The organism is Streptomyces olivochromogenes (assembly GCF_021538895.1).
Taxonomy (GTDB): Bacteria; Actinomycetota; Actinomycetes; order Streptomycetales; family Streptomycetaceae; genus Streptomyces; species Streptomyces olivochromogenes_A.
Window position 1 is genome coordinate 56,296 of sequence record NZ_JADDRL010000006.1, and the last position, 96,967, is coordinate 153,262.

At 72.6% G+C, this 96,967-nt stretch carries 91 protein-coding genes and 1 pseudogene (1 of these 92 cut by a window edge); 50 read left to right on the forward strand and 42 right to left on the reverse strand.

Annotated features, from left to right (window positions below; all coding sequences use genetic code 11):
• From IPZ69_RS04575 to IPZ69_RS04600, 6 genes are all read left to right on the forward strand, one after another.
• Positions 1-574 carry the 3' portion of an ABC transporter permease gene (locus IPZ69_RS04575; protein WP_235452389.1) on the forward strand. It extends 266 nt beyond the left edge of the window, so only the last 574 of its 840 coding nucleotides appear in the window; its start codon lies beyond the left edge, outside the window; the stop codon is at positions 572-574.
• A gap of 70 nt (positions 575-644) precedes the next feature.
• Positions 645-1,925 carry a sensor histidine kinase gene (locus IPZ69_RS04580; RefSeq protein WP_235452559.1) on the forward strand — a complete coding sequence of 427 codons (1,281 nt, stop codon included), beginning with the start codon at positions 645-647 and terminating at the stop codon, positions 1,923-1,925.
• Positions 1,922-2,611, forward strand: a complete 690-nt coding sequence (locus IPZ69_RS04585) for a response regulator (protein WP_235452391.1) — start codon at positions 1,922-1,924, stop codon at positions 2,609-2,611. The genes IPZ69_RS04580 and IPZ69_RS04585 overlap by 4 nt, the downstream gene beginning before the upstream one ends.
• A 203-nt stretch (positions 2,612-2,814) precedes the next feature.
• Entirely contained in the window at positions 2,815-4,035 is a 1,221-nt protein-coding gene (locus tag IPZ69_RS04590) for a sensor histidine kinase (RefSeq protein WP_235452392.1), read from the forward strand.
• Positions 4,032-4,727: a response regulator gene (locus IPZ69_RS04595; protein ID WP_235452393.1), complete on the forward strand. Its 696-nt coding sequence runs from the start codon at positions 4,032-4,034 to the stop codon at positions 4,725-4,727. The genes IPZ69_RS04590 and IPZ69_RS04595 overlap by 4 nt, the downstream gene beginning before the upstream one ends.
• Positions 4,728-4,964: 237 nt before the next feature.
• Positions 4,965-5,309, forward strand: a complete 345-nt coding sequence (locus IPZ69_RS04600; protein ID WP_235452394.1) for a zf-HC2 domain-containing protein — start codon at positions 4,965-4,967, stop codon at positions 5,307-5,309.
• A gap of 20 nt (positions 5,310-5,329) precedes the next feature.
• Here the strand turns inward: IPZ69_RS04600 and IPZ69_RS04605 are convergent, their stop codons facing one another.
• Positions 5,330-6,295, reverse strand: a complete 966-nt coding sequence (locus IPZ69_RS04605) for a pirin family protein (protein WP_235452395.1) — start codon at positions 6,293-6,295, stop codon at positions 5,330-5,332.
• Between the two features lie 150 nt (positions 6,296-6,445).
• On the opposite strand from IPZ69_RS04605, the gene IPZ69_RS04610 reads away from it, so the two are divergent.
• Positions 6,446-7,351 carry a LysR family transcriptional regulator gene (locus IPZ69_RS04610; RefSeq protein WP_235452396.1) on the forward strand — a complete coding sequence of 302 codons (906 nt, stop codon included), beginning with the start codon at positions 6,446-6,448 and terminating at the stop codon, positions 7,349-7,351.
• Positions 7,352-7,418: 67 nt separating this feature from the next.
• Here IPZ69_RS04610 and IPZ69_RS04615 read toward each other — a convergent pair whose 3' ends face one another.
• Both IPZ69_RS04615 and IPZ69_RS04620 read right to left on the reverse strand, forming a co-directional pair.
• Positions 7,419-8,027: an HD domain-containing protein gene (locus tag IPZ69_RS04615; protein WP_235452397.1), complete on the reverse strand. Its 609-nt coding sequence runs from the start codon at positions 8,025-8,027 to the stop codon at positions 7,419-7,421.
• Between the two features lie 45 nt (positions 8,028-8,072).
• Complete coding sequence (locus IPZ69_RS04620) at positions 8,073-9,950, reverse strand: glycoside hydrolase family 47 protein (RefSeq protein ID WP_235452398.1); 1,878 nt, start codon at positions 9,948-9,950, stop codon at positions 8,073-8,075.
• Positions 9,951-10,246: 296 nt separating this feature from the next.
• On the opposite strand from IPZ69_RS04620, the gene IPZ69_RS04625 reads away from it, so the two are divergent.
• Positions 10,247-10,612, forward strand: coding sequence for a cupin domain-containing protein (locus tag IPZ69_RS04625; RefSeq protein ID WP_235452399.1), 366 nt, complete (start codon positions 10,247-10,249; stop codon positions 10,610-10,612).
• Positions 10,613-10,696: 84 nt separating this feature from the next.
• On the opposite strand, the gene IPZ69_RS04630 is transcribed toward IPZ69_RS04625, so the two are convergent.
• From IPZ69_RS04630 to IPZ69_RS04645, 4 genes are all read right to left on the reverse strand, one after another.
• Positions 10,697-11,668: an NAD(P)-dependent alcohol dehydrogenase gene (locus tag IPZ69_RS04630; RefSeq protein ID WP_235452401.1), complete on the reverse strand. Its 972-nt coding sequence runs from the start codon at positions 11,666-11,668 to the stop codon at positions 10,697-10,699.
• A 111-nt stretch (positions 11,669-11,779) separates the two neighbouring features.
• Entirely contained in the window at positions 11,780-12,754 is a 975-nt protein-coding gene (locus IPZ69_RS04635) for a pyridoxal-phosphate dependent enzyme (protein ID WP_235452403.1), read from the reverse strand.
• A 74-nt stretch (positions 12,755-12,828) separates the two neighbouring features.
• Positions 12,829-14,193, reverse strand: a complete 1,365-nt coding sequence (locus IPZ69_RS04640) for a vWA domain-containing protein (protein ID WP_235452404.1) — start codon at positions 14,191-14,193, stop codon at positions 12,829-12,831.
• Positions 14,190-15,047, reverse strand: a complete 858-nt coding sequence (locus IPZ69_RS04645) for an AAA family ATPase (RefSeq protein ID WP_235452405.1) — start codon at positions 15,045-15,047, stop codon at positions 14,190-14,192. Before IPZ69_RS04645 ends, IPZ69_RS04640 begins: the two co-directional genes overlap by 4 nt.
• A 145-nt stretch (positions 15,048-15,192) precedes the next feature.
• Between IPZ69_RS04645 and IPZ69_RS04650 the strand changes: the two genes are divergently transcribed.
• Together IPZ69_RS04650 and IPZ69_RS04655 are read left to right on the forward strand one after the other, a co-directional pair.
• The gene (locus IPZ69_RS04650; RefSeq protein WP_235452406.1) at positions 15,193-15,765 is read left to right on the forward strand and encodes a TetR/AcrR family transcriptional regulator; all 573 of its coding nucleotides are present in this window, start codon (positions 15,193-15,195) and stop codon (positions 15,763-15,765) included.
• 124 nt (positions 15,766-15,889) lie between these two features.
• The gene (locus IPZ69_RS04655) at positions 15,890-16,846 is read left to right on the forward strand and encodes a hypothetical protein (protein ID WP_235452407.1); all 957 of its coding nucleotides are present in this window, start codon (positions 15,890-15,892) and stop codon (positions 16,844-16,846) included.
• On the opposite strand, the gene IPZ69_RS04660 is transcribed toward IPZ69_RS04655, so the two are convergent.
• The 6 genes from IPZ69_RS04660 to rhaI form a co-directional block, all read right to left on the reverse strand.
• Complete coding sequence (locus IPZ69_RS04660; protein ID WP_235452408.1) at positions 16,810-17,493, reverse strand: LutC/YkgG family protein; 684 nt, start codon at positions 17,491-17,493, stop codon at positions 16,810-16,812. The two genes, IPZ69_RS04655 and IPZ69_RS04660, sit on opposite strands and share 37 nt — an antisense overlap.
• The gene (locus IPZ69_RS04665; protein WP_235452409.1) at positions 17,490-18,968 is read right to left on the reverse strand and encodes a LutB/LldF family L-lactate oxidation iron-sulfur protein; all 1,479 of its coding nucleotides are present in this window, start codon (positions 18,966-18,968) and stop codon (positions 17,490-17,492) included. Before IPZ69_RS04665 ends, IPZ69_RS04660 begins: the two co-directional genes overlap by 4 nt.
• The gene (locus tag IPZ69_RS04670; protein ID WP_235452410.1) at positions 18,965-19,720 is read right to left on the reverse strand and encodes a (Fe-S)-binding protein; all 756 of its coding nucleotides are present in this window, start codon (positions 19,718-19,720) and stop codon (positions 18,965-18,967) included. Before IPZ69_RS04670 ends, IPZ69_RS04665 begins: the two co-directional genes overlap by 4 nt.
• Before the next feature lie 72 nt (positions 19,721-19,792).
• Complete coding sequence (locus IPZ69_RS04675) at positions 19,793-21,241, reverse strand: rhamnulokinase (protein WP_235452411.1); 1,449 nt, start codon at positions 21,239-21,241, stop codon at positions 19,793-19,795.
• Positions 21,238-23,277: a bifunctional aldolase/short-chain dehydrogenase gene (locus IPZ69_RS04680; protein ID WP_235452412.1), complete on the reverse strand. Its 2,040-nt coding sequence runs from the start codon at positions 23,275-23,277 to the stop codon at positions 21,238-21,240. Before IPZ69_RS04680 ends, IPZ69_RS04675 begins: the two co-directional genes overlap by 4 nt.
• Positions 23,278-23,452: 175 nt before the next feature.
• On the reverse strand, positions 23,453-24,613 hold the full coding sequence (rhaI, locus tag IPZ69_RS04685; RefSeq protein ID WP_235452413.1) for an L-rhamnose isomerase: 1,161 nt from the start codon (positions 24,611-24,613) through the stop codon (positions 23,453-23,455).
• Between the two features lie 272 nt (positions 24,614-24,885).
• Between rhaI and IPZ69_RS04690 the strand changes: the two genes are divergently transcribed.
• The 10 genes from IPZ69_RS04690 (at position 24,886) to IPZ69_RS04735 (ending at position 35,384) form a co-directional block, all read left to right on the forward strand.
• On the forward strand, positions 24,886-26,403 hold the full coding sequence (locus tag IPZ69_RS04690; protein ID WP_235452415.1) for a sugar ABC transporter ATP-binding protein: 1,518 nt from the start codon (positions 24,886-24,888) through the stop codon (positions 26,401-26,403).
• A complete protein-coding gene (locus tag IPZ69_RS04695) occupies positions 26,400-27,488 on the forward strand; it encodes an ABC transporter permease (protein WP_235452417.1) in 1,089 nt (362 codons plus the stop codon). Before IPZ69_RS04690 ends, IPZ69_RS04695 begins: the two co-directional genes overlap by 4 nt.
• A 47-nt stretch (positions 27,489-27,535) precedes the next feature.
• Positions 27,536-28,510, forward strand: coding sequence for an ABC transporter permease (locus IPZ69_RS04700; RefSeq protein ID WP_235452419.1), 975 nt, complete (start codon positions 27,536-27,538; stop codon positions 28,508-28,510).
• Positions 28,511-28,593: 83 nt separating this feature from the next.
• Entirely contained in the window at positions 28,594-29,673 is a 1,080-nt protein-coding gene (gene rhaS, locus IPZ69_RS04705; RefSeq protein ID WP_235452421.1) for a rhamnose ABC transporter substrate-binding protein, read from the forward strand.
• Positions 29,674-29,705: 32 nt separating this feature from the next.
• Positions 29,706-30,026, forward strand: coding sequence for an L-rhamnose mutarotase (locus tag IPZ69_RS04710; RefSeq protein WP_235452423.1), 321 nt, complete (start codon positions 29,706-29,708; stop codon positions 30,024-30,026).
• 130 nt (positions 30,027-30,156) lie between these two features.
• Positions 30,157-31,182: a LacI family DNA-binding transcriptional regulator gene (locus tag IPZ69_RS04715; RefSeq protein ID WP_235452425.1), complete on the forward strand. Its 1,026-nt coding sequence runs from the start codon at positions 30,157-30,159 to the stop codon at positions 31,180-31,182.
• Between the two features lie 217 nt (positions 31,183-31,399).
• Positions 31,400-32,701 carry an alpha/beta fold hydrolase gene (locus IPZ69_RS04720; RefSeq protein WP_235452427.1) on the forward strand — a complete coding sequence of 434 codons (1,302 nt, stop codon included), beginning with the start codon at positions 31,400-31,402 and terminating at the stop codon, positions 32,699-32,701.
• Positions 32,702-32,829: 128 nt separating this feature from the next.
• Positions 32,830-33,573 (forward strand): PIG-L deacetylase family protein, encoded by a 744-nt coding sequence (locus tag IPZ69_RS04725; RefSeq protein ID WP_235452429.1) that lies wholly within the window; start codon positions 32,830-32,832, stop codon positions 33,571-33,573.
• A 5-nt stretch (positions 33,574-33,578) separates the two neighbouring features.
• Complete coding sequence (gene sigJ / locus IPZ69_RS04730) at positions 33,579-34,472, forward strand: RNA polymerase sigma factor SigJ (RefSeq protein ID WP_235452431.1); 894 nt, start codon at positions 33,579-33,581, stop codon at positions 34,470-34,472.
• Positions 34,473-34,553: 81 nt separating this feature from the next.
• Positions 34,554-35,384: a pentapeptide repeat-containing protein gene (locus IPZ69_RS04735; protein ID WP_235452432.1), complete on the forward strand. Its 831-nt coding sequence runs from the start codon at positions 34,554-34,556 to the stop codon at positions 35,382-35,384.
• On the opposite strand, the gene IPZ69_RS04740 is transcribed toward IPZ69_RS04735, so the two are convergent.
• Positions 35,346-36,905 carry a cytochrome P450 gene (locus tag IPZ69_RS04740; protein ID WP_235452435.1) on the reverse strand — a complete coding sequence of 520 codons (1,560 nt, stop codon included), beginning with the start codon at positions 36,903-36,905 and terminating at the stop codon, positions 35,346-35,348. The genes IPZ69_RS04735 and IPZ69_RS04740 overlap by 39 nt on opposite strands.
• A 108-nt stretch (positions 36,906-37,013) precedes the next feature.
• Between IPZ69_RS04740 and IPZ69_RS04745 the strand changes: the two genes are divergently transcribed.
• Both IPZ69_RS04745 and IPZ69_RS04750 read left to right on the forward strand, forming a co-directional pair.
• Positions 37,014-37,619 carry a TetR/AcrR family transcriptional regulator gene (locus IPZ69_RS04745; RefSeq protein WP_235452438.1) on the forward strand — a complete coding sequence of 202 codons (606 nt, stop codon included), beginning with the start codon at positions 37,014-37,016 and terminating at the stop codon, positions 37,617-37,619.
• 100 nt (positions 37,620-37,719) lie between these two features.
• Positions 37,720-38,445, forward strand: coding sequence for a DUF2470 domain-containing protein (locus tag IPZ69_RS04750; protein ID WP_235452439.1), 726 nt, complete (start codon positions 37,720-37,722; stop codon positions 38,443-38,445).
• Here the strand turns inward: IPZ69_RS04750 and IPZ69_RS04755 are convergent.
• From IPZ69_RS04755 to IPZ69_RS04770, 4 genes are all read right to left on the reverse strand, one after another.
• The gene (locus IPZ69_RS04755; RefSeq protein ID WP_235452441.1) at positions 38,413-39,636 is read right to left on the reverse strand and encodes a lactonase family protein; all 1,224 of its coding nucleotides are present in this window, start codon (positions 39,634-39,636) and stop codon (positions 38,413-38,415) included. The genes IPZ69_RS04750 and IPZ69_RS04755 overlap by 33 nt on opposite strands.
• Positions 39,637-39,763: 127 nt before the next feature.
• Complete coding sequence (locus tag IPZ69_RS04760; protein ID WP_235452443.1) at positions 39,764-40,816, reverse strand: hypothetical protein; 1,053 nt, start codon at positions 40,814-40,816, stop codon at positions 39,764-39,766.
• A 45-nt stretch (positions 40,817-40,861) separates the two neighbouring features.
• Entirely contained in the window at positions 40,862-42,115 is a 1,254-nt protein-coding gene (locus IPZ69_RS04765; RefSeq protein ID WP_235452447.1) for an FUSC family protein, read from the reverse strand.
• Positions 42,116-42,213: 98 nt separating this feature from the next.
• Complete coding sequence (locus IPZ69_RS04770) at positions 42,214-42,708, reverse strand: FBP domain-containing protein (protein ID WP_235452449.1); 495 nt, start codon at positions 42,706-42,708, stop codon at positions 42,214-42,216.
• 238 nt (positions 42,709-42,946) lie between these two features.
• Between IPZ69_RS04770 and IPZ69_RS04775 the strand changes: the two genes are divergently transcribed.
• Positions 42,947-44,239 (forward strand): ROK family transcriptional regulator, encoded by a 1,293-nt coding sequence (locus IPZ69_RS04775; RefSeq protein WP_235452452.1) that lies wholly within the window; start codon positions 42,947-42,949, stop codon positions 44,237-44,239.
• Positions 44,240-44,308: 69 nt separating this feature from the next.
• Entirely contained in the window at positions 44,309-44,542 is a 234-nt protein-coding gene (locus IPZ69_RS04780; protein ID WP_235452454.1) for a hypothetical protein, read from the forward strand.
• Positions 44,543-44,592: 50 nt separating this feature from the next.
• Here IPZ69_RS04780 and IPZ69_RS04785 read toward each other — a convergent pair whose 3' ends face one another.
• Positions 44,593-45,612, reverse strand: a complete 1,020-nt coding sequence (locus IPZ69_RS04785; protein ID WP_235452560.1) for an SDR family oxidoreductase — start codon at positions 45,610-45,612, stop codon at positions 44,593-44,595.
• 34 nt (positions 45,613-45,646) lie between these two features.
• Positions 45,647-46,483 (reverse strand): DUF2182 domain-containing protein, encoded by an 837-nt coding sequence (locus IPZ69_RS04790; RefSeq protein WP_235452457.1) that lies wholly within the window; start codon positions 46,481-46,483, stop codon positions 45,647-45,649.
• A 224-nt stretch (positions 46,484-46,707) separates the two neighbouring features.
• Here IPZ69_RS04790 and IPZ69_RS04795 point away from each other — a divergent pair, with 224 nt between their 5' ends.
• Complete coding sequence (locus tag IPZ69_RS04795) at positions 46,708-47,565, forward strand: alpha/beta fold hydrolase (protein ID WP_235452459.1); 858 nt, start codon at positions 46,708-46,710, stop codon at positions 47,563-47,565.
• On the opposite strand, the gene IPZ69_RS04800 is transcribed toward IPZ69_RS04795, so the two are convergent.
• Both IPZ69_RS04800 and IPZ69_RS04805 read right to left on the reverse strand, forming a co-directional pair.
• Positions 47,562-48,527, reverse strand: coding sequence for an SDR family NAD(P)-dependent oxidoreductase (locus tag IPZ69_RS04800; RefSeq protein WP_235452462.1), 966 nt, complete (start codon positions 48,525-48,527; stop codon positions 47,562-47,564). The two genes, IPZ69_RS04795 and IPZ69_RS04800, sit on opposite strands and share 4 nt — an antisense overlap.
• Before the next feature lie 286 nt (positions 48,528-48,813).
• Positions 48,814-49,851 (reverse strand): PHP domain-containing protein, encoded by a 1,038-nt coding sequence (locus IPZ69_RS04805; RefSeq protein WP_235452464.1) that lies wholly within the window; start codon positions 49,849-49,851, stop codon positions 48,814-48,816.
• 88 nt (positions 49,852-49,939) lie between these two features.
• Between IPZ69_RS04805 and IPZ69_RS04810 the strand changes: the two genes are divergently transcribed.
• On the forward strand, positions 49,940-50,185 hold the full coding sequence (locus IPZ69_RS04810) for a hypothetical protein (protein ID WP_235452465.1): 246 nt from the start codon (positions 49,940-49,942) through the stop codon (positions 50,183-50,185).
• A gap of 12 nt (positions 50,186-50,197) precedes the next feature.
• Here IPZ69_RS04810 and IPZ69_RS04815 read toward each other — a convergent pair whose 3' ends face one another.
• Both IPZ69_RS04815 and IPZ69_RS04820 read right to left on the reverse strand, forming a co-directional pair.
• Positions 50,198-51,427 (reverse strand): ricin-type beta-trefoil lectin domain protein, encoded by a 1,230-nt coding sequence (locus IPZ69_RS04815; protein ID WP_235452466.1) that lies wholly within the window; start codon positions 51,425-51,427, stop codon positions 50,198-50,200.
• 139 nt (positions 51,428-51,566) lie between these two features.
• The gene (locus IPZ69_RS04820; RefSeq protein ID WP_235452467.1) at positions 51,567-52,241 is read right to left on the reverse strand and encodes a VanZ family protein; all 675 of its coding nucleotides are present in this window, start codon (positions 52,239-52,241) and stop codon (positions 51,567-51,569) included.
• A 212-nt stretch (positions 52,242-52,453) separates the two neighbouring features.
• Between IPZ69_RS04820 and IPZ69_RS04825 the strand changes: the two genes are divergently transcribed.
• The 6 genes from IPZ69_RS04825 to IPZ69_RS04850 are packed head-to-tail and all read left to right on the forward strand — an operon-like array spanning position 52,454 to position 56,277.
• Entirely contained in the window at positions 52,454-52,636 is a 183-nt protein-coding gene (locus IPZ69_RS04825; RefSeq protein WP_235452468.1) for a hypothetical protein, read from the forward strand.
• Entirely contained in the window at positions 52,633-53,085 is a 453-nt protein-coding gene (locus tag IPZ69_RS04830) for a monovalent cation/H+ antiporter complex subunit F (protein WP_235452470.1), read from the forward strand. Before IPZ69_RS04825 ends, IPZ69_RS04830 begins: the two co-directional genes overlap by 4 nt.
• A complete protein-coding gene (locus IPZ69_RS04835; RefSeq protein WP_235452472.1) occupies positions 53,078-53,338 on the forward strand; it encodes a Na(+)/H(+) antiporter subunit B in 261 nt (86 codons plus the stop codon). Before IPZ69_RS04830 ends, IPZ69_RS04835 begins: the two co-directional genes overlap by 8 nt.
• Complete coding sequence (locus IPZ69_RS04840) at positions 53,335-54,138, forward strand: MnhB domain-containing protein (protein ID WP_235452475.1); 804 nt, start codon at positions 53,335-53,337, stop codon at positions 54,136-54,138. Before IPZ69_RS04835 ends, IPZ69_RS04840 begins: the two co-directional genes overlap by 4 nt.
• Positions 54,139-54,145: 7 nt before the next feature.
• Positions 54,146-54,505, forward strand: a complete 360-nt coding sequence (locus IPZ69_RS04845; RefSeq protein WP_235452476.1) for an NADH-quinone oxidoreductase subunit K — start codon at positions 54,146-54,148, stop codon at positions 54,503-54,505.
• A complete protein-coding gene (locus IPZ69_RS04850; protein WP_235452479.1) occupies positions 54,505-56,277 on the forward strand; it encodes a complex I subunit 5 family protein in 1,773 nt (590 codons plus the stop codon). The genes IPZ69_RS04845 and IPZ69_RS04850 overlap by 1 nt, the downstream gene beginning before the upstream one ends.
• On the opposite strand, the gene IPZ69_RS04855 is transcribed toward IPZ69_RS04850, so the two are convergent.
• The 3 genes from IPZ69_RS04855 to IPZ69_RS04865 all read right to left on the reverse strand — a co-directional run bounded on the left by IPZ69_RS04855 (position 56,278) and on the right by IPZ69_RS04865 (position 58,858).
• Positions 56,278-56,940, reverse strand: coding sequence for a DUF4230 domain-containing protein (locus IPZ69_RS04855; RefSeq protein ID WP_235452482.1), 663 nt, complete (start codon positions 56,938-56,940; stop codon positions 56,278-56,280). It abuts the gene before it with no gap.
• Between the two features lie 81 nt (positions 56,941-57,021).
• Positions 57,022-58,197, reverse strand: coding sequence for a GDSL-type esterase/lipase family protein (locus tag IPZ69_RS04860; protein WP_235452484.1), 1,176 nt, complete (start codon positions 58,195-58,197; stop codon positions 57,022-57,024).
• Between the two features lie 91 nt (positions 58,198-58,288).
• Positions 58,289-58,858, reverse strand: a complete 570-nt coding sequence (locus IPZ69_RS04865) for a TetR/AcrR family transcriptional regulator (protein ID WP_235452487.1) — start codon at positions 58,856-58,858, stop codon at positions 58,289-58,291.
• 120 nt (positions 58,859-58,978) lie between these two features.
• Here IPZ69_RS04865 and IPZ69_RS04870 point away from each other — a divergent pair, with 120 nt between their 5' ends.
• Entirely contained in the window at positions 58,979-59,941 is a 963-nt protein-coding gene (locus IPZ69_RS04870; protein WP_235452489.1) for a ribose-phosphate diphosphokinase, read from the forward strand.
• 64 nt (positions 59,942-60,005) lie between these two features.
• On the forward strand, positions 60,006-61,199 hold the full coding sequence (gene tuf, locus IPZ69_RS04875; protein WP_235452492.1) for an elongation factor Tu: 1,194 nt from the start codon (positions 60,006-60,008) through the stop codon (positions 61,197-61,199).
• A 64-nt stretch (positions 61,200-61,263) separates the two neighbouring features.
• Here the strand turns inward: tuf and IPZ69_RS04880 are convergent, their stop codons facing one another.
• Positions 61,264-61,644, reverse strand: coding sequence for an anti-sigma factor antagonist (locus tag IPZ69_RS04880; protein ID WP_235452494.1), 381 nt, complete (start codon positions 61,642-61,644; stop codon positions 61,264-61,266).
• 197 nt (positions 61,645-61,841) lie between these two features.
• Between IPZ69_RS04880 and IPZ69_RS04885 the strand changes: the two genes are divergently transcribed.
• Positions 61,842-62,699, forward strand: coding sequence for a hypothetical protein (locus IPZ69_RS04885; protein ID WP_235452496.1), 858 nt, complete (start codon positions 61,842-61,844; stop codon positions 62,697-62,699).
• Positions 62,700-62,730: 31 nt separating this feature from the next.
• Here the strand turns inward: IPZ69_RS04885 and IPZ69_RS04890 are convergent, their stop codons facing one another.
• The 3 genes from IPZ69_RS04890 to IPZ69_RS04900 all read right to left on the reverse strand — a co-directional run bounded on the left by IPZ69_RS04890 (position 62,731) and on the right by IPZ69_RS04900 (position 64,961).
• Positions 62,731-63,294: a TetR/AcrR family transcriptional regulator gene (locus IPZ69_RS04890; RefSeq protein WP_235452498.1), complete on the reverse strand. Its 564-nt coding sequence runs from the start codon at positions 63,292-63,294 to the stop codon at positions 62,731-62,733.
• On the reverse strand, positions 63,291-63,653 hold the full coding sequence (locus IPZ69_RS04895) for a DUF1304 domain-containing protein (RefSeq protein WP_235452499.1): 363 nt from the start codon (positions 63,651-63,653) through the stop codon (positions 63,291-63,293). Before IPZ69_RS04895 ends, IPZ69_RS04890 begins: the two co-directional genes overlap by 4 nt.
• A 63-nt stretch (positions 63,654-63,716) precedes the next feature.
• Positions 63,717-64,961 carry a PucR family transcriptional regulator gene (locus tag IPZ69_RS04900; RefSeq protein WP_235452501.1) on the reverse strand — a complete coding sequence of 415 codons (1,245 nt, stop codon included), beginning with the start codon at positions 64,959-64,961 and terminating at the stop codon, positions 63,717-63,719.
• A gap of 329 nt (positions 64,962-65,290) precedes the next feature.
• Here IPZ69_RS04900 and IPZ69_RS04905 point away from each other — a divergent pair, with 329 nt between their 5' ends.
• Genes IPZ69_RS04905 through IPZ69_RS04925 form a run of 5 tightly spaced genes read left to right on the forward strand, consistent with a single transcriptional unit; the run spans position 65,291 to position 69,716 of the window.
• Positions 65,291-67,111, forward strand: coding sequence for a sensor histidine kinase (locus tag IPZ69_RS04905; protein WP_235452502.1), 1,821 nt, complete (start codon positions 65,291-65,293; stop codon positions 67,109-67,111).
• Positions 67,108-67,518: a roadblock/LC7 domain-containing protein gene (locus IPZ69_RS04910; protein ID WP_030043913.1), complete on the forward strand. Its 411-nt coding sequence runs from the start codon at positions 67,108-67,110 to the stop codon at positions 67,516-67,518. The genes IPZ69_RS04905 and IPZ69_RS04910 overlap by 4 nt, the downstream gene beginning before the upstream one ends.
• Complete coding sequence (locus IPZ69_RS04915; protein ID WP_235452504.1) at positions 67,515-67,886, forward strand: DUF742 domain-containing protein; 372 nt, start codon at positions 67,515-67,517, stop codon at positions 67,884-67,886. Before IPZ69_RS04910 ends, IPZ69_RS04915 begins: the two co-directional genes overlap by 4 nt.
• Positions 67,867-68,472, forward strand: a complete 606-nt coding sequence (locus IPZ69_RS04920; RefSeq protein WP_235452506.1) for a GTP-binding protein — start codon at positions 67,867-67,869, stop codon at positions 68,470-68,472. Before IPZ69_RS04915 ends, IPZ69_RS04920 begins: the two co-directional genes overlap by 20 nt.
• Positions 68,469-69,716: a cytochrome P450 gene (locus tag IPZ69_RS04925; protein ID WP_235452508.1), complete on the forward strand. Its 1,248-nt coding sequence runs from the start codon at positions 68,469-68,471 to the stop codon at positions 69,714-69,716. Before IPZ69_RS04920 ends, IPZ69_RS04925 begins: the two co-directional genes overlap by 4 nt.
• A gap of 86 nt (positions 69,717-69,802) precedes the next feature.
• On the opposite strand, the gene IPZ69_RS04930 is transcribed toward IPZ69_RS04925, so the two are convergent.
• The 3 genes from IPZ69_RS04930 to IPZ69_RS04940 form a co-directional block, all read right to left on the reverse strand.
• Entirely contained in the window at positions 69,803-71,503 is a 1,701-nt protein-coding gene (locus IPZ69_RS04930; protein WP_235452510.1) for a hypothetical protein, read from the reverse strand.
• A 176-nt stretch (positions 71,504-71,679) separates the two neighbouring features.
• On the reverse strand, positions 71,680-73,311 hold the full coding sequence (locus IPZ69_RS04935) for an amidohydrolase (RefSeq protein WP_235452511.1): 1,632 nt from the start codon (positions 73,309-73,311) through the stop codon (positions 71,680-71,682).
• 17 nt (positions 73,312-73,328) lie between these two features.
• Positions 73,329-74,831: an APC family permease gene (locus IPZ69_RS04940; RefSeq protein WP_235452512.1), complete on the reverse strand. Its 1,503-nt coding sequence runs from the start codon at positions 74,829-74,831 to the stop codon at positions 73,329-73,331.
• Positions 74,832-74,955: 124 nt separating this feature from the next.
• Here IPZ69_RS04940 and IPZ69_RS04945 point away from each other — a divergent pair, with 124 nt between their 5' ends.
• Both IPZ69_RS04945 and IPZ69_RS04950 read left to right on the forward strand, forming a co-directional pair.
• Positions 74,956-75,678 (forward strand): TetR/AcrR family transcriptional regulator, encoded by a 723-nt coding sequence (locus IPZ69_RS04945; protein WP_235452513.1) that lies wholly within the window; start codon positions 74,956-74,958, stop codon positions 75,676-75,678.
• Between the two features lie 402 nt (positions 75,679-76,080).
• Positions 76,081-77,052 (forward strand): cation diffusion facilitator family transporter, encoded by a 972-nt coding sequence (locus IPZ69_RS04950; RefSeq protein ID WP_235452514.1) that lies wholly within the window; start codon positions 76,081-76,083, stop codon positions 77,050-77,052.
• 133 nt (positions 77,053-77,185) lie between these two features.
• On the opposite strand, the gene IPZ69_RS04955 is transcribed toward IPZ69_RS04950, so the two are convergent.
• Both IPZ69_RS04955 and IPZ69_RS04960 read right to left on the reverse strand, forming a co-directional pair.
• On the reverse strand, positions 77,186-77,629 hold the full coding sequence (locus tag IPZ69_RS04955) for a nitroreductase family deazaflavin-dependent oxidoreductase (protein ID WP_235452516.1): 444 nt from the start codon (positions 77,627-77,629) through the stop codon (positions 77,186-77,188).
• Between the two features lie 91 nt (positions 77,630-77,720).
• Complete coding sequence (locus tag IPZ69_RS04960) at positions 77,721-78,353, reverse strand: LysE family transporter (protein ID WP_235452518.1); 633 nt, start codon at positions 78,351-78,353, stop codon at positions 77,721-77,723.
• A gap of 290 nt (positions 78,354-78,643) precedes the next feature.
• Here IPZ69_RS04960 and IPZ69_RS04965 point away from each other — a divergent pair, with 290 nt between their 5' ends.
• From IPZ69_RS04965 to IPZ69_RS04975, 3 genes are all read left to right on the forward strand, one after another.
• The gene (locus IPZ69_RS04965) at positions 78,644-79,873 is read left to right on the forward strand and encodes a cytochrome P450 (protein WP_235452520.1); all 1,230 of its coding nucleotides are present in this window, start codon (positions 78,644-78,646) and stop codon (positions 79,871-79,873) included.
• 36 nt (positions 79,874-79,909) lie between these two features.
• Positions 79,910-80,110: a ferredoxin gene (locus IPZ69_RS04970; RefSeq protein WP_235452561.1), complete on the forward strand. Its 201-nt coding sequence runs from the start codon at positions 79,910-79,912 to the stop codon at positions 80,108-80,110.
• 219 nt (positions 80,111-80,329) lie between these two features.
• Positions 80,330-80,866: a flavoprotein gene (locus IPZ69_RS04975; RefSeq protein WP_235452522.1), complete on the forward strand. Its 537-nt coding sequence runs from the start codon at positions 80,330-80,332 to the stop codon at positions 80,864-80,866.
• 28 nt (positions 80,867-80,894) lie between these two features.
• Here IPZ69_RS04975 and IPZ69_RS04980 read toward each other — a convergent pair whose 3' ends face one another.
• On the reverse strand, positions 80,895-81,770 hold the full coding sequence (locus tag IPZ69_RS04980; protein ID WP_235452525.1) for an endo alpha-1,4 polygalactosaminidase: 876 nt from the start codon (positions 81,768-81,770) through the stop codon (positions 80,895-80,897).
• Between the two features lie 232 nt (positions 81,771-82,002).
• Here IPZ69_RS04980 and IPZ69_RS04985 point away from each other — a divergent pair, with 232 nt between their 5' ends.
• A complete protein-coding gene (locus IPZ69_RS04985) occupies positions 82,003-82,971 on the forward strand; it encodes an aldo/keto reductase (RefSeq protein ID WP_235452528.1) in 969 nt (322 codons plus the stop codon).
• Between the two features lie 3 nt (positions 82,972-82,974).
• On the opposite strand, the gene IPZ69_RS04990 is transcribed toward IPZ69_RS04985, so the two are convergent.
• Complete coding sequence (locus tag IPZ69_RS04990) at positions 82,975-83,796, reverse strand: phytanoyl-CoA dioxygenase family protein (RefSeq protein ID WP_235452529.1); 822 nt, start codon at positions 83,794-83,796, stop codon at positions 82,975-82,977.
• Between the two features lie 301 nt (positions 83,797-84,097).
• On the opposite strand from IPZ69_RS04990, the pseudogene IPZ69_RS04995 reads away from it, so the two are divergent.
• Positions 84,098-85,004, forward strand: a pseudogene (locus tag IPZ69_RS04995) (helix-turn-helix domain-containing protein).
• Positions 85,005-85,323: 319 nt separating this feature from the next.
• The gene (locus IPZ69_RS05000) at positions 85,324-87,441 is read left to right on the forward strand and encodes a ricin-type beta-trefoil lectin domain protein (RefSeq protein ID WP_235452530.1); all 2,118 of its coding nucleotides are present in this window, start codon (positions 85,324-85,326) and stop codon (positions 87,439-87,441) included.
• An 18-nt stretch (positions 87,442-87,459) separates the two neighbouring features.
• Here the strand turns inward: IPZ69_RS05000 and IPZ69_RS05005 are convergent, their stop codons facing one another.
• The 3 genes from IPZ69_RS05005 to IPZ69_RS05015 form a co-directional block, all read right to left on the reverse strand.
• Positions 87,460-88,695, reverse strand: coding sequence for a hypothetical protein (locus IPZ69_RS05005; RefSeq protein WP_235452531.1), 1,236 nt, complete (start codon positions 88,693-88,695; stop codon positions 87,460-87,462).
• Positions 88,696-88,898: 203 nt separating this feature from the next.
• Positions 88,899-89,585, reverse strand: a complete 687-nt coding sequence (locus tag IPZ69_RS05010) for a DUF4232 domain-containing protein (RefSeq protein ID WP_235452533.1) — start codon at positions 89,583-89,585, stop codon at positions 88,899-88,901.
• A gap of 132 nt (positions 89,586-89,717) precedes the next feature.
• Positions 89,718-91,115, reverse strand: a complete 1,398-nt coding sequence (locus tag IPZ69_RS05015) for a serine/threonine-protein kinase (RefSeq protein ID WP_235452534.1) — start codon at positions 91,113-91,115, stop codon at positions 89,718-89,720.
• Positions 91,116-91,161: 46 nt separating this feature from the next.
• On the opposite strand from IPZ69_RS05015, the gene IPZ69_RS05020 reads away from it, so the two are divergent.
• A complete protein-coding gene (locus IPZ69_RS05020; RefSeq protein WP_235452536.1) occupies positions 91,162-91,710 on the forward strand; it encodes an RNA polymerase sigma factor in 549 nt (182 codons plus the stop codon).
• A gap of 27 nt (positions 91,711-91,737) precedes the next feature.
• Here IPZ69_RS05020 and IPZ69_RS05025 read toward each other — a convergent pair whose 3' ends face one another.
• On the reverse strand, positions 91,738-94,110 hold the full coding sequence (locus IPZ69_RS05025; protein WP_235452537.1) for an ATP-binding SpoIIE family protein phosphatase: 2,373 nt from the start codon (positions 94,108-94,110) through the stop codon (positions 91,738-91,740).
• A gap of 254 nt (positions 94,111-94,364) precedes the next feature.
• Here IPZ69_RS05025 and IPZ69_RS05030 point away from each other — a divergent pair.
• A partial coding sequence (locus tag IPZ69_RS05030; protein ID WP_235452539.1) for a glycoside hydrolase family 2 TIM barrel-domain containing protein occupies positions 94,365-96,967 on the forward strand: 2,603 nt, incomplete at its 3' end.

Sequence of the window (96,967 nt, forward strand, 5' to 3'; positions counted from 1 at the left end):
GAACTTCGCCCAGTTGGCCCTGGGCTTCCTCGGTGTGCTGGTCACCGCGGGGGAGTACTCGACCGGCATGATCCGGTCCACCCTGGCGGCCGTACCGAGGCGTCTCCCGGTGCTCTGGTCGAAGGCGGCCGTGCTCGGCCTGGTGGCGCTGGTCATCGGCACGATCGGCGTGTTCGTCGCCTTCCTGTTCGGCAGCCGGATCGTGGCCGGCACACCCGCGGGCATGGACTTCTCGCACGCCGGGGTCCTGCGGAGCCTGCTGGGAGCCGGGCTCTACCTGGGCCTCGTCGGCGTGATCGGCACCGCCCTGGGCTCGCTGCTCCGCTCCGTGGCGGGCGGCATCTCGGTGCTGGTCGCCGCGCTGATGCTGATTCCCGGACTGGTCACCCTGCTCCCCAGCTCTTGGCAGGACGACATCAGCCCCTGTCTGCCGAGCAACGCGGGGGAGTCGATGTTCGCCCTGACCCACGACGCCACCAGCCTGCCGCCCGGGGCCGGGCTGCTGGTTCTCCTCGGCTGGACCGCGCTCGCGCTGTCCGGGGCGGCGTACCGGCTGCTGCGCAGCGACGTCTGACACCCCGCATGATGATCAGGTGACCCCCGTGACCTCCGAGGCCACCGTGCCCGACGAAGACATCGGCGGGATGGGACCGCTGGTCGCCCGGCTGTCCCGGGCCGGCCAGCGGCTGCGCCAGGCCGACCGGGCTCATCCCTGGGTGCTGGACACCGCGGTGGCGGCGCTGGTCTTCCTGATGGTCTGTCTGCCGGACCTGCTGCACGCGGGCGGCGGCGGTGACGGCGACGGTCCACGGCGCTTCCGGCTCGCGTTCACCCGGCTTCCGCTCGTCGGGATGCTGGCGCTGCAGGCCGGGCTGGTCGTGCCCCTGCTGTGGCGCCGCCGCAGACCCGCGGTCGCCTTCGGCGCCGTCACGGTGGTGTTCGTCGTCCAGTGGTCGCTGGGTGCCGCGCTGCGCGCGGACATGGCGCTGTTCGTCGCCCTGTACAGCCTCGCCCTGCACGGACGGCTGCGGCAGCTGCCCTGGGCCTGCGGGGTCATGGCGGGTGCGATGGCGCTGGTCGCGGCGCGGGTGTCCGTGGTGGTCTCGGTCGGGGACGCGCTGTTCTTCCTCCTGAGCACGGCGACCGCGGCCCTGGCACTCGGCCTCGTGGTGCGCATCCGCCGGGCCCAGCTGGCGGGACTGCGCGACCGGGCGGCCCGCCTGGAGGTCGAACGCGACCAGCGCAGCCGGCTCGCCGCGGCGGCCGAAAGGGCACGCGTGGCCCGCGAGATGCACGACATCGTCGGCCACAACCTGTCCGTCATCATCACCCTTGCGGACGCCGGGGCCTACGCCACCGCACGCGCTCCGGAACGGGGCAGGGAAGCCCTCCTCATCATCGGTGACACGGGCCGGCAGGCCCTCGGAGAACTGCGGCGCGTGCTCGGCGTCCTGCGCGACGTGGCGGACGGCCGGCCGGACGGCCCGGAGCTCAGCCCGCAGCCCGGCCTCACGGACATCGACGCACTCTGCGAAGGGGTACGCGCCGCGGGCCTGGCCGTCGTCTACCGGACCGCCGGTGAGGTGGGCACGCTCGACAGCGGGGTACAGCTGGCGGTCTACCGCATCGTTCAGGAAGCCCTGACGAACACGCTCAAGCACGCCGGAGCCGACACCCGGGTGAACCTGTCGATCGTCCTGAAGGACAGCGAGCTGACCGTCAGGATCCAGGACAGCGGGCCGGCCGGTGGAACGGGCGGTGGAACGGCCGGCCGACCTGGCACGGCGAACGAGGAAGGACAGGGTCTGGTGGGTATGCGCGAACGGGCGGCTCTCTACGGCGGGAGCCTGAGCGCGGGTCCCGCCGACGGCGGTTGGACCGTGCAGGCCGTCCTCGACCCCGTGTCCCCGGGCGGTGCCCGGTGACCACCGTGCTCGTCGTGGACGACCAGCCGCTGCAACGCTACGGCTTCCGTATGCTCCTCGACTCGGTCCCCGGGACGGAGGTCGTCGGGGAGGCCGCCCATGGCGCGGAAGCGGTGCGCAGGGCGGCCGAACTGCGCCCCGACGTCGTCCTCATGGACGTACGCATGCCCGGTATGGACGGCATCGAGGCCACCCGCCGCATCACCGCCGCGGGCGACCGCTCCCGCGTCCTCGTGCTCACCACGTTCGACCTCGACGAATACGTCCACGCCGCCCTGCGCGCCGGAGCCAGCGGCTTCCTGCTCAAGGACGCCCGCCCCGAGGAACTGCTCGCCGGGATCCGGGCCGTCGCCGTCGGCGACGCGGTGATCGCTCCCGCGCTCACCCGCCGCCTCCTGCACGAGTTCGCCCAGCTCGTGCCCCGCACGGGTGGGCTTCCCGAGGATCCGAGGCTGAGCAGCCTCACCGACCGCGAACGCGAGATCCTCGTCGCCATCGGCAAGGGCTGGACCAACCGCGAGATCGCCTCGCACTTCGTCCTGTCCGAGTCGACCGTCAAGACCCACGTCGGCCGGGTCCTGGCCAAGATCGGCGCGCGCGACCGCGTGCAGGCCGTGATCTTCGCCTACGACCACGGGCTGGCCCGGCCCCATGCCGGAAGTTCCGACGGAGAGGGCGCGATGTGACACCGGATGTCTCCGTGACACGCGTCCGCGGTCACCGGACAAGGTGACGGTCCAGCGGCCCACCGACCGGTCCGCCGACGGCTCGTCACTCGAAGAGATCAGTTCCCGCGATGGTCTGACTGGGCTGCTGGGAGCCGGAATTCGGGGTGCGGGCCGCGTTCGCCGGCTCGGCATCGCGCGAGCGGCGTCCCTACGGTGTTGCCATGGCAGTGAGCAGCGGCCGTCTGCGGGCGACCCGAAGTGCGACTCGTGACGTGCTGGGCGCGTCGGGGCTGTTCGTGCTGTCCGTCGTGGCCGCCTCGGTCGTCCCGCACGAGCACCGCTTCGTACTGCGCTGGCCCGCTGTCCTGCTGGCCGCTGTCGGCTGTTTCGCGCTGCTGGGGCGGCGCCGCTACCCCTTCGCCGTGGTGGCCTGTGCGGTCGGCTGCGGGGCGGCGTTCCAGCTACTCGGGTTCCGGGAGAGCCCGCTGGTGACCAGCCCGGTCATCGCGTCCGTGTACTCGGTGGCCGCGCTGACGGACCGCCGTACGGCCCTGACAGTGGCCTCGGCTTCGGCGGCCGTCCTGGTCGGAGCCGCCGTGGTGCACTCCCCGCGGTCCTGGCTGCAACCGGACAACGCCGCCATGGTGGCGTGGACGGCCCTGCCGGCGGCCGTCGGGGACGGAGTGCGCTCGCGCCGCGCCTATGTCACGGCCGTGGAGGAACGGGCGGAGCACGCGGAGCGGACCCGTGAACAGGAGGCGCGGCAGCGCGTGGCGGCCGAGCGCGTCCGGATCGCCCGCGAGCTGCATGACGTCGTCGCCCATCACATCGCCCTGATCAACGCTCAGGCCGGTGTGGCGGCCCACGTGGGGAAGCGGCGCCCCGAACACGTCCTCGCCGCCCTCAAGGACATCGAGGAGACCAGCCGCTCGGCGCTGGACGAGCTGCGGGTCACGGTGGGCCTGCTGCGCCAGTCCGGCGACAGCGACGCACCGCGCGATCCCATCCCCGGCCTGGCCCAGGTACCGGCCCTGCTCGCCTCGCTCGAACGCGTCGGCCTCGACGTCCTGTGCACCCGCCAGGGAACGGCCCAGCCGCTGACTCCCGCGGTCGATCTGGCCGCCTACCGCATCGTTCAAGAGGCGCTGACCAATGTGCGCAAGCATGGCAGCGCGGACAAGGCCCGGCTGGGCCTGAGCTACACCCCTCGGTGGTTGACCATCACCGTCGAGGACGACGGTCGCGCGTTCGCGCAGGGGCCGCGGCAGGGTACCGGCCACGGGCTGATCGGCATGCGGGAGCGGGCCGCCAGCGTGGGCGGGACACTCACCGCACAGCCGCGGCCCGAGGGCGGATTCACCGTGATCGCCGAACTACCTCTGCGCTCCGCCGCGGCAGCGGGGAGCGCGGCATCGCCCGTACCACCGGAGGGCCGGACATGACGATCCGCGTTCTGCTCGCTGACGACCAGGCGTTGCTGCGGGGCACCTTCAAGATCCTTTTTGATTCCACGGAGGACATCGAGGTCGTGGGCGAGGCGTCCGACGGCCACGAGGCCGTGGAACTGACGCACGCGCAGCGCCCCGATGTGGTCCTGATGGACATCCGGATGCCCGGGACGGACGGCCTGGACGCCACGCGGGCCATCAGCGAGGCCGAGGACCTCGCGGCCGTGAAGGTCCTCATCCTGACCACCTTCGAGAACGACGAGTACGTCGCGGAGGCCCTGCGGGCCGGGGCGAGCGGGTTTCTGGGCAAGGGGGCGCAGCCGGACGAGCTCCTCGACGCCGTCCGCACGGTGGCCGCCGGTGAGGCGCTGCTGTCCCCGGCGGCCACGCGCGCCCTGATCACACGCTTCCTGGCACAGCCCGAACCCCGCACCGGCGTGGTGCACGAGCAGCTGGCCTGCCTCACCCCTCGGGAGCGCGACGTGGCGAGGCTGGTCGCGCTCGGCCTGTCGAACGCCGACATTTCCGAACATTTGTTCGTCAGCCCGTTGACCGTCAAGACGCACGTCAACCGCGCCATGAGCAAGCTCGACGTGCGCGACCGGGCCCAGCTCGTCGTCATCGCCTACCAGTGCGGCCTGGTCAGCGCGACGACGGATCGCGGTCCCTCCTCCCTCTCCGTATGACAAAGGCCCAGCCGGGCGCCCCTTTCTCCCCATGCGGAGCAGTTCCTCCCGCCGGGTACTGCGGTCGCAGTACCCGGTAATCACTGCGGGGGGACGACGCGCACAGGGGTGGTCTTCGGCCAACCTGGATCTGCGCCACAAGGGCTGAATCCATGCTTCGCACGGCCCCCTGAACCATCTGGACCTTGTGGAACGCCTCGGCGGCCGGGCAGCGCAGTACGGAGAGGATCCGAGATGATGGCCACTTCCCCTTCCCACGACGCGTGTGGCGCGTTCCGTGACGTACTGGCCGACCACGCGCTCGGGCTCCTTCCTCCCGAGCGGGCCGACGCCGTCATCGCGCACCTGGGCGGCTGCGGCGCGTGCAAGGACGAGTACGACTGCCTCGCCGCGGTCGCCGCACACCTGTCCTCGCTGCGCGGGGCCCTGGCCCCCCACATGTGCCCCCAGCGGCGCTCGCACCCGTCCGGTTCCGGCCCCGCCACCACGCGTCAGCGCCGCGGCCGCGGCCCCGCCGGCCGGGCCTGGTCCGCTTCCCTCACCCTGTCCCAGTGGGTCGACCGCATGGCGTATGTCAGGTGATCCGGCGAGGGTGAGGTCGCTCAGCGCACGCGGCCTCGCGGCTTGAGTGGCACCGGCGGCAGCTCCGGCGCGGACAGCGGGGCGCCGTCGTAGCCCTTGACCTCGCCGAAGCGGGAGCCCGCCGTCCAGTCCTGGCGGGCCTGCTCGATCTCCGCCTGCGTGCGCCCGACGAAGTTCCACCACATGATGAGCTCCTCCTCGAAGGGCTCGCCCCCGAGCAGCATCAGCCCGGCGTCCGACTCGGCGCGCAGGGGGAGTTCGGTGCGGCCGCAGCCGAGGTAGAGCATCGTGCCCGGCAGCACCGGCACCCCGTCCACGTGCACCTCGCCGGACATCGCGAGGACGCCGTACTCGAAGTCGGGATCGAGGGGCAGCCGGACGTCGGCGCCACGGGTCAGCGTGAGGTCGGCACCGACGATCGGTGTGTACGCCGTACCGGGCGACGTCGAGCCGTCGAGGGCGCCCAGGATCACCGTCGCGGTCAGGCCGGGCGCGGTGACCGTGGGCAGGTCGGGGTGGTGCTCGAAGTGCGGCTCGGTGTGGCGGTGCTCGTCCGGCAGCGCGACCCACAACTGCGCGCCGTGCAGGAAGCGGGCGTGCGGCTTCGGGCTCTCCTCGGAGTGGCTGATCGCCCGGCCCGAGGTCATCAGCCCGAGCTCCTTGGGCCGGATGGCCTGCAGACTGCCGGTCGAGTCGCGGTGCAGCACCTCGCCCTGGTGCAGCCAGCTCACCGTCTGCAGTCCCATGTGGGGATGCGGCGGGACCTGCATGCCGGGCTCGTCGGCGATGTCGTCGGGGCCGTAGTGGTCGACGAAGCACCACGCGCCGATCATGCGGCGGCCCAGGTTGGGCAGCAGCCGCCGTACCTCGGTCGACTCGCCCAGCCGGACCTGGCGAGGACTCAGCAGCTCCCGGACGGGCTCGGCGACGACGAACCCCCGGCCGCCGCACACACTGGGCACCGACTGACGGTCAAGATTGCTCATGCCGCCAACCTAGCCCCGCCACGGCGTCACCGGCAGGCCAACGCGGCTGCATGCTCGGCCGTTCGGCCAGCATGCGGCTCGAAGACGCGAGACTCGAAGACGTGACGCTCGAAGAGCCGTGCGGCCCGGTCGGTGTGGATACTCGTTCGAGTGGAAAGCTCATCCCTCGACCTGAATCTGCTGCGCACCTTCCTGGCCGTGTACCGGTCGGGCTCCTTCACGGGTGCCGGGCAGCTGCTGGGGCTGTCGCAGCCCACGGTGACCACCCAGATGCGGACGCTGGAACGGCAGGTGGGGCGGGAGCTGTTCGAGCGGCTGCCCCGGGGCGTCGCGCCGACGGCCGTGGCCGAGGAGCTGGCGGCCCGCGTCGCCGCGCCGCTCGACCAACTCGCCACCGTGGCCGGTCCGCACCCGGCGCCGGGCGGCCGGGCCGAACCGGTCCACCTCGCCGGCCCCGCCGAAGTGCTGTGCGCCCGCGTACTGCCCGCCCTGGCCCCCCTGGTCGCCGAGGGCGTACGGCTGCGCGTGGCGACGGGGCTGACGGATCCGCTGCTCGACGAACTGCGCGCCGGACGCCACGACCTGGTGATCGCCACCCGGCGCCCACACGGCCGCACCCTGAGCGCGGCGCCGCTCGCCGACGAGGAGTTCGTCCTGGTCGCCGCACCGGTGTGGGCCGAGCGGCTGAAGGAGCCGCTGGCCGTCGAGGGGCCCGCCGCGCTGCACCGCGTACCGCTCATCACCTACGCGGAGGACCTGCCGATCGCCCGGCGCTACTGGCGCCACGTCTTCGGCCGCCGACTCTCCTGCCCCGCCGCGCTGACCGTACCGGACCTGCGCGGAGTCCTGGCCGCGGTGGTCGCGGGCGCCGGTTTCACCGTGCTGCCCCGCTACCTCTGCCACGACCAGCTGGCCGCCGGCACCCTCGTACCGCTCCACGACCCCGACGACCCACCGATCAACACAGCCTTCCTGGTCCAACGCCCCGGCACCCCCGACAACCCCGACGTGCCCCGAGTCCGTGACCATCTGCTGCGGGCGGCACGTTCTTGGTAGCGGTGGCGGGGCCGTCGCTGGGTGGCGTGGACCGGGCGGGCCGTACCCGCTCGACACAGGCCGACCGTCACAGGCCCCCTCCTCGCGTCACGGGATGGGACATCTGGTAGGCCAGCCTGCGGCCGGCGTCCTCGCCGATGTCCGTGAGGACCTCGTCCAGTCGAAGGAAGGCCTCCCAGACCGGGCGTCCGCCGGCGCCCGCGAGGCGGGCCACGACGAGGTCCTCCAGCGCCGGGACGCGCTTGTTCTTCCAGATTTTGTCGGCCAGGCTGACCAGCAGGTCGTCGACGCCGGCTTCCGGCGCGTCCCACGAGGCGTGCGTGCCGGCGAACCGGGCGAGGCGGGCCGGCACCCCGTGCGCCAACAGGAGCGCGCGCCCCGCCTCCTCGTGCTCCGCGCCGGGCCCGGAGAGCTCGGCGGGGTGCAGGGCCTTGCCGATGTCGTGCGTGGCGGCACCGAAGAGCACCGCGTCCCGGTCGACCTCCAGCGCCGGGCACTCCCGGGCGAGCCGGTCGAGGAGTTGCGCCGCGACCTCGTGCACCGCCCGGAGGTGCGCCACCAGCCGGGGCGGGGCATTCAGCGTGTGCAGCAGCTCGGCGGCCTCGGGGGGAAGCGGTCTCAGGGGCGGGTCCCCCGTCTCGTCCACGGCGAGGGAGATCACGTCTGCTGGGGTCACCGGGCCACAGTAGTCACCGGCGCGCGCTCCCGGAACGCCTCCGCGTCACACCCTCTCCCACCGCCACTGCTGCGAGGCCGCGCCGCTCACCGGCCGCTGCACCACCGCGGCCCCGTTGCCGGTCCCGTCGACGTCGGCCGCCTTGCCGCTGTTGCGGTCGACGAGGCGCTGATAACCGTCGGCCACCGGCTGCACCGTCCACTGCTGGGTGGCGGTGCCGTTGTGGGCCCACTGGTTCAGGGCGGTGCCGTCCGCCGTGGAGGAACGCGGCACCTCCAGCACCTTGCCGCTGTGCAGGCTGGTCAGCTTGGTGTAGCCGCCCGAAGTCGTGGCGATCCAGCGCTGGTTGGCCCCAGAGTGCGCCGTCCACACGATCACCGCGCCGCCGTCCGAGGTCGAGGACCCGCTCACGTCCATCGCGCGCCCGGTGGCCCGGTTGAGCAGCCGGAAGGTCCCGTTCGGGGCGGGCGCGGCGACCCGGACGGCGCCGCGCAGCACATTGCCCTCGGTGGTGAGGTAGTTGGTGGTGTAGTCGAAGCGCGGCGCACCCGCCCACAGCAGGTAGAAGTACTTCATGTTCTCCGAGTACCAGTAGCCGGGGGTCAGATCGCCCTTGGTCGTCGGGTTCGTCCGCAGGTCCGACACGACCGTGTAGCCGCCCGCGACCTTGCAGTGCGACTTCTGCGCCGTCCACAGCCACTTGGCGCGGTCGCGGTAGACCTCCTTGCCGGTCAGCAGCCACAGGAACAGCGCCGAGTCCACGTACTCGGGCCTGAGTTGGTAGGCGTTGCTGGTCGCGGCGAGCGTCGTGTAGTCGATGGCCTCCGGCGGCAGCCGGTACTGCGTCAGCGCGGCCGTCCACGAGGAGTGGTACGACTCGCCCTCGGCCACGTTCCCGCCCTGGGCGAGCAACCCGGCGTAGAAGGCGGTGAGTTCGGACTGTCCCCGGCCCACCAGCGCCCCGCTGTTCATGTCGACCGCCCGGAACCACAGCCGCCCGCCGTAGGTCTCCCCGAGCCGTTGCAGGACCGCCGCGGTCAGCGTCCGGTACCAGCCGCGGATCTCGGTGTCCCCGAAGAACTGGTAGGCGTCCCACAGGTACTCGAAGTACGAGTCCACGGGCGGGTCCACCCGGGCGGTCGGGTCGGTCCAGGCGCCGGTCTCCACGTTGAGCGTCGTACCGACCAGGTCGAGCGCGGAGCGCCGGTCGTACGGGGCCTTCAGCGCCCGCTTCGCCGCGTTGAAGTACTTCTGGTCACCGGTGAGTTGGGACAGCCATCCGAGCTCGGTGATGTTGCTGCCGATCTCGGCGAGCGGCACCTGGTTGCCGCTGACCGCGCCGGTGCGCAGGTTGACGTACCGGTACGGCGCCCCGGTCGGCGACGAGGTGAACGCGGGCAGCAGCCGGTCGGCCAGGTCGCGGGCCTTGGTGAGCAGGACGGTGTTGCCGGTGCAGTGGTAGCCGGAGAGGAGGCCGCCGACCAGCCGGATGATCGTCTCGAAGACGTGCACGCTCGCGTCGCGGTCGAAGTCCAGGTTCCCGGCGATCCAGGAGACGGCCGCGTCCAGCTCGCCGTCCAGCTCCATCAGGTACAGCGTGTCCAGCGACTCCACGATCGTCAGGCCCAGCGGCACCCCGCTGATGAAGAACTCCGAGCCGGTGCCGCTCACCGGCCGCAGCTCGTCCCGGCCCCAGGCCTGCCGCCGGTAGGCGGTCCAGGCGGTGAGGAACTCCTGGCGTACGTCGTCCGCGAGCGCCGGGTCGGCCGGTCCGGGCGCGGCGGCGGACGCCGGTGCCGCGCCCGGGCCGCCGAGCGCGGCGAGCGCGGCCGTGGCTCCCGCCGCCGTGCGCAGCAGGGCGCGCCGGGTGAGCCGGGCGCCCGGGGGGTCGGCCGGGAAGCTGCTGGTTGGGGTGGCTGCCATGAGAGGCCTCCGTCCGGAGTGTTGACAACGTTGTCTGGGCTTATTTCATGGCTCAGGGGGCGTTGCGTGCGGGAGGTGCGGCGGAAACGGCCTCGCGTGGCGGGGAGTTGCGGGGCGGGCGGGCGGCGCGCAGGTAGCCGAGTCTGAGGTGATGGGCGTGAGCATGTCAATCAGGCTGCGCGACTTCGCTGCCCGGACGCCCGGCACGAAGCGCCCTTCCGCCGAATGGCGCCGCCGAGTTGACGGGCAGACGATGGAGTCGGCCGTGGCGCACGGCCGGAAGGGAGGACATCGGCATGTTGGAAGTGAAGACGGTCGAGAAGCCGGACGAACGGCGTGACTTCCCCCGTGGCCACCTCGAAGCCGTGCACCTGACCGGGCTCGACTTCGCCGTGAGCACGTTCGAACCGGGCTGGCGCTGGTCCCAGTCCGTGGCGCCGATCGCGGGCACCGAGAGCTGCCAGGTGCCGCACAGCGCCTATGTCGTGCAGGGCCGGTTGCACATCCGCATGGACGACGGCGGCGAGTGCGAGGTCGGCCCCGGCGACGTGTTCGTGTGCCCGCCCGGGCACGACGCCTGGGTCGTGGGGGACGAGCAGGTCGTGATGTACGACTTCGCGGGACCCACGGCACAGCGGTACGCGAAGGCTCCGGAAATCTGACCCGGACACCTCTGACGCCCCGCGGTGCGCCGGGTCCCTCGGCGAACGCCACCGCGGGGCACCCGTACGACGGGCCGCCTCCGGTCAGACCGTGACGACGATCTTCCCGCGGGTGCGCTGCTCCTCCAGGTACCGGATGGCCTCGACCGCCTCGCCCAGCGGGTACGTCCGGTCGATCACCGGAGCGAGCTTCCCGGAGTCGGCGAGTTCCCGCAGCGCCACCAGGGCCTCCTTGCTCGGAGCCGGTCCGACGAGCGGCAGCACGCGTCCGCGCACGAGCGGGGAGAGCACCACGCCCCGGAGGAGCAGGCCGACGGCGCCGAGCAGCCGGCCGGGGCTGCCGCCGCTGGCGAGGATGATGGTGCCGCCCGGCCGCAGGACGCGCCGGAGCGCGAAGATCCCGTGGTTGGCGATGAGGTCGAGGACGACGTCGTAGCGCTGCCCGCCGCGCGTGAAGTCCTCCCGGGCGTAGTCGATCACGTGGTCCGCGCCGAGCGAGCGCACCAGGTCGGCGTTGCGCGCACTGCACACGCCGGTCACCTCCGCGCCGAGCGCAGTGGCGATCTGCACCGCGAACGTGCCGACCCCGCCCGAGGCACCGTTGACCAGCACATGCTGCCCCGGCCGCAGGCCCGCCACGTCCCGCAGCCCGCGCAGGGCGGTGTTGCCGGCCAGCGGCAGCGCCGCCGCCTGCTCGAAGGTCAGGCCGGCCGGCTTGCGTTCCACCGCCGCGTCCGGGACGCACGCGTACTCCGCGAGGGTTCCGTCCACCTCGCCGAACACCTCGTCACCGGGCCGGAGACCGGCCACGTTCCGGCCGACGGCCGTCACCTCACCCGCGAAGTCCCGGCCGCGGACGGTGGCCCGGGGTGCCCGCAGTCCCAGCGCCAGCCGGGCCACGTACGGGTCGCCGCGCATGAGGTGCCAGTCGTAGGCGTTCAGCGCGGCGGCCCGTACCCGCACCAGCACCTCGTCGTCGCCGGGCACCGGCCGGTCCACGTCCCTGAGTCGCAACACGTCCGGTGCGCCGTACCGGTCCTGGACCACTGCCTTCATGGGCTCCCCCTCGCTCTGTCGGCAGCGTAGGGCGAGCCGTGGCGGCCGGGCATCCGGGGGATGCCGTAGTCCCGGAGGATGACGGGCGGGCGGCCCCGGGGACCGGCGCCGTCACAAGTCGTAGGGGACGGCGCCCTCTTCGGCGTAGGCGACGGCCTCCGCGTGCCCGAACAGGCCGGGCAGCCCGCCGGTGTGCACGAACACCGTCCGCTCGCCGGGCCGGACGTCACCGTCCCGCACGGCGGCGGCCAGTCCGGCCAGCGCCCGCCCGGTGTAGACGGGGTCCAGGACGAGGCCCTCGGTGCGGGCGGCGAGGCGGAGCGCCTCGGCCGCCGGTCCGGTGAGCCTCGCGTACCCGTCGCCCACCTGGTCGCGCCGCACCCGCAGCCGGTCCGGGGCGACGCTCTCCTCGGTGAGCGGGGCCGCGAACTCCGCCGCGGCGGCCGCCGGATCGGGCAGGGCTCCCACATCGACCCCGAGCACCGAGTCCGCGCCCAGGGCTGCGACGAGTCCCGCCATCGTCCCGCCGGACCCGAGGGCGACGACCGCCGTCCGCAGGTCCGGCACCTGGCGGCGCAGCTCCTCGCCGCACCGCACGTAGCCCCGCGCGCCCAGCACACTGGAGCCGCCGAACGGGACGAGCGCGGGCCGGGCGCCCTTCTCGCGCAGCCGCTCGCAGACGGCGGCCGCCGCCGCGTCCAGGCCCGCCCGGTCCACCTCGCCGGCCCAGACCGGCCGCGCCCCGAACAGGCCGTCAAGGGCCAGGTTCCCGGACCGCGACGCGCCCGGCGACCCGCGCAGGACGAGGACCACGTCCAGGCCGAGCCGGGCGCCGGCGGCGGCCGTCAGCCGGGCGTGGTTGCTCTGTGCCGCTCCGGTGGTCACCAGCGTGTCGGCGCCCTCGGCGAGCGCCGCGCCCACGGTCCACTCCAGCTTGCGGATCTTGTTGCCGCCACCGCCGAGCCCCGTGAGGTCGTCACGCTTGACCCACAGGTCGTCCGGGCCGAGCCCGAGCGCGGCGGCCAGCCGGGGCGCCGGTTCCACGGGAGTGGGGAAGGTGCCGAGTTCCACGGGCGGATGGGTCATGTCGTCCGTCCTTCTTGTCTGCGGTGGATGCGGCGGCTGTGCGGCAAGTCGACCACACATCGGCGCCGCCCGCCTCACACCGGCAGCAGCCGTCCGACCAGCCCGCTGAGCTGCCGGGCCGTGCGGCACTCGTGCATCTCGACCAACTCCGCGTAGGCGGGCGCGGCGGAGTCTCCGGTGCCCCACTGGGAGCGCTGCTCGGGGTTCAACCAGTAGACCCGCCGGGCCCGTTCGGCGATGCGGCGGACGGCGGGCAGGTTCGGGTCGCTCTGGTTCGTCCGGGCGTCCCCGAGGACGAACACGGTCGTGCGCGGGCCGACCGCGTCGCCGTACCGCTCGGCGAACTCGCCCAGCGCGACGCCGTAGTCGCTGCTGCCGTGCCAGCCGGTGAGCGTCGCCTCCGCCCCGATGCGGGCGCTGAGCCCCTCCGGGTCGGCCGTGCCGTGGTCGAGGAGCGCGGTCACCTCGTCGATCCGGTTGACGAAGGCGAACACCCGCACCTTGCTGAACTGGTCGTGCAGCGCCTGCACCAGCAGCATCGTGAAGTCGGAGAAGCCGGACACCGAGCCCGACACGTCGCACAGCAGCACCAGTTCGGGGCGGACCGGCCGGCGCCGACGCAGCACCGGCCGCATCGGCACGCCGCCCGTGGACAGCGAGCCGCGCAGGGTGCGGCGCAGGTCGATCGTGCCGCGCGCGGCCCGCCGGCGCCGGGCGGCGAGCCGGGTGGCCAGCTTCCGGGCCAGCGGCTGCGCCGCCCGGCGCAGCTCGGCCAGCTGGTCCCGGCCCGCGAACAGGAAGTCGACCCGGTCGGCGGTCGGCCGCACCGCGCGCCGGGCGAGCATGTCCCGGTCGCGCCGCTCGGCGACCCGCCGCCGCGCCTCCGACCCCACCATCGCGCGGAACGCCTCGATACGGCGCCGGATCTCGTCGTCGAGCAGCCGGTCGGCGAACTCCGGGCCGCCGCCCCCGTTCCGCTCCCGGACGCCCGTGCGCACCCGGGCCAGCAGTGTCTGCGGGCGGAGCCGGTCGAGGGTCTGGTACGCCGACCAGCCGTCCGAGTCCGGCGAACTCCCGTATCCGCCCAGCCCGTCGACGGCCTCGGCCGCCAGCCGCGCCATCAGGGCCCGGTCGTCGGCCGCCAGCGCCTCGGCGAGCCGGTCGCGCAGTTCCTCGCGGTCCGCCGCCCCGGTGCCGGGCGCGCCGATGCCGCGCGGGAAGTACAGGTCGAAGACGGGATCGAACACCGTCCGGTGGCCCGTCCCGTGCAACAGCGTCGCCGCCAGGCCCTCGCGCAGCAGCTCCCGGTCGGCGAGCCCGAGCGCCTCGACGGCGCGGGCGGCGTCGACGGTCTCGCCGGTGCCGACCCGGACACCGTGCGCGCGCAGCGCCCCGACAAGGCCCGTCAGGCGCTCGGGGACGCCGGCGGGCGTGGTCACAGGGCGTCCAGGTCGAGCTTGGCGGCCGCCTTCTGGATGTCGTCCTGATGCTTGAGGATCACGCCCAGGCTGTCCCGTACGACGGTCTCGTCGAGGGTGTCGGCGCCCAGCGCGAGGAGCGTGCGCGCCCAGTCGATGGTCTCGGCGACGGACGGCACCTTCCGCAGGTCCATCGCGCGCAGCGCGCCGATCACGCGCACCACGGACTCGGTCAGCGCCTCGCTCAGGCCCGGCACCTTCAGCCGTACGATCCGCCGCTCCAGCTCCTCCTCCGGGAAGCCGATGTGCAGGAACAGGCAGCGGCGGCGCAGCGCCTCGGACAGCTCGCGGCTGGCGTTGGAGGTGAGCACGACGAAGGGGCGGCGGGTCGCGGTGACGGTGCCCAGCTCGGGGACGGTGACCTGGAAGTCGCTGAGCACCTCCAGGAGCAGCCCCTCGACCTCGACGTCGGCCTTGTCGGTCTCGTCGATGAGCAGGACCTTGGGGTCGTCGCCGCGGATGGCGGTCAGCAGCGGGCGCGGGAGCAGGAACTCCTCGCTGAAGATGTCGGTGCGGGCCTCGTCCCAGCTTTCGTCGCGGCCCGCGCTGATGCGCAGCAGCTGCTTGGCGTGGTTCCACTCGTACAGCGCGCGGGACTCGTCCACGCCCTCGTAGCACTGGAGCCGGACCAGCCGGGCGTCCGCGACCTGGGCGACGGCCTTGGCGAGCTCCGTCTTGCCGACCCCGGCGGGGCCCTCCACCAGCAACGGCTTGCCCAGCCGGTCGGCCAGGAAGACGGTCGTGGCGACGGCGGGGGAGGCGAGGTAGCCGGTCTCGGCGAGGCGCGCGGAGACGTCGTCGACGGAAGAGAACAACGGGGCCTCCGGCGGGGTCGGGGAACGGGTGCCTGCTCCTATCTAAGCGCTTGTTCACCTCCGCTGTCACGGGGGTTGTGCGGCCGGGGCCCCGGTGGTATACCGATCGGTTTCCCAATCTCGTACGGCGCGGTAACCTCGCCGTATGACCACCACGGAAAAGGCGTCCCCCCGGGACCGGCTGCTCGACGCGGCCGGTGAGCTCTTCTACACGGAGGGCGTCTCCATCGGGGTCGAGGCCCTGTGCCGGGCGGCAGGGGTCTCCAAGCGGTCGATGTACCAGCTCTTCGACAGCAAGGAAGCGGTACTGGCGGCGAGCCTGGAGCGGCGCGTCCCGTGGTACGAGTCCCAGTTCTCGCTCCCCGACCCGCAGGCCGCGACGCCCCGCGAGCGGATCATGAACGTCTTCGAGGTGCTGGAGAAGGCCTCCGTGGAGCCCGGCTACCACGGCTGCCCGTATCTGGCCGTCCTGGTCGAGCTCAAGGACCCGGAGCACCCGGCGCGTGAGGTCGCCCACATGGTCAAGCGGCGCCTGGAGGCACTTTTCCGTGCCGAGGCCGAACAGGGCGGCGCACACGACCCGGCCCTGCTCGCCCGCCAGCTCGTGCTGGTCTTCGACGGCGCCAGCGCCCGGGCCGGCTCGGGAGTGGAACGCCTGGACGACGGCCTGGCGACGAAGACGGCGGCGGCGCTGCTGGACGCGGCGGGAGTCGGCTGAGACGGCCGGATCCGGCTGAGAAGGATCTTCGGAATCCGTGCCGTGACGGTGCGGTGACGTCGGTGACCGTACTGGTGCCGTGGGCGTCTTTCCCGGCCCGGGGCCGTGCCGGTAGTGGTTGTCCATGACGAACAACGGGGGACGCCACCGGCCGTGGTGGCGGAGATTACGTGACGCGGTGCTCGGTGCCCGCACCGACGCGAAGGCCGACGGCCTGGCCAACCTGGTGGACCCGGGCCGCGAGGCCGCCTACGAGCGGTTCATCGCCGCGTATCCGGCGCAGCACCTGTACCTCCAGCTGATCCACGGCGAGGCCCAGCGGGCGTTCGAGCACGAGACCCGGCAGTCGCTGCGGATCACCGTCGGCTGCGTCCTGGGCAATGTGCTGCACGACCCGCGACTGGCCGCGGGGGAGTGCGACAGGCATCTGAAGGACTACCTCACCAAGGAGGTCGCGGGCCTGCGCGCCCGGATCGAGGAGGACCGCGCGCTCGCCGTGAGCCGCGGCCTCAACATCGGACTCGGCCTGGGCGCGCTCATCAGCGTGGTGCTGCTGACCACGCCGCTGGCGGTGGGCGCCGCCGGACTCCTCGACCTCCTGCGGGTGGACATCGGATGCAGCGACCGCTGGAGCCTGATGGGCGCCTTCGTGTGCGCGGGAGTGGGGGCCTTCGGCGCGGTGCTCAGCGTGCTGGTGCGACTGCGCCGGCAGGGGGAGACCCTGGCCCGGCGCAGGACCAACGGCGACCGGGGCGCCGTGGCCCCGGGACAACTGGCGCGCGGAATGCGCCACGAGGGCGTGTACCGGGTCTTCGTCGGCTGGATCCTGGCCCTCGCGGTGTACTTCCTGCTCAACTCGGGCATCGTGCAGGTCATCGAGACGCCCACCACGACCACCGGCATCTGCACGGCCCGCCAGGACGGCGCGGGCACCGCGTTCTGGGGCTTCTGGTGTGCCGTCGGGTTCCTGGCCGGCTTCAACGAGCGCTGGGCGTTCGGCCTGCTGGACCGCTCCCGCCCCGACCGCCGGGAACCGCAGCCGCATCAGCCGCCGCCCGCCACCGAGCCCGGCGGCTCCTGACCGGGCCCGCCGACCAGGACGACCTCCAGCGTGCGCGGCCCGTGCACGCCCTCCACCCGGTCCAGCTCGATGTCGCTGGTCGCCGACGGACCGGAGATCCAGGTCAGCGGGCGCGTCGGGTCGAGGCGCCCGAGGGCCTGGGGGACCGAGGAGACGACCTGTTCGGGCACGCGGACCACGCAGATGTGGTGGTCCGGGACCAGGCTGATCCGCCGGCGGCCCTGGTCGGGGCCGCCGTCCAGCACGAGGGTGCCGGTCTCGGCGATCGCCACCGCGCACGCCGTGACCACGCTGTCCACCCCGTCGAGCTCGCGCGCGCCGCTCTCCGCCAGGTCGGCGACCCGGGTGACCTGCGTGTCCGCCAGCCACCCCTCGTCCAGCCCGGGCGGCACGAGCACCGAGGCCGACGTCCGCGCCGCCAGCAACCCGGCGATGACGGCGGGCAGTTCACCGGCCGAGCAGCGGTGCACCCGCGCCCGGTAGTCCGCCAGGTTCTCCGCCAGCAGATCGACCGCCTCCGCGACGGTGCGCTGCCCGTGCTCGCGCAGATAGTCCCGGGAGACCGCCTGTTCGTACGGCGTGTCGCCCGCCGGTACGGCCGCGAGCGCGCGCTGCACCCGGCCCAGGATCCGTTCCCTGCCGCTCACTCGGCCTCCTTCTTGCCGCCCTGGGTGCGCTGCCACCAGTCGCGGAACGGCTCCGCGGGCACCGTGGGCAGCTCGCGGGTGCCGGTCCAGGCCCGGCCGGGGCCCGGCAGGGTACGGGGATGCAGGCGCCGGGTGCGGGAGGCGAGCCGCTGGCCGGCGCGCAGGGCTCCCGGCCGGCTGAACGCCCAGCGTGCCGCGCGCAGGGCGGCACGCTCGGCGGCGTGCCCCTTCGCCGGGCGCAGCACCACCTTGTTGCCCTCCCGGACCACCGGCCCGCCCTCCACGACCCGCTCGCGCAGATGCACCAGCACCTCCGGGATGTCGATGGCCACCGGGCACACCTCGTAGCAGGCCCCGCAGAGCGAGGAGGCGTACGGCAGCGAGGCGTCGATCTCGCTCTGCGTGCCCCGCAGTTGGGGGCTGAGGATGGCGCCGATCGGACCGGGGTAGACCGAGCCGTACGCGTGCCCGCCCGCCCGCTCGTACACCGGGCACACGTTGAGGCAGGCCGAGCAGCGGATGCAGCGCAGCGCCTGACGGCCGACCTCGTCGGCGAGGGTGTCGGTGCGGCCGTTGTCCAGCAGGACCAGGTGGAAGGTGCGGGGCCCGTCCGTGTGCGTGGTGCCGGTCCACATCGACGTGTACGGGTTCATGCGCTCGGCGGTCGAGGAGCGCGGCAGGGTCTGGAGGAAGACCTCCAGGTCCCGCCAGGTCGGCACCACCTTCTCGATGCCGACGACCGAGATCAGCGTCTCGGGCAGGGTCAGGCACATGCGCCCGTTTCCCTCGGACTCGACGACCACGAGCGTGCCGGTCTCGGCGACCATGAAGTTGGCGCCCGAGACGCCGACCTTGGCGCGCAGGAACTTCTCCCGCAGGTGCAGCCGGGCGGCCTCGGCGAGTTCGGCGGGGGTGTCGGTCAGACCCTCCGGGGCCGGGCGGCCCCACGCACCCATCTCGGCGCGGAAGATGTCCCGGATCTCGCCCCGGTTGCGGTGGATCGCCGGGACGAGGATGTGCGAGGGCCGGTCCTTGCCCAACTGCACGATCAGTTCGGCGAGATCGGTCTCGTAGGCGTGGATGCCCTCGGCGAGGAGGGCCTCGTTGAGCCCGATCTCCTGGGTGGCCATCGACTTGACCTTGACGACCTCCGTCTCGCCGGTCGCCCTGATCAGCCCGGCGACGATCCGGTTGGCCTCCTCGGCGTCGGCGGCCCAGTGGACGGTGCCGCCCGCCGCGGTGACCGACTGCTCCAACCGCACCAGGTACTCGTCGAGATGACGGAGCGTATGGTCCTTGATCTGCTTGCCGGCCTCCCGCAGGGCCGCCCAGTCGGACACCTCCGCGACGGCCTTGGCCCGCTTGGCGCGGATGGTGTGGGTCGCGTGGCGCAGATTGGCGCGCAGCGTCCCGTCCCGCACGGCGTCGTGCGCGGCCTTCGGGAAGGCCGGCATCCCTACGAACGTCCCGCTCATGCGGCCGGCTCCTCCTTCGTGCTCGCCAGGATCTCCGCGATGTGCACCGGCCGCATGCCGGTCCGCAGCCGGGCCATGGTGCCGCCGATGTGCATCAGACAGGAGTTGTCGGCGGCGCACAGCACCTGAGCCCCCGTCGACTCGGCGGCCCGCACCTTGTCCGCGCCCATCGCCGCCGAGACGTCGGAGTTCTTCACCGCGAACGTCCCGCCGAAGCCGCAGCACTCCTCGGCGCCCGGCAGCTCCACCAGTTCCAGCCCCTCGACCGCCCGGAGCAGCCGGTGCGGACGGTCGCCCAGGCGCAGACCGCGCAGCCCGTGGCAGGTCGGGTGGTAGGTCACCCGGTGCGGGTAGTAGGCCCCGACGTCTGTCACGCCCAGCACGTCCACCAGGAACTCCGTCAGTTCGTACGTCTTCGGCACCACGGGCGCCAGGGTCCGGGCCAGTCCTTCCCCGCGCCCCTCGGCCCGGGCCCGTTCGCCCAGCCGCGGATACAGCTCCCGCACCATCGCCCCGCACGATCCGGACGGGGTCACGATCGCCTCGTACTCCCCGAAGACATCGGAGAAATGCCGGGCCAGTGGCTCGGTCTGGTGCCGGTACCCGGTGTTGTAGTGCGCCTGCCCGCAGCAGGTCTGGGCCATCGGGAAGTCGACCTCGACGCCCAGTCTGGTCAGCAGTTTCACCACCGCGCGGCCGGTGTCCGGATAGAGCGTGTCGTTGACGCAGGTCAGGAACAGAGCGACACGCATCGCGGCTCCCTGGGGTCGATCATCGGATGAGTGCAGCCTAATGGGCGGGGACGGGCGCGGGGAGACCCCGGCTCATCGCGCGGCGAGTCGGGCTTCTGCCTCCTGCCAGCGCGCGGTCGTGCCGAGCGGTTCGTACCGGGTGAGCGGCTGGGTGCGCGCGACCAGTCGGCGCAGGTCGGTGTGATCGCCGGCCAGACCGTGGGCGCGCGCCTGGACCAGGACGTTGCCGAGGGCGGCGGCCTCCGCCGGGCCCGCCACCACCGGCAGCCCGCAGGCGTCGGCGGTGAGTTGGCACAGCAGCGCGTTGCGGGTGCCACCGCCGACCACGTGCACGACGTCCACCGGATGGGCGGCCAGCCGCTGGGCGTCCTCGACCGCCCGGCGATGGGCCAGGGCGAGGGAGTCGAGGATGCAGCGGGTGACCTCGGCCGGGGTGCGCGGAACGGGCTGCCCCGTCGCCCGGCAGGCGTCGGCGATCCGCTCCGGCATCCGGCCGGGCGCCAGGAACGCCGGGTCGCCCGCGTCCACGACCGACCGCAGCGCCGCGGCCCCGGCCGCCTCGCGCAGCAGCCCGTCGAGATCCGGCTCACCCCAGGCCCGTACGCACTCCTGCAGCAGCCACAGGCCCATGATGTTGCGGAGATACCGGACCGTGCCGTCCAGCCCCAGCTCGTTGGTGAAGTTGGCGACGCGGCTCGCCTCGGTGAGTACGGGCGCGTCCAGCTCAAGGCCCGCCAGGGACCAGGTGCCGGTGCAGATGTAGGCGAACCGTTCGCCGACGGCCGGGACCGCGGCCACGGCCGACGCGGTGTCGTGCGAGCCGACCGCCGTCACCGGCACGGGCCCGGCGAGCCCCGTCTCCTCCAGCACCTCGGCCCGCAGCACACCGGCCGGGTCGCCCGGCTGCCGCAGCGGCGCGAAGAGGCTCAGGTCGACGCCCAGGCGGGCGGCGACGTCGTACGACCACTCGCGCGTGCGGGGATCGATGAGCTGGGTGGTGGAGGCGTTGGTGAGTTCCGTGCCCTGCTCGCCGGTCAGCCAGTAGGCGATCAGGTCGGGGACGAGCAACAGGCGCTCGGCATGCGCGAGTTGCCGGGTGTCGCGGGCCGCCGTCAGCTGGTACAGGGTGTTGATGGGTGCGTACTGCAGTCCGGTCGCCGCGTACAGCTCGGCGGCGGGCACGGTCGCCCACACCTTCTCCGCGGCGCCCTCGGTGCGGGCGTCCCGGTAGTGCACGGGGTTGCCGAGCAGGGCTCCGTCGGCGTCGAGCAGCCCGTAGTCCACGCCCCACCCGTCGATGCCGACGGAGTCCACCTGTCCGGCCGCCCTCAGCCCTTCGAGCACCCCGGCGTAGAGCGCGAGGACGTCCCAGCGCAGCCCCTCCGGCACCCGGACGGGCCGGTTGGGAAAACGATGGGCTTCGGCCAGCTCCAGGCGGTCGGCGCCGACCCGGCCGACCATCACCCGCCCGCTGGAGGCACCGAGGTCGACCGCGGCGTACGACGTCACGGCGCCGATCATCGCAGGAACGCGGCCGCCACGCCCGCGTCGACCGGGATGTGCAGGCCCGTGGTGTGCGTCAGCTCCCCGCCCGTGAGCGCGAACACCGCGTTCGCCACGTGCTCGGGCAGCACCTCGCGCTTGAGGATCGTGCGCTGCGCGTAGAACTCGCCCAGCTTCTCCTCCCCGACCCCGTAGACGGCCGCCCGCTGGGCGCCCCAGCCGCCCGCGAAGATCCCGGAGCCGCGCACCACCCCGTCCGGGTTGACGCCGTTGACCCGGATGCCGTGCCCGCCCAACTCGGCCGCCAGCAGCCGCACCTGATGGGCCTGGTCGGCCTTGGTCGCGGAGTACGCGATGTTGTTCGGGCCGGCGAAGACGGCGTTCTTCGAGGCGATGTACACGATGTCGCCGCCCAGCCCCTGCGCGATCATCACCCGGGCCGCCTCGCGCGACACGAGGAAGGAACCGCGGGCCATGATGCCGTGCTGCAGGTCCCAGTCCCGGGCGGTGGTCTCCAACAGGGGCTTGGAGATGGAGATGCCGGCGTTGTTGACCACGAGGTCGACCCCGCCGAAGGCGAGCACGGCCGCCTCGAAGGCCGCGGCGATCCGTGCCTCGTCCGTCACGTCCACGGTCACGGCGACCGCCCGGTCCGGCCCACCGAGCGCGTCGGCGACCTGCCCGGCCCGTTCGGCGTCGACGTCCGCGACGACCACGCACGCGCCCTCGGCCGCCAACCGGTGCGCGATGGCCTTCCCGATCCCGCTGCCCGCGCCCGTCACCAGCGCCACCCGCGTGGCGAGCGGCCTGGGCGCGGGCATCCGCCGCAGCTTGGCCTCCTCCAGCGCCCAGTACTCGATGCGGAACTTCTCCGACTCCTCGATCGGCGCGTACGACGACACCGCCTGTGCGCCGCGCATCACGTTGATCGCGTTGACGTAGAACTCGCCCGCCACCCGGGCCGTCTGCTTGTCCTTGCCGAAGCTGAACATGCCCACGCCCGGCACCAGCACGATCGCCGGGTCGGCGCCGCGCATCGCGGGGGAGTCGGGCCGGGCGTGCCGCGCGTAGTAGGCGGCGTACTCCTCCCGGTACGCGGCGTGCAGTTCCTTGAGGCGGTCGACCGCGTCCGCCACGGGCACGGTCGCCGGCAGGTCGAGCACCAGCGGCCGTACCTTCGTCCGCAGGAAGTGGTCGGGGCACGAGGTGCCCAGCGCGGCGAGCCGCGGATGCCCGTCGCGGGCGAGGAAGTCGAGGACGACGTCGGAGTCGGTGAAGTGACCGACCCGCGGCCGGTCCTGGGAGGCGAGGGCGCGGACGTACGGCGCGAGGGCGGCGGCCCGCGCCCGCCGCTCGGCCTCGGGCAGCGCCTCGTACCCCTCGACGACGGACCCGAAGGGCTGCGCCTTCCCGCGCTCGGCGAGGAACGCCTCGGCGGTCCGGATGATGTGCAGCGAGTTCCGCTCGCACTCCTTAGCCGTGTCCCCCCACGCGGTGATGCCGTGCCCGCCGAGGATCACCCCGATCGCCCCCGGGTTCGCCCTTTTGACGGCCGCGACGTCCAGCCCGAGCTGGAACCCGGGCCGCCGCCACGGCACCCACACCACCCGGTCGCCGAAGCACTCGGCGGTCAGCTTCTCCCCGTCGGCGGCGCAGGCCAGCGCGATCCCGGAGTCGGGGTGCAGATGGTCCACGTGCGCGGCGTCCACGAGCCCGTGCATCGCGGTGTCGATGGAGGGGGCCGCCCCGCCCCTGCCGTGCAGGCAGTAGTCGAACGCGGTGACCATCTCGTCCTCGCGCTCCACGCCCGGGTAGACGTCGACGAGCGCCCGCAGCCGGTCGAGCCGCAGCACGGCCAGCCCGTCCTCGGAGAGCGTGCCGAGGTCACCGCCGGACCCCTTGACCCACATGAGCTCCACGCCGCCCCCGGTCACGGGGTCGGTGCCGGTGCCCTTGGCGGAGGCGTTGCCCCCGGCGTAGTTCGTGTTGCGCGGATCGGCGCCGAGCCGATGGGACCGGGCGAGGAGCGCGGCGGCTTCGGGGTGCTGTGCCATGAACTTCCCGTCCTTTGCGGAAGACAGCGGTGAAGTGCCCCGAGGGGCGCGGGGCTGTATCCATGCGCGGCTCCGCCGCGATGGGGGTCCCCCTGTTCGAGCGAAGCCGAGAACTTGGGGGAGCGATCGACCGCACACGACCCGCGGCCCGCGACGATCGGATCCCGGCGGACGCTCACGCTCCCCAGCCGGCCTGCCGACCACCGACCCGCTCGGCGACCACCTTCTCGGCCCACCCCGACCGGGCGTACGCGGCCACGGGGTCGGGATCCAGCCCCGATTCCCGCCGCACCTCGGCCAGCAGCGGCCGCACATCCGTGTTGTAGGCGTCCATCAGTACCGCGTTGGCCCCGAGCACGTCCCCCGACCGCTGCGTCTCGGCCAACGCCGCCCCATCGACCAGCAGGGCCTTGGCGGTGGCCTCCTGAACGTTCATCACGGACCGGATGATCGCCGGGATCTTGGCCTCGATGTTGTGACACTGGTCGAGCATGAACGCCACCTCGGAGGTGAACCCGCCGCCACGCACGACCTCGTACATGATCCGGAACAGCTGGAACGGGTCGGCCGCCCCCGCCATCAGGTCGTCGTCGGCGTAGAACCGCGAGTTGAAGTCGAACCCCCCGAGCTTCTCCTCCCGCAGCAGCGTCGCCACGATGAACTCGATGTTCGTCCCCGGCGCGTGGTGCCCCGTGTCCACCACGACGCGCGCCTTCGGGCCCAGCTTCAGGCAGTGCGCGTAGGCCGTGCCCCAGTCCGGGACGTCCGTCGTGTAGAAGGCCGGCTCGAAGAACTTGTACTCGAGAAGCATCCGCTGACCGTCACCGAGCCGCTCGTACACCTCGGCGAGCCCCTCGGCCAGCCGGTCCTGCCGGGACCGTACGTCGTCCTGCCCGGGGTAGTTCGTGCCGTCCGCGAACCACAGCTTCAGATCGCGCGAACCGGTCGCGTCCATGATGTCGACGCACTCCAGCAGGTGAGCGACGGCCTTGCGGCGCACCGCCGCGTCCGGATGGCAGATGCTGCCGAGCCGGTAGTCGTCGTCCTGGAACGTGTTGGAGTTGATCGTGCCGAGCCCCACCCCCCGCTCCTCGGCGTACGCGGCGAGCGCCGCGTAGTCGTCCACCGTGTCCCAGGGGATGTGCAGCGCCACGGTCGGCGCGACGCCGGTGAACTCCTGCACCTTGGCCGCGTCCGCCACCTTCTCCCGTGGTGTGCGGGGCACACCGGGCTGGGCGAACACCTTGAAGCGCGTCCCCGAGTTCCCGTACGCCCACGACGGCGTCTCGATCCGCTGGGTCTTCAGCGCGGCCTTCACCGCGGCGAGGTCGGTCACTTCGGGCTCCTGTGACATCGGGTCGGAAAGGCTTCCCTACGACTACCGTGTGAAACGATTCAGAACGGGAAGCTATGAGCCCTCTTCGGACGTGTCAAGACCCCCGTCCCGACCCGCTCTCCTCGACTCGGGTGCGACCTTCCGTTCTCGAAGATTTTCGAGCGGGACCCATTGACGCGACCTGTCCGGGGTGCCTACCGTCCCGGCCATCCAGTTGAAACCTTTCACGGCGCCGTGAGGACCGATCCGCCGGCGTCGTCGAGGAGCCCTCCATGACCCACCCGTCCGACACGGGACCGGCCCCGGTGCTGGCGCTGCGGGACGTCGCCAAGTCCTTCGGCGCCGTACGCGCCCTGCGCGGCGTCCGTCTGGAGCTGTTCCCCGGCGAGGTGCACGCCCTCGCCGGGGAGAACGGCGCGGGCAAGTCGACGCTGATCAAGACCCTCGCCGGAGTCCACCGGCCGGACGCCGGCCAACTGCTGCTCGACGGCGAGCCGGTCGCCTTCCACGGTCCCGGCGACGCCCGCGACGCCGGAATCGCCGTCATCTACCAGGAGCCCACGCTCTTTCCCGACCTGTCGATCGCCGAGAACATCTTCATGGGGCGCCGGCCTCGACGGACCTTCGGCCGCATCGACCACAGGGCCACCCGCGCGGCCACGGCCGACCTGATGCGGCGGCTCGGCGTCGCCCTCGATCCCGACCGGCCCGCGCGCGGCCTGTCCATCGCCGACCAGCAGATCGTCGAGATCGCCAAGGCGCTCTCCTTCGACGCGCGCGTCCTGATCATGGACGAGCCGACCGCCGCCCTGACCGGCAGCGAGGTGGCCCGCCTCTTCGGTGTCGTACGGACCCTGCGCGACCAGGGCGCGGCGGTGCTGTTCATCTCGCACCGCCTGGAGGAGCTCTTCGAGATCTGCGGGCGGGTCACCACCCTGCGCGACGGGGCCTGGATCGCCACCGAACCGCTGGACGGCATGACCGAGGACGACCTCGTGCGCCGCATGGTCGGCCGCGACCTCGACGAGCTCTACCCCAAACAGGACGTGACACCCGGTGAAGTCGCCCTGAGCGTGCGGCGGCTGACCCGCGAGGGCGTCTTCACCGACGTCTCCTTCGAGGTGCGGCGCGGCGAGATCGTCGGCCTCGCCGGGCTGGTGGGCGCGGGCCGCACCGAGGTGGCACGCGCCGTCTTCGGCATCGACCGGTGGGACGCCGGCGAGGTCGAGGTCGAGGGCCGCGCGCTGACCAACGGGGCGCCCTCCGTCGCCATGGCCGCCGGGCTGGCCCTCGTGCCCGAGGACCGCCGCGCCCAGGGCCTGGTGATGAACATGTCCATCGAGCGCAACATCGGCCTGACCGGACTCCGTACGACCGTGAGGGCCGGGTTCGTGGACCGCGGCGCCGAGCGCAGCCGGTCCCTCGACTGGGCCGTACGGCTCCGGGTGAAGTACGCGCGGATCGCCGACGCCGTCTCCACCCTCTCCGGCGGGAACCAGCAGAAGGTCGTCCTCGCCAAGTGGCTGGCCACCGGCCCGAAGGTGCTGATCGTCGACGAGCCCACCCGGGGCATCGACGTCGGGACCAAGGCCGAGGTCCACCGGCTGCTGTCCGAACTGGCGGCCGACAGGGTGGCCGTCCTGATGATCTCCTCCGACCTGCCCGAGATCCTCGGCATGGCCGACCGCGTGCTCGTGATGCACGAGGGCCGGCTCAGCGCCGAGATCCCCCGCTCCGAAGCCACCGAGGAAACCGTGATGGCCGCAGCCACGGGGAGGGCCGCCGCATGACGGTGACGACCCCGAGCCGGACCCCCCTCGTCGACGCACCGAAGTCCAGCGGCACCCGGCTGGTCGACCGCGTGTTCCGGATGCGTGAACTCGCCATCCTGGTCGTCTTCCTGGTGATGATCGCCGTCACCCAGGCCGGCAACAGCGAGTTCCTGTCCGAGCAGGGCATCAAGGACCTGCTGCTCAACGCGACCATCCTGGTGCTGGTCGCCACCGGCCAGTCCCTGGTCGTGATCACCCGCAACGTCGACCTGTCGGTCGGCTCGACGCTCGGCATCAGCGCCTTCGCCGCGGGGACCTGTCTGCAGGGCGGCGGCAACGCGGTCGTGGCGCTCGCCCTGGCGGTCCTGCTCGGCGTCGGCTTCGGGCTGCTCAACGGGCTGCTGGTCAGTCTCGGCCAGGTGCCCGCCCTCGTCGTCACGCTCGGCACCCTCTACATCGTCCGGGGCGTCGACTCGATCTGGGTCGGTTCCCGGCAGATCACGGCGGCCGATCTCCCGGGCGGATTCGTCGACTTCGGCTCCGGCGGGATCCTCGCGGTGCCGTGGCTCGCCCTGATCGCCCTCGCCGTCCTGGTGGTGACGGCGTACTACCTCAAGCACTACGCCGGCGGACGCGAGTTGTACGCGCTCGGCTCCAACCCGGAGGCCGCCCGGCTCGCCGGGATCCCGGTCCGCCGGCGGATCCTGTTCGCGTACACGTTCTGCGGCGGCCTCGCCGGTCTCGCGGGCGCCCTGTACCTGGCCCGGTTCGGCAACGTGGACTCCGGCACCGGCAGCGGCTACGAACTCACCGTCGTCAGCGCGGTGGTGGTCGGCGGCGTCGTCTTCACCGGCGGGTCCGGCAGCGTCTACGGCGCCGCCCTCGGCGCCCTGCTGCTGACGTCGGTCAACAGCGTGCTGCCCGCCCTCGGCGTCAGTTCCGTGTGGGTGCTCGCCATCAACGGGGTGCTGCTCCTGCTCGCCATCGCGGTCGACCGGATCGTCGCGCTCAGGGTGGCGACCGCCCTGAAGAAGAAGTCGGCCACCGTACGGCCGGCCACCGCCGCAGCGGCCTCCGTCGAGTCCGCGCCGAAGAAGCCCTGAGAAGCCCTGAGAAGCCCTGAGAAGCCCTGAGAAGGGGGACACCCGCCATGTCCGAGTCCCTGAGCCGTGCCGTCCGCTGGGACACGGTGGTCGGCGCGCTCCTGATCGTCCTGTTCCTGCTGTCCTTCTCCTTCGTCGACGGCTTCGGCAACGCCCTCAACCTGTCGTTCCTGATCGGCAACACCCTGCCCATCGCGCTGATCGCCCTGCCGATGACCCTGCTCGTCGTCGCCGGTGAGATCGACCTGTCGGTGGCCTCCACGGCCGGCCTGTCCGGCGCGGTGATGGGCCGGCTGTGGAACGAGGGCATGGCCATCGAGACGATCATCCCGCTGTGCCTGCTGCTCGGCGTGGTGTGCGGGCTGGTCAACGGTCTGCTGGTCACCCGGCTCGGGCTGCCGTCCCTCGCCGTCACCATCGGCACCCTCGCCGCCTACCGGGGCATCGCCCAGATCGTCCTCGGTTCGAACGCGGTCACCGACTTCCCCGCCCAGTACCTGGACTTCGCCGCCGGACGCCTCGGCGACACCTTCCTCCCGCAGGCATTCCTGCCCTTCCTCGTGCTGCTCGCGATCGCCGTCGTCGCCCTGCACGCCACCCCGTTCGGGCGCTCGCTGTTCGCCATCGGCGCCAACGAGGAGACCGCGCGCTTCGCCGGGATCCGCGTCAAACGGCACAAGCTGATCCTGTTCACGGTGACCGGCCTGCTGGCCTCCCTCACCGGCGTCTTCTGGGCCCTGCACTACGCCAGCGCCCGCTACGACAACGCCACCGGCCTCGAACTCTCCGTCGTCGCGGCCGTGTTGCTCGGCGGCATCGACTTCGACGGCGGCAGGGGCACGCTGGGCGGCGCCGTCGCCGGGGTGTTCCTGCTCGGCGCGGCGCAGAACGTGATGAGCCTGTCGAACGTCTCCGCGCAGTCGCAGATCGTCGTCACCGGCGTGCTGCTCGTCGTCTCCGTGCTCGGCCCCAGGGTCGCGCGGCAGATCGCCGTGGCGAGGGCGGCACGCACCGCCGGCTAGGCCGTACGACAGCCCCGCGCCCCCAAGGGCGCGTCCACTCACCTCCCTTCACCGCCCTTCACCTCCCCGCAAAGGATCCGAAGATGCGCACGTCATCCCTCCGCCATACCTGCGCGGCCCTCGCCGCCGTCACCTCCCTCGCGCTCGCCGCCACCGCCTGCGGCGGCACCACCAAGAACGACGTCAAGGACGACGGCGCCGCCGCCTCCTCCGCCGGCAAGGCGAACCCGGACGCGGCCCTCAAGAAGGGCCTGACCGTCGGTTTCCTGCCCAAGCAGGTCAACAACCCGTACTTCACCTCCGCCGACAAGGGCGGCGAGCAGGCCCTGACCGAACTGGGCTCGAAGTACAAGGAGGTGGGCCCGTCCAGCGCCACCGACACCGCCGGCCAGGTGAGTTACGTCAACACCCTCACCCAGCAGCAGGTCGACGCGATGGCCGTGTCCGCGCAGGACCCCGGCGCCCTGTGCACCGCGCTCAAGCAGGCCATGAAGAACGGCATCAAGGTCGTCACCTACGACTCCGACACCACCGCCGACTGCCGCAACGCCTTCGTCTCGCAGGCGAGCGCCGAGGACCTGGGCCGTACCGAGGTGCGGCTGCTGGCCGAACAGATCGGCTACAAGGGCGAGATCGCGATCCTGTCCGCCGCGCAGACGGCGACCAACCAGAACACCTGGATCGGCTTCATGAAAGAGGAGCTGAAGGACCCGAAGTACAAGGACGTCAAGCTGGTCAAGGTCGCGTACGGCAACGACGACGCCCAGCAGTCCTTCCAACAGACCCAGGGCCTGCTCCAGGAGTACCCGAACCTGAAGGGGATCATCTCCCCGACCACCGTCGGCATCAAGGCGGCCGCCCAGTACCTGTCCGGCTCCAAGTACAAGGGCAAGGTCCGGCTGACGGGCCTCGGCACCCCCAACGACATGCGCAAGTACGTCAAGAACGGCACCGTCGACGCCTTCGAGCTGTGGGACCCGGCCAAGCTCGGCGACCTGGCCGCCCGCGCCGCCGTCGCCCTGGTCTCCGGGCGGATCACCGGCAAGGAGGGCGAGACGTTCACGGCCGGCTCCACCACGTACACCCTCGGCAAGGACGGCGTGATCAACCTCGGCAAGCCGACCGTTTTCGACGCCGAGAACATCGACCGGTACGACTTCTGACCGGCGGGCTTCCCGCCCCCGGAGGGCTGTTGATGCGACGCGTGTGCTTCCTGCTGAAGGTCCGGGCGGACCGCCTCGACGAGTACCGCGAGCGGCACGCCGCCGTCTGGCCGGAGCTGTGCGCGGAGCTCTCCGCCACCGGCTGGCACAACTACTCGCTCTTCCTGCGCGAGGACGGCCTGCTCGTCGGCTACCTGGAGACCGAGGACTTCGCGGCCGCCCTGTCCGGCATGGAGGCCACCGACGTCAACGCCCGGTGGCAGGCGGAGATGGCGCCGTTCTTCGAGTCGCCGGACGGCGACCGGCCCGACCGGGCCATGAAACCGCTCACCGAGGTGTTCCACCTCGCCTGACCGGTGCGACCCCGTAGGCACCGCGTGTCGTGGACTTCGCGCCGGTCGATCGACCCGTCTGTTGTGCGACGGGATGGCGGTAATGTGAAGGCGGTCCCGCCGCCCTCGTTCAGCTGGAGGTCTCTGCCCGATGGCCCAGTCGGTGGGTATCAAGGACGTCGCCCGTGCCGCCGGAGTCTCGGTGGGCACCGTGTCGAACGTCATCAACCGTCCGGACTCGGTGGCCTCCGAGACCCGCGCCCGCGTGCAGTCCGCCATCGACCGGCTCGGCTACGTCCGCAGCGAGTCGGCCCGGCAGCTGCGGGCGGGCCGCAGCCGGATCATGGGCCTGCTCGTCCTCGACATGGGCAACCCCTTCTTCGTCGACGTGGCGCGCGGCGCCGAGCGGGCCGCCCGGGAGGCCGGGCTCGGCGTGATGGTCTGCAACAGCGCGCAGAGCGCCGGTGAGGAGGCGGAGTACCTGTCGCTCTTCGCCGAGCAGCGGGTGCGCGGCGTGCTGGTCACCCCGGCCGACGCCACCGGACGCAACATCGAGGCGTTCCGCCGGCACGGCATCCCCTTCGTACTGGTCGACCGCGTCGCCGAGGGCGCCAGCGAGTGCTCGGTCTCCGTCGACGACGTCGCGGGCGGCGCCCTGGCCGTGCGGCACCTGGTGGACGCCGGGCACCGCTCCCTCGCCTATGTGAGCGGTCCGCCCGGCTTCAACCAGGTCCGGGACCGCCGCACCGGCGCGCTGAACGCCCTCGCCGAGGCCGGACTCGGCCCGGACGCCCTGCGCGAGCTGCCCACCGAACGTCTCGACGTGGCCGCGGGTCGGGACGCCGGCGCCCGCCTGCTCGGTCTCGCCGACCGGCCCACCGCCGTCTTCTGCGCCAACGACCTGCTCGCCCTTGGCCTGCTCCAGGCGATGTACGCGGCCGGCGTGAACGTCCCCGAGGACCTCGCCATCGTCGGCTACGACGACATCGAGTTCGCGGCCGCCGCCGCCGTTCCGCTCACCTCCGTACGGCAGCCCGCCGTCACGATGGGCGCCCTCGCCGCCGAGCTGCTGCTGGAGGAGACCGAGGCGCAGAACGGATCGGGGACGCACGAGCACCGGCGGGTGGTGCTCCAGCCGGAGTTGGTGGTCCGCCGCTCCAGCCTCGCCGCGCGTTGACACTCCGCCCGCGCCACTCGCCGGTTCCGCCGTGCGCCTCTTCCGCCGTGCGCCCCTCCAGCCGTCTCTCCCGGCGCGCGCCGATGCGCGCCCCGCGCCCGCCCGGCGGGCCTGCGCTGATCCGGTATTCAGTAAGAATCCATGATCCCGGGTCTCGGACCGCGGACGGACATGTGCTGAACTGGGACGCGACCATCCGTCCGTCCCGGGAGAATCGTTGAGCCTCAGCTACCGCCAGCCCGGCGTCGTCCTCACCGACCGCCACTTCACCGTGCCCCTGGACCACGCCGACCCCGGCGGCGAGACGATCGAGCTGTACGCCCGCGAGGTCGTCGCCGGTGACAAGGCGCACCAGGACCTGCCGTGGCTGGTGTACCTGCAGGGCGGCCCCGGCTACGGGGCGAACCGTTTCATCGGCAGGCAGGCCTGGCTCGACCGCGCCCTGCGGGAGTACCGCGTCCTGCTCCTCGACCAGCGCGGCACCGGCCACTCCACGCCCGCCAACCGGCAGACCCTCGCGCTGCGCGGCGGCCCCGCCGAGCAGGCCGACTACCTCACGCACTTCCGCGCCGACTCGATCGTCCGCGACTGCGAGCTGATCCGCGCCCGGCTGACCGACGGCGCCCCCTGGACCGTTCTCGGCCAGAGCTTCGGCGGCTACTGCACGGTGACCTATCTGTCCCTGGCCCCGGAGGGCCTGAGCACCGCCCTGATCACCGGCGGCCTGCCCTCCCTGGACGCCCACGCCGAGGACATCTACCGCGCCGCCTACCCGCGCATCGAACGCAAGGTCGCCGCGCACTACCTGCGCTACCCGCAGGACGTCGAGCGCGCCCGCCGCGTCGCCGACCACCTCCTGACCCACGACGTGGTCCTGCCGAACGGCTACCGCCTCACCGTCGAGGCCTTCCAGTCCCTCGGCCTCATGCTGGGCTACGGCGACGGCAGCCACCGCCTGCACTACCTCCTGGAGGACGCGTTCGTCCGCACCTCGGCGGGCACGGAGCTGTCCGACGCCTTCCAGGAGGAGGTCCAGGGCCTGCTCTCGCACGCCTCGCGCCCGCTGTTCGCCCTCGTCCACGAGTCGATCTACGGCCAGGACGCCCGCCCCACCGCCTGGGCGGCCGACCGGGTCCGCGCCGAGTTCCCGCAGTTCGACGCGGCTAAGGCCGTCGCGGGCGACGCGCCGGTGCTGTTCACCGGCGAGACCATCCACCCCTGGATGTTCGACTGCGACCCCGCGCTGCGGCCCCTGCGGGAGACCGCCGACCTGCTCGCCGCCCGCACCGACTGGCGGCCCCTGTACGACCCGGCCCGCCTCGCCGCCAACGAGGTCCCGGTGGCCGCGGCCGTCTACCACGACGACATGTACGTCGACACCGCCCACTCGCTGCGGACCGCGCACGCGATCCGGGGCCTGCGCACCTGGGTCACCGACGAGTTCGAGCACGACGGCCTGCGGGCCGGCGCGCCCCGTGTCCTGGACCGTCTGCTGGCGCTCACCCGCGACGAGGTGTGACAGCGCCGAGATGACGCGGTGATGACGCGGGGACGACGCGGGGGAGGGCTCGGGGACGGCGTGGTGACGACGTACCGAGGATGGCGGAAAAGGGATCGCGGCGGGTCGTGGCGGCATAGTCTGCGCCCATGAGCGAGCCGGAGATCAGCGAGCTTCAGCCCATGCCCACCGACTGGCAGCGGGCGCTCGCCGTGGTGGCGCACCCGGACGACCTCGAATACGGGTGCTCCGCCGCGATCGCCGCCTGGACCGACGCCGGCCGCGAGGTCGGCTACGTCCTGGCGACCCGTGGTGAGGCGGGCATAGACACCCTGGAGCCCGCGAAGTGCGGCCCGGTGCGCGAGCGGGAGCAGCGGGCGAGCGCGGCCGTCGTCGGCGTCTCGAAGGTGGAGTTCCTCGACCACCCCGACGGAGTCGTCGAGTACGGCACCGCGCTGCGCCGGGACATCGCCGCCGCGATCCGCCGCCACCGCCCGGAACTGGTCATCACCCTGAACCACCGGGACACCTGGGGCGGGGTCGCCTGGAACACCCCCGACCACGTCGCCGTCGGCCGCGCCACCCTCGACGCGGCGGCGGACGCCGGGAACCGCTGGATCTTCCCCGAACTCACCGAGCAGGGGCTGGAACCCTTCAGCGGCGTCCGCTGGGTGGCGGTCGCCGGCTCCGATACCCCGACCCACGCGGTCGACGCGACGCCCGGTCTGGAGCGCGCGGTGCGCTCCCTCCTCGAACACCGCACCTACATCGAGGCGCTGACCGACGAGGATCCCGAGGCGTACGTCCGCCGCTTCCTGGTCACGCACGCCACGACCGCCGGTGAACGCTTCGGCGGGACGCCCGCGGTGACCTTCGAACTCTTCGGCAGGTAACACCCATGACCAACCCGGACATCCTCGCGGACCGTTTCGAGGAGCACCGCGGACATCTGCGCGCGGTGGCCTACCGCATGCTCGGCTCCCTCGCCGAGGCGGACGACGCCGTGCAGGAGGCCTGGCTGAAGCTGAGCCGTACCGACGCGGACGAGATCCAGAACCTCGGCGGCTGGCTGACCACCGCGGTGGGGCGGGTCTGCCTCGACATGCTGCGCTCGCGCACCGCGCGCCGCGAGGAGCCGATGGACGACACGTTCGTCCCGGACCCGGTGGTCCGGCCCCTGTCGCGGATCGACCCCGAACAGGAGGTCCTCGAAGCCGACTCGGTCGGTCTGGCCCTGCTCGTGGTGCTGGAGACGCTGGAGCCCGCGGAGCGGCTGGCGTTCGTCCTGCACGACCTGTTCGCCGTGCCCTTCGACGACATCGCCCCGATCGTGGAACGCACCTCGGCCGCCACCCGGCAGCTGGCCAGCCGCGCCCGCCGCCGGGTGCAGGGGGCCACCCCGTCCGCCGACCGCGACCTGGGCCGCCAGCGCGAGGTGGTCGACGCCTTCCTGGCCGCCTCCCGTGGCGGCGACTTCGAGGCACTGGTCGCCCTGCTCCACCCGGACGTCGTGCTGCGCGCCGACGCGGGCGCCCTGGTGCGCGGGGCGGCCGCGTCCAAGCTCGTGCACGGGGCCAAGGCGGTGGCCGAACAGGCCGCCATGTTCGCGCAGTTCGCGGGTTCCGCGCGGCTCGTCCTGGTCAACGACTCGATCGGCCTGATCACCGCCCCCGACGACCGGCCCCTGTCGGTCACCGCCGTCACGGTCGCCGACGGAAGGATCACCGGGATGTACATCCTGGCCGACCCCGAGCGCCTGGCCCGCCTCGAACTACCCGCCCTGGAGCACTGACACCGGCCGCTCGTGGGTGGGGTCCCCGTTGAGGTCGCACGGGAAGTCGAGAGGGTTCCGCAGGTCAGTAGGCTGGACGGCATGCCAGATCAGATAGCCGGCCGGCCGGAACTGCGGGGTGACTGCGCGAACTGCTTCGGGCTGTGCTGCGTCGCCCTGCCCTTCGCCGCCTCTGCCGACTTCGCGCTCGACAAGCCCGCCGGAAAGCCCTGCCCCAACCTCCAGGGCGACCACCGCTGCGGCATCCACGCCGAGCTACGGCAGAAAGGGTTCACCGGCTGCACGGTCTACGACTGCTTCGGCGCCGGGCAGAAGGTCTCCCAGGTCATCTTCGAGGGGCGGGACTGGCGCACCGGCTCCGCGGAGCACGCGCGGCGCGTGTTCGAGGTGTTCCCGGTGGTACGACAGCTCCACGAACTGCTCTGGTACCTCACCGAGTCGCTCGGCCTGCCCGCCGCCCGCCCGGTCCACGCAGACCTGCGCGCCGCGGCGGAGAAGACGGAACGGCTCACCCGGCAGACCCCGCAGGAACTGGCCGCGCTGGACGTGGCCGCCCACCGTCAGGAGGTCAACGTCCTTCTGCTGCGCACCAGCGAGCTGGCGCGGGCCGGGGTGCGGGGGAAGAGGAAGGACCGCCGCGGCGCCGATCTCATGGGCGCCCGCCTCCGGGGTGCCGACCTGCGGGGTGTCAGCCTGCGCGGCGCCTATCTCATCGCGGCCGACCTGACCGGGGCGGATCTGCGCGGCGCGGATCTGATCGGCGCCGACCTGCGCGACGCCGACCTCACCGACGCGGACCTGACCGGCGCGTTCTTCCTGACCCAGCCGCAGCTCGCCGCGGCCCGGGGCAGCGACGGCACCCGGCTGCCGGACTCAGTCACCCGCCCCGTGCACTGGGCAGCGCGGCGCTGAGGCGGGGGCGTCCGGCACGGTGACCGGAGCGCCGGAGTCGGCGGCTGCAGCCGGCGTCGGCGCGGTCCGCCGGTCCAGGTGCAGACGCAGCCCCTCCGGCATCAGCGTCAGCCGCTCGGTCACCCGCAACCGGTAACCGGGATCGGCCCGCAGCTCGTAGCGCCGCAGCAGCAGACCCAGCACCAGCGTCGCCTCGTGCAGCGCGAACTGCCGGCCGATGCAGGCCCTGGCCCCCGTACCGAACGGCTTGAAGGTGTGCGGGGCGCGCCCTCGTACGGCCTTGGCGTCGAACCGGTCCGGATCGAACCGCTCGGCGTCCGCGCCCCACACCTCGGGGTCGCGGTGCAGCATCGGCGTCAGCACCAGCGTCCACGCGCCACGCCGCATCGGGTGTTCCCCGGCCAGCACCGTGTCCTGCCGTGCCTCGCGGGCGAAGGCGGGCGCGGTCGGCCACAGCCGCAGCGACTCGTCCAGCACCCGGCGCACATAGCGCAGTTTGGCGACCTGGTCGTAGTCCGGCTCCGGTGTGTCGCCCCAGACCCGGTCCACCTCCGCGCGGGCCCGCGCCGCCGTCTCCGGGTGCTGGGACAGATAGTGCAGCGCGAAGGACAGCGCGCCGGAGGTGGTCTCGTGTCCGGCGACCAGGAAGGTGATCACCTGGCGCCGGACGTTCTCCGGCGACAGCCGCTCCCCGGTCTCGGGATGGGCCGTCTCCAGCATCCGGTCGAGCAGGTCCCCCTCCCCGCCGCCAAAGTGGCGCCGGGCGCGCACGAGGTCGTCGACCGTGCGGTTGAGGTGGGCGATGTCGGCGTCGTTGCGCCGCGAGGCCCGGCGCAGCAGCAGCGGGGCCAGCGGCGCGGGCACGGTGTTGAGGCGCTGCGCGTAGGTGAGGGTGCCCACCATCGCGGTCACGAAGGGATGCAGCCGATCCCGCTCGAACGACCCGAAGTCGTGCCCGAACCCGGTACGGGCGATCGTCTCCAGGGTCAGCTTGGTCATGTCGCCCGGCACGTCCACGGCACGCCCGGCCGCCAGCTGCCGGTCCCAGTGATCGGTCAGCCGCCCGGCCACGGCCAGCATCATCGGGTGGTAGCCGGCCATGGCGTCGCGGCTGAAGGCCGGGGCCAGGACGTCGTGCGCCAGCTGCCAGTTGGGCTCGTGGTTGTACGCCGTGAACAGCCCGTCCCCGGCGACCGGGCGGAGGTTGGCGATCCCGAGACCGACGTGCTTGGCGAACCGGGACTCGTCGGCCAGGTCGGCCGCGAGCCGGGCGCCCCACACGAACACGAACTCGTTCCCGAACGCCTTGCGCCGGAAGACGGGGCCGAGCATGCGGGCGAAGCGCAGCGAGTCCTGCACGGGCGTGCGCCGGTCGACGCCCAGCACGTCGCCGAGCAGGGGGATCCGGTGCGGCGGATGCGGGATGCGGTGCAGTTCGGGCCAGCCCCGCTCGGCGCTGCGGAAGCCCCTGGGCAGCTCGTCGCCGCCGGCCCCCGTGGTCTCCGTCGACGTCTCCGCCATGACGCGATCTCCCTTGATGCACCGGCAGGTCTGAGCGTGTTGTACGTGGGTTCAATAACGCGCTCAGTCTGGTCCCGTTGTTGAACCGGCGTCAAGTAAAGTGCCGACATGGCCGCGAAACCGGGCGAGCGCACCCGCCGCAGACTCAGTACGCAGGAGCGCCGGGAGCAGCTTCTGTCGGTCGGGGCCAAGCTGTTCTCGGAGAGTCCGTACGACGACGTGTGGATCGAGCAGGTGGCCGAGATCGCCGGAGTCTCCCGAGGGCTGCTGTACCACTACTTCCCGACGAAACGGGACTTCTTCGCGGCGGTCGTCGAGCAGGAGAGCGAGCGGATGCTCCGGATGACGGCGGCCGTGCCCGGCGTACCGGTCCGCGAGCAGCTCGCCGCCGGCCTCGACACCTATCTGGCGCACGTCCGCGCCCACGCCCACGGCTATCGCGCCTTCCACCGCGCCGACGCGGCGGGCGACCAGGTCGTGCGCCGCGTCTACCAGCGCGCCCTGGCCACCCAGGAGCAGCAGATCCTGGCCGCCCTGGCCGCGGACCCGGAGTTCGGCCCCGCGCTGGAGAGCCGCCCCGAGGTACGACTCGCGGTCCGGGGCTGGCTGGCCTTCACCACCGCCGTGTGCCTGGAGTGGCTGCGCGACTCGGACCTGACGCTGGAGCAGGTCCGGGATCTGTGCGCGCGGGCCCTGCTGGGAGTGATCTCCTGAGCGGCACGCTCACCCCGCCCCTGACGCGCGACCCGCCCCGTGGTTGGCGCGCACCCCGATCTTCGATAGGTTAGGTGAGGCTTACCTAAGGAGGTTCGGGATGGGTGACAGCCAGGACTGGGCTGCCGTGCCCGGGGTCGCGGAGCGCGCGCGGTCCGTGCTCGCCGCCGCGTGGTCGTGCACGGTGACCGCGGACGGCGGGCGGGAGGAGTTCGTCGGCGCGCACACCGTGACCGACGACGGCCGGGTGCTGCTGCGCGTGCCCGAGGACAGCGCGTTGCTCGCGGCGGCGATCTGCGCGCCACGCGGGGAGCCGTGCGCCGTGCTGGAGTTCGCCGACGTCGCGCCCGTTCCCGTGCGGCAGCGGATCCGCGCCCGGCTCTGGATCGCCGGCTGGTTCGCCGTCGAGGACGGCCTGCTCGCCTTCCGGGCCACCCGTGTCGTGCTGCGTCAGCCCTCCGGCGCCGAGCTCGTCGACCGCGACGAGTTCACCGCCGCCGCATCCGACCCGCTGGCCCTGGCCGAGGCCGGGCTGCTGACCCACCTCGCCGACGCCCACCCGGACGCCGTCGAGCGCCTCACCCGCCTGGTCGACCCCGACAGCCTGCACGCGGTGACCCGCGTCCAGCCCCTGGCGGTGGACCGGCACGGACTGACGCTGCGCATCGAGCGCGCCCGTGCCCACGGCGACGTACGCCTGCCCTTCCACACGCCGGCCGACACCGTCGCGCAGCTCACCGAGCGCATGCACGTCCTGCTGACCCAGGCGAGCGCCGCCGGCTGCCCCCGGGCGCTACAGCGGCAGCGCGCAGACGGCGACCGGTGAGGCGAACGGCTTGCCCGCGAGCCGCAGTTCACCGGTGCCGGCGTCCACCTGGAAGACGCTGACCGTGCCGGAACGCTGGTTCGCCGCGAACAGCAGCCGCCCGTCGGGCGAGAAGGCGATCTGCCGCGGGAAGTCCCCGGCCACCGGCACGGTGTCGAGCAGCCGCAGCCGGGCGCCGTCCGCCTCGACGGCGTAGCGCGTGAGGCTGTTGTGGCCGCGGTTGGCGAGATAGGCGTACGAGCCGTTCGCGGTCACCAGGATCTGGGCCGGGTAACTGGTGCCCGAGCCGGTGCCCGTGGACTGCGGCTCGCCCACCGTCAGCCGGCCCGTCGACGGGGCGTAGGCGCAGACCGCGACCGTGTTGTCGACCTCGTTGGCCAGGTAGGCGTACCGGCCGCCCGGGTGGAAGGTGAGGTGCCGCGGTCCCGCCCCCGGCCGGGTCGCGGCCCGGGCGACCTCGGCGAGCGTGCCCTTCGCCGGGTCGAGGCGGTAGGTGTAGACGGTGTCGGTGCCCAGGTCGACGGCGAGGACGTGACCGGCGTCCGGGCCGGTGACGAACTGATGTGCGTGCGGGCCCTGTTGGCCCGGACCGGGCGGCGGACTGGAGTGCGTGACCAGGTCCGTGCGCTCCCCGAGGGCGCCCGCGGCGTCGATCGGGTGCACGGCCACGCTGCCGGACCCGTAGTTGGCGCTGAGCAGCCAGCGCCCGGTGGGATGGACCGACAGATGGCAGGGGCCGGCGCCGCCGGTGCTCCGGGTGCCGAGGATCCGCCGGTCGGCCAGGCGGACGGCGGTCACCCCGCCGTCCGCGCGCTCGTCCACCGCGTACAGCGTGCGGCCGTCCGGATGCACGGCGAGATACGACGGGTCGGCCACGCCCTTGAGCGTTCCCGCGCCGGTGATCCGGCCCGTCGCCGGGTCGTACGTGGCCAGGCCGATGCCGGTGCCACCGCCCTCGGCGGAGGTGTACGTGCCCAGGTAGAGAGGGCGGGGACGGGAGGCCCCGGTCGGGGCCTGGGTCTTCGCGGCCGCCTCGGGCCGGGGCTCGCGCCGACGCCCGGCCGGTGGTTCCGGTTCGCCGAGCGGCGCCGCCGGGGCCGGCACCGTCAGCAGGGCGACGGTTCCGGCCAGGGCTCCGACGAAGCGGCGCCTGCTCACACCGCCGCGCCCCGCGTCCGTACCACTGTCCATGCCCGCACCTCAGGTCGTCGGCTGCCTCGGTTCGTGACAGCCACCATGACGTGGACCCACCGATGGAGGCAAGAACGGCAATGAGCGTTGCGCAGAGCGCAATCGGCGGGGCGCGGGCCGGCCGGGTCTACCAGTCACCGTCCTCGACCGGCTTGCCCGGGGCGTCCTTCAGCGGCTTCACCTGCCCGGGAGAGGGTTCCTGCCAGGGTTCCAGGTCGTCCCCGAGCCAGTCGCCGACCGGCTTGACCGCCCCGAGGGTGTCGGTGGGGGCCAGGTCCTCGGCGTCCTGGTCGTAGTAGTCGTACCAGGGCAGACCCGCCCGGGTGTACGCCGCCCGGTCCACCGGCGACGGCGGCGGCTCCTCGCCCGTGATGCGCCGCCACTCCGGAGGCGTCACCAGGTGCACGAACACCCGCCCGGCCGGCTCCTCGGCCCAGTCCTTCAGCCGCCGGTCGTCGCGGTAGACCTCCTGGCGCATCGAACCGCCGACGCCGAGCCCCATCGCCGCGGACATCGCCCGCCGCGCCGGGGCCGCGGGCATCGGGGCCGCTCCCGGAGCCATGGGCGCCGCCGCCGGGGCCATGGCCGGGAGCGCGGCCCCGAACCCCCCGGCCGACCGCGTCCGCTCCCGCTGGGCCTCCTGCTCCCGGCGCCAGGCGGCCAGCGGCTCGTCGCGCAGCGGGAACGACTGGAGCTGTACGCCGCCCCACACCTCCTCGCCCGTGACCTGCCCCTCCACCGTGGCGCCCAGCCCCAGCGGCACGGCCACGAACTGGCGGACCGTGCCCTTGCCCGAGTTGATGCCGTCGAGCCAGGGCTGCCGGGGCAGTACGACGTAGTTCTGCGGCTTGTGGGACAGCCGGCCGGTCCAGCGCTTGCCGGAGACCGCGCACACCTTGCCCACCCCGACCTGTAGGGCGGCCGGTTCCGTGGTGCCCGCGAAGCTCAGCCACATCGCCTCGCGCAGATACACCGGCAGCAGCACGCCGCCGCGCGCCCGCCACTCGTCGGGGACGGTGTCCGGGTAGTCCGCCACCCGCCGGACCGGGAACTCGCCCAGACCCGGCGGCAGCGCGTGCGTGCCCGTCTCGGGCAGCCGCAGCGTGCGCACGAACCGCACCACCACCCCGCCCGGCAGTCGCAGCGTGTTCCCGTCGATCCGTACGGCCGTGTCGGTCATCCGCCCGCTCCCTTCCGTCCCGGGGCCGTGCCTACCGGTCCCCCCTCACAGAGAACGCCCGTCGGTACCGGGGCGGTTCCGGCGCAGCCGTTCCGGTACGCCGAGACGCTCGCGCAGCCGGCTCAGGCGCGGCAGCTTGGCGCGCTGCTCGCCCGAGACCCGGTCCAGTTCCTCCAGCAGGCGACGCGAGCGGTGTTCGGTGTCGAGCTCGTCGAGGATCCGGTTCACCTCGGTGACGACGGCGCCGTACAGCTGCCAGTGCCGGGCGTCGCGCTCGACCTCGTCGCGCAGCACCAGCGCCAGCTTGTCGCGGGTGCCGGCGGCCGTGTGCAGCTCGGCGGTGAGCCGGGCCTCGGCGGACTCGGCGCTGAGGCTGAGGTCGGTGGTCACCAGCACCGCGAAGCTGACCACGGCGTCGGCGATCTGGGACAGCAACTCCTCGACGACGGCGCCCGCCTCCGGCGGGAAGAGCGGGTCGGGGTCGCGGGCCTTGGCCAGGTCGGTGAAGGAGCGGGCCAGCACCCGCAGGACGACCGTGCAGATCTCCAGCGTGTCCAGCCCGGTCCGCAGCACCACCCGGTGCAGCAGGCCCTCCTTCACGCGCGGGTTGAGCCGCAGGCTGTCCTCGGCCTGCCGCAGGGCCGCGTCCACCTCGACGATGTCGTGGTCGAGCCGGCGCGCCTCGTGCAGCCGCGCCGCCGCCTGCTGCCACGGGATGCGGCCCGCGGCCTCCTCACCCATGCGCAGCATCAACTGCCGTACCCGGCGGGCCAGCCCCTCGATCGACTCACCGGCCTCGTCCACCCACACCGGGGGAGGCAGCAGCACGTTGCAGGCCAGGCCGACCACCGCGCCGATCAGCGTCTCCACCACCCGGGCCCAGGCCGTGTTGCCGACCGTGGTGACCCCGAGCACCAGCATGGCGCTGATGGCCACCTCGGGTACGTACTCGTCGACGCGCACCAGGTGCCCCACGGCCAGCGAGGCCACGATCAGCAGCGCGAGGCTCCACCAGGTCAGCCCCACCAGCAGGCTGAACGCGATGGCGACCAGGACCCCGGCCACCACCGAGTTCACCCGGCGGATGCCGTTGGTGAGCGTCGCGTACAGCGTGACCTGGACGACCAGCAGGGCGGTCAGGGGCGCGGTCAGCGGCGCGGGTTCCGGACTCAGGCGCAGCGCGAGGACGTAGGCGATCGTCGCCGCGGTGGCCGACCGCAGCGTCTGGACGACGATCGGGTCTCGATAGCGCTTCAGGAACCGCGCGGGCACCGTGGCCCACTTTCGTACGTCTGGCATCCCTTGGCCTGTTCCCATTCCTCGGACGGGTCGAACGTACCTTCATTGAGGACGGGCTGTGTCCGCAAGAGGGATGCCTTTCGGACACGCCGGTGCCGTCAGACGTACAGCTTGTCCAGGAACGCGGCCAGATTGCCCGCCGTCCGGGCTATCTGCTCCTCGGTCGTGAGGCTCTCCTCGAAGCGCATGCCGGACTGGGGCACCTTCCTGCCTCGTACATAGAGGGAGCAGGCCAGGTCGGTACACATGTACAGGCCGACCGAGTTGCCCTCGCGGCCGGCCGCGCCGGCCTTGCGGGCGGTCATCAGCGAGACGCCGCCGCCGGGGTGGGTCGTCAGGCACACCGAGCACATGCTGCGGTGCAGAAAGCCCCGCTGGGAGGACGGGAAGCGCAGCGACACACCGACCGGCCGGCCCTCCCGCTCGGTGACCAGATAGCTTCGGTCAGGAGCGCCGGGATCTCGCCAGCCGAGGAAGTCCAGGTCGTCCCACGGGCGTTCGGCGAGGTCGCGGGGGACCGCCAGGCGCTTGGCCTCACCCTTGGAACAGTTGACGAACGAGTCGCGGACGGCCGGCTCGGTGAGTGGTCTCATGGGGTGTCACGTCTTTCCGGGAGTCGAAAAACCTAGGGGGGCTAGCTAATTGCCTACTGGCTTTTTGTCCAGCGTAGAGAGCCTCAGGGAAGCGCTCCACCTGTTTTCCGGGTGCCCCGCGGGGCCGTGCGGGCCGCCGTCGCTTAGCTCATAACGTGAACTAAGGGTTGGAGGAATGTCGCGCCAAGCCCGTCCGCGGAGGTATGTTGCAGGTCGGGCAGGGTTCGAAGGGAGCCACATGGCGGGGCGGAACGGGCGCACGGTACGCGACCTCAGGCGAGGAAACCGCACGGCCGTGCTGCAGAGGCTGTACTTCGACGGGCCGCTCAGCCGCTTCGAACTCGGCCCGGCGACCGGCCTGAGCTCCGGCTCGGTCAGCAACGTCGTCGCGGACCTGATCGCCGACGGACTGGTCGAGGAGGCCGGCAGCGTCGACTCCGACGGCGGCCGCCCGCGCACGCTGCTGCGGGTCGCCCCGCACAGCGGGCACATGATCGGCGTCGATGTCGGCGAGACCCGGGTCCGCGTCGAGCTGTTCGACCTCACCCTCACCGAGCTGGCCCGCGCCGAACACCCCCTGACCCAGCAGGGGTACGACGTCGAGGTCATCGTCGGCCACATCCGGGACGGTATCGCCGAGGTCCTCGCGGCCGCCGGGACCGACCCCGGGCGGCTGCTCGGCGTCGGGGTCGGCGTCCCCGGCATCGTCGAGCACGCCGAGGACCGGGGTGCCGTGGTGCACGGGCAGACGATCGGCTGGGACGCCGTGCCGCTGGAGGCCCTGCTCCGCTCCGGCTCCCAACTGCCCGACTCCGTCCCGTACTTCATCGACAACGGTGCCAAGACGCTGGGCCAGGCGGAGATGTGGTTCGGCGCGGGCCGCGGCGCCCGCAACGCGGTCGTGGTGCTCTTCGGCTCCGGCGTCGGCGCCTGTCTCGTCACCCCGGAGGTGGAGCACGGGCGCGCCGTCGAGTGGGGCCATCTGACGGTACGGGTCCGGGGGCGGCGCTGCCGCTGCGGCGCGCTCGGCTGTCTGGAGGCCTACGCGGGCGCGGAGTCCCTGCTCGCCCGCTGGGCCGAGGAGGGCGGGCGCCCGCCTCAGGGCACGGACGAGGAGACCGCGCTCACCGCGATGCTGGCCGCCGCCTACCCGGCCGGGGGCACCGCCGCCGACCCGGTCGCGCTGTCGGTCCTGGAGGAGACCGCCGAATACCTCGGCGCCGGCCTCTCCGACCTGATCAACCTCTTCCAGCCCGAGCGGATCCTGATCGGCGGCTGGGCCGGACTCCAGCTCGGCGCCCGCTTCCTGCCCGCCGTACGCCGCCACGCGACCTCGTACGCGCTGCGCCATCCCGCCGAGAAGGTCACCATCGACCTCGGCAGGCTCGGTCCCGACGCGGTCACCGTCGGCGCCGCGATCCTGCCCCTCGCGGACTTCTTCGCCCGCGGCGGCCGTCGCGCCGAGCCGACGGCCGAGGACCGGCTCCCGGCCTGGCGGACGGCGCTTGAGGAACGCGCGCCGTACCAGTAGGGAATGCCGTTTCGGTGTCCCCTTCCCGAGGTACTCGTCGCCCTCGAACCGACGCGAGGGGAGTACACCGTGGCCGATCAGCGCGGGCACGAGTCCGCCGAGGACGGTGGGCCCGTACCGCGGGACCTGCCGGACCAGCAGGCCGACGCCGGCGAGGACCCGTGGGAGGTCTCCCCGGACGCCGCGAGCGTCGGCGATGACGACGTCCCGGACACCGACGAGGCGGGGACGGGGCGGCGGGGCGCACCGCACTCGGGGGCGGTGCACCCGGAGCATCCGGTGCCGGACGAACCCTCCGCCTGACGCCCCGACCGCCCGACCGTCCGTGCCAGCCGGCCCGGCGACCCGTGTTCTCAGCCCACCCTGTGCCCGCGCAGGGTGACCGTCTCCGCTCCCGCCTCCTCGTGCGTTCCGCCCAGGAACTCCCGCAGCACGTCCGGCGCGAGGTGCTCCGGCCACCAGCCCAGTTCCGTGTGGGCGCGGGTGCAGTTCATCAGGGGCAGGCGCAGGACCGCGTCGAACAGGTGCGGTGAGGCGGGCAGCAGATGGAGTCCCCAGGCGGCCGCGATCGCCGAGCGCGCCGCCGTGCGCGGCAGCCGCACCGGGCGGCTGCCCAGCATCTCGCCCAGCAGCTCGGCGTCGACCGGCGGTTCGGCCGCCAGGTTGAAGGCCCCGCGCACCGGCGCGTGCAGGGCGAGGAAGTACGCCTTGGCCGCGTCGTCGGTGTGCAGCGCCTGGACCCGTAGACCGGGGATGTCCGGCAGGAAGGGCAGCAGCTCGGGGCGGGTCAGCGTGCCCGGCAGGAAGCGGCCGCCGAAGATACGGCGCTGTTCGCTCGCCGACTCCCGTTTGAAGAGGAAGGCCGGACGCATGCGCACCACCCGCATCGCGGGGTGATCGCGCTCGAAGCTGTCGAGGGCCCGCTCCAGATAGGCCTTCTCCCGGCAGTACGCGGCGTCCGGCCAGCCGTGCGTCGGCCACGACTCGTCCACCGCGTGATCCTTCGGCCCCGGCGAGTATGCGCCGACCGACGACGCGTGCACCAGGAGGGGCACGCGCGCCCGCGCCGCCGCCTCGAACACCCGGATGCTGCCGAGGACGTTGGTCCGCCAGGTCGCCGCCGGATCGTGCGTCGGCTGGAACGCCCAGGCCAGATGCACCACGGCGGCCGCGCCCGTGAACTCCCGGGCCGGGTCGACCCCTTCCGAGGCCAGGTTGACCGAGGCCCACTCGGTCTTCGGCGGCGCCTCCTCGGGAACCCGGCGGGCCAGCCCCAGCACCGACCCGGTCCGCGGATCCTCGGAGAGCAGCCGCAGCAGGCTCGTCCCCACATGGCCGGTGGCACCCGTGACGACGACCCGGGCGCCTCCCATCGCGCTGCTCACCTCGCGCTCCTCTCGGCGGTGGTCACATGCCGGTCATGGCCGGCATCGGGCTCTGCAGTCCCGGCAGCAGCACCGGGTGGAACGGCGCCAGCGCCGCGAGCACGAGGAACAGCACGCCCACGGCCCGGGCGAGCAGGGGACCCCACGGCGCCAGTTTCTCCAGGAAGATCACCACCGTCAGGCCGGCCATCGCGCCCAGGTTCATCACACCCAGCGGGATCAGGACCGCCATCAGACCGGCGCAGCAGCCCACGCAGTACGTCCCGTGGCGCACACCCACCCGCAGGTCGCGCACCGGCGGGCGCGAGCGTTCGCGGCGGATCAGGTGGCGCATCGGGGCACGGCAGTGCCGCAGGCAGAGGGTCTTGAGCGGGGCGAGCTGATAGAGGCCGGCGAGCAGATAGACGGCGGACGCGATCCAGCGGGCCGCGTCCGGACGGTAGTCCAGCAGGGAACCGGTGAGGGCCAGGCCGACGTAGGCGAGCAGCCCGAACACCGTCCAGGCCAGCAGATAGCCGCACACGAACACCAGGGTCCGCGCCGTTCGCGCCCAGTCGCCGCAGCAACGGCCGATCGCCCGCGCCCAGGTGAGGGCCACCGGCGTCGCCGACGGCAGCATCATGCCGGCCGTCATCGTCAGCCACAGCAGCAGAAACAGCGGCAGCGCCAGCCCCATGGTGCCCGGCCCGGTGCCCATGTCCTCGGCCTGTCCGACGGTCAGCACCCAGGCGATCACCGTGATCAGCGCGATCAGGGACCAGGCCGGCGCGAGCCCGCGCCGCGGGAGCAGACCCCCGGTCGGTCCGGGCGGCGCGGCCGACGACGGACGGATGAGGGATGCGAGCCAAGGATGGTGCATGGGCCCTCCAGGGGACAGTTCCAGCACACCACCGCCTCGCATGCGTCGCCACCGGGCCGTGACGATGGCACTCCGCCACCGGTGCCGTGCCTGGCAGGTACGTGCCATGACCCGGCAGGTAATCGACGCCCGCCGCCGCCCCCGGAAGCATGGAGGACGTCAGGACGCAGCAGCACGAAGGACGTACCACTCGGCGTTCCCCAGCGGATTCAGGAGGATCCCCCATGCCGTACTTCGACAGCCCGGCCGACGGCACGCGTCTGCACTACGTCGACTACGGCCCGGCCGACGGCCCCGTCGCCGTGTTCGTCAACAGCTCGTACCTCGGCACCGAGATGTGGGAGTACCAGATGCCGCCGCTGGCGGGGGAGGGCTACCGCTGCGTCGGACTCGACCGGCGCGGGCACGGCCGCTCCGACGACGTCTGGGGCGGCTACGACCTCGACACCCTCGCCGACGATCTGCACGGACTCCTCGACCACCTGGACCTGGGCGGCGTGACCCTGGTCGGGCACTCGGTGGGCTGCGCGGAGATCGTCCGGTGCCTGACCCGGCACGGCACGGCGCGCGTGGCCCGGGTCGCCCTTGTCGCCGGCGTCGCCCCCGGCCTCGCCCGCTGCGCCGACAACCCGGACGGCTGGGACCCGGCGGCCATGCGCGCCGCCAACGAGACCTGGCTGCGGGACCGGCCGGCGTCCTTCAACGACCCCGAGGCGATCCGGGAGTTCTTCGCGCTCCACCTGCCCGGCAACGAGGTGTCGCCCGCCTACGTCCACTACCTCAGCGGCCGCTGCCTGGTCGCCACCGCCCGCGCGACGAGCGCGCTCATGGACCTGGTCACCACCCTGGACGTCACCGCCGAGGTGCCCAAGCTCGATCTGCCGGTGCTGGTGCTGCACGGCACGCACGACACGTCGGCGCCGCTGGAGCTGACCGGCGCCCGCGTGGCCCGGCTCGCGCCCGACTGCACCCTGAAGGTGTACGAGAACGCGGGCCACGGCATGTTCGCCACCCACGGCGCCGAAATCACCGCCGACCTGCGGGACTTCCTGTCCGCCGGACAGTCGCCCGACCGGGGCTAGCCCCGGAACGCGTCCACGCCGGTCAGCTCCGCCGAGAGTTCCCAGAGCCGGGCCGCCTGCTCCGGGTCCGTCGCCCAGTCCTTCACGCCCGCCCGTGCCCCGTCCGCGGGGGCGGGCTCGGCGATGTCGCAGTCTTCCAGATACACCCCGCCCTTACCCTCCAGTTGGGGTGAGGTGGCCGCCCACACCTGGGTGGCCGCGCCCTGCTCCGGGGTCTTGAAGGCCTCGGGGTCCACGAGGTCGCCGTTCTCGTCGATCCAGCCGGCCTCGACCATCTCCGCGCGGGACAGGTGCCGCTGCAGCGGGGTGAGGATGCCGCCCGGGTGCAGGGAGAAGGCGCGGACACCGGCGTCCCGGCCCAGCTTGTCGAGGTGCACGGCGAACAGCACGTTCGCCGTCTTCGCCTGCCCGTACGCCGGCCACTTGTCGTAGCCCTCGCGCCACTGGACGTCGTCCCACCGGATGCCCGAGTAGTGGTGGCCGCGCGAGGAGACGGAGACGACCCGGGCGCCGCCGGGCGCGATAGCCGGCCACAGGCGGTTGACCAGGGCGTAGTGCCCGAGGTGGTTCGTGGCGAACTGCGCCTCCCAGCCGGGCCCGACCCTGGTCTCCGGGCAGGCCATGATCCCCGCGTTGTTGATCACGAAGTCGACGGTCCGGCCGGAGGCCAGGAAACGCTCGGCGAAGCCGCGCACGCTCTCCAGGTCGCCGAGGTCGAGCGCGTCCACCTCGACGCCGTCGAGGCCGGCCAGTGCCTCCCGGGCGGTCTCCGGGCGCCGCGCGGGGACGACCACCCGGGCGCCCGCGCGGACCAGCGCGCGGGTGGTCTCAAGACCGAGGCCCGAATAGCCACCGGTGACGATCGCGAGCCGCCCGGTCAGGTCGATGCCCCGCAGGACGTCGTCGGCGGTGCTCCGGGCGTCGAAGCCGGAACCGATCTTGTGCTGTGCCGTAGTGCTCATGGCCGAGACGCTACGAATTGGAGCGCGCTCGAAGTCAAGCGGAACACCGGGGTGACGCGGATCACCGCCGCGATGGACGCGCGACCGGAACAGCCGGAGGTGGTTGCCCGTTGAACGGATCGTGGGTGTGGACGGGACAGTGTCCCCGGGCCTCACCTTTCGCCCACAGGGACGATCGTTCGGCTGAAGCCCTGTGGAGCATTTCGCCGAGAGGCGACCGCCGTCCGCGCCCACCGCTCGGCAGCCCCGACCGTGATTCCCCCGTCGCGGTCGGGGCCTTCTGCTGTCACGCGCCCGCCACGCGCGACGGCGTACGGCCCTCCCGGGTCCAGGCCAGCAACTCCTCGACGGGCCACGTGGTCACCACGCGCTCGGCGGGCACCCCGCACTCCTCGGCGCGGGCGCAGCCGTGGATCTGCCAGTCCAGCTGTCCCGGCGCGTGCGCGTCGGTGTCGATCGAGAACAGCACGCCCGCGTCGACGGCCCGGCGCAGCAGCCGCCGGGGCGGGTCGAGCCGCTCCGGACGGCTGTTGATCTCCACGGCCGTGCCCGACTCGGCGCACGCCGCGAACACCGCGTCCGCGTCGAACTCCGACTCCGGCCGCCCGCGCCCGGTGACCAGCCGCCCGGTGCAGTGCCCGAGGATGTCGGCGTGCGGATCGCGTACGGCGGCCACCATCCTGCGGGTCATCGAGCGGGCGTCCATCCGCAGCTTGGAGTGCACGGACACCACGACCACGTCGAGCCGCTCCAGCAGCTCCGGCTCCTGGTCCAGCGAGCCGTCGTCCAGGATGTCGCACTCGATGCCGGTGAGCAGCCGGAACGGCGCCCAGGTGGTGTTCAGCTCCGCCACCACGTCCAGCTGCTCGCGCAGCCGCTCGGGAGACAGGCCGCGGGCCACCGTCAGGCGGGGCGAATGGTCGGTCAGCGCCGCCCACGCGTGGCCGAGGCGCGCCGCGCTGCGGCCCATCTCCTCGATCGGGCTGCCGCCGTCGGACCAGTCGGAGTGCAGATGGCAGTCCCCGCGCAGCAGCGCCCGCAGCCGCTCGCCGCCCTCGGCGAGCGGCGCCCCGGCCTCCTCCTCCAGGGTCCGCAGGTAGCCGGGTACCTCGCCGGCCAGGGCCTCGCGCACCACCTGGGCCGTCTTCGGGCCGATGCCCCGGAGCGACTGAAGGTTTCCGGCCGCCGCGCGCTCGGCGACCTGGTCCGCGGGCAGTGCCGCGAGCACCTGCGCGGCGGTGCGGAAGGCCCGTACGCGATAGGTCGGCGCCAGGGACCGCTCCAGCAGAAAGGCGATCCGGTCCAGTGCCTCGACGGGATCCATCGCCACCTCCACCTGCAGTGTTCCCCGGCGCCGACCGATCGGCGACGCACGTCACTCCATATGGCCATTTGCGTTCTACGCTCTATTCATGACCGAAATAGCGAGCCCCCACATCTCCAATCCGCGGATCCTGGTGCACGGGGTGATGACGGGCAGGCCCGGGACCGCGCCCTTCCGCATCGTCGAGATCGACGGTGAGGTGGTCGGTGAGGCGAGGGCCGTCACCGACGTCCTGGAGACCGCCGCCGCCTTCGGCATCACCGTCCACGACCTGGACGATCCGGACGTGGTCCGCTGGGTCGGCGGCGACAAGTTCACCTGGGTGCCCCGCTAGACAGGGTCGGGTTCAGCCGACCGTCCACTTCTGATTGGCGCCGCCCGTGCAGGTCCAGATCTGCAGCCGGGTGCCGTTGGCCGGATTGTTGCCGGTGACGTCCAGGCACTTGTCCGCCTGTGGGTTGACGATGTCGTGCGCCGCGGAGACGGCCCACTTCTGGTTGGGGCCGCCGGTGCAGTCCCACAGCTGGACCGTGGATCCGTTCGCCGTGCCGTTCCCGGTGACGTCCAGACACTTGCCGAGCGCCCGGATCGTGCCGTCCGAGCCGACCGTCCACTGCTGGGCGCCGGTGCCGTTGCAGTCGTAGAGCTGGACGGGGGTGCCGTTGGCGGAGTTCGCGCCGGCCACGTCCACGCACTTGCCGGCCAGCCCCTTGATGGCGACGCCGGCCGCCGAGTCGCCCGTCGTCACCGAGACCGAGTCCACCACCAGTTGCTGCGGGAAGACGGTGGAGCCGTCCGGGTCGCCCGGCCAGTAGCCGCCCACGGCCAGGTTCAGGATCAGGAAGAACGGCTTGTTGAACACCCAGGTCCGGCCGCCCAGGTCGGCGGGGGTGCGCCGCTGGTAGACGGTGCCGTCCACGGACCAGGTGATCGAGTCGGGCGCCCAGTCGACGGCGAAGGTGTGGAAGGCGTCGGCGAAGGCCTGACCGTTCGGCAGGCTGTAGGCGGCGCCTATGCCGCCCGAGCCCGAGTAGCCCGGCCCGTGGATGGTGCCGTGCACGGTCGAGGGCTCGAAGCCGACGTTCTCCATGACGTCGATCTCGCCCGAGTCCGGCCAGTTGACCGGCGTGCCGAGCATCCAGAACGCCGGCCACATGCCCTGCCCGCGCGGGATCTTCATCCGCGCCTCGACATGCCCGTACTGCGCGGTGAACTTCCCGGAGGTGTTCAGCCGGGCCGAGGTGTACTGGCAGGTGCCGTACCAGCACTGGTAGCCCGCCGGGTTCTCGCGCCGGGCGGTGATCACCAGGTGGCCCTGGCCGTCCAGGGCCGCGTTCTTGTTGCCCGACGTGTAGTACTGCCGCTCGTGGTTGTTGACGTTGTCGCCCGTCTCGATCTGCCACTTGGCGGCGTCGGGTGCCGAGCCGGCGGGCCCGTCGAAGCTGTCGGAGAAGGTCACGGCGGCGGCGACGGCGGGGGAGGCGTCCGCCTGCGCGGACCCGATCGCGGCGGACGCGACGAGGGCGGCGGACAGGGCGGCGAACAGACATCTGCGGAGCAGGCGTGGGGAGGCCACGGCTCTCCTTCCGTGGGGGGATGGTGTGTCGCCACTTGATTTAAGAAGTGAGATAAGAGGGGCGTCAAGAGGTTGGTACGGACCAGTGTTCGGCGCTGATATCCGGGCGGCGTCGGGGCGGGGTCCCGTCGGCGTCAGGTCACTTCTTCGGTGCGCGCGCGTGCACCGCCCGCCCGAGCCGCCGGCCCAGGAGCAGGTAACCGACCAGCGCCCCCGTGGTGTTGAGGATGACGTCGTCCACGTCGAAGGCGCGCCCGGTGACCAGCGCACCCTGCGCCAGCTCCACCAGCAGCATCACGGACGCGGTGAGCAGCAGCACCCGTACGATCCCCCGGGCCCGCGGCGCGAGCACCGGCACCAGCACCCCGAACGGCACCCCCAGCAGCAGGTTCCCGCCGATCTGCTTGACGGCGTCGCGCAGGGCGGGCTGGTTCAGATACGCCTCCACCGACCGCCCGGGATGCAGATTGCTGTGCGCGAGCGCCGCCGACGCCGGCGACGGCTGCAAGGTGAGCCGCGCCAGCACGACGGCGAACGCCACCATGAACGCGAAGGCGCAGAGCATCGCCAGCAGGCGGAGGGGGAGGGCGAGCGTGTGGTGTTCGGCGCGTGCCGCGGGTGCGCGCCGATTCTTCGCGGCGCGCCCGCTCTTGCCGGCACGCCCGGGCTTGGTGGCGCGCCCGGTCTTGCCGGCGCGTTCGGACTTGGTGGTGCGCCCGGCCTTGCCGGTGCGATCGGCGGCCTTGTCGGCACGCCCGCTCTTACCGGCGCGTTCGCCCCAGATGGTGCGCAGGCGCATAGCCGTACGGGCCATGTGGTCCTCCAGTCTTCAACTTCCCTGCGTGACAAGCCGGTTACCCCGGATGGGGCGGGGAACACCGCCCTCCGCGCCGCGTCCGAGGCGCGCCGCCGGTTTCCGTTCGCGCTCCCGGGGCACCCCGCGCTGAGGCCCGCGCGCCGCCGCTCCCCGAGGCCCGGGCGGTGCTTGGATGCCAGAAACGGTGATCACGGCCGAGGAGGTGGCGCATGGACCGGCGTACGGCGCTCGTCGCCACGGGCGAACTCCTGGCCTGGTGGACCGGCCTCGCCCTGCTGTGGCTGGTGCTCATCAGCACGGTCGACCCCCTGGAGTGCGCGGTCGGCGCGGGCGTCGCCGCCGTGGGCGCCCTCGCGGCCCGGGCCGCGCGCCGGGCGGTGACCTGGCGGTGAACGACTGGAACCTCGCGGCGACGCTGCTGCTGGCCGTGGGCGCCGGGGCCGCCGTGTGGGGCGTGTCCACGGGCCCGCTGCGGCGCCGCGTGGTGGCCCAGAACCTGTCCACCTCCGCCGTCTGCCCGAGCCTTCTGCTCCTCGCCCAGGGGTACGACCGCCCGTCCTACGTCGACCTGGCTCTGCTCCTCGCGCTCCTCGGCCCGGTCGGCACGCTCGTCTTCGCCCGGCTGCTCAGCGACGAACTGACGGACGATCCGCCCCGCGCCCGGGGACTGACCTGGGCGGCCGCGGGACTCGGCGCGGTGACCGTGGTGGTGCTGTGCGCGGCCGTCGGACCGAGCCGCGCGATGGTCAAGCTGCTGGTCATCGGCGCGCTGCTGATCGGCGGCAACGTGGTCGCCTCACGGGCGCTGTCCGGCGGGTTCCGGGGGGTGCGCGGTGGCTGACGCGGTGATCGTCGTCTCCCTGCTGCTGGTGGCCGTCACCGCGACCGCGGCCGTGGCCAACCGCGACCCCGCCCGCCAGGCCCTGGTCCTCTCCGTCCTCGGCCTGGTGCTCGCCGTCCTGTTCACCGTCCTCCAGGCCCCCGACGTCGGCCTCTCGCAGCTGGCCGTCGGCTCGGCCCTCACCCCGCTGCTGATCATGCTGTCGGTGCGCAGGGTGAAACGGCGCGGGCAGCCGAAGGACGGCGGGCGGTGAGCCGGCGCACCCGGCTGTGGCTCGTGGCCGTCTCCGGCACGGGCCTGGCCGCCCTCCTGGTCGCGGCCTGCCTGGAACTCCCGCCCTTCGGCGGCTCCTCGCACCCGTACGGCGAGCGCGCCGTCCGCGCCGCGCTGGCCCGGCACACCGCCAACACCATCGCCTCCGTCAACTTCGACCAGCGGGCCTACGACACGCTCGGCGAGATGTCCATCCTGTTCGCCGCCGTACTCGGCTGCGTGGTGCTGCTGCGGCAGGCCCGCGACGAGCACCGGGCCCGGCCCGAACCCGCCGAGGTGGACCTGCCGGTCCGCCGCTACGCCCTGATCGTGCTGCCGGTCGCCGTGGTCGGCGGCCTCTACGTCATCGCCCACGGTCAGCTCAGCCCCGGCGGCGGCTTCCAGGGCGGCGTCGTCGCGGCGACCGCCCTGCACCTGCTCTACCTCGGCGCCGACTACCGCGCACTGGAACGCGTCCGCCCGGTCGGCCTGTTCGAGGTCGCCGACTCCCTCGCCGTCTCCGCCTACCTGGTCCTGGGCCTCGCGGGCGTCCTCGCCGGCACCGCGTTCCTCGCCAACACACTGCTGCCGTACGGCACGTTCAACACGCTGTCCTCCGGCGGCAACGTCCCCCTGCTGAACGCGGCCATCGGCATGGAGGTCGCCTGCGCGGTCGTCGTGCTGCTCGCCCGCTTCCTGGACCAGGCCGTCGAGATCGAGCAGGGCAACGGCAAGGACGACAAGGACGACAAGGACGACAAGGAAAGCGAGAAGGAGAACGGGAAGGAGAACGGGGCGTGAGGACACCATGACCGCCGTGCCGCACGTGCTGCCGTACCTGGTCGCCGTCTGGGTCTTCCTGGTCGGCTGCTACGGCCTCGCCACCAGCCGCAACCTGATCCACGCCGTCGGCTGCCTGGCCGTGTGCCAGTCCGCCACCTACGTCCTGCTGCTCGCCGTCGGCTACCGCGACGGCGCCACGGCGCCCGTCTTCTCGGACATCGAGCCGGGTTCACGCCCCCTCGTCGACCCCGTCGTGCAGGCACTCGCCCTCACCGACGTCGTGGTCGGAGCCACCGTCACCGCGCTGCTGCTCGCGCTCGTCCTACAGGTCTCCAAGCGGCACGGCACGGTCGACCCCGACGAACTCTCGGAGCTGCGCGGCTGATGCACCACCTCCTGCCGCTGCTCGTCGCCCTCCCGCTGCTCGGCGCCGCCCTGCTCGTCGCCGGCGGCCGCCGACTGCCCCGCCGCGCCGCCGAGACGATCGGCTGCACGGTCTCGGGCGCCACCGCCGCCCTCGCGATCACGCTGCTGCTCAATTCCTCCCCGCCGCTGGTCGAGTGGGCCGGCGGCTGGGTGCCCGTGAACGGCGAGAGCGTCGGGATCATGCTGATCGGGGACGGCCCCGCGCTCGGCATGGCCGCACTCGCCTCCCTGCTGACCTCGGCGGCACTGGCGTACTCCTGGCGCTACTTCGACGAACCGCCGCGTCGGCACGCGGGCTCCTTTCCCGCCCTGATGCTGGTCTTCCAGGCGGGCATGTGCGGATTCGCCATCGCCGGCGACCTGTTCAACGCGTTCGTCTTCTTCGAGCTGATGAGTGTCGTCGCCTACGCGCTGACCGGCTACCGGATCGACGAGGCGAAGGCCGTGCAGGGCGCGCTGACCTTCGCGATCGTCACCTCGCTGGGCGCCTACGCCCTGCTGATGGGCATCGCCCTGCTGTACGCCCGCACCGGCGAACTCGCGATGGCGCAGATCGGGCGAGGTCTCGACCGTACGGCCGTGCACGGCGGACCCGACGCGCTCGTCCTCGCGAGCTTCGTCCTCGTCCTGACCGGGCTGCTGGTCAAGGCAGCCGCCGTACCGTTCCACTTCTGGCTGCCGGACGCGCACGCCGTCGCGCCCACGCCGGTGTGCATGGTGCTGTCCGGCGTCATGGTCGAACTCGGCACGTACGGCGTCTGGCGGGTGTACGGCACCGTCTTCGCCGGACCCGGCGGCATCCCGCCCGCCGACCTGCGGCGGGTCCTCGTCGTGCTCGGGGTGCTGACCGCGGTCGTCGGCGCGGTGATGTGCTGGTACCAGCGGCACATCAAGCGGCTGCTCGCCTACTCGACGGTCGCCCACACCGGCCTTTTCCTCATCGGCATCGGCGTCCTCACCCCCGAGGCCGACGACGGGATCGCCCTCTATCTCATCGCCCACGCCGGAGTGAAGGCCGCGCTGTTCGCCTGCGCGGGCATCCTCCTCGACCGGTACGGGAGCGTCGACGAACTCGCGCTGTTCGGGAAGGCGCGGCAACTGCGCACCGTCGCCGCGCTGTGGGGCGTCGGCGCCCTGGGCCTGGCCGGGCTGCCTCCGTTCGGGACGGCGCTGGGCAAGGCCGTCACCGAGGAGGCGGTGGGCGGCGCCCTCGCCCTCGTCTACGTCGCCGCGTCCGCCGTCACCGGGGGAGCGGTGCTGCGGGTCGGCGCGCGGGTGTTCCTTGGGCTCGGGCCCCGGCCGAAGTCCGACGGGGAGTACGAGACCACCGGCGCCGGCGAGCGGCCGGAGACCCGGCGACGACTGTCCCGGGTGCCCGACACCATGACCGCCGTGCCGGCGCTGCTGCTCGCGGGAGCGCTGGCCGTCGGCACGGTCCCCGGCTTCGGCGGCCTCGTCGCGGACGCGGTCAACGAGGCCGGTTCCGGGGGAGTTGTCGTCACCTCCGTCCACTGGACCGTGCCCGGCGTCCTGCTCGGCCTCGCCTCGGCCCTCCTCGCGGTGGGGCTCACGGCCGTGGCGGTCACCCGCCCGGCGCTGCTCGCCGCCCCCGACCGGGCGCTGCCGCTGCGGCGCCTGCAGTCGGGACACATCGGCGACTACGTGGCATGGCTGCTGGTCGGCACGACACTGCTCGGGGTCCTGGCCCTGCCCGGGGTGCTGGGAGCCTGATCAGGCCCCGTACGTCACCTGCACCTCCGTGAAGCCGAGGGAGCGCAGCAGGCCCTCCAGCATGTTCGTGGTGTTCGTCTCGGCCCGCGCGGTCAGTCCGCTGTCCTTGGCCGCCTCGCCGATGTGGCGTACCGCAAGCTGTTGGACGGCGTGTTCGCTGTTGGGGTTGTCCGAGAAGAGGTCACCGAGCCGGTCGATCAGGCCGCGCTGCTTGGAGACGGTGTAGGAGTGGTCGGCGTCCAGCGCGGGCCTGCCGAGCCGGGCGTGCGGCAGCCGGAGCGCGGCCGACGTGCGGTCGCCGCCCACCGTCACGTCCCGCTCGCCGAGCCGGCCGAGGTCGACGTAGGCGTCCACGGAGCCCGCCCCGACGTACAGGGTGCGCGTGCCGCGGATCGCGTCGGGCAGGTACTTGGCGTCCTTCTCCAGGTCCACGACGACCTGGAAGGCGCCGGTGGCGGCGTCGTAACGGCTGATGTCCTTGATCGACTTGAGGAGTGCGGGTCCCGACCGGTCGTGCGTCTCGGTGCCGAACAGGTCCTTCAGACCCGGGAGTACGGCCAGCCGGATCCCGGCGAAGAACACCGCGAGCACTAGGACGACAGCGGTCACCAGCTTCGCCCACAGGGGCATCCGGGCGGGCAGCGCCTTGATGGAAGTCGACATGTCGATGGCCCTCCTTCCTCCTGTCCGGATGCCCGCCAAACTCCCCGTCAGGCCAATGAGTTGCCCGATCGGGGCGGCGATTTAGGCGAACGGCCCGTTCTCGGCGAAGGCGTGCGCGGCGAAGCGTTCGCCGATGCGGTGGTGGGTGACGGCGTCCGGGTGGAGCCGGTCGGGCAGCGGGAGTTCGGCGGCGTCGGCCGGGCCGTAGAGGTCGCGGCCGTCCAGGTGGTGCAGGTGCGGGTCCTCGGCCGCGCGCTGCGCCACGATCCGGGCCAGTTCGTCCCGGATCACACCCAGGGTGAGCTTTCCGCTCGCGCGCTCCGCCGGATCGCCCGCGGCCACGAACCGCAGCCGTCCGTCGGCGAGCGCGGAGAGGTCCGGGGCGCTGGGCCCGGGGGTGTCCTCGTGGATCGGGCACAGGATGGGGGAGACGACCAGCAGCGGCGCGCTCGGATGGCCCTCGCGGAGGGTGTCGAGGAAACCGTGGACGGCGGGTGTGAAGGCGCGCAGGCGCATGAGGTCGGTGTTGACCAGGTTGATGCCGAGCTTGACGCTGATCAGGTCCGCGGGAGTGTCCCGCATCGCGCGGGCGGTGAACGGGTCGAGCAGGGCGCTGCCGCCCAGACCCAGGTTGACCAGGTCCACCCCGCCGAGCGAGGCGGCGAGCGCGGGCCAGGTGCCGGTGGGGCTCGCGGCGTCGGAGCCGTGACTGATCGAACTGCCGTGGTGCAGCCACACCTTGCGGCCCCGGTCCGGTACGGGCTCGACGGGGGCGTCGGTGCGCAGCGCGACGAGTTCGGTGGTCTCGTCGTGCGGCAGCCAGATCTCCACGTCCTTGACCCGGTCGGGCAGGCCGGTGAAGCGGAGGGTGCCGGCCGGGCCGGGCCGGTGCTCGGCGGTCCCGGTGGTCATGTCGATGGTCAGCGTGTCGCCGCCGCTCACCCCGGCCCGCCCGGCCGCGCGGCCGTCGACGAGCAGGTCGTACACGCCGTCCGGGCGCGGCGGGGCACCCACGTAGACCCGTTTGGTGGGCACGGTGTCCAGTTCCACGGCGGTCGCCCCGGTACGGAAGACCAGCCGGACGCCGGACGGCTGGGCCTCCGCGAGGGCGAGCTGCGGATCGGCGCACTGGGCGCGGGCCCGGGCGGGCAGCCGGTGCGGCAGGACGCCCCGCGCGGTGCGCTCCAGGTCGAGGGCGCCGCGCAGGAGGTCCGCGGTGATGGGCGTGGTGATCCAGTCGTGCCGGGTGGTGTGCATGACCTCATGCCTGTGGGTCGGGGTGTGCGCGGGCCTGTGACGTGGAGTGTGCGCAGGCCTGTGAGGTGGGGTGTGCCGGACGGTTGCGGGGTCAGGGCGCGGGCCAGTTGCGCAGCAGCGCGTCGAGGGCGTCCACGATCCGGGTCCAGGTCTCCTCGGTGTCGGGGGCGCTGTGGCTGAACCCGCCCCCCAGCTCCAGGCTCACGTAGCCGTGGAAGACGCTGCCCAGCAGCCGGACCGCATGGGTCTGGTCCGGTTCCGTCAGGTCGTAGCCCCGCAGGATCGCCCGGGTCATCTGCGCGTGCCGGACACCGGCGCTCGCGGCGGCCGTCTGCGGGTCGAGCCGCAGCTGGGCCGCCGCATAGCGGCCGGGATGCTCCCGGGCGTAGTCGCGGTAAACGTTCGCGAAGGCGGCCAGGGCGTCCTTGCCGGCCCGGCCCGCGAGGGCGTGGGCGGCCCGGTCGGCCAGTTCCTCCAGGGCGAGCAGGGCGATCCCGGTCTTGAGGTCCTGGGAGTTCTTCAGGTGCGAGTACAGGCTCGCGACCTTGACGTCGAACCGCCGGGCCAGCGCCGAGACGGTCACCTGCTCGAAGCCGACCTCGTCGGCCAGCTCGGCCCCCGCCCGGACCAGGCGTTCGGTGGTCAGTCCCGCGCGTGCCATAACCATCCCTTCTTTCGACATAAACGATTATGCAACTACCTAAAGCTTTTAGGCAAGCCCTCCGAAGCTGGCCTGCGTAGCATGAGCCGCGGACTTTGATGATCATGCGAGGAGCGGATCGTGCGAGACATCGCCGTCTTCAGTGGCAGTGCCCATCCCGAGCTGGCCCAGGAGGTCTGCGCGCACCTCGGCGTACCCCTCAGCCCCACCCGGGTCAGCCGGTTCGCCAACGACTGTCTGGAGGTGCAGCTTCAGGCCAATTGCCGCGAGCGCGACGTCTTCCTGGTCCAGCCGCTGGTCAGACCGGTGCAGGAGCACCTGGTGGAGCTGCTGATGATGTGCGACGCGGCGCGCGGCGCCTCCGCTGGCCGTATCACGGTCGTCATGCCGCACTACTCCTACGCCCGCTCCGACAAGAAGGACGCGCCGCGCATCTCGCTGGGCGGCCGGCTCGTCGCGGACCTGCTGGTGGCGGCCGGCGCGAGCCGGGTCCTCGCCATGACCCTGCACGCCCCGCAGGTGCACGGCTTCTTCTCGGTGCCGGTGGACCATCTGCACGCGCTGCGCGAACTCGCCGCGCACTTCCAGAGGTACGACCTCTCACGCACCACCGTCGTCTCCCCTGACCTCGGCAACGCCAAGGAGGCAGCCGCCTTCGCCCGGCTCATCGGCGCGCAGGTCGCCGCCGGCGCCAAGCAGCGGTTCGCGGACGACCGGGTGAGCATCAACTCGGTGATCGGCGAGGTGACCGGGCGGGACGTGATCGTGCTGGACGACGAGATCGCCAAGGGCAGCACGGTGCTGGAACTCCTGGAGCGCCTGCGCGAGTTGGGGCCGCGCTCGATCCGGGTGGCCTGTACGCACGGGCTCTTCTCGGCGGGTGCGCTCAAGCGGCTGAGCGAGCAGCCCGACGTGCTGGAGATCGTCTGCACCAACACCGTGCCGGTGCCCGTGGAGGACCACAGGGAGTACAAGGCCAAACTGCGCATCCTGTCCATCGCCCCGGCGCTCGCCGAGGCCGTCCGCCGGATTCACAACGGTGAGTCCGTCAGCGCCCTGTTCGACGCGCCCCGCAGCGAATAGACATGAAGAACGGGCAACAGTGGAGCCGCGCTTGACATCACCCACCTGACCAGGAGGGCTCGCAGTGGCGAAGGCGAAGTTCGAGCGGACCAAACCGCACGTGAACATCGGCACCATCGGTCACATCGACCACGGCAAGACCACTCTCACGGCGGCCATCACGAAGGTGCTGCACGACAAGTTCCCCGATCTCAACCCCTTCACGCCGTTCGACCAGATCGACAAGGCGCCCGAGGAACGGCAGCGTGGCATCACCATCTCGATCGCGCACGTCGAGTACCAGACCGAGCGGCGGCACTACGCGCACGTCGACTGCCCCGGACACGCCGACTACATCAAGAACATGATCACGGGCGCCGCCCAGATGGACGGCGCCATCCTCGTCGTCGCGGCCACCGACGGCCCGATGCCGCAGACCAAGGAACACGTGCTGCTGGCCCGGCAGGTGGGCGTGCCCTATGTCGTCGTCGCCCTCAACAAGACGGACGTGGTGGACGACGAGGAGATCCTGGAGCTCGTCGAGCTGGAGGTGCGCGAGCTGCTCACCGAGTACGAGTTCCCCGGCGACGACGTGCCGGTGGTGCGGGTCTCCGCGCTCAGGGCCCTGGCGGGCGACCCGCAATGGACCGCGTCGGTGCTCGAACTCCTCGACGCCGTCGACCGGTTCGTGCCCGAGCCGGTGCGGGACGTGGACCGGCCGTTCCTGATGCCGATCGAGGACGTGTTCACCATCACCGGCCGGGGCACGGTCGTCACCGGCCGGATCGAGCGCGGCACGCTGCGGGTCCACAGCGAGGTGGAGATCATCGGCATCCACGAGCAGAAGACCAGGACCACGGTCACCGGCGTGGAGATGTTCCGCAAGCTGCTCGACGAGGGCCGGGCGGGCGAGAACGTCGGTCTGCTGCTGCGGGGCGTCAAGCGCGAGGAGGTCGAGCGCGGGCAGGTCGTCATCAAGCCCGGATCCGTCACCCCGCACACGGAGTTCGAGGCGCGCGCCTACATCCTGTCCAAGGACGAGGGCGGCCGGCACACGCCCTTCTTCCAGAACTACCGTCCCCAGTTCTACTTCCGCACCACGGACGTGACGGGCGTCGTCACCCTGCCCCGGGGCACCGAGATGGTCATGCCGGGCGACAACACCACCATGCACGTCGAGTTGATCCAGCCCATCGCCATGGAGGAAGGGCTGAAGTTCGCCATCCGGGAGGGCGGGCGGACGGTGGGCGCCGGTCAGGTCACCCGGATCATCAGGTAGCCGTCACGGCGAACAGCCGTCGCGGCGGCCGGCGTTGCAGCCAATACCGTCACAACCAACACCGTCACAGCGATCCGGACGCGGTCTCGGGCTGGCCCAGGGCCGCGTCCAGCGTCGGTCGCGCGGGCAGCAGCCGCGTGAGGCCGGTGACCCGGAAGACGCGCAGGGTCAGCGGGTGGGTGCACACCAGGTGCAACTGCCCGCCGCGCTCCAGCACCCGGCTGCGAGCCCGGTACAGCAGGCGCAGCCCCGAGCAGTCGAAGAACTCGACGTGCCGCAGATCGATCACGACGCGGGCGCCGGGCCGGCCGGTCGCGCGGTCCAGGTGCGGAGTGATCTCCGTGGCCGCCGCGATGTCGATCTCGCCGTGGAACTCCAGCACCGTGTGTCCGCGGTCCTGATGGATGCGCAGGTGCCGGGTGAGCGGTGCGGGCTCCTGTCGCACGACGGCGTCACCTCCCACCCGCTCCCGGAAATCCGTCCCCGCCCGTCAAGTTACCCTCGATGGAGGGAATTTGAGCATGTTCGATTGACATATGTCTTCGAGTTTGGCGCGTGTCCGCCGGTGAACGTTCCGGGTGCCCGCCGCGTCGAAGGAGCGGAACACACAGGGGGCAACGGCCGAGGAACGGGGGCGGGGACATGCGCAGAGGCCTGGTGACGGTGACGGTGCTGGCGGCCGTGACGCTGGTGGCGTGCGACGACGGGAGCGGAGCGGACCTGGTGGTCGACGGCACGCCGCCGGACACGCCGTACCGCGGCTCGTTGCACATCGCCACCAAGTCCATGGACGAGTTCGGTCCGCGGGCCCTGCGCAGCCAGTCCGGGGCCGCGGGCCGCGCGTTGGAGTGCGACGGCGAGATCTACGCCGGCGACGGGCCCGACGGGTGGAGCCGGGGGGACGGCGGGGCGACCCCCGAGGAGGGCCTGAAGATGTTCTTCGACATGTTCCAGCCCGAGTTCCCCCGTGAGGGCTACCGCGTGGAGCACCGGGAAGCGGACCGCGTGCTGTACTCCTACGACGTCGGTCGCCGCACCAAGGTGGCCGTCGTGGTCGCCAAGGACCAGAAGGGCCGCCCCGGTTGGGGGCCGGAGACCAACGCCTCCTGCGATCCCGCGGAACTCCCTGCGAGCTTCACGGACTCGCTGGAGACGGAGATCTGGACGGACAAGGACGGCGGGCGGGTGCCGATCACGCGGATCACCAGCTACGCCGGCGCCGAGCACTGCGACTGGCAGCGGGCGCACTTCCTGGACCTGGGCAGCGGCGACGAGCGCAGGAGCTACGTCCGTGACCCCCACGGGGTGTTCGACGCCGAGGCCGTGCTGACCGCCCCCTACGACGGCGACGTCCGCATGCCCGCCGACGCGCACGACACCGGATACCGCTACCACGACCGGCGGTTGTGGCTGACGGACGACCGCTCCACGGCGTACGTCCGCACACCCCACGGCGTGGAGGCCTGGCCCCGCGCCAAGGACACCCTCGGCTGCAAGTGACCCGGCCCCGGCGCCCGCCGGGGCGTACCCCTCACCGGCTCCGGTGCAGCGCGACCAGCAACTGCCAGACCTGGTGGGCCACTTCGTCCGAGGTGGCGTCCAGGAGCCCGTGCAGCCAGTCGGCCAGCACCCCGGCGAACGTGGCGGCCACCGCCGAGGCGACCAGCGGGGCGTCCGCCGCGCCCGCCAGCTCCCGCTCGGCCAGGCTGCGGGCCCGCAGGTCCCGGTGGAGCACCCGGCCGAGCGGACCGCCGCCGCCCGGCGTCAGCAGCGTCCGGTACAGGGCCGCGTGCGGGGCGAGGCCCGCGAAGAACTCCAGCAGCGCGGGCGGGGCGTGCACCGGGTCGGGCCGCCCGCGCCAGGCGTGCAGCGCGTCCACCGCCTCCCGCACCACGTCCGCGCAGGTGTCCACGGCCAGCGCCTGAAGGCCGTCGTAGTGCACGTAGAACGTGGCGCGGCCGACCCCGGCCCGGCGGGCCAGCGCGGCGACGCCCACCTCCTCCAGCGGCCGTTCGGCGCACTCCTCGAGCAGGGCGGCCCGCAGCCGTGCCCGGGTGCGGGCGGCGCGCGGGTCCTCGGGCACGTCCCCGGTCACCGGGCGGCGAGGACGGCGGCCAGGGCGAGCGCGCCGGGCAGTGCCTGTACGACCAGGATGCGACGGTTGGCGGTGGCCGCGCCGTACACGCCCGCGACCACGACGCACGAGGTGAAGAAGACCCGCGCGCCGAACCCGGTCGGATCCGCGGCGATCAGGCCCCACACCAGGCCCGCCGCCAGAAAACCGTTGTAGAGCCCCTGGTTGGCGGCCAGCGGCGCGGTCGCCCGCGCCATCTCGGGATCGAAACCGTGCAGGGAGCGGCCCGGCTTCTTCTGCCACAGGAACATCTCCAGCACCAGGATGTACGCGTGCAGCGCGGCCACCAGGCCGACCAGTACGTTCGCCACGATTTCCATGATCGGTGGACCCCTCCATGACTTGGACAGGTGTCCAATATAGCTGGACAGCTGTCCAGGAAGTCACCCGGCGGGGTCCTCCCGGTGACGGAAGCCCCCGCGCAGCTCCCGGGCGCGCAGGGCGAGCTGCATCTCGAACCGGGCCGCCGGATCGTGCAGCAGGTCGCCGAACAACTCGTCGAGCTGCCGCATCCGGTAGCGGACCGTCTGCGGGTGCACCGCGAGGCGCGCGGCGACCTCGGCGACACCCCGCCCGGACTGGAGCCAGCCCAGCAGGGTCTCGGCCAGCCGCTCGCGCTGCGGCGGACGCACCTGCTCCAGCGGGCGCAGCCGGCGCTCGGCGATGGCGTCCACCAGCGCGTCGTCCCGGGACAGCAGCAGCGTGGACAGGTGGTCCTGGCAGCGCACGATCCCGCTGTCCGCCCCGGTGTCGGCGAGGACCCCACGCCGTACCAGCTCCAACGCCTCGGTCGCCCAGCGCAGCGACCGCGCGCCCTCGTGCAGCGCGACCGTGGGACCCATCGCGGCGCGCAGCCCGTGCAGCGCCCCGGCCACCGCCCGGGCCCGGCCCGGCCCCTCCGGGTCGGGCACCACCAGCACCGCGGGCTGCAGGTCGAACCGGGTCAGGAACTCCGGCGGCACGATCGGCTCCACCTCGGTCGGCGGCCGGTGCTCGACCGCCACCACCGCGAGCGCCCGCGGCGGCGTCCAGCGCGCGGCGTGCGCCAGTTCGGCGATCGCCTCGGCCGAGGCCGGCGGATCGGCGGTGAGCAGGTCGACCAGCCGGGCCCGCCGCTGCCGCAGCTCTCCCGCCGCGTGCAGCCGGGCCTCGGTGTAGCCCGCCGTCGTCGCGGCCGCCATCTCGTCGAGGTGCAGGAACAGCGCCTCGCCGAACGCGCCCAGCACATGACGGGGCAGTACGCCTTCGTCGACCAGCGCGTTCACCCGGCGCCAGGTGACCCGGGCGCCCAGCCGGAGCGCCCACTGGAACGAGTCGAGGCTGCGCCCCTCCTCCGCCTCCCCGCGGCCGATGCGCTGGTACGTGGCCTTCACCGGCGCCCAGTCGGTGTCCGGCTCGGCCATCCGCTCCAGCAGCCCGCGCAGCGCGTGGTCGACTCCCCGGTGCACCCCCTGCATGTACGTGTCGTCCATCGGGCGGGCGTACTCGGGGATCTCCGTCCTGATCGCCCGGACGACCTCCTCGGTGATATCGGCGAAATAGGGGCGCAGTCGGTCGTGCAGACCGGACGGCAACGCCTTGAACGGGCCGCTCGTGTCGACTTGTCCCCCCGTTGTTCTCTTCGGCACGGCGGTGACGATACCCGCGGGTAACCAGCGCGGGCTCATCGGTTCCGGACAGTTGCCCGCGTGCGGATTGTCACCCGGGGACAAAGGGCGAGACGACAAGTCCCCTGGTCCGTAAGGGGTTTTGTCGATCCGGAGGGCCTGCCGGAGAGTGACGGAACCCTCACGTCCGCGAACCCGTGCGGTTGATCCTTTGGGGTTCAAACCCGATAAGCTCCAGTCCGGCGCTGCGAGTTGACGTGACCGCGATGGGTCGACCCGTAGTGCGTACTCATGAGTGCGGCCTTTGCACATCCCCCCGTTTTCGATCGTGTTGCTTTCGAAGGATGCAGATGGAACTCGCCACTCCGCCCCCGGCGGCGCGGGCCCCTGTCGCCTGGTACAGCTGGTGGCTGATGCCACTGGCCTTAGGAGGTGGAACGGTTGCCGCCACGTTCATGAGCTCGGAGCGAATAACCGCCGCCGTGGCCGGTGCTGCCGCCACGGCCGCCGGCTCCGTGTGCGTGCGGCTGCTGATTCGCGCACAGAAACAACTGCGCGGCGCGGAAGGCAGCTTCCGTACCTCGCAGGCCGAGCACTCGCAGCAGTGGCAGCAGCATGTCGCGGGTCTGGAGCGGAAGTTCGCCGTCGAGCGCGCCGCACTGGAGACCCAGCTCGGCGAGCAGGCCTCCGCCCACGAGGCCCAGCTCGGCGAGCGGACGGCGCTCTACGAGGCGCAACTCGCCGACACCTCCCGGGCGTACGAGGAGCGGCTGGCCGACCAGGCCGCGTCCTACGAGGCGCAGCTCATCGACCGGGCCGAGGTCTGGCAGGACCAGGTCGCCCACCAGCGGACCGCCGTCTCCCGGCTCGCCGGCGAGCAACTGCCCGACGCGCTGCGGCGACTGCGTGCCGGTGAGGGCATCGACGACCTGCTGCCGGCGACCGAGCGGAGCGCGCAGGTCGACAAGGAACTCCAGGCGGATCTCCGCCGGATCCTGCGGACCTCCCTGATCGGTGTCGAGGAGGAGTTCAACCGCTCGACCTCCGCCGAACAGGCCGTGATCAGCCTCGGCAACCGTATCCACGTGCTGACCAGCAAGCTGCGCGGCCGCCTGCACGAGATGCAGGGCGAGCACGGCCGGCTGCCCGCCGTGGCCCGGGGCCTGATGGAGCTGGACCAGGAGCTCGGCCCCGCCGACTCCCTCGCCGCGAGCGTCGGCGTGCTCGGCGGCTCAGACCGGCCGGGACGGCAGTGGCAGGAGCCGCAGCGGCTGCTCAGCGTGGTGCGCGGCGGTATCGGCCGGATCAAGGACTTCCACCGGGTCGAGGTCCGTCATCTGCCCGAACTCGGCGTCGACGGCGGCCTGGTGGACCACCTCACGCTGATCTTCTCCCACCTCCTGGACAATGCGGCCCGCTACTCGCCGCCCACCGAGCCGGTGCTCGTCTCCGGCAAGGAGGTGCCGAACGGCGTCGGCATCGAGATCCAGGACTCGGGCAAGGGCCTGAGCGAGGAGAAGAAGCGCGAGGCCGAGCACTCCCTCGCGGGCACCGCGGCCGGACCCGGTCTCGGTGGCATCTCCGAGGACGCCAACATCGGCCTGCGCGTCGTCGGTATCCTCGCCCGCCGCTACGGCATCCGCGTCACCTTCGCGGACTCGCCGTGGCTCGGCACCTCGGTGGTCGTGGTGGTCCCGCACAAGTACTTCAGCCCCCTGCCGACGGCCGCCCCGGCCACCACCCCCGCCGCCGGAACCCCGGTCACCGGGACCCCCGCCGTCTCCGCCCCCGAGACGGCGACGGTCCAGGGCCCCTTCACCACGGAGGCGTCGGCGGCCGGCATCGCGGACACGGTGGACACCACGGAGACCACGCCGGGCGGACTGCCCCGGCGCAGGAGCAGGCGCCGCGAGACGGAGCCGGCCGAGCAGCCCGCCCGGACCGAGTCCGCCACCGTCGCCCCTGTTCCACCGGACGAGTCCTTCGCCGGCCTGGCCGCCTTCGCGACCGCGGGCCGCGATGCCACCGGGTCCGGCCCGTCCGCCGTCGACGGGGAGGCCGCCGGGGCCGGGCCGAGGCCCGCCGACACGGAGTTCGGCGAGCTCCGGAGGCAGGCGCCCGGCCGCGAGTCCACCGAGCACCGCACTGAAGAGAGTGACAAGTCCATATGACGCAGCAGGGAACCGACGTGAGCTGGGCGCTCCGCGATCTGGTGGAGAGCATCCCCGAGATCCGCTTCGCCCTCGTGGCCTCCAGCGACGGCAAGGCCATCACCTCATTCGGCGCCGAGGACCCCGATGACGTGGACCGCTTCGCGGCCGTGGTGGCCGGACTGCAGGCGCTGGCCCAGCCGGTGGCCGAGCAGTTCCCCAAGTACGCGGGCCAGCTGCGGCTCGCGATGATCGAGGTCGACGGAGGTCATCTGTTCGTCGTGCGTGCCGGTGTCGAGACGTATCTGGGCGTCCTCGCCCGCGAGGGTCTCGACCAGGGCCTGCTCGGACACCAGATGAGGGACCTGGCTCGTCGGATGGGTGAGCTCCTCGGCACCACTCCGCGCCTGGAGGAGCACTCTGGATGAGTGCTCCCCGCCGGCCCACGGACCCGTCCGGTCTCGAGCGCTACTACGTCCTCACGGGAGGGCGCAGCGGACCGGGCGGGGCGGCGTCGAGCCTCGACGTGGCGACCCTCATCGTCTCCCTCACCGCTCCCCATCCGGGTATGCAGCACGAGCACGAGGACATTCTCCGGCGCTGCCGTGATCCGTTGTCGGTGGCCGAGCTCGGCGCCCACCTCGGATTGCCCTTCAACATTCTCGCGGTGCTGTTGGCGGATCTGCTGGAGGCAGGCCGTATTGAAGCCCGTGACCCCATTCCGGCGCACCACGCCGGACGCGGGCCCGACCTCGCGCTCCTTCAGGAGGTACTCAGTGGACTTGAAAGGCTTTGACCGTCCCGGCCGGCCCGCCGCCGGGGGCACTCGCTCGGTCAAGGTGATGATCGCCGGCGGGTTCGGTACCGGGAAGACCACCCTGGTCCGCTCCGTCAGCGACATCAAGCCGCTCACCACCGAGGAGACCCTCACCCAGGCCAGCGTCGGCGACGATCACCTGATCGGGGTCGCGGACAAGACCGAGACCACCGTCAGCCTGGACTTCGGCAAGATCAGCCTCAACGACAGCCTGATGCTGTACCTGTTCGGCACCCCGGGCCAGGAGCGGTTCTGGTTCCTGTGGAACGGCCTGTTCAAGGGCGCGCTCGGCGCGATCGTCCTGGTCGACACCCGCCGCCTGGCCTCCAGCTTCCGGGCGATCGAGGAGATGGAGCGGCAGGACGTGCCGTTCGTCATCGCGCTGAACATCTTCCCGGACTCCAAGCAGCACCCGATCGAGGAGATCAGGGACGCCCTGGACATCTCGCCGGACATCCCCGTCGTGGCGTGCGACGCCCGCGACCGGGCCTCCAGCCGTGACGTACTGATCGCCCTGATACGTCATTTGAAGGAACGGTCCGCCATCGCACTGGAGCCCCGATGAACGACCAGAACCTCGACAGTCCCGACGCCCCCCGCGGCTGCCCGGTCGCGCACGGTTCGGCCGAACTGGCCCGGCTGTACGGGCCCGAGGCGGCGACCGACCCGTTCGGCATCTACGAGCGGTTGCGCAAGGAGCACGGCGCCGTCGCGCCGGTGCTGCTGGAGGGCGACATCCGCGCCTGGCTGGTGCTGGGCTACCGGGAGAGCCGGCGGGTGCTCGACAATCCCCGCCAGTTCGCCCGGGACGGGCGGACCTGGCGGGACTGGCGGGAAGGACGGGTCGCGGAGACCTCCGCGCTGATCCCGATGCTCGGCTGGCGTCCCGACTGCGTGTCCCAGGACGGCGAGCCGCACCGCAGGCTGCGCGGTGCCGTCAACGATGTGCTGCAGGCTGCCGTCGGCCGCGGTATCCGGCGCCACGTCACGCACTTCGCCAACAAGATGATCGACGGGTTCGCGGACAGCGGCCGCGCCGATCTGGTGGCGGACTACGCCGACTATCTGCCGATGCTCGTGATGTCCCGCATTCTGGGGCTCGGCGAGGCGGAGGGGCGCCGGCTGGTCGAGTCGTGCGCCCAGGTGCTCAAGGGCGGCGAGGACGCCGTGATGCACGACGGCAGGATCAGGGAGATCTTCGGTGAACTCGCCGAGCGCAGGCGGTCCGAACCCGGCTCCGACCTCGCCACCGGCCTGCTGGAGCATCACGCGGGTCTCGACCACGACGAGGTCGTCCACCACCTGCGCGTGGTGCTGATCGCCGCGCACGTCACGACCAACCTGCTGGCCCGGGTGCTGCAACTGGTCCTGACCGACGCCTCCCGGCTCTCCGGGCTGATCAGCGGTCAGCTGAACATCTCGGCGGTGGTGGAGGAGGTCATGTGGAACTCTCCGCCGCTGGCCGTCCTGCCGGGGCGCTTCGCCGCCAGCGACGTCGAACTGGGCGGGCACCGCATCGAGGAGGGCGACCTGCTCGTGCTCGGTCTCGCCCCGGGCAACCTCGACCCCGAGGTCCGGCCCGACCCGGGTGTCTCGGTGCAGGGCAACCAGGCGCACCTGGCGTTCGGCGCGGGCCCGCACGAGTGCCCCGGGCAGAGCATCGGTCAGTCCATGATCGAGGTTGCGGTGGACGTCCTGCTGCACCGGCTGCCGGGCCTGCGGCTGGCCGTGCCGGCGGATGAGCTCACCACGACCGCCTCCACCTGGGATTCCCGGCTGGACGGGCTGCCGGTCGAGTTCCCGGTGTGAGCACGGCGCTGCCCGGTCGGAATCCCGACCGGGCAGCGCGCTTTGAGTCATGGGCCGTACGGGAATTCCGGAACGGGATCGAGGCGTCAGCCGTCGAGCCAGTCGCCCGCGAGGGCGGAAGGATGGTATCCCGTGGCGTTCCAGAGGAAATGCGGGTGGGCGCAGCCGAACATGTAAGCGAGCAGCGCGGTGTCTTCCCTCCCGGTCTCAGGGTCGTACAGGGTGTAGAACTGTTCACTTCCGACTGCTCCGGCGTCCTGCTGGATTTCACGAGCGCGGTCCGGGGACGGTGCGGCGCCGGCTGCCTCCACGGCGGCGATGTAGGTGCGGCGCAGGATCTCCCACGCGGTGTCGGTGTTGCCGTGCCAGGGGCCGTGCAGCGCTTCGAAGGCATGGAGCTCGGCGTCGAAGAGGGCCCATGTCCGCGGGAATTGGTCTCGGCAGCGTGCGGACAGCTCGGCGGTCCGGGGGCTCAGCGCCGGTGCGGTGGGCCGCGGGGCGATCGTGAGGGTGGTGCCGCCGGTGAGGATGCCGCTGCAGGCGTTGGGCTGCAGGTCGCAGAGCGGGCACTCCTCGGCCGGGGGGAGGCCCTGGGTGATGCCGTCGAACCACAGGGCGTGGCGGCCGGTGAGCCCCAACCAGACGACGGTGCTGGTCATCAGCCACGTGTTCCACATCGGGGTGTGCGCCTCGGGCATGCAGCCGTACTTGACGAGAGCGATGGCGCAGGCGGTGTAGAGGGCCTTGGTGTGGGTGGGCATGTCGGCGAGCCAGATGTTGCTGATCTCGCCGGTGAGGGCATCGGCCCGTACGTCGGTCATGTCGTCGATGACGCGGCACAGCAGCAGGGAGGCGAGGTGCTCCTGCTGCCAGAGTTCGGTGTCGGGCGAGACGTGCCAGAACAGGCAGTCCAGCATCTGCAGGGCCGCGTAGGTGCTTTCGCCGAGTGGGTTGCTCTGGGGGAGTTCGACGTTGCCCGCGTGGTGCTGCTGGAGCCAGTACTCGTCGACGGATCGCTTGTGGGCTGCGTAGAGTCCGCAGACCAGGGCCCGTGCGCTGTTGGTGCTGAAATTCTCGGCCAGGCGGCCTTCGGCGAGTTGGGTGAGGCGCGTGGTGTCGATGGTGTCGATCACGCGCTTGTATTCGTGGAAGACGAGTATGTCGTCCTCGAAGCGGTGGCGGAGGCCAGAGTCACGCTCAAGATCGTTTATCTGCCGCACCCAGATCCATCCAGCGGTCAGGACGCTGTCGAGCTCCTCGCGGTACGGCCAGGTCTTGACGGTGAGGGGCCGACCAGCGCTCTGCCGCCAACCGTAGTCACCCAGCGTGCGGGCGGGGGGCGTGGGCAGCCGGCGGCACAGAGGACAGGCGCAGGCGGTTATTCGCTCCTCCTCGCGCGGCGGGGTGAGTGCCCGGCTCCGCCAGGCCCCTTCCAGCATCATGCAGGTCAGTCGGCATATCTCGACATCGGTGCTGACTTGGGGGAAGGCTTCTTCGATCAGGCGCAGGCTGGTGTCGAGTCGCCGCAACCTGGCGTCGCCCTCCTCGTCGGGTGGGAGGAACGCGCGCGGCGCTATGTGGAGAGCTCCCTCCACATGCAGCGTGGTGCTGGACCGGGGGGATCCGAATGCGTCCAGCCGCTGCTGAGCGGCGTCCTGGCACCGTTGGTGCTCCTCCGTGCTCCCGTCGACGCGTTCCATCAAGAGGCGGGCCAGGGCGTCCCCCGCCTCCGTGGGCCGGAGCACGGGCGTGTCGAAGGGCACGTCGAACCTGACGTCCTGAGGCATGCGAGTCCTTTCGGAGACGGAACGCAGAGCCCCCCGCCCCTGCGAACGGGCGGCCAGATGGCCGCCCGTGCACTCGAACTGAGCTTCGTGGTGCGAAAGTTGACCGAGAAGCGATACGAGGCTGCCCAGAGCGTAAATGATCTATACCGTGACACGGCCGTGACGTGTGTTACTGCTCATGCCTCGTGAGCCGCGTACACTCGCGCGCCCCCCACATAGGTGAGCGCCACCTTCGTCTCCGCGATCGCCTCGGGCGGACCGGCGAACGGGTCACGGTCCAGCACCACCAGATCGGCCAGCGCCCCGACGCTCACCCGCCCGCCGTCGTCCAGATGGTTCACGTACGCCGTACCCGCCGTGTACGCCGTGAGGGCCTCCGCGAGCCCGAGGCGCTCGCCGGCCAGGAACACCGGGCCGTCGCCGCCCGGTTCGACGCGGTTGACCGCGACATGGATGCCCTGGATCGGATCCGCGCTGCTCACCGGCCAGTCGCTGCCCGCCGCGAGCCGCGCCCCGGAGCGCAGCAGCGCCCCGAACGGGTACTGCCACGCGGCCCGTTCGGGCCCGAGGAAGGGGATCGTCAGCTCGTCCATCTGCGGCTCGTGCGCGGCCCACAGCGGCTGGATGTTGGCGGTGGCGCCGAGCCGGGCGAAGCGCGGCACGTCGTCCGGGTGGACGACCTGGAGGTGCGCCAGATGCGGCCGGGTGTCGCTCGGCCCGTTCACGGCGCGGGCCGCCTCGATCGCGTCGAGGGCGTCGCGTACGGCCCGGTCGCCCAGCGCGTGGAAGTGGCACTGGAAGCCGAGCGCGTCCAATTCGGTCACGTACTTGGGCAGTTGACCGGCGTCGATGAAGCTGGCGCCGCGATTGGCGGTGGCGCAGCCGCACTTGTCGAGGTAGGGCTCCAGCAGCGCCGCCGTCCCGGTCTCCGCGACCCCGTCAAGCATCAGTTTCACGCTGCCCGCCCGAAACCGGCCGTGGCTGAACGCGGCCCGGCGCTCGACGAGTTCGGGGATCTGCTCGGCCCCGCGCTCCCGGTCCCACCACAGCGCGCCCACCACCCGCGCGGTCAGCGAGCCGTCGCGGGCGGCCGCGAGATACGCGTCGGCCGGGTTGTCCATGCCGAGGAAGTCGCCGACGAGGGCGTCCTGCCAGGCCGTGATGCCGAGCGCGTGCAGATGGCGCTGGGCGTGCAGCAGCGCGGCCAGCCGGTCGGCCGCGGTGGCCCCCGGCGTGAGGCGGCCGACCAGCTGCATCGCGCCCTCCTGGAGCGTGCCGCTCGGCTCACCGGAGGCGTCCCGGTCGATCCGGCCGTCGGCCGGGTCGGGGGTGTCCCGGGTGATGCCGGCGAGCTCCAGGGCGCGGCTGTTGACCCAGGCGCCGTGGTGGTCGCGGTTGGGCAGGTAGACCGGCCGGTCGGGGACGGCCGCGTCCAGCAGCTCCCGCGTCGGCGTACCGCCCTCGAAGGCCTCCATCGACCAGCCGCCGCCGAGGATCCACTCCCGCTCGGGGTGGGTGGCGGCGTACACGCGGACGGCGGCCAGGGTCTCCGCGGCGGTCTTCGCGCCGGTCAGGTCGCACTGGGTGAGTTCGAGTCCGGCCGGCACGGGGTGGATGTGCGCGTCCTGGAAGCCGGGCAGCAGCAGCCGTCCGGCGAGGTCCACCACCTCGGTCCGGGGCCCGGCGAGTTCGCGCACCTCGTCGTGCCCGACGGCGGTGATCCGGTCACCGGTGACGGCGACGGCAGTCGCCGTGCGGCCCTCGGGGGTGAGGACGGGGCCGCCGGTGAAGAGGAGATCAGCGTGCATGTTCTCTTTCCTTGGGATCAGTTGGGGGTGGCGATCAGCTGCGGCGCGTCGGCGTCCGTGCCGTCGCCGGTGCGGAAGTACGGGGAGCGGCGCACCCACTTGGCGTACGCGGCGGCCACGAAGCCGGACGCGATCATCGCCAGGGGCATGAGCAGCAGGAACCAGCCGTTGTCCGCGCGGAGTTCGAGACGGTCGGCGGAGTCGTAGAAGGACCAGCCGAGGTAGCCGCCGAGGCCGAGGAGCGCGGCGGCGCTCAGAGCGGGCAGCACCACCGCCCGCACGCCCTGCCCCAGGTCGGTGCGCAGCAGGGAGCGGAAGCGTACGGCGGCGGCGAGCGCGGTGAGCGCGTAGGAGAGCGCAACGACGATGCCGACGGCGTTCACGGTCGCCAGGATCATGTCGGCGAGCCGCGGGATCACCAGGGCGAGCGCGGCCACCGCGGTGGAGATCGCCCCGATCAGCAGCGTGCCGGCCGCCGGTGTCCCGTACCGGGCGCTGATCCTGGACCACACCGGGCCGACGGTACGGTCCCGGCTCATCGCGAACATGCCGCGCGCCGTGGGAATCACCCCGGCCTGCAGCGAGGCCACGGCCGAGAACATCAGGGCCACCAGCGGCAGCGCTGCCAGCGGCTGCGCGGCCAGCCGGTCGCCGAAGTACGCGAGCCCCTCGGCGCCGTGCCCGGCCAGCTCCTGCTCGGACAGCACCCGCTGGAAGGCGACGGAGCCGAGCAGGAACAGTCCCAGCATCGTCACCAGGGTGATCATTCCGGCGCGGGAGGCGTCCCGCGGGTCGCGGACCTCCTCGTTGACGCTGAACGCGACCTCGAAGCCCCAGTAGCAGAACACCGACAGCAGCATCCCCTGCGCGAGCGCCGACACCGACGGGATGGCGAAGGGGTTGAACCAGGAGAGGCTGAAGTCGTGTTGGCCGGCGACGATGCCGTAGCCGCAGAACCCGAGCAGTACGACGTACTCGAAGATCAGCAGGCCGCTCTGCAGCCGCGCCGCGGTGCGGATGCCGGTCACGGCGGTCAGCGTGACGGCGATCAGGATCCCGATGCCCACCGCCGTCGACTGCGCGGTCGACCCCGGATCCAGCGTGAGCCCGGCCAGTCGGTGGAGCCCGGCCTCGCCGGCCAGCTGCAGGATCGACGACCCGGTGACCGCCGTGGTGTACGCGAGGAACGCGATGGACGCCGTGAGGTTCACCCAGCCGACCATGAAGCCGAGCCACGGGTTGAGCGAACGTCCCACCCACACGTACCCGTTGCCGGCGTTGGGCTCCACCTTGTTCAGCCGGGAGAAGGCGCCCGCGATCCCCAGGATCGGCAGGAACGCCAGCAGCATGATGGCCGGCAGGTGCAGCCCGACCACCGCGGCCGTTACCCCGAGGCCGATGCCGATGCTGGTGGTCGCGGCCGTGCTGGACGCGGCGACGGCGACGCCGTCCAGGACACCGAGGGACTTGCGCAGCTCCTGCTTCAGGGGCGGGTCGACACCGTAGGGCTTATCGGTCATGGCCAGCTCTCCGCTCGCACCGGGGGGCCTGGTCGGCCCCGGTGACCGCACATGAAACTGCCCGTGCACTTCACAGGTCAACGCTGTTGTCGTAAGGTTCCCGCACACTCCAGGGAGGGGTCCCATGACCGAACGTGTCGTTCCGCCGGCGGCCCGCGTGCGCCGGAGGCCCACCAAACAGGGCGTGGTCCTCTCCGAGGAACTCATCGTCGAGACCGCGCTGCGGCTGATCGAGGAGCACGGCGGCGACGCCCTCTCCGTGCGCCGCCTCGGCCGGGCGCTGGGCGCCGATCCCAGCAGCCTGTACCGCTACTTCCGGCACACCGACGATCTGCTGCTGGCCATCGCCGACGAGCTCATCGGCCGTACGATGCGCGCCTGGCGGCCCACCGGGGACTGGCGCGCCGACCTGCGCGACCTGGGCCTGCGCATCCACGCGGGAGCCCTCGCGCACCCCCGGGCCGCGGTGCTGAGCTTCCACCGCGTGACGGGGCGGGCGCACGAGATCCAGGCCGTCGAGACCATGCTCGGGGTGCTGCGCGGGGCGGGCTTCCCGGACGCCGACGCGGTACGGATCTACCACGCCTTCGTCGACCAGGCGCTCGCCTACGGCGGCCTCGACTCCGCCAACGCCTCCCTGCCGAGGGCCGCGCGCGAGGCGGAGGACGAGGTGTGGCGGGCGACCTACGCCCGACTGCCCGCGGACACCCACCCCCACATCGCGGCGACCTCCCGCCACCTCATCACCTCCATGCGAACGAGCTCCTACCCGGCGGCCCTGGACCTCCTCCTGACCGCGGCAGCGACCCGCCTCGACACGATCAGGGGGGCGGTGCCGGGGGAGTGAATCGCGGGCTCTTGCGGGCGGCTGACCTGCGGGTCTTTGCGGGCGGTGCCGGTCGGTTGGCCCGCGGGCTCTTACGGGTGGCAGAGTCGGTCGGCTGACTCGTCGGCTCTTGCGGGTGGCGGTGTCGGGTGGCTGGCCTGCGGGTCTTTGCGGGTGGCCGTGTCGGTCGGCTGACCTGCCGGCTCTTGCGGGTGGCGGTGTCGGTCGGCCGACCCGCGGGCCGTTGCGGGCGGTTGTGCCGGGCGGTTGGCCTGCGGGTCTTTTGCGGGTAGCGGTGTCGGGCAGCTGACCCGCGGGTCTTTGCGGGCGGCGGCGGGCAGCCAGCTGCGGGCCCTTCCGGTAGGCCCCCGAATTCCGCCGACCGCACGGTGTGAGGGGCCCGGTCCGGGGCAGTCGGCGAGCGTGGGCGAGACATCCTCCGATCGCGGAGCCGACCGCAGGACCCGCGTCACCGTGCTGGTGGCACTCGCTGCCAATCTGGTGATCGCCGTGGCCAAGGCGGTCGGCGGTCTCCTCGCGGCCTCGCCCGCGCTGCTGTCGGAGGCGGCCCACTCGGTGGCCGACAGCCTGAACGAGATCTTCCTGCTGGCCGCGCTGCGCCGCAGCCGCCGCCCCGCCGACCGCCGGCACCCCTTCGGCTACGGCAAGGAGCGCTTCTTCTGGGCCCTGCTCGCGGCCGTCGGCATCTTCGTCATGGGCGGCTGCTTCTCCTTCTTCCAGGGCTTGGAGGCCCTGCGCCACGGCGCGGAGGAGAAGTTCAGCGGCTATGTGGCGGGCCTGATCGTGCTGGGTGTCGCGCTGCTCGCCGAGGGAGCCTCCCTGCTGCGGGCGCTGTACCAGGTGCGCCGGCAGGGCGGCGGCCGGACCGGGCTGCGCGACCCGGCGCTGCGCACCGTGGTCGCCGAGGACGGCACGGCGGTGCTCGGCGTGAGCCTGGCGATCGCCGGCATGGCGCTGCACATGGTCACGGGGCAGGTCGCGTGGGAGGCCTCGGCCTCGCTGGCGATCGGAATGCTGCTCGTCCTCGTCGCCTACCGCCTGGGACGCGACGCCCGTGACCAGCTCATCGGGGAGGCCGCCGACCCCGAGCTCAGCGACCGGATCCGTGATCTGCTGGCGGCGCAGCCCGAGATCGACAGCGTGGAGGAGCTGTTCACGATGAAGATGGGGCTCGACTCCACGCTGGTGGTGGCCCGGATCGATCTCGTACCCGGCCTGGACAGCGAGCGGGTCGAGGAGGATGCCGTACGCATCAAGCGGCACATCGCCCGGACCGTCCCCGAGGTCGACCAGATCTTCCTCGACGTCACCGACCGCCCGGCGGGCGAGGCATGCGAGAGCCCCGCCGCGACGGGGGAACGCGGCGGGGCCTGACGCACGGGTGCCCCGGGCGGAGCCGGTTCATGCCTCCCCGAAACAGATTTTTCTAAAAGACGGCGAACCGGGGCCGGAAACAGTCGCCTTGGGCCACCAGTGCCCCCGGCCGATCAGCCGACGGCACGGGTGCTCAGTCGGCCGGTTCGAGGACGAAGAGCGGGATCTCCCGGGCGGTCTTCTGCTGGTAGTCCGCGTACGGCGGGAACGCGGCCACCGCCCGCTCCCACCACTGGGCCTTCTCCTCGCCTGTGACCTCACGGGCCGTCATCTCCCGCTTGACCATCCCGTCCTGCAGCTCCACACGGGGGTGGGACTTGACGTTGAAGTACCAGACGGGATGCTTGGGCGCGCCGCCGAGCGAGGCGACCGCGGCGTAGCGTCCGTCGTGCTCCACCCGCATCAGGGGTGTCTTGCGGATCTTGCCGCTCCTGGCACCCAGGGTCGTCAGCAGGATCACGGGCATCCCCGTGTCCATCAGCGTCGTTCCCTTGGTGCCGCCGGAGCTCTCGTACAACTCGACCTGTTCGCGCACCCATTGCGTCGGGCTGGGCTCGTACTCGCCCTGAAGAGGCATCAGGCTCGTCCCCTCATCGGTCCTACGGATTGCTGGCAGCCTGCTTCAACACCGGCCGCTGCCCGGATCTTCCACCCCGAGGTCCGTCCGGTCACGCGTGCCACACCGCCATCCGTACCGCCAGAGCCATGATCACGCCACTCGACAGCAGCGCCGTCAGCAGCCGCCCCCGGTGCCCCGTCAGCGCGCGGCCGAGCAGCGCGCCGCCCGTGGCGAGCAGCAACTGCCAGCTCGCGGAGGCCGCGAACGCCGCCAGGACGAAGACGCCCTGCTCCAGGGGGCGTACGGCGTCCGCCGTACGGGTGCCGAGGACCAGCGCGGCGAAATAGATCACGGTCGCGGGGTTGAGCAGGGTGATCCCGAGCAGTCCGAGATACGCCCGTGCCGCGCCGGGAACCGGCCGCTCGGGCCGGGTGGTGAGCCGGTGCTCGCGGTGGTGCCGCAGCGCCACGGCCGCGCCACGCACCGCGAGCGCGGCGAGCACCAGGGCCGAGGCCCAGCGCAGCGGACCGAGGACCGGGCGCAGCGCCGCCGCGACGGCGGCGCCGCCGACCGTGGCGACCAGGGCGTAGAGCCCGTCGGCGGTCGCTACGCCGAGCGCGGCGCAGGCGCCGGTGCGCAGGGAGGTACGAGCGGTGAGGGAGACCAGATAGGTCGCGACCGCGCCGACCGGTACGGCGATGCCGAAGCCGGCGAGCAGGCCCGCGACGAGCGCGGCGCTCACGAGCGCGCGGGCTCGGGCCTCCGGGGACGGCCGGGCTGCTGCTGGACCCGCACCGGCAGGACGGCGGCGGAGGTCGGCGGCAGGAAGGCGTCAGTCGTGAACATGCGCAGATCCTGCGGCCCCCGCCCCGGCCCCGGCAAGCGAATTTCGGCGCGGAAACTACGCTGGAAGCGTGCGGTCCGGCCAGATCCACCGCGTCACCGATGTGGCCGAACTTGTCGTGGCCGTATAGATGCCTGGGGCATCTAATGAAGATCGCCACGACGCACTCCTCGTCTGCGAGGTGCTCCATGACGGAACTGACGGAATCCACCGATCGGGCGCGTACGGACGAGCCCGTCGCCTTCCCCCAGGACCGCAGCTGCCCCTACCACCCGCCCACCGGCTACGACGCGCTGCGCGAACGGCGCCCGCTGGCCCCGATCACCCTCTTCGACGGCAGCCCCGCCTGGCTGGTCACCGGCCATGCCGCCGCCCGGGCGCTGCTGTCCGACGCACGCCTGTCGACCGACCGCACCCGCCCGGGCTTCCCCGCGCCCACGGCCCGGTTCGCGGCGGTCCGCGACCGTCGGATCGCCCTGCTGGGCGTCGACGACCCGCGGCACCGCACCCAGCGCCGGATGATGGTCCCCTCCTTCACCCTCAAGCGCGCCTCCGAACTGCGGCCCGCCATCCAGGGCATCGTCGACGGACGGCTCGACGCGATGATCGCGCAGGGGCCGCCCGCCGAGCTGGTGAGCGCCTTCGCGCTGCCCGTGCCGTCCAGGGTGATCTGCGCGCTGCTCGGCGTGCCGTACGCCGACCACGAGTTCTTCGAGGCGCAGTCGCGCCGGCTGCTGCGCGGCCCGGAGCCGGCCGACTCACTGAAGGCGCGCGAGCGGCTGGAGACGTATCTGGGCGGGCTGCTCGACCGCAAGCGGGCGCAGCGCGAGCCCGGCGACGGAATCCTCGACGAACTCGTCCACCAGCGCTGGCGCGAAGGCGAGACGGACCGCGCCGAACTGGTCTCGCTGGCGGTGATCCTGCTGGTCGCGGGCCATGAGACGACCGCCAACATGATCTCCCTCGGTACCTACACACTGCTCCGGCACCCCGAGCGGCTGGCCGAGCTGCGCGCCGATCCCACGCTGCTGCCCGCCGCCGTCGAGGAGCTGATGCGGATGCTGTCGATCGCGGACGGGCTGCTGCGGATGGCCACCGAGGACATCGAGGTGGACGGCACCACGATCCGCGCGGGGGAAGGCGTCCTGTTCGCCACCTCGGTGATCAACCGCGACGCGTCCGTCTACCCCGAGCCCGACATGCTGGACTGGCACCGTCCGGCGCGCCATCACGTCGCGTTCGGCTTCGGTATCCACCAGTGCCTGGGCCAGAACCTGGCCCGCGCCGAGATGGAGATCGCCCTGGGCACCCTCTTCCACCGGCTGCCCGGACTTCGCCTCGCCGCCCCGCCGGAGGAGATTCCCTTCAAACCGGGCGACACGATCCAGGGGATGCTGGAACTCCCCGTGAGCTGGTAAGAGGCTCCTGCCATGCACATCGAAGAGGCTCCCGCCCTGCGCATCGACATCGACCGGGACGTCTGTATCGGGGCGGGCCAGTGCGCCCTGACCGCCCCGCGCGTCTTCACCCAGGACGACGACGGCTTCAGCATGCTGCTGCCCGGCCGTGAGGACGGCGGCGGCGACCCGATGGTGCGGCAGGCGGCCCGCGCCTGCCCGGTCGGCGCGATCACGGTCACCGAAGCGGCCCGCTGACCTCAGCCGGCGGCCGCCGGCGGGAACAGCTGCCCGGCCGGCGGGGGGCAGCCCGGTGTCGGCCACGAGCACCGCGAGGTGGTCCCGGAACGCCCGCTTGCGCGCGCGTACTTGGGCCACCACACGGTCGAAGACGGCCGGGATCCGCTCCCGCGGGTCCTCGTGGCCCGCCCCGAGGCCGAGCGCGGACCGTTCTTCCCGCTTGAGTAGGGTGCCCGGATGACCGAACAGGCCGGGAAGCCCTTCCTCTACGTCGTCGTCTGCGCGGCCGGTGTCGCCGCGGGCGTCAGCAAGCTGGTCACCGCGGCCCAGGAACGGGACTGGGAGGTCGGGGTCCTGGCCACACCGGTCTCCCTCGGCGGGTTCTTCGACACGGCCGCGGTCGAGGCGCAGACCGGCCGCCCCGTCCGCTCGGCCTGGCGCACCCCCGCCGAACCGCGTCCCTTCCCGGCGCCGGACGCAGTGGTCGTCGCGCCCGCCACCTTCAACACCGTCAACAAGTGGGCGGCCGGCATCGCCGACACCCTCGCCCTCGGCACCCTGTGCGAGGCCGCGGGGCTGGGCGTGCCGATCGCCGTCCTGCCCTGTGTGGCGGACGCGCTGGCCGCCCATCCCGCCTACCAGGGCAGCCTGCTGCGCCTGCGCGGGATGGGCGTCCGGTTCGGCGCCCCCTTCTCGGGCGAGCCCGACGCGTCGGGCCGACGGCCGGAGTTCCCCTGGGAACACGCCCTGGACCTGCTGGACGAGGCCCGGTGACGACGGGTCGGCGGTCCGGCTGGCCCGCTCACCCCACCTTGCGCACGTAGCCGCTGCTGCCCGGCGTCGACACCGCGCGGTCCCGGCGCACGATGCTCAGCCGGCCACCGAAGCCGTCGACGGCCTTGCGCAGCCCCTTGTCCGTGTACTCGACGACGACGACCCGGTCGTGGAACGCCTTCGCGTACGCGCCGCACTCGTCGAACTCCGCGCACTCCTCGGCCACCGCGAAGTCGAGCCCGGCCCGCGCGCGCCGCCCGAGCAGTTCCGCGGTGTTCTTCTGACCGATCGCCAGGTGCCGGGCGTGGGCGCGCCGGGAGAGCAGGGCCATGAACGCCACCGCGTCGTCGGCGGTCAGCAGGTCGTGCGAGCGGCTGTAACTGTCGTAGTTGTCCGGCTCGACGGCGTCGTAGCCCTTGTCCGCGCAGCCTTCGATCCAGCGGTCGACCCGCCGCGCGACGCGCTCCCGCTTGGCCGGGGTGCCGATGTCGAGCAGCGGTTCGTCCCAGTTCTCGTCGATGACCACCTTGCCGTCGGCGTCGCGCAGCAGCAGGTCGGCGGGCCAGGAACGGCGCTCCTCCGGCTGGGCCTGGAAGGCGTTCACGTAGCAGATGTTGTACAGGCCGGGCGCCGGGGACGAGGACCGGTCGCGGCTGACGACACGGACGCCGGCCGGCGGGGGATAGGCGCCGCCGATCTGGTAGTCGAAACCGGCGTGCGGCGGTGGCAGCCGCACGCTCGTCGGGGGCGCGGCGGCCGCGGACCGGGACGGCCGCGGCGAGGCCGTGTTCTCGGCGTCGTCGGTCCCGCACCCGGCCGACCCGGCGGCCAGTGCGAGGGCGAGCAGGACGGCGCCTGCGGCCGTCCCGGGACTTCCGACGCGGGTAACACCCCTGGTGGGCATGTCCGCTCCATCAAGCGCGAGTACGACCCCGCCTCGGACCGACGCGGCGGTCCTGGCGACTCGGGCCGGGCTGGGACGGTGTCCGTACCGGCTGGGCGCACCTCTCGGTGCCGCGCGGTGCGCGCCGACACTCCGAAAGATCCAAGCGCCCGCGCACTGTCACCGTCAAGTCGGGCCGTACGGCGTCGTACGCTCGCCAGTGGTAACCGACCCGAAGGCAGGAGCAGCAACGATGCAGTACGTGAAGCTCGGTTCGACGGGCCTGGACGTGTCGCGGATCTGTCTGGGCTGCATGACCTACGGCGTGCCCGACCGCGGCGTCCACGAGTGGACCCTCGACGAGGAGGCGTCACGTCCGCTGATCCGGCAGGCGCTGGACGCGGGCATCAACTTCTTCGACACCGCCAACATCTACTCCGACGGGACCAGTGAGGAGATCGTCGGCAAGGCGCTGTGGGACTTCGCCGACCGCGACGAGATCGTGCTCGCCACCAAGGTGCACGGCCGGATGCGGCCCGGGCCCAACGGGGGCGGCCTTTCCCGCAAGGTGATCATGACGGAGATCGACCACAGCCTGCGCCGCCTCGGCACCGACTACGTCGACCTCTACCAGATCCACCGCTACGACCACGCCACCCCGGTCGAGGAGACGATGGAGGCGCTGCACGACCTGGTCCGGGCGGGCAAGGTGCGCTACATCGGGGCGAGTTCGATGTACGCCTGGGAGTTCTCCAAGGCGCAGTACACGGCCGACCTGAACGGCTGGACCAGGTTCGTCTCCATGCAGAACCACTACAACCTCCTCTACCGCGAGGAGGAGCGGGAGATGCTGCCGCTCTGCGCGGACCAGGGCGTCGGCGTGCTGCCCTGGAGCCCGCTCGCCCGCGGCCGGCTCACCCGTGACTGGGGCACCGTCACCGAGCGCAGCTCCAGCGACAACTTCGGCAACCGCCTGTACCTGGAGAGCGACCGTTCGATCGTCGAGGCCGTGACCCGGATCGCCGGCGACCGGGGCGTCCCGCGCGCCCGGGTCGCCCTCGCCTGGCTGCTGCACCAGGACACCGTGGCGGCACCCATCGTCGGCGCGGCCAGGCCGCAGCACATCGAGGACGCGGTGGCCGCCGTCGAACTGGAGCTGAGCGAGAAGGAGATCGAGGAGCTGGAGCAGCCCTACACCCCGCGCGAGATCAGCGGCCACTGACGGTCAGTGGGGTCCGTGCGGCGCGAACTCGGTGCCGCACGGACCGGCGCCCTCGCTCTTCGGCAGCGGAACCCGCTCGCCCGCCATGGACAGCGTCCGGTAGTGGTCGCCGATCCGCTCCGTGGAACGGCCCACGTAATGGCCGATGAACGAGCGGCGAAAGCGGTCGGCCGTACGGTTGGGCCCCGAACCGTGCACCAGGCTGCCGTTGAAGAACAGGACGTCACCCGGTGCCATGTCCACCGGTACGGCGCTCAGACCGGGCGGCGGCGGGACGTACTCCCGGGCGAACGACAGCTCCGCGTCGGCCTCCTCGGGGCAGAAGACGTCCATGAGGTGCGTCCCGGGGACGACTTGGAGCCCGCCGTTTTCCCGGTCGATCACCTCGCAGGCCACCCAGGCGGCCACGCACGTGCCCGGCTCCACCCGCAGATAGAAGTTGTCCTGGTGCAGCGCCTGGCCGCGCGCGCCCGGCGGCTTGAAGTAGAACATGCTCTGCGCGGCCAGCGGCTCCTCCCCGAGCAGGGCCTCCAGCACCGTGCGCAGCCGCGGGTCCAGCAGGACGTCCCGGGCCGGCGCGCTGATCTCGTGCGGGTGCATCACCCGTGGATGGGTGAGCAGCGGATCGGCCGGAGCGCCGCCTCGGGGCGCGCGGGGCTCGAAGTGCCCGGGCACGGGACCGGCCGCGTGCAGCGCCGCGAACTCGGCGCACAGCCGGTCGATCTCGGCGCGCCCGAACAGCGCGCGTACGACGGCGAATCCCGCCTCCTCGAACCGGCGCCGTACCTCCGCGAGGGCGGCCCCGCCGCTGTCCGTGACCGTCATCCGCGCACTCCTCGCCTCCGGTGACCCAGGCCCGTCACGCTAGGTCCTGTCGTCAAATTCCCGTCTGCCCCGCGACGCCATGCACGCTCCCCCAAGCTCTTCGAGCAGGGGGGACCCCCACTCGCCGCACCGGGCCCGACCCAAGTACGTCCAGTACGAGGGACGAGGCCCGGCACTCCCCCAGCCTTCGGCCGGGGGGACCCCCAGAGCACGCACCTGACGCCGCAGGGCCCGCGCTTCGGGCGGACGACGGGAGTTTGACGACAGGACCTAGACCGACGCCCGCGCCCGGAGGATGCCCATGACACCTGAGGCCCTGCCCGAGACTGCCGCCGCGGCCGCCGCCCCCTCCCCGCCGCCGGGCGTGGTGGTCGTCGGGCACTTCGACCGCACGCCCGGCTACGGCGTCAACCGGCCCGGCGGCGCCGACAGTTGGCTGTTCACCTGGACCACGGGCGGGCGCGGCCAGGTCCGCCAGGGCGGCGCCGGAGCCGGCCCCGGCGCCGGTGACCTGGTGGTGCTCGCCCCCGGCGTCCCGCACCGCTACGCGGTCGGGCCGGGAGCCCGGCACTGGCGGTTCTGGTGGGCGCACTGCGCCACGCGGCCGGGCTGGGCGGCCTGGCTGCGCCCGTTCGCCGTCGACGACGGGCTGTACGTCGTCCCGCGCGTCCCCGCCGGCCTGCGCGGCCGGGTCGAGGCGGCGTTCCGGCGGATGCTCGCCGACGCGCGCTGGACCGGCACCGGCGCGCCGCCCGCCCCCGAGCCTCCGGGCGACGACCCGGTCGCCGTCGCGCACGGAAGCGCGGCACGCGAGCTGGCCCTGTGCGCGCTGGAGGAGGTCGTCCTGCTCGCGGCCGCCGGCGCCCGGTAGCCGGCATCGGCGCCCCGGCGTCGACGAGCGGGTGCTCCGCGCGCAGGAGTTGATCGCCGCCGACCCGGGCGCCCCGCACACCGTCCGCTCGCTCGCCGAGGGCGCCGCGCTGTCGCCCTCCCGGTTCGCGCACCTGTTCACCGCGCAGACCGGCCGGTCGCCGATGCGCGCGCTGCGCGAGGCCCGGCTGCTTCATGCCGCCCGGCTGCTGGAGGGCTGCGACCTGACCGTCGAACGGGTGGCCGCGGCCTCCGGATTTCCCAGCCCCTTCCACTTCCACCGGGTGTTCCGTGAACGGTTCGGGCTGCCGCCGGGGGCGTATCGATCGCGCAAATGACCAAGCGTTTTGCGGCGATGGCGGGGTCCGGCGGGGATCGACTGACATTTCGTCAATAGCACAGCGTGGCCGAGTAATAGCAAAACCGGTTGTGATCTCTTGTTCCGGCGTGCCGGATTGTGCGAAGGTGTGCGCTGTCGGCGCGCGGACCATTACTTTTTCCTGCGCGCACGCGGCCGCTCCGATGAACCTCTCGGGCTTCAAAAGAGCTGCCGAAGGGGACGTTCGAGCTGCCGAACCTTGTACGGGCCGGATCGATCCGGCCCTCTGTTTATTGGTATGGACTAGATACTGTGTTGCGTCTCGGAGGAATGCAGCCGTGAATGAGGCAGGCCCCTCGAATTCCCCCACCCCTGTCCGGCCGTACGACGTCACGGACGAGCAGCTGAGTGCCGAACTCAAGAAGTGGACGGGAACGACGCCCGCGCTGCACCCCGTCGGTGAACTCCTCGACCGGCACTGGGAAGCGGCCTTCGCCTACGCACGGCTGTGCACCGACGGAACGCGCGCCGCCGGGATGCTCACCACCGCCACATTCACCCGGCTCTTCGGGGAATCGCTGCGGCAGAACGGCCCGACCTCCGCCTGGCGGCCCCAACTGCTGGTCACCGTCAGGCGCATCGCGGCGGAGTGGGACACCGACGGCCGCCGCGAACTCCTCCACCCCGACCTGCGCTCCGGCACCGGCACCGGGGACCGTGCGGCGGCCCGGTTGCTGCCGCCCGCGAACCGGCGCCTGCTGTCCCGCGCGTTCCAGCGGCTGCCGCAGTCCGCTCGCGCCCTCCTGTGGCACAGCGAGGTCGAGACCGAACCGCTCGCCATACCGGCCGCACTCCTCGGTCTGGACGAGGAGGGCGCCCGCGTCGAACTCGGCCGGGCCCGGGACCGGCTGCGCGAGGAATGCCTCCAGGTCCACCGCGAACTCGCCCCGCAGGACGAGTGCCTGCGCTACATCCGGATGCTCGACGTGACCTTCCGGCGCGGCGTCGGCCTCGACCCGGACCTCCAGCGGCACCTGAGCGGCTGCGCGCACTGCAGTCACACCGCCGACCAGCTCGACCGGTTCAACGGTGCCCTCGGCGTCGCCCTCGCCGAGGCGGTACTCGGTTGGGGCGCACAGGCCTATGTGGAGGCGCGAGCGCGACTGACCGAGGGCCCCGAAGAGGCCGAATACGCCGAGGGCACCGGGCAGGCCGGCGCACCGGAACATTCACACCCGACGGCCACGGCACCGATCGGAGGCGAGCCCTTCGAAGCATCGGCGGACGGTGACTTCTTCGCGTCCACGGCGCCGGCCGGGTCGGCGATGGGCGCTGTCTTCGCGTCCATGGCGGCGGCAGATACGGCGCCGGGGGACTTCTCCGCGTTCACGTCAGCCGGACCGGACGCAGCCGACGCCTTCGGCCCCACGGGAGCCGCCGCTGCCACGCCGGGCGACAAGCCGGACCGCACGGCCCCAGACTTCCGTTCCCGCCGCACGGCCCCTGGCTCCCGCTCCCGTCGCTCCGCTCCGGGACCCCGCACCGGCTCGCGTCGTACGGCCCCCGGATCGCCCCGCTCCGCGCAGCGGGCCGCCCGGCGTGCTCGTCGGCGCAACCTCGCGCTGGCCGTGGCGGCCGTGAGCGGCCTCGTGGCGCTGCCGCTGGTGCTGTGGTCCGTGCTGTCCTCGGGGGAGGGCGCCACGGCCTCCGGGAGGAAACCCGGCGCGGGGGCGGGCTCCGGCTCGCCGACGCCGGGGGCCTCCTGGATCGGGACGAGCGCGACCTCCCAGAGCATCGTGCGCGGCCGGCTGCGCAACGTCGCGTCCGGGCTGTGCGTCGGCATCGTCGGCGGCAAGGCCGTCCAGGGCGCGGAGACCGAGCTCGTCAAGTGTTCCTCGGCGGCGAGCCGGCAGTGGACGTACGAGACCAACGGACTGCTGCGCAGCGCCGCCGCCCCCGAGCTCTGCCTGGACTCCCGCCTCGGCTACTCGGTCCGGCTCGCCCCGTGCACGGGCCCGGCCCAGCCCAGCGCGAAGAACGTCCGCTACGAGTTCACCGCCAAGGGCGCGCTCGTACCGCGCTGGAACCGCGACCTGGCCCTCACCCCCGCCGCCACCGACGGCGCGGGCGCCCTCGTCCTGAAAACCCGCGCCGACACCCCCGTCCAGTACTGGACGATCGACACCTCCAAGCCCGACCTGCAGATGCTGGCGGTCAACTGGGACGCGGAGAGCACCCCGTCGCCGGCCGCCGGCACCGGCTCCGCTCCCGGGGCGACGCACACCCCGTCGCCGAGCCCCTCGGCGAGCGGGCCGACCGCGCGGCCCGCACCGTCGCGATCCGGCTCGGCCGACCCCTGCGACTACTCCCCGTACTCCTGCTACCCGGACGGCCGGGACGGCGGCTGGGACCACCACCACGACTATGGCTCGGGCGGTGGCCGCGGCGGTCGTTGAGGTACGGCGCGCGCGGACTCACGTGGTCCCCGCCGCGCCCAGGAACTGCGCCCAGTCGCCCTGCGGTGCCTGGCCCGGCGAGAGCGTGCGCAGCTTGCGCAGGACCGCCGGGTCCTGGGCCTCCAGCCAGGCCACCAGTTGCTTGAAGGACACGAACCGCACCTCGTCGTGCTCGGCCATCCGGCCGATGGCCTCCTCGACGGCGTCCATGTATATGCCGCCGTTCCAGCGCTCGAAGTGGTTGCCGATGAAGAAGGGCGCGCGGTTGCTCTCGTACGCGCGGCGGAAGCCGGCCAGGTAGGTGTCGCGGGCCTGGGTGCGCCAGGTGTCGTACTGGGAGCGGTCGCCCAGCGGGTTACCGGCGGACTGGTTGTACATCATGTTGTAGTCCATCGACAGGACCTGGAAGGAGTGGCCGGAGAAGGGTATGGACTGCAGCGGGAAGTCCCAGATCCGGCCGCCCTGCACCTTGCCGGGCCAGACCTGCAGTCCGCCCGGGGAGCTGGCGTCGTACTTCCAGCCCAGCGCCGCCGCCGTGGGCAGCAGCGCGGTCTGGCCCTCCAGGCACGGGGTGCGGCCGCCGATCAGCTCCTTGCGGTAGTCGAAGGGCAGCGGGTCGAGGTCGGTGAAGCCGGTGTTGGTCTTCCACTCGGTGACGAAGCGGACGGCCTGGTCGATCTCGCTCTTCCACTCGGCGCCGGTCCAGTTGCGCACGCCGTCCGCGCCGCAGAAGTGGCCGTTGAAGTGCGTGCCGATCTCGTGGCCCTCCAGCCAGGCCGAGCGGACCTGCTGGATCGTGGCGTGGATGTGCCGGTCGGCGAGATAGCCGATCGCGGAGGCGCCGACGGCGTGCCGCGGCGGGTGGTACAGGGTCTTCTTGGACTCGGGGAGCGTGTAGATGCCGCTCAGGAAGAAGGTCATCGCCGCGCCGTGGTCGGCGGCCACTTTGCGGAACCGCGAGAAGAGTTGGTTGCTGATCTCGCCCGCGCCGTCCCAGGAGAACACCACGAACTGCGGCGGCCGCGTCCCCGGCTTCATCCGTACGGCCTTCGGCTGCTTGGGCTGGGCGCCGGTGTCCGCGGTGGAGCCGTCGCCGATGAGCTTCACCGGCGGGGCGGCCTGCGTGGTGTGCCCGCCCTCCTCGGGGCTCTCGCCGCCCACGGACAAGCCTCCGGCCGAGCAGGCCGAAAGGGCACCGAGCGCGCCCGCCGTCGCCCCCGCGGTCAGCAGACGCCTGCGTGAGATGCCGCTCATGTTCGTCCCCGATTTCCTCGTCGCGGCCCCATGCGGAGCCTGTGTGCCGTGTGGTCGAGGGATTCGATGGGCGGGTCCGCAGGAAAGATCGGAGCGATCGAGGGCTGTTGCCGTCCTGTGACACTCGGGCCGGGGAACCGGACGGCGACATGACGAACCCCGCTGCCCGGGGGGAGAGGGCAGCGGGGTCCGGGACCGGTGGTTCAGGCGCCCGTGCCGGGGCCGAACACCATGAGGAAGACGGAGGAGGCGTTGCCGGAGACCGGCACCTCGCCCGCCGTCCACTTGACCGTGAGGTGGTCCCGCTCGTCCGGCGGGGTGACCAGCAGCGAGGCGGGCGTCGCCGTCTTCGCGCCGCTGATCTCGGGGTTGGAGAAGGTCAGCCCCGCCCAGGCGCTCTTCCCGGGCTTCAGCGTGACCGTCACGGGGGTGCCCGAGGACCGCTTGGGGTCCGGGCCGAGCTGACTGCCCGACGCGCTGACGAAGGCGGCGCCGGGATAGCCGCGCAGCGTGCAGCTGCGCGACGACTTGTTGGTGAGCACGATCGGGAAGTTCTCCTGACCCGCGCCCGGGTTGTTGCGGCCCACGGTCGCGCTCAGCTCGGAGGTGTGGCAGCGCGTGCTCAGGGCCGCGCCGGCCGTACCGCTGTGCGTGGAGCCGGTCGTCGTGGGGGCGGCGGACGCGGCCGCACCGGTCGGGGTCGAGCCGGTGTCGGACGCGGGTGCGGCGGAGGATTCCGGCTTCTCGGTCGCCGGCGCCGCCGGGCCCGACGCCGTCTTCGAGGGCTGGGTCTGGGTCGTGGCACTGCCGCAGGCGGTCAGGAGGCCCAGTACGGCGACCGAACCCGCGAGCAGGGCCCCGCGCTGCAAGGACCGGGGTGTGTGCACCATGTCTGACTCCTGGATCTTCAGGACACGCGTGTGGCGCGCGCCCGCGGCGCCGTGTGCGCCGTCATGGGACTCCGATGCACGGGCCACCGGAAAGGTTCGCGGCCCGCTCGGTTTTTTCTACCGTCTTTGCCCTCAGGTGACCCGGAGCGAGCGCAGTATTCCGTCGGTTGCGTCGTCGTGACCGTGCCGGCGCACCTGTACGTACACCTGGGGCTGCTTCGCGCCGGACGCCGGGGCGAGCGCGGCCTCCGCTATCGAGCCGCCGTCCGCGCAGCCGCTCCAGGTGCGGACCCGGCCGTGCCAGTCGGTGCTGGTGAAGGCGCGGTTTCCGGCGTAGTGGCAGCCGGAGTGGGCGAGGGCGTTCACCCGGGCGGTGACATCGCCGTGCTCGCTCAGGCCGATGAACACGCCGTTCACCGGAGCCGTCAGATCCGGCCACTTCGCCAGGTCGTCGGCGACCTCCAGCCCGGGCTCCTGCCCGGAGCCCAGGCCCAGGGCCCGCGGATTCCATCCGGAGTCGCGCAGCTGACGGCCCCAGCCCGCGGGCACCACGGCCGCGATCCGGCCGGTGGCGTCCGACACCCGGACCGAGTCGGCCGGAGAGTCGTGGTGCATCAGGGTCACCGCCACGGCCGCGCCCCCGGCCGCGAGGACCGCCGCGACGGTGAGGGTGACGACGTTGAGTCTCCTTCTGACGCCGTCGAGCCTGCGGCGCGTCCGGCGCGTCCGGCGTGCCGGGGCACGGGCGGCCAGCCGGTCCAGCTCGTCCGCGAGGTCCCGGGCGGCCGGCCAGCGCCGCTCGCGGTCCGGCTCCAGCGCCCGCATCAGGGCGCGCTGCACGTCGTCACCGAGCTCCGGACGCAGCCGCTGCGGGCGTACGACCTGGCCCGGCGCGGCCGGAACCGTCCCGGTGACCAGCTCGTAGCCGACCGCGCCCAGGCTGTACACGTCGGCCCGCGCGTCGATGCCCTCGCCGGGCTCGGCCTGCTCCGGCGGCTGGTAGCCGGCCGAGCCGGCGGCCAGGGTGAGCCCCGAGGCCTGCGCCAGGCTCTTGGCCAGCCCCAGGTCGGCCAGCAGGACGCGGTCGGTGCCGCCCGGCCCCGTACGCAGCAGGATGTTGCTCGGCTTGATGTCCCGGTGGACGATGCCCGCCTCGTGCAGCGCCGCCGCGCTCCGGGCGGCCTGCGCCGTCAGCCGCAGCGCCTCGGGGACCGGGAGCGGGCCCGCGTTCAGCCGGTCGGCGAGGGTGCCGGCGTCGGCGTACTCCATCACGAAGTACGGCCTGCCGTCCGGCAGTTCACCGATGTCGTAGACCTGCACGACCCGCTTGGAGTCGGCCTTGCGCAGCAGCCGCGCCTCGGACAGGAACCGGTCCCGGATGTCGAGCCGGTGGGACCAGTTGTCGGCGAGCACCTTGACGGCCACCGGGGCCTGCAGTACGTCGTCGTGGGCGAGCCAGACGGTACCGAAGGCGCCGGTGCCCAGAGGCCGTTCGAGACGGTAGCGGCCGATCCGCTCCGGGGAGTGCATGCGACTATCATGCCTGGCCTGAGATCGACTCCGAGGGGGACCTGGCGTGCACGACGCGGCGCTGACCGAAGACCTCGCCCGGCGGGCCGCCGCGGGCGACCCGGCGGCCCTGGACCGGCTGCTCTCCGAGGTCCGGCCCGAGGTCGTGCGGCGCTGCGGGCGCTTTCTGCCCTGCCGGGAGGACGCCGAGGAGGCCGCCCAGGACGTGCTGCTCCAGGTCGCCCGGAAGATATCCACCTTCGAGGGCCGCAGCCGCTTCAGCACCTGGCTGTACACGGTCGTCGCGAACTGCGCCCGGCAGAAGTACCGCGAGCTCAAGCGGCGCGCCGCGGAGCAGCCCGCTGCCATCGAGCCGTCCGCATACGTCGACCCGCGCACCACCAGCGTGATCGCCGGCTCCCGGGTGGACCTGCTGGAGGCGCTGGACCGGCTGGAGCGGGAGCATCCGCACCTGGTCGCGCCGCTGGTCTACCGCGACATCTGCCAGCTGGAGTACGCCGAGGTCGCCGAGCGGGTCGGCATTCCGCTCGGCACGCTGAAGTCGCGGCTGCACGAGGCGCGCAAGCAGGTGCGGCCCTGGCTGACGGCCGGCTGACCCGGCCTTTCTCCCGGATGACCGGGCCTACTCCTCCTCGACCAGGGTCACCTCCGCCCAGATCGTCTTGCCCTCCGCCGTGTGCCGGCTGCCCCAGCGCTGGGTGAGCTGGGCGACCAGGAGCAGCCCGCGGCCGCCCTCGTCCCAGGTCTTGGCCCGGCGCAGGTGCGGGGCCGTGTGGCTGGTGTCGGAAACCTCACAGATCAGCGTGGCCGCGTCGTGGATCAGCCGCAGCCGGATGGGGTGCGAGCCGTACCGGATGGCGTTGGTGACCAGCTCGCTCACCACCAGCTCCGTGGTGAACGCGGCCTCGCTCAGCGACCAGGTGTCCAGCTGCTCCACGACCTGCTTACGGATCGGGGCGACCAGCGCCGGATCGGCCGGGATGTCCCAGGTGGCCACCTGGGAGGCGGGCAGCCCCTGGGTACGGGCCAGCAGCAGGGCCACGTCGTCCTGGGCACCGCCCGGCGGGAGCAGGGCCGCAAGCACCCGGTCGCAGGTCTCCTCCAGCGACTCCGTGTACGCGGCGAGCGCCCCGAACAGCAGCCGCTGACTGGCCTCGACGTCCCGCTCCCGGGTCTCGATCAGACCGTCGGTGTACAGGGAGAGCACGGTGCCCTCGGGCAGCTCGACCTCGATGCTCTCGAAGGGCAGCCCGCCCAACCCGAGCGGAGGGCCCGGCGGCAGGTCGAGCTGCCGGGGCGGTTCGCCGGGCGGCACCAGCACCGGCGCGGGATGCCCGGCGCGGGCCAGGGTGCAGCGCCGCGAGACCGGGTCGTACACGGCGTACAGGCAGGTCGCGCCCACCTCGCCCGGGCTGCCGGCGCCGCCCGCCTCCTCGGACAGCCGGACCACCAGGTCGTCGAGGTGGGTGAGCAACTCGTCCGGGGCCAGGTCGATGTCGGCGAGGGTGCGCACCGCCGTCCGCAGCCGGCCCATGGTGGCGGAGGCCTCGATGCCGTGGCCGACGACGTCCCCGACGATCATGGCGACCCGCAGCCCGGACAGCGGGATCACGTCGAACCAGTCGCCGCCCACCCCGGCGCGCGCCGCCGGCAGGTAGCGGGAGGCGGCCCGCACGGCGGCCGTGCGCGGCAGCGTGCGGGGCAGCAGGCTGCGCTGGAGGGCCAGGGCGGTCTCGCGCTCGCGGGAGTAGCGGCGGGCGTTGTCGACGCAGACCGCGGCGCGGGCGGTGATCTCCTCGGCCAGCAGCACGTCGTCCTCGGTGAAGGCTTCGAGGCGCCGGTGGCGGGCGAGCACCGCGACCCCGAGGGTCAGGCCGCGGGCCCGGATCGGCACGGACATCACGGAGTGGATGCCGAACTCGCGCACCCGCTCGCCCCGCGCGGTGTCCGCGGCCAGCCACTGCTCCAGGTCGGAGGGCACCGAGGCGACGATCGTGCGGCCCGCCATGAGGGAGGCGGCCTGCGGGGACGTGGCGGGGTAGACCGCGATGTGCCCCGGCTTGATCACCGCCTCGGGGGTGTCCTGGAGCACCGACTGGTGCGCGGCCCGGCGCAGAGAGACCGGCGCGGTGATCCGCGCCGGCGGCTCGGCGCCGTTCTCCTGCGGATCCAGCAGGTCGACCCGGACGAAGTCGGCGAGCACCGGCACGCACACCTCCGCCAGCTCCTGGGCGGTCCGCGTGACGTCGAGGGTGCTGCCGATCCGCACGCTCGCCGTGTTGACCAGTTGCAGCCGCTCCCGGGCCCGGTAGTTGTCGGTGAAGTCGTGGGCCGCCAGGCACACGCCGCGCACCCGGCCCTGTGCGTCGGTGATCGGGGCCATCCGGGCCAGCCAGGAGTGCGGCCGCTCCTCGCCGGCGGCGGGCAGGTGCGCCTGGACGTCGACGGGGAGGCCGGTGGTGAGCACCCGGAGCAGGGCCCGTTCGAGGGCCTCGCTCTGCGGCTTGCCGCCGATCTCCGAGGCCCGCAGCCCCCGGGTGCGCTCCGAGGAGAGATCGATCACCGCTTCCATCGCCTCGTTCATCGTGCGCAGCCGCAGCCGGTCGTCGTAGAGCGCGACCGCGCACGGCGCCTGGATCAGGGCGGCGTTGGACAGTGGGTCGTCCGGGGCGGGGGCGGTGCCGGCCTCCAGCGGCGTGACGACGAGCCAGTCGGCGGGGCGGTCGTCGTGCGGCGGGCGGTGGTGGGCGAGCACCCACACCGACACCGTATGACCGTCGCGGTGGCGCAAATCGACCGTCCCGGTCCAGCGCGGTCCGGCGGGCACCAGGCGGCCACTGCCGGCCAGCAGTTCCGCGGCGGGGCGGCCCACGACCTCTGCGGCCGTGTGGCCGAGCAGCCGACGAGCCCCCTCGTTCCACGCGACCAGGACACCGTCGTCGTCGATGACAGCCCGGGCCGTAGCCGCATCGTCGAACGGATAGACCGGGCTCATCGTCGCCACTCCCGAGCGCACACTCACAGTGAACATGCGAGTCACTTGTGTTCCAGCCTAGTCCGTCCGGCCCGCGCGCGGAGGGCAACTATGAGCGACCCGCCCGGCTGGTCAAGAGGCCGATTCGGCCGTTGTCGGGCGCGGGTCAGGCGCAGGTGACGGCACTCTTGACGGCCCGGTGTGGTACTCCGTCAGAATCTGTTTGTTCGCGATGAGTTGTGAGTACTTCTGGGCCCTGATGAGGGAGAGCCGTCATGACGGTCACTCGCAGATCGGTTGTGGTCGCCGCCACCGCAGCGTCGGCGGCCGGAGCGCTGCCAGGAGTTCCGGGCGCGTGGGCGGCCGGGGCGTCGGGGGAGGGAGGTGGAGGAGGTGGAGGCGGTGATGCCGGCGGGCGCCGCACGATCCCGCTGCGGGACGGCTGGCGCTTCGCGTTGGTCGACCCGGACGGGAGCGCCGACCCGACCGACGCCTGCGCCGACCCCGGGTACGACGACTCGGCCTGGCGCCGGGTGGCGGTGCCCCACGACTGGAGCATCGAGCGGACGCCCACCACGGAGCACGGCACGACGAGCGGCACCGGGTTCTTACCGGGCGGCCTCGGCTGGTACCGGATCGCCTTCACCCTGCCGCCCGGCTACGCCGGCCGGCGAATCCGGGTGGAGTTCGACGGCGTCTACATGGACGCGTACGTCTACTGCAACGGCACCGAGGTCGGCCATCACCCCTACGGCTACACCGGCTTCGCCCTCGATCTCACCGCTGCGCTGCACACCGACGGCCGTACCGAGAACGTCCTCGCGGTCCGGGTCCGCAACCGGCTGCCCAGCAGCCGCTGGTACTCGGGCAGCGGCATCTACCGCGAGGCCCGCCTCCTGGTCACCGAGCCCGTGCACGTAGCTCGGTGGGGCACCCGGGTCAGCACGCCGGACATCACCGCCGAGCGGGCCGTGGTGCGGGTGCGCACCTCGGTGGTCGGCGAGTCCGGCGCCGGCGCCGACATCGAGGTCCGCTCCCGGATCGTCGGCCCCGACGGACGTACCGCCGCCCGTACGTCCTCCACCGTCACGGTCGCGGACCGGGCCGAGGCGGCCCATGAACTCACCGTCGTGAAGCCCGCGTTGTGGGACTTCGAGGCGCCGCACCGCTACACCCTGGAGACCGAACTCCGCGTCGGCGGCACGCTCACCGACGCCTGCCGCACCATGTTCGGCATCCGCACGTACCGCTTCGATCCCGACGAGGGCTTCTCGCTCAACGGAGTCCCCGCGAAGGTCAAGGGCGTCGACCTCCACCACGACCTCGGCGCGCTGGGCGCGGCGATCAGCATCGACGCGGTGCGCCGACAGATGACCCTCATGAAGTCGATGGGCGTCAACGCCCTGCGCACCTCGCACAACCCGCCTTCGCCGCAGATGATCCAGGCCTGCGAGGAACTGGGCATCGTGCTGATGGTGGAGGCCTTCGACTGCTGGCGGACCGGCAAGACCACCTACGACTACGGGCGGTTCTTCGACGAGTGGTGCGAGCGGGACGCCACCGAGATGGTCCTCGCCGCCCGCAACTCGCCCGCCGTCGTGCTGTGGTCCATCGGCAACGAGATCCCGGACTCCACCAGGACGGCCGGGCTCGCGATGGCCGACCGGATCATCGGCGCGATCAAGGCCGCCGACGACACCCGCCCCGTCGTGATCGGCTCGAACAAGTACCACTCGGTCCCGGCCAAGGGCTCGGCGGCCGACCTCATGCTCGCCAAGCTCGACGGCCTCGGCCTGAACTACAACACCGCCCGGTCGGTGGACGCCCTGCACGCGGCCTACCCGCACCTGTTCCTCTTCGAGTCCGAGTCCTCGTCGGAGACCTCGACCCGGGGCGCGTACCAGGAGCCGGAGCACCTGAACACCGGCGAGAACCACACACCGGGCCGACGCGCCACCTCCTCCTACGACAACAACCTCGCCTCCTGGACGATGAGCGGCGAGTACGGGCACAAGAAGGACCGGGACCGGAAGTGGTTCGCAGGACAGTTCCTCTGGTCGGGCATCGACTACATCGGCGAGCCCACGCCGTACGACGTCTTCCCGGTCAAGGCGTCCTTCTTCGGCGCGGTCGACACGGCCGGCTTCCCCAAGGACATGTACCACCTCTTCCGCAGCCGGTGGACGACCGAGCCGATGGTGCACCTGGTGCCGATGACCTGGAACCACGAGCCGGGGGACACGGTCCAGGTGTGGGCGTACGCGAACGTCGTCACCGTCGAGCTGTTCCTCAACGGACGGTCCCTGGGCACCAGGGAGTTCGACACCAAGCACACCACCGACGGCCGCGCCTATCTGGAGACCACCGAGGCCACCGGCGACGACAGGACGGTCACCGGCGGCCCCTACCCGGGCAGTTACACCAGCCCCAACGGCAGCGCGGGCAAACTGCACCTCACCTGGAACGTGCCCTACGAACCCGGTGAGCTGAAGGCGGTGGCCCGGCGGGGCGGCACGGTGGTCGCGACGGACGTGCTGCGCACCGCCGGTGCCCTGCACGCCGTGCGCCTGACCGCCGACCGTTCCTCCCTCGTCGCCGACGGCCGTTCGCTGGTCTTCGTGACCGCCGACATCGTCGACGCCCACGGGGTCGTGGTCCCCGACGCCGAAAACCTCATCGCCTTCGAGGTGACCGGCGGCTCCCTGGCCGGAGTCGACAACGGCCGCGAGGAGAGCGCCGAGCGCTACCAGGCGAGCACCCGCACCGCCTTCCACGGAAGGGCCCTCGCGATCGTCCGCTCCGGCACCGAGCCCGGCGCGCTCAAGGTCACGGCGCGCGTGGACGGGCTGCGCAGGGGCACGGTCACCGTGCGCACCAC

Excerpts from the sequence above, each read along its gene's own strand:
- IPZ69_RS04690 (WP_235452415.1), top strand. The coding sequence starts at position 24,886 with ATGACCCACCCGTCCGACACGGGACCGGCCCCGGTGCTGGCGCTGCGG.
- IPZ69_RS04670 (WP_235452410.1), bottom strand. The coding sequence starts at position 19,720 with ATGCGTGTCGCTCTGTTCCTGACCTGCGTCAACGACACGCTCTATCCG.
- sigJ (WP_235452431.1), top strand. The coding sequence starts at position 33,579 with ATGACCAACCCGGACATCCTCGCGGACCGTTTCGAGGAGCACCGCGGA.
- IPZ69_RS04755 (WP_235452441.1), bottom strand. The coding sequence starts at position 39,636 with ATGGACAGTGGTACGGACGCGGGGCGCGGCGGTGTGAGCAGGCGCCGC.
- IPZ69_RS04745 (WP_235452438.1), top strand. The coding sequence starts at position 37,014 with ATGGCCGCGAAACCGGGCGAGCGCACCCGCCGCAGACTCAGTACGCAG.
- IPZ69_RS04695 (WP_235452417.1), top strand. The coding sequence starts at position 26,400 with ATGACGGTGACGACCCCGAGCCGGACCCCCCTCGTCGACGCACCGAAG.
- IPZ69_RS04980 (WP_235452525.1), bottom strand. The coding sequence starts at position 81,770 with ATGCCCACCAGGGGTGTTACCCGCGTCGGAAGTCCCGGGACGGCCGCA.
- IPZ69_RS04895 (WP_235452499.1), bottom strand. The coding sequence starts at position 63,653 with ATGGAAATCGTGGCGAACGTACTGGTCGGCCTGGTGGCCGCGCTGCAC.
- IPZ69_RS04735 (WP_235452432.1), top strand. The coding sequence starts at position 34,554 with ATGCCAGATCAGATAGCCGGCCGGCCGGAACTGCGGGGTGACTGCGCG.
- IPZ69_RS04925 (WP_235452508.1), top strand. The coding sequence starts at position 68,469 with ATGAACGACCAGAACCTCGACAGTCCCGACGCCCCCCGCGGCTGCCCG.
- IPZ69_RS04625 (WP_235452399.1), top strand. The coding sequence starts at position 10,247 with ATGTTGGAAGTGAAGACGGTCGAGAAGCCGGACGAACGGCGTGACTTC.
- IPZ69_RS04635 (WP_235452403.1), bottom strand. The coding sequence starts at position 12,754 with ATGACCCATCCGCCCGTGGAACTCGGCACCTTCCCCACTCCCGTGGAA.
- IPZ69_RS05010 (WP_235452533.1), bottom strand. The coding sequence starts at position 89,585 with ATGGTGCACACACCCCGGTCCTTGCAGCGCGGGGCCCTGCTCGCGGGT.
- IPZ69_RS04850 (WP_235452479.1), top strand. The coding sequence starts at position 54,505 with ATGCACCACCTCCTGCCGCTGCTCGTCGCCCTCCCGCTGCTCGGCGCC.
- IPZ69_RS04940 (WP_235452512.1), bottom strand. The coding sequence starts at position 74,831 with ATGACCGATAAGCCCTACGGTGTCGACCCGCCCCTGAAGCAGGAGCTG.
- IPZ69_RS04675 (WP_235452411.1), bottom strand. The coding sequence starts at position 21,241 with ATGATCGGCGCCGTGACGTCGTACGCCGCGGTCGACCTCGGTGCCTCC.
- IPZ69_RS04595 (WP_235452393.1), top strand. The coding sequence starts at position 4,032 with ATGACGATCCGCGTTCTGCTCGCTGACGACCAGGCGTTGCTGCGGGGC.
- IPZ69_RS04760 (WP_235452443.1), bottom strand. The coding sequence starts at position 40,816 with ATGACCGACACGGCCGTACGGATCGACGGGAACACGCTGCGACTGCCG.
- IPZ69_RS04915 (WP_235452504.1), top strand. The coding sequence starts at position 67,515 with ATGAGTGCTCCCCGCCGGCCCACGGACCCGTCCGGTCTCGAGCGCTAC.
- IPZ69_RS04600 (WP_235452394.1), top strand. The coding sequence starts at position 4,965 with ATGGCCACTTCCCCTTCCCACGACGCGTGTGGCGCGTTCCGTGACGTA.
- IPZ69_RS04845 (WP_235452476.1), top strand. The coding sequence starts at position 54,146 with ATGACCGCCGTGCCGCACGTGCTGCCGTACCTGGTCGCCGTCTGGGTC.
- IPZ69_RS04795 (WP_235452459.1), top strand. The coding sequence starts at position 46,708 with ATGCCGTACTTCGACAGCCCGGCCGACGGCACGCGTCTGCACTACGTC.
- IPZ69_RS04810 (WP_235452465.1), top strand. The coding sequence starts at position 49,940 with ATGACCGAAATAGCGAGCCCCCACATCTCCAATCCGCGGATCCTGGTG.
- IPZ69_RS04785 (WP_235452560.1), bottom strand. The coding sequence starts at position 45,612 with ATGGGAGGCGCCCGGGTCGTCGTCACGGGTGCCACCGGCCATGTGGGG.
- IPZ69_RS05005 (WP_235452531.1), bottom strand. The coding sequence starts at position 88,695 with ATGAGCGGCATCTCACGCAGGCGTCTGCTGACCGCGGGGGCGACGGCG.
- IPZ69_RS04700 (WP_235452419.1), top strand. The coding sequence starts at position 27,536 with ATGTCCGAGTCCCTGAGCCGTGCCGTCCGCTGGGACACGGTGGTCGGC.
- IPZ69_RS04740 (WP_235452435.1), bottom strand. The coding sequence starts at position 36,905 with ATGGCGGAGACGTCGACGGAGACCACGGGGGCCGGCGGCGACGAGCTG.
- IPZ69_RS04930 (WP_235452510.1), bottom strand. The coding sequence starts at position 71,503 with ATGCCTCAGGACGTCAGGTTCGACGTGCCCTTCGACACGCCCGTGCTC.
- IPZ69_RS04665 (WP_235452409.1), bottom strand. The coding sequence starts at position 18,968 with ATGAGCGGGACGTTCGTAGGGATGCCGGCCTTCCCGAAGGCCGCGCAC.
- IPZ69_RS04990 (WP_235452529.1), bottom strand. The coding sequence starts at position 83,796 with ATGACGGTCACGGACAGCGGCGGGGCCGCCCTCGCGGAGGTACGGCGC.
- IPZ69_RS04945 (WP_235452513.1), top strand. The coding sequence starts at position 74,956 with ATGACCGAACGTGTCGTTCCGCCGGCGGCCCGCGTGCGCCGGAGGCCC.
- IPZ69_RS04965 (WP_235452520.1), top strand. The coding sequence starts at position 78,644 with ATGACGGAACTGACGGAATCCACCGATCGGGCGCGTACGGACGAGCCC.
- IPZ69_RS04620 (WP_235452398.1), bottom strand. The coding sequence starts at position 9,950 with ATGGCAGCCACCCCAACCAGCAGCTTCCCGGCCGACCCCCCGGGCGCC.
- IPZ69_RS04650 (WP_235452406.1), top strand. The coding sequence starts at position 15,193 with ATGACCACCACGGAAAAGGCGTCCCCCCGGGACCGGCTGCTCGACGCG.
- IPZ69_RS04765 (WP_235452447.1), bottom strand. The coding sequence starts at position 42,115 with ATGCCAGACGTACGAAAGTGGGCCACGGTGCCCGCGCGGTTCCTGAAG.
- IPZ69_RS04825 (WP_235452468.1), top strand. The coding sequence starts at position 52,454 with ATGGACCGGCGTACGGCGCTCGTCGCCACGGGCGAACTCCTGGCCTGG.
- IPZ69_RS04710 (WP_235452423.1), top strand. The coding sequence starts at position 29,706 with ATGCGACGCGTGTGCTTCCTGCTGAAGGTCCGGGCGGACCGCCTCGAC.
- IPZ69_RS04680 (WP_235452412.1), bottom strand. The coding sequence starts at position 23,277 with ATGGCACAGCACCCCGAAGCCGCCGCGCTCCTCGCCCGGTCCCATCGG.
- IPZ69_RS04955 (WP_235452516.1), bottom strand. The coding sequence starts at position 77,629 with ATGCCTCTTCAGGGCGAGTACGAGCCCAGCCCGACGCAATGGGTGCGC.
- IPZ69_RS04935 (WP_235452511.1), bottom strand. The coding sequence starts at position 73,311 with ATGCACGCTGATCTCCTCTTCACCGGCGGCCCCGTCCTCACCCCCGAG.
- IPZ69_RS04590 (WP_235452392.1), top strand. The coding sequence starts at position 2,815 with ATGGCAGTGAGCAGCGGCCGTCTGCGGGCGACCCGAAGTGCGACTCGT.
- IPZ69_RS04770 (WP_235452449.1), bottom strand. The coding sequence starts at position 42,708 with ATGAGACCACTCACCGAGCCGGCCGTCCGCGACTCGTTCGTCAACTGT.
- IPZ69_RS04775 (WP_235452452.1), top strand. The coding sequence starts at position 42,947 with ATGGCGGGGCGGAACGGGCGCACGGTACGCGACCTCAGGCGAGGAAAC.
- IPZ69_RS05015 (WP_235452534.1), bottom strand. The coding sequence starts at position 91,115 with ATGCACTCCCCGGAGCGGATCGGCCGCTACCGTCTCGAACGGCCTCTG.
- IPZ69_RS04790 (WP_235452457.1), bottom strand. The coding sequence starts at position 46,483 with ATGCACCATCCTTGGCTCGCATCCCTCATCCGTCCGTCGTCGGCCGCG.
- IPZ69_RS04985 (WP_235452528.1), top strand. The coding sequence starts at position 82,003 with ATGCAGTACGTGAAGCTCGGTTCGACGGGCCTGGACGTGTCGCGGATC.
- IPZ69_RS04865 (WP_235452487.1), bottom strand. The coding sequence starts at position 58,858 with ATGGCACGCGCGGGACTGACCACCGAACGCCTGGTCCGGGCGGGGGCC.
- IPZ69_RS04605 (WP_235452395.1), bottom strand. The coding sequence starts at position 6,295 with ATGAGCAATCTTGACCGTCAGTCGGTGCCCAGTGTGTGCGGCGGCCGG.
- IPZ69_RS04860 (WP_235452484.1), bottom strand. The coding sequence starts at position 58,197 with ATGCACACCACCCGGCACGACTGGATCACCACGCCCATCACCGCGGAC.
- IPZ69_RS05025 (WP_235452537.1), bottom strand. The coding sequence starts at position 94,110 with ATGAGCCCGGTCTATCCGTTCGACGATGCGGCTACGGCCCGGGCTGTC.
- IPZ69_RS04855 (WP_235452482.1), bottom strand. The coding sequence starts at position 56,940 with ATGTCGACTTCCATCAAGGCGCTGCCCGCCCGGATGCCCCTGTGGGCG.
- IPZ69_RS04885 (WP_235452496.1), top strand. The coding sequence starts at position 61,842 with ATGCGCAGAGGCCTGGTGACGGTGACGGTGCTGGCGGCCGTGACGCTG.
- rhaS (WP_235452421.1), top strand. The coding sequence starts at position 28,594 with ATGCGCACGTCATCCCTCCGCCATACCTGCGCGGCCCTCGCCGCCGTC.
- IPZ69_RS04805 (WP_235452464.1), bottom strand. The coding sequence starts at position 49,851 with ATGGATCCCGTCGAGGCACTGGACCGGATCGCCTTTCTGCTGGAGCGG.
- IPZ69_RS04905 (WP_235452502.1), top strand. The coding sequence starts at position 65,291 with ATGGAACTCGCCACTCCGCCCCCGGCGGCGCGGGCCCCTGTCGCCTGG.
- IPZ69_RS04655 (WP_235452407.1), top strand. The coding sequence starts at position 15,890 with ATGACGAACAACGGGGGACGCCACCGGCCGTGGTGGCGGAGATTACGT.
- IPZ69_RS04975 (WP_235452522.1), top strand. The coding sequence starts at position 80,330 with ATGACCGAACAGGCCGGGAAGCCCTTCCTCTACGTCGTCGTCTGCGCG.
- IPZ69_RS04630 (WP_235452401.1), bottom strand. The coding sequence starts at position 11,668 with ATGAAGGCAGTGGTCCAGGACCGGTACGGCGCACCGGACGTGTTGCGA.
- IPZ69_RS04725 (WP_235452429.1), top strand. The coding sequence starts at position 32,830 with ATGAGCGAGCCGGAGATCAGCGAGCTTCAGCCCATGCCCACCGACTGG.
- IPZ69_RS04750 (WP_235452439.1), top strand. The coding sequence starts at position 37,720 with ATGGGTGACAGCCAGGACTGGGCTGCCGTGCCCGGGGTCGCGGAGCGC.
- IPZ69_RS04715 (WP_235452425.1), top strand. The coding sequence starts at position 30,157 with ATGGCCCAGTCGGTGGGTATCAAGGACGTCGCCCGTGCCGCCGGAGTC.
- IPZ69_RS04820 (WP_235452467.1), bottom strand. The coding sequence starts at position 52,241 with ATGGCCCGTACGGCTATGCGCCTGCGCACCATCTGGGGCGAACGCGCC.
- IPZ69_RS04910 (WP_030043913.1), top strand. The coding sequence starts at position 67,108 with ATGACGCAGCAGGGAACCGACGTGAGCTGGGCGCTCCGCGATCTGGTG.
- IPZ69_RS04580 (WP_235452559.1), top strand. The coding sequence starts at position 645 with ATGGGACCGCTGGTCGCCCGGCTGTCCCGGGCCGGCCAGCGGCTGCGC.
- IPZ69_RS04800 (WP_235452462.1), bottom strand. The coding sequence starts at position 48,527 with ATGAGCACTACGGCACAGCACAAGATCGGTTCCGGCTTCGACGCCCGG.